Source organism: Pseudomonas sp. TCU-HL1, from assembly GCF_001708505.1.
GTDB lineage: Bacteria > Pseudomonadota > Gammaproteobacteria > Pseudomonadales > Pseudomonadaceae > Metapseudomonas.
Window position 1 is genome coordinate 1,971,519 of sequence record NZ_CP015992.1, and the last position, 115,343, is coordinate 2,086,861.

Annotated in this window: 92 protein-coding genes, 1 other RNA gene and 1 pseudogene (1 of these 94 only partly in view); 53 read left to right on the forward strand and 41 right to left on the reverse strand. The window is 63.4% G+C overall.

The genetic code is table 11. The features are described from left to right. Positions 1–39 precede the first annotated feature (39 nt). Together cysK and THL1_RS09210 are read left to right on the forward strand one after the other, a co-directional pair. Complete coding sequence (cysK, locus tag THL1_RS09205; protein WP_069082985.1) at positions 40–1,014, forward strand: cysteine synthase A; 975 nt, start codon at positions 40–42, stop codon at positions 1,012–1,014. Positions 1,015–1,311: 297 nt separating this feature from the next. Beyond that, positions 1,312–2,397 (forward strand): polyamine ABC transporter substrate-binding protein, encoded by a 1,086-nt coding sequence (locus tag THL1_RS09210; RefSeq protein WP_069082986.1) that lies wholly within the window; start codon positions 1,312–1,314, stop codon positions 2,395–2,397. Positions 2,398–2,532: 135 nt separating this feature from the next. On the opposite strand, the gene THL1_RS09215 is transcribed toward THL1_RS09210, so the two are convergent. From THL1_RS09215 to THL1_RS09225, 3 genes are all read right to left on the reverse strand, one after another. After that, positions 2,533–3,441 carry a DMT family transporter gene (locus tag THL1_RS09215; protein WP_069082987.1) on the reverse strand — a complete coding sequence of 303 codons (909 nt, stop codon included), beginning with the start codon at positions 3,439–3,441 and terminating at the stop codon, positions 2,533–2,535. A gap of 252 nt (positions 3,442–3,693) precedes the next feature. Beyond that, positions 3,694–4,425 (reverse strand): TorF family putative porin, encoded by a 732-nt coding sequence (locus THL1_RS09220; RefSeq protein ID WP_069082988.1) that lies wholly within the window; start codon positions 4,423–4,425, stop codon positions 3,694–3,696. Positions 4,426–4,530: 105 nt separating this feature from the next. Then, on the reverse strand, positions 4,531–6,273 hold the full coding sequence (locus tag THL1_RS09225; protein WP_069082989.1) for an amidohydrolase: 1,743 nt from the start codon (positions 6,271–6,273) through the stop codon (positions 4,531–4,533). 107 nt (positions 6,274–6,380) lie between these two features. Here THL1_RS09225 and THL1_RS09230 point away from each other — a divergent pair, with 107 nt between their 5' ends. The 9 genes from THL1_RS09230 to THL1_RS30295 all read left to right on the forward strand — a co-directional run bounded on the left by THL1_RS09230 (position 6,381) and on the right by THL1_RS30295 (position 15,311). Continuing rightward, the gene (locus THL1_RS09230) at positions 6,381–7,295 is read left to right on the forward strand and encodes a LysR family transcriptional regulator (protein WP_069082990.1); all 915 of its coding nucleotides are present in this window, start codon (positions 6,381–6,383) and stop codon (positions 7,293–7,295) included. Between the two features lie 205 nt (positions 7,296–7,500). Beyond that, positions 7,501–9,237 (forward strand): bifunctional isocitrate dehydrogenase kinase/phosphatase, encoded by a 1,737-nt coding sequence (gene aceK / locus THL1_RS09235; protein ID WP_069082991.1) that lies wholly within the window; start codon positions 7,501–7,503, stop codon positions 9,235–9,237. A 5-nt stretch (positions 9,238–9,242) separates the two neighbouring features. After that, positions 9,243–10,262, forward strand: a complete 1,020-nt coding sequence (locus tag THL1_RS09240; protein WP_069082992.1) for an AraC family transcriptional regulator — start codon at positions 9,243–9,245, stop codon at positions 10,260–10,262. A 336-nt stretch (positions 10,263–10,598) separates the two neighbouring features. Next, positions 10,599–10,886 carry a colicin Z C-terminal domain-related protein gene (locus THL1_RS09245; protein ID WP_069082993.1) on the forward strand — a complete coding sequence of 96 codons (288 nt, stop codon included), beginning with the start codon at positions 10,599–10,601 and terminating at the stop codon, positions 10,884–10,886. A 6-nt stretch (positions 10,887–10,892) separates the two neighbouring features. Then, a complete protein-coding gene (locus tag THL1_RS09250; RefSeq protein ID WP_069082994.1) occupies positions 10,893–11,279 on the forward strand; it encodes a hypothetical protein in 387 nt (128 codons plus the stop codon). A gap of 300 nt (positions 11,280–11,579) precedes the next feature. Next, a complete protein-coding gene (locus THL1_RS09255) occupies positions 11,580–12,620 on the forward strand; it encodes a histone deacetylase family protein (RefSeq protein ID WP_069082995.1) in 1,041 nt (346 codons plus the stop codon). After that, the gene (locus THL1_RS09260) at positions 12,617–13,702 is read left to right on the forward strand and encodes an extracellular solute-binding protein (protein WP_069082996.1); all 1,086 of its coding nucleotides are present in this window, start codon (positions 12,617–12,619) and stop codon (positions 13,700–13,702) included. Before THL1_RS09255 ends, THL1_RS09260 begins: the two co-directional genes overlap by 4 nt. A 270-nt stretch (positions 13,703–13,972) precedes the next feature. After that, on the forward strand, positions 13,973–14,839 hold the full coding sequence (gene ptrR / locus THL1_RS09265; RefSeq protein ID WP_069082997.1) for a putrescine utilization regulator PtrR: 867 nt from the start codon (positions 13,973–13,975) through the stop codon (positions 14,837–14,839). A gap of 334 nt (positions 14,840–15,173) precedes the next feature. Further along, the gene (locus tag THL1_RS30295) at positions 15,174–15,311 is read left to right on the forward strand and encodes a PA1414 family protein (protein WP_177343823.1); all 138 of its coding nucleotides are present in this window, start codon (positions 15,174–15,176) and stop codon (positions 15,309–15,311) included. A 4-nt stretch (positions 15,312–15,315) separates the two neighbouring features. Here the strand turns inward: THL1_RS30295 and THL1_RS09270 are convergent, their stop codons facing one another. The 9 genes from THL1_RS09270 to speB form a co-directional block, all read right to left on the reverse strand. Continuing rightward, positions 15,316–16,041, reverse strand: a complete 726-nt coding sequence (locus tag THL1_RS09270; RefSeq protein ID WP_069082998.1) for an MBL fold metallo-hydrolase — start codon at positions 16,039–16,041, stop codon at positions 15,316–15,318. A gap of 227 nt (positions 16,042–16,268) precedes the next feature. Continuing rightward, positions 16,269–17,648, reverse strand: a complete 1,380-nt coding sequence (locus THL1_RS09275; RefSeq protein ID WP_069082999.1) for a sodium:solute symporter — start codon at positions 17,646–17,648, stop codon at positions 16,269–16,271. A gap of 108 nt (positions 17,649–17,756) precedes the next feature. Then, positions 17,757–18,479: a class II aldolase/adducin family protein gene (locus THL1_RS09280; protein ID WP_069083000.1), complete on the reverse strand. Its 723-nt coding sequence runs from the start codon at positions 18,477–18,479 to the stop codon at positions 17,757–17,759. Beyond that, positions 18,479–19,210 (reverse strand): amino acid ABC transporter ATP-binding protein, encoded by a 732-nt coding sequence (locus THL1_RS09285; RefSeq protein ID WP_069083001.1) that lies wholly within the window; start codon positions 19,208–19,210, stop codon positions 18,479–18,481. The genes THL1_RS09280 and THL1_RS09285 overlap by 1 nt, the downstream gene beginning before the upstream one ends. A gap of 10 nt (positions 19,211–19,220) precedes the next feature. Further along, the gene (locus THL1_RS09290; RefSeq protein WP_069083002.1) at positions 19,221–19,964 is read right to left on the reverse strand and encodes an amino acid ABC transporter permease; all 744 of its coding nucleotides are present in this window, start codon (positions 19,962–19,964) and stop codon (positions 19,221–19,223) included. A 101-nt stretch (positions 19,965–20,065) separates the two neighbouring features. Further along, on the reverse strand, positions 20,066–20,890 hold the full coding sequence (locus THL1_RS09295) for an ABC transporter substrate-binding protein (protein WP_069083003.1): 825 nt from the start codon (positions 20,888–20,890) through the stop codon (positions 20,066–20,068). Between the two features lie 73 nt (positions 20,891–20,963). Further along, positions 20,964–22,484, reverse strand: a complete 1,521-nt coding sequence (locus THL1_RS09300; protein ID WP_069083004.1) for a purine-cytosine permease family protein — start codon at positions 22,482–22,484, stop codon at positions 20,964–20,966. Positions 22,485–22,508: 24 nt separating this feature from the next. Next, positions 22,509–22,916 (reverse strand): YybH family protein, encoded by a 408-nt coding sequence (locus THL1_RS09305; RefSeq protein WP_069083005.1) that lies wholly within the window; start codon positions 22,914–22,916, stop codon positions 22,509–22,511. Between the two features lie 8 nt (positions 22,917–22,924). After that, the gene (speB, locus tag THL1_RS09310; protein WP_069083006.1) at positions 22,925–23,884 is read right to left on the reverse strand and encodes an agmatinase; all 960 of its coding nucleotides are present in this window, start codon (positions 23,882–23,884) and stop codon (positions 22,925–22,927) included. A gap of 290 nt (positions 23,885–24,174) precedes the next feature. Between speB and THL1_RS09315 the strand changes: the two genes are divergently transcribed. The 4 genes and pseudogenes from THL1_RS09315 to THL1_RS09325 all read left to right on the forward strand — a co-directional run bounded on the left by THL1_RS09315 (position 24,175) and on the right by THL1_RS09325 (position 27,728). Continuing rightward, positions 24,175–25,068 carry a LysR family transcriptional regulator gene (locus THL1_RS09315; protein ID WP_069083007.1) on the forward strand — a complete coding sequence of 298 codons (894 nt, stop codon included), beginning with the start codon at positions 24,175–24,177 and terminating at the stop codon, positions 25,066–25,068. A 138-nt stretch (positions 25,069–25,206) separates the two neighbouring features. Next, positions 25,207–25,518 (forward strand): annotated as a pseudogene (locus tag THL1_RS31300) (PAS domain-containing protein); the annotation flags it as partial. A gap of 234 nt (positions 25,519–25,752) precedes the next feature. Continuing rightward, positions 25,753–26,772 (forward strand): methyl-accepting chemotaxis protein, encoded by a 1,020-nt coding sequence (locus THL1_RS09320; protein ID WP_414703745.1) that lies wholly within the window; start codon positions 25,753–25,755, stop codon positions 26,770–26,772. Positions 26,773–27,131: 359 nt separating this feature from the next. After that, positions 27,132–27,728, forward strand: a complete 597-nt coding sequence (locus THL1_RS09325; protein WP_069083009.1) for a tRNA-uridine aminocarboxypropyltransferase — start codon at positions 27,132–27,134, stop codon at positions 27,726–27,728. Between the two features lie 199 nt (positions 27,729–27,927). On the opposite strand, the gene THL1_RS09330 is transcribed toward THL1_RS09325, so the two are convergent. Genes THL1_RS09330 through THL1_RS09340 form a run of 3 tightly spaced genes read right to left on the reverse strand, consistent with a single transcriptional unit; the run spans position 27,928 to position 32,829 of the window. After that, on the reverse strand, positions 27,928–29,280 hold the full coding sequence (locus THL1_RS09330; protein ID WP_069083010.1) for an HlyD family type I secretion periplasmic adaptor subunit: 1,353 nt from the start codon (positions 29,278–29,280) through the stop codon (positions 27,928–27,930). A gap of 11 nt (positions 29,281–29,291) precedes the next feature. Then, the gene (locus THL1_RS09335; RefSeq protein ID WP_069083011.1) at positions 29,292–31,451 is read right to left on the reverse strand and encodes a type I secretion system permease/ATPase; all 2,160 of its coding nucleotides are present in this window, start codon (positions 31,449–31,451) and stop codon (positions 29,292–29,294) included. A 22-nt stretch (positions 31,452–31,473) separates the two neighbouring features. Then, the gene (locus THL1_RS09340) at positions 31,474–32,829 is read right to left on the reverse strand and encodes a TolC family outer membrane protein (protein ID WP_069083012.1); all 1,356 of its coding nucleotides are present in this window, start codon (positions 32,827–32,829) and stop codon (positions 31,474–31,476) included. Positions 32,830–33,298: 469 nt separating this feature from the next. Here THL1_RS09340 and THL1_RS09345 point away from each other — a divergent pair, with 469 nt between their 5' ends. After that, the gene (locus THL1_RS09345; RefSeq protein ID WP_069083013.1) at positions 33,299–40,306 is read left to right on the forward strand and encodes a retention module-containing protein; all 7,008 of its coding nucleotides are present in this window, start codon (positions 33,299–33,301) and stop codon (positions 40,304–40,306) included. A 325-nt stretch (positions 40,307–40,631) separates the two neighbouring features. On the opposite strand, the gene lapD is transcribed toward THL1_RS09345, so the two are convergent. The 4 genes from lapD to THL1_RS09365 all read right to left on the reverse strand — a co-directional run bounded on the left by lapD (position 40,632) and on the right by THL1_RS09365 (position 44,350). Next, positions 40,632–42,578 carry a cyclic di-GMP receptor LapD gene (gene lapD, locus THL1_RS09350; RefSeq protein WP_069083014.1) on the reverse strand — a complete coding sequence of 649 codons (1,947 nt, stop codon included), beginning with the start codon at positions 42,576–42,578 and terminating at the stop codon, positions 40,632–40,634. 3 nt (positions 42,579–42,581) lie between these two features. Further along, positions 42,582–43,277, reverse strand: coding sequence for a cysteine protease LapG (gene lapG, locus THL1_RS09355; protein WP_069083015.1), 696 nt, complete (start codon positions 43,275–43,277; stop codon positions 42,582–42,584). A 73-nt stretch (positions 43,278–43,350) separates the two neighbouring features. Further along, positions 43,351–43,752: a YbaN family protein gene (locus tag THL1_RS09360; protein ID WP_069083016.1), complete on the reverse strand. Its 402-nt coding sequence runs from the start codon at positions 43,750–43,752 to the stop codon at positions 43,351–43,353. Between the two features lie 10 nt (positions 43,753–43,762). Continuing rightward, on the reverse strand, positions 43,763–44,350 hold the full coding sequence (locus THL1_RS09365) for a YecA family protein (RefSeq protein ID WP_069083017.1): 588 nt from the start codon (positions 44,348–44,350) through the stop codon (positions 43,763–43,765). Between the two features lie 137 nt (positions 44,351–44,487). Between THL1_RS09365 and recQ the strand changes: the two genes are divergently transcribed. From recQ to THL1_RS09395, 6 genes are all read left to right on the forward strand, one after another. Beyond that, positions 44,488–46,611 carry a DNA helicase RecQ gene (recQ, locus tag THL1_RS09370; RefSeq protein WP_069083018.1) on the forward strand — a complete coding sequence of 708 codons (2,124 nt, stop codon included), beginning with the start codon at positions 44,488–44,490 and terminating at the stop codon, positions 46,609–46,611. Positions 46,612–46,722: 111 nt separating this feature from the next. Continuing rightward, positions 46,723–47,895, forward strand: a complete 1,173-nt coding sequence (locus THL1_RS09375) for a GGDEF domain-containing protein (RefSeq protein WP_069083019.1) — start codon at positions 46,723–46,725, stop codon at positions 47,893–47,895. Between the two features lie 87 nt (positions 47,896–47,982). Then, the gene (locus THL1_RS09380) at positions 47,983–48,999 is read left to right on the forward strand and encodes a DUF2804 domain-containing protein (RefSeq protein ID WP_069083020.1); all 1,017 of its coding nucleotides are present in this window, start codon (positions 47,983–47,985) and stop codon (positions 48,997–48,999) included. A gap of 75 nt (positions 49,000–49,074) precedes the next feature. Continuing rightward, positions 49,075–49,509: a MarR family transcriptional regulator gene (locus THL1_RS09385; protein WP_069083021.1), complete on the forward strand. Its 435-nt coding sequence runs from the start codon at positions 49,075–49,077 to the stop codon at positions 49,507–49,509. Then, the gene (locus THL1_RS09390; RefSeq protein ID WP_069083022.1) at positions 49,509–50,912 is read left to right on the forward strand and encodes a DHA2 family efflux MFS transporter permease subunit; all 1,404 of its coding nucleotides are present in this window, start codon (positions 49,509–49,511) and stop codon (positions 50,910–50,912) included. The genes THL1_RS09385 and THL1_RS09390 overlap by 1 nt, the downstream gene beginning before the upstream one ends. Positions 50,913–51,182: 270 nt before the next feature. After that, the gene (locus THL1_RS09395) at positions 51,183–53,321 is read left to right on the forward strand and encodes a FimV/HubP family polar landmark protein (RefSeq protein WP_083245855.1); all 2,139 of its coding nucleotides are present in this window, start codon (positions 51,183–51,185) and stop codon (positions 53,319–53,321) included. A gap of 61 nt (positions 53,322–53,382) precedes the next feature. Here the strand turns inward: THL1_RS09395 and THL1_RS09400 are convergent, their stop codons facing one another. From THL1_RS09400 to gcl, 6 genes are all read right to left on the reverse strand, one after another. Further along, positions 53,383–54,294, reverse strand: coding sequence for an urea transporter (locus tag THL1_RS09400; protein WP_069083023.1), 912 nt, complete (start codon positions 54,292–54,294; stop codon positions 53,383–53,385). Between the two features lie 143 nt (positions 54,295–54,437). Beyond that, positions 54,438–55,853 (reverse strand): pyruvate kinase, encoded by a 1,416-nt coding sequence (gene pyk / locus THL1_RS09405; protein WP_069083024.1) that lies wholly within the window; start codon positions 55,851–55,853, stop codon positions 54,438–54,440. Further along, positions 55,843–57,123, reverse strand: a complete 1,281-nt coding sequence (locus THL1_RS09410; RefSeq protein WP_069083025.1) for a glycerate kinase type-2 family protein — start codon at positions 57,121–57,123, stop codon at positions 55,843–55,845. Before THL1_RS09410 ends, pyk begins: the two co-directional genes overlap by 11 nt. A gap of 286 nt (positions 57,124–57,409) precedes the next feature. Then, positions 57,410–58,300, reverse strand: coding sequence for a 2-hydroxy-3-oxopropionate reductase (locus tag THL1_RS09415; RefSeq protein WP_069083026.1), 891 nt, complete (start codon positions 58,298–58,300; stop codon positions 57,410–57,412). Positions 58,301–58,312: 12 nt separating this feature from the next. Continuing rightward, positions 58,313–59,095: a hydroxypyruvate isomerase gene (hyi, locus tag THL1_RS09420; protein WP_069083027.1), complete on the reverse strand. Its 783-nt coding sequence runs from the start codon at positions 59,093–59,095 to the stop codon at positions 58,313–58,315. A gap of 159 nt (positions 59,096–59,254) precedes the next feature. Next, a complete protein-coding gene (gene gcl / locus THL1_RS09425; protein WP_069083028.1) occupies positions 59,255–61,030 on the reverse strand; it encodes a glyoxylate carboligase in 1,776 nt (591 codons plus the stop codon). A 359-nt stretch (positions 61,031–61,389) separates the two neighbouring features. On the opposite strand from gcl, the gene THL1_RS09430 reads away from it, so the two are divergent. Next, positions 61,390–61,827 (forward strand): GlcG/HbpS family heme-binding protein, encoded by a 438-nt coding sequence (locus tag THL1_RS09430; protein WP_069083029.1) that lies wholly within the window; start codon positions 61,390–61,392, stop codon positions 61,825–61,827. Between the two features lie 53 nt (positions 61,828–61,880). Here the strand turns inward: THL1_RS09430 and THL1_RS09435 are convergent, their stop codons facing one another. After that, entirely contained in the window at positions 61,881–62,510 is a 630-nt protein-coding gene (locus THL1_RS09435) for a TetR/AcrR family transcriptional regulator (RefSeq protein WP_069083030.1), read from the reverse strand. Between the two features lie 201 nt (positions 62,511–62,711). Here THL1_RS09435 and moaA point away from each other — a divergent pair, with 201 nt between their 5' ends. From moaA to THL1_RS09460, 5 genes are all read left to right on the forward strand, one after another. After that, positions 62,712–63,707, forward strand: a complete 996-nt coding sequence (gene moaA, locus THL1_RS09440; RefSeq protein WP_069083031.1) for a GTP 3',8-cyclase MoaA — start codon at positions 62,712–62,714, stop codon at positions 63,705–63,707. A 117-nt stretch (positions 63,708–63,824) separates the two neighbouring features. Then, positions 63,825–65,183 carry an 8-oxoguanine deaminase gene (locus THL1_RS09445; RefSeq protein WP_069083032.1) on the forward strand — a complete coding sequence of 453 codons (1,359 nt, stop codon included), beginning with the start codon at positions 63,825–63,827 and terminating at the stop codon, positions 65,181–65,183. 73 nt (positions 65,184–65,256) lie between these two features. After that, on the forward strand, positions 65,257–66,075 hold the full coding sequence (locus THL1_RS09450) for a substrate-binding periplasmic protein (protein ID WP_069083033.1): 819 nt from the start codon (positions 65,257–65,259) through the stop codon (positions 66,073–66,075). 225 nt (positions 66,076–66,300) lie between these two features. Next, positions 66,301–66,525, forward strand: a complete 225-nt coding sequence (locus THL1_RS09455) for a hypothetical protein (protein WP_145928278.1) — start codon at positions 66,301–66,303, stop codon at positions 66,523–66,525. Between the two features lie 124 nt (positions 66,526–66,649). Then, complete coding sequence (locus THL1_RS09460) at positions 66,650–67,459, forward strand: outer membrane protein OmpK (protein WP_069083035.1); 810 nt, start codon at positions 66,650–66,652, stop codon at positions 67,457–67,459. A 186-nt stretch (positions 67,460–67,645) separates the two neighbouring features. Here THL1_RS09460 and THL1_RS09465 read toward each other — a convergent pair whose 3' ends face one another. From THL1_RS09465 to puuE, 6 genes are all read right to left on the reverse strand, one after another. Further along, on the reverse strand, positions 67,646–68,458 hold the full coding sequence (locus THL1_RS09465) for a nucleoside-binding protein (RefSeq protein WP_069086462.1): 813 nt from the start codon (positions 68,456–68,458) through the stop codon (positions 67,646–67,648). Between the two features lie 206 nt (positions 68,459–68,664). Further along, on the reverse strand, positions 68,665–70,011 hold the full coding sequence (locus THL1_RS09470; RefSeq protein ID WP_069083036.1) for a nucleobase:cation symporter-2 family protein: 1,347 nt from the start codon (positions 70,009–70,011) through the stop codon (positions 68,665–68,667). A 209-nt stretch (positions 70,012–70,220) separates the two neighbouring features. Then, entirely contained in the window at positions 70,221–71,522 is a 1,302-nt protein-coding gene (locus THL1_RS09475) for a urate hydroxylase PuuD (protein ID WP_069083037.1), read from the reverse strand. A 52-nt stretch (positions 71,523–71,574) separates the two neighbouring features. Next, positions 71,575–72,078, reverse strand: coding sequence for an ureidoglycolate lyase (locus tag THL1_RS09480; protein WP_069083038.1), 504 nt, complete (start codon positions 72,076–72,078; stop codon positions 71,575–71,577). Positions 72,079–72,242: 164 nt separating this feature from the next. Beyond that, positions 72,243–72,758, reverse strand: coding sequence for a 2-oxo-4-hydroxy-4-carboxy-5-ureidoimidazoline decarboxylase (gene uraD / locus THL1_RS09485; protein WP_069083039.1), 516 nt, complete (start codon positions 72,756–72,758; stop codon positions 72,243–72,245). Then, positions 72,755–73,684 carry an allantoinase PuuE gene (puuE, locus tag THL1_RS09490; protein ID WP_069083040.1) on the reverse strand — a complete coding sequence of 310 codons (930 nt, stop codon included), beginning with the start codon at positions 73,682–73,684 and terminating at the stop codon, positions 72,755–72,757. The genes uraD and puuE overlap by 4 nt, the downstream gene beginning before the upstream one ends. A gap of 423 nt (positions 73,685–74,107) precedes the next feature. Between puuE and uraH the strand changes: the two genes are divergently transcribed. Further along, positions 74,108–74,461, forward strand: a complete 354-nt coding sequence (gene uraH, locus THL1_RS09495) for a hydroxyisourate hydrolase (RefSeq protein WP_069083041.1) — start codon at positions 74,108–74,110, stop codon at positions 74,459–74,461. 715 nt (positions 74,462–75,176) lie between these two features. Here the strand turns inward: uraH and THL1_RS09500 are convergent. Next, the gene (locus tag THL1_RS09500) at positions 75,177–76,526 is read right to left on the reverse strand and encodes an NCS2 family permease (RefSeq protein ID WP_069083042.1); all 1,350 of its coding nucleotides are present in this window, start codon (positions 76,524–76,526) and stop codon (positions 75,177–75,179) included. Between the two features lie 617 nt (positions 76,527–77,143). On the opposite strand from THL1_RS09500, the gene THL1_RS09505 reads away from it, so the two are divergent. Further along, positions 77,144–77,914: a GntR family transcriptional regulator gene (locus tag THL1_RS09505; protein WP_069083043.1), complete on the forward strand. Its 771-nt coding sequence runs from the start codon at positions 77,144–77,146 to the stop codon at positions 77,912–77,914. 538 nt (positions 77,915–78,452) lie between these two features. Here THL1_RS09505 and guaD read toward each other — a convergent pair. The 4 genes from guaD to xdhA all read right to left on the reverse strand — a co-directional run bounded on the left by guaD (position 78,453) and on the right by xdhA (position 84,741). After that, on the reverse strand, positions 78,453–79,760 hold the full coding sequence (guaD, locus tag THL1_RS09510) for a guanine deaminase (protein WP_069083044.1): 1,308 nt from the start codon (positions 79,758–79,760) through the stop codon (positions 78,453–78,455). Positions 79,761–79,866: 106 nt separating this feature from the next. Further along, positions 79,867–80,700, reverse strand: a complete 834-nt coding sequence (xdhC, locus tag THL1_RS09515; protein ID WP_069083045.1) for a xanthine dehydrogenase accessory protein XdhC — start codon at positions 80,698–80,700, stop codon at positions 79,867–79,869. Positions 80,701–80,912: 212 nt separating this feature from the next. Beyond that, the gene (xdhB, locus tag THL1_RS09520) at positions 80,913–83,309 is read right to left on the reverse strand and encodes a xanthine dehydrogenase molybdopterin binding subunit (protein ID WP_069083046.1); all 2,397 of its coding nucleotides are present in this window, start codon (positions 83,307–83,309) and stop codon (positions 80,913–80,915) included. Then, positions 83,302–84,741, reverse strand: a complete 1,440-nt coding sequence (gene xdhA / locus THL1_RS09525) for a xanthine dehydrogenase small subunit (protein ID WP_069083047.1) — start codon at positions 84,739–84,741, stop codon at positions 83,302–83,304. Before xdhA ends, xdhB begins: the two co-directional genes overlap by 8 nt. Positions 84,742–85,228: 487 nt before the next feature. Here xdhA and THL1_RS09530 point away from each other — a divergent pair, with 487 nt between their 5' ends. From THL1_RS09530 to ligA, 4 genes are all read left to right on the forward strand, one after another. After that, positions 85,229–85,888 (forward strand): GntR family transcriptional regulator, encoded by a 660-nt coding sequence (locus tag THL1_RS09530; protein ID WP_069083048.1) that lies wholly within the window; start codon positions 85,229–85,231, stop codon positions 85,886–85,888. Between the two features lie 13 nt (positions 85,889–85,901). Beyond that, a complete protein-coding gene (gene smc, locus THL1_RS09535) occupies positions 85,902–89,390 on the forward strand; it encodes a chromosome segregation protein SMC (RefSeq protein ID WP_069083049.1) in 3,489 nt (1,162 codons plus the stop codon). Between the two features lie 233 nt (positions 89,391–89,623). Then, complete coding sequence (zipA, locus tag THL1_RS09540; protein WP_069083050.1) at positions 89,624–90,442, forward strand: cell division protein ZipA; 819 nt, start codon at positions 89,624–89,626, stop codon at positions 90,440–90,442. Positions 90,443–90,510: 68 nt separating this feature from the next. Beyond that, positions 90,511–92,880 (forward strand): NAD-dependent DNA ligase LigA, encoded by a 2,370-nt coding sequence (gene ligA / locus THL1_RS09545; protein ID WP_069083051.1) that lies wholly within the window; start codon positions 90,511–90,513, stop codon positions 92,878–92,880. A 3-nt stretch (positions 92,881–92,883) separates the two neighbouring features. On the opposite strand, the gene THL1_RS09550 is transcribed toward ligA, so the two are convergent. After that, on the reverse strand, positions 92,884–93,741 hold the full coding sequence (locus tag THL1_RS09550; RefSeq protein ID WP_069083052.1) for an AraC family transcriptional regulator: 858 nt from the start codon (positions 93,739–93,741) through the stop codon (positions 92,884–92,886). A gap of 382 nt (positions 93,742–94,123) precedes the next feature. Between THL1_RS09550 and THL1_RS09555 the strand changes: the two genes are divergently transcribed. From THL1_RS09555 to THL1_RS09620, 14 genes are all read left to right on the forward strand, one after another. Next, the gene (locus THL1_RS09555; RefSeq protein WP_069083053.1) at positions 94,124–94,333 is read left to right on the forward strand and encodes a Flp family type IVb pilin; all 210 of its coding nucleotides are present in this window, start codon (positions 94,124–94,126) and stop codon (positions 94,331–94,333) included. A 29-nt stretch (positions 94,334–94,362) separates the two neighbouring features. Then, the gene (locus THL1_RS09560) at positions 94,363–94,881 is read left to right on the forward strand and encodes an A24 family peptidase (RefSeq protein WP_069083054.1); all 519 of its coding nucleotides are present in this window, start codon (positions 94,363–94,365) and stop codon (positions 94,879–94,881) included. Positions 94,882–94,896: 15 nt separating this feature from the next. Next, complete coding sequence (locus tag THL1_RS09565) at positions 94,897–96,219, forward strand: AAA family ATPase (RefSeq protein WP_069083055.1); 1,323 nt, start codon at positions 94,897–94,899, stop codon at positions 96,217–96,219. A 12-nt stretch (positions 96,220–96,231) separates the two neighbouring features. After that, positions 96,232–97,035, forward strand: a complete 804-nt coding sequence (cpaB, locus tag THL1_RS09570; RefSeq protein WP_069083056.1) for a Flp pilus assembly protein CpaB — start codon at positions 96,232–96,234, stop codon at positions 97,033–97,035. Between the two features lie 66 nt (positions 97,036–97,101). Then, complete coding sequence (locus THL1_RS09575; RefSeq protein ID WP_069083057.1) at positions 97,102–98,610, forward strand: type II and III secretion system protein family protein; 1,509 nt, start codon at positions 97,102–97,104, stop codon at positions 98,608–98,610. A 15-nt stretch (positions 98,611–98,625) separates the two neighbouring features. Further along, on the forward strand, positions 98,626–98,898 hold the full coding sequence (locus THL1_RS09580; RefSeq protein WP_069083058.1) for a hypothetical protein: 273 nt from the start codon (positions 98,626–98,628) through the stop codon (positions 98,896–98,898). Between the two features lie 7 nt (positions 98,899–98,905). After that, on the forward strand, positions 98,906–100,288 hold the full coding sequence (locus THL1_RS09585; RefSeq protein ID WP_414703746.1) for a Tad domain-containing protein: 1,383 nt from the start codon (positions 98,906–98,908) through the stop codon (positions 100,286–100,288). Between the two features lie 8 nt (positions 100,289–100,296). Further along, positions 100,297–100,773 (forward strand): TadE/TadG family type IV pilus assembly protein, encoded by a 477-nt coding sequence (locus THL1_RS09590; RefSeq protein WP_069083060.1) that lies wholly within the window; start codon positions 100,297–100,299, stop codon positions 100,771–100,773. Continuing rightward, the gene (locus tag THL1_RS09595) at positions 100,773–101,276 is read left to right on the forward strand and encodes a TadE/TadG family type IV pilus assembly protein (RefSeq protein ID WP_069083061.1); all 504 of its coding nucleotides are present in this window, start codon (positions 100,773–100,775) and stop codon (positions 101,274–101,276) included. Before THL1_RS09590 ends, THL1_RS09595 begins: the two co-directional genes overlap by 1 nt. Continuing rightward, complete coding sequence (locus THL1_RS09600) at positions 101,270–102,487, forward strand: AAA family ATPase (RefSeq protein WP_069083062.1); 1,218 nt, start codon at positions 101,270–101,272, stop codon at positions 102,485–102,487. Before THL1_RS09595 ends, THL1_RS09600 begins: the two co-directional genes overlap by 7 nt. Before the next feature lie 3 nt (positions 102,488–102,490). Further along, positions 102,491–103,915, forward strand: coding sequence for a CpaF family protein (locus THL1_RS09605; RefSeq protein ID WP_069083063.1), 1,425 nt, complete (start codon positions 102,491–102,493; stop codon positions 103,913–103,915). A gap of 4 nt (positions 103,916–103,919) precedes the next feature. Further along, positions 103,920–104,906, forward strand: coding sequence for a type II secretion system F family protein (locus THL1_RS09610; protein WP_069083064.1), 987 nt, complete (start codon positions 103,920–103,922; stop codon positions 104,904–104,906). A gap of 30 nt (positions 104,907–104,936) precedes the next feature. Beyond that, positions 104,937–105,905, forward strand: coding sequence for a type II secretion system F family protein (locus tag THL1_RS09615; RefSeq protein ID WP_069083065.1), 969 nt, complete (start codon positions 104,937–104,939; stop codon positions 105,903–105,905). Between the two features lies 1 nt (position 105,906). Then, positions 105,907–106,953, forward strand: coding sequence for a tetratricopeptide repeat protein (locus THL1_RS09620; RefSeq protein WP_069083066.1), 1,047 nt, complete (start codon positions 105,907–105,909; stop codon positions 106,951–106,953). Between the two features lie 45 nt (positions 106,954–106,998). Here THL1_RS09620 and THL1_RS09625 read toward each other — a convergent pair whose 3' ends face one another. Then, positions 106,999–107,298, reverse strand: a complete 300-nt coding sequence (locus tag THL1_RS09625; protein ID WP_257785030.1) for an HU family DNA-binding protein — start codon at positions 107,296–107,298, stop codon at positions 106,999–107,001. Between the two features lie 315 nt (positions 107,299–107,613). Here THL1_RS09625 and ffs point away from each other — a divergent pair. After that, an RNA gene (ffs, locus tag THL1_RS09630) (signal recognition particle sRNA small type) lies at positions 107,614–107,710 on the forward strand. Between the two features lie 29 nt (positions 107,711–107,739). Here ffs and THL1_RS09635 read toward each other — a convergent pair. Next, entirely contained in the window at positions 107,740–108,372 is a 633-nt protein-coding gene (locus tag THL1_RS09635) for a substrate-binding periplasmic protein (protein WP_414703731.1), read from the reverse strand. Between the two features lie 237 nt (positions 108,373–108,609). Between THL1_RS09635 and dnaX the strand changes: the two genes are divergently transcribed. From dnaX to THL1_RS09655, 4 genes are all read left to right on the forward strand, one after another. Beyond that, complete coding sequence (gene dnaX / locus THL1_RS09640; protein WP_069083069.1) at positions 108,610–110,784, forward strand: DNA polymerase III subunit gamma/tau; 2,175 nt, start codon at positions 108,610–108,612, stop codon at positions 110,782–110,784. Positions 110,785–110,795: 11 nt separating this feature from the next. Next, positions 110,796–111,122, forward strand: a complete 327-nt coding sequence (locus tag THL1_RS09645) for a YbaB/EbfC family nucleoid-associated protein (RefSeq protein WP_009619439.1) — start codon at positions 110,796–110,798, stop codon at positions 111,120–111,122. A 162-nt stretch (positions 111,123–111,284) separates the two neighbouring features. Further along, a complete protein-coding gene (gene recR, locus THL1_RS09650; protein WP_069083070.1) occupies positions 111,285–111,884 on the forward strand; it encodes a recombination mediator RecR in 600 nt (199 codons plus the stop codon). Positions 111,885–112,004: 120 nt separating this feature from the next. Next, entirely contained in the window at positions 112,005–113,153 is a 1,149-nt protein-coding gene (locus tag THL1_RS09655) for an acyl-CoA dehydrogenase family protein (protein WP_069083071.1), read from the forward strand. A gap of 563 nt (positions 113,154–113,716) precedes the next feature. On the opposite strand, the gene putA is transcribed toward THL1_RS09655, so the two are convergent. Then, positions 113,717–115,343, reverse strand: the 3' portion of a protein-coding gene (gene putA, locus THL1_RS09660; RefSeq protein ID WP_069083072.1) for a trifunctional transcriptional regulator/proline dehydrogenase/L-glutamate gamma-semialdehyde dehydrogenase. The gene runs 2,351 nt beyond the window's last position; 1,627 of the gene's 3,978 nt are visible here — the last part of the coding sequence; its start codon lies beyond the right edge, outside the window; it ends in the stop codon at positions 113,717–113,719.

Here is a 115,343-nt window from a genome sequence, read left to right on the forward strand (position 1 = left end):
GCTTGGGCTCCTTTTTTCCGCCATGACAAGGATTCCGCCATGAGCCGCATCTTCGCCGACAACTCACAAGCCATCGGCAACACACCCCTGGTGCGTATCAACCACCTGGGGCCGCGCGGTGTGACCATTCTCGCCAAGGTCGAGGGCCGTAACCCCGCCTACTCGGTGAAATGCCGTATCGGCGCCAGCATGATCTGGGATGCGGAGGCTTCCGGCCGGCTCAAGCCGGGTATGACACTGGTGGAACCTACCTCGGGCAACACCGGCATCGGCCTGGCCTTCGTCGCCGCGGCCCGTGGCTACAAGCTGATTCTCACCATGCCTGCCTCCATGAGCCTGGAGCGCCGCAAGGTACTGAAGGCCCTGGGTGCCGAACTGGTGCTCACCGAACCGGCCAAGGGCATGAAGGGGGCCATCGAGAAGGCCAACGAACTGGCGAACGCCAATCCCGAGCAGTACCTGCTGCTGCAACAGTTCGAAAATCCGGCCAACCCGGCGATTCACGAAAAGACCACCGGCCCGGAGATCTGGAACGACACCGAAGGCGCCGTGGACGTGCTGGTATCGGGCGTCGGCACCGGTGGCACCATCACCGGTGTGTCCCGCTATATCAAGCAAACCTGTGGCAAGCCGATCCTCTCGGTGGCGGTGGAACCGGTGTCGTCCCCGGTCATCAGCCAGACCTTGGCCGGTGAAGAAGTGAAACCCAGCCCGCACAAGATCCAGGGCATCGGCGCCGGCTTCGTGCCGAAGAACCTCGACCTGACCCTGGTCGACCGCGTCGAACAGTGCACCGACGATGATGCCAAGGCCGTGGCCCTGCGCCTGATGCGTGAGGAAGGCATCCTCTGCGGCATTTCTTCCGGTGCTGCGATGGCCGTGGCCGCGCGCCTGGCGGAGCGCCCGGAAATGCAGGGCAAGACCATCGTCGTCGTGCTGCCGGACTCGGGCGAGCGCTATCTCTCCAGCATGCTGTTCGACGGGCTGTTCACCGAGCAGGAGCTGCAACAGTAGGTTGGTCCGAGCTACGCGAGGCCCAACGTTCAGCGGATGGGCCTCGCACCGTTGGGCTTCGCTGCGCTCTGCCACAACCTACGTAGGCTCTTGCGACTGTGCCGGCTCGTAGCTCCCCCGACTCATGGCTCGCCCCGTGGCGCACACGGGGGTGGGGCATCCCTCTCATGCAGCAGGCCAGGCTTCCTCGCGGGCACGCTGGGACTTGCCGCGCATTGTCACTGCCGGCCGTGATGGCGAAGCTGGAAGCCCCGCACGACGGGGTCTCGATCCATAAGCAGCCAGGACACAACGACAATGACACGTTCCTTCGCGCCCCTCCTTCTGACGCTGGCCATGTCCACCGCCGCCCAGGCGGCCGGTACGGTGAAGATCTACAACTGGAGCGAATACATCGCCCCGGACACCGTTTCCAGCTTCAGCAAGGAAACCGGCATCCAGGCCAGCTACGACGTATACGACAGCAACGAGACCCTCGATGGCAAACTGATGACCGGCAAATCCGGCTATGACGTGGTAGTGCCGTCCAACCACTTCATGGCCAAGCAGATCCAGGCCGGCGCCCTGAAGAAGCTGGACAAGAGCCAGCTGCCCAACTGGAAGAACCTCAATCCGGTGCTTCTCAAGGCGCTGGAGGTGAACGATCCGGGCAACCAGTACGGCTTCCCCTACCTCTGGGGCAGCACTGGCATCGGCTACAACGTGGAGAAGGTCAAGGCCGTGCTGGGCGACAACGCACCGGTGGATTCCTGGGACATCTTCTTCAAGCCCGAATACATGGAAAAGCTCGCCAAGTGCGGCGTCGCCGTGCTCGACAACGGCCCCGAGCTGCTGCCCATCACCCTTAACTACCTGGGCCTGCCGCATCACAGCCAGAAAGCCGAGGACTACAAGACCGCACAAGCTGCGCTGATGAAGGTGCGTCCCTACATCACCTACTTCCATTCCTCGAAGTACGTGAGTGACCTGGCCAATGGCGACGTCTGCATGGCCGTGGGCTTCTCCGGCGACATTCTGCAGGCTGCCACCCGCGCGAAGGAAGCCAACAACGGGGTGAACATCCAGTACTCCACACCGAAGGAAGGCTCGCCCATGTGGTTCGATATGGTCGCCATGCCCGCCGATGCGCCTGACGAAGCGGCTGGCTATGCGTTCCTGAACTACCTGCTGCGGCCGGACGTGATGGCCGGCATCAGCAATTCGGTGCACTACGCCAACGGCAACGCCGGCGCCGACCCTCTGGTGCAGGCCGAGATCAAGTCCGACCCGGCCATCTACCCGCCGGCCGACGTGATGAAGAGCCTGTTCGCCCTGGAGTCCATGCCGCCGAAGGTCGACCGTGTGCGGACCCGTGTCTGGAGTGCGATCAAGACGGGGCGCTAGGACTCGTCCCGCACGATCTGGTGTAGGGGCGAATTTATTCGCCATGCGGGCCGAAGGTCCGCCCTGAGGGGATTCGGGGGAGCACTGCGTGCTCCTTGGCGAATGAATTCGCCCCTACAGAGAACCGCTCTGCGGTTACCCCGCCGATTTCACCGCAGCCGGCACAGCCGCCGGCTTGAGCACCAGCCACAGCGCCAGGGTGATCAGTACGCCGCCTTGCAGGTGCGCCATCGACACCGACTCATCGAGCAGCAGCACGCCCCAGAACACGCCGAACGGCGGGATCAGGAAGGTCACTGTCATGGTCTTCACCGGGCCGACGTTGGCGATCAGGCGGAAGTACAGGATGTAGGCGAACGAGGTGCAGACAAAGCCCAGCGCCGCCAGGGTCAGCCAGGTGCCGGGCTCCAGCAGGGGCGCCAGGGGCATGGCGGAGGCGTCCCAGGCGAATACCGGGACCAGGCAGAGGGTGGCGCCGATCTGGCAGCCGAGGGCGACCAGGCCGCTGTCCATGCCGCCTGCTTCGGTGATCCAACGTTTGGTCATGAAGCCAGCGAAGCCGTAGCAGGTGGTGGCTACCAGGCAGGCGGCGGCGCCCCAGAGCAGTTGCGCATCGAAGGCCACTGGGCCGGTACGGGTCAGCACCGCCACGCCGGCCAGGCCCATCAGTACGCCGAGGGCCTTGGCGCCGGTCAGTTTCTCGACGAAGAACAGCGCGCCGATCATCACTCCCATCAGTGGCGTCGTCGCGTTGAAGATGGCCGAGTAGCCGGCCGGCAGTACTTTCGCGGCCAGGGCGTACATGGCCGCCGGAACCCCGGAACTGACGATGCCGATCACCAGGGTCTTGCCCAGCTTGCCGCGAAAGTCCCAGTTGCTGCGCAGCACCGCGAGGAGCACGGCAAGGCCGATGGCCGACAGCAGCACCCGCAGAAAGGCCGTGGGCAGTGCGCCGATTTCCGGCACCAGCATGCGGATAAACAGGAAGCTGGCTCCCCAGATGGCGGCAAGGCTCAGCAGGCGGACGAGATCGGCGGGTTTCATGACAGGCTCCGGGCAGGGGAGCCGGCAAAATGCGCCGCCCGAGGAAGCGGCGCAATCCACAACTTGCTTTCAAATTGGCGGAACAGTTTGAAGCGGAATCAACTTGCCCCCACAAGAGCTGGTTTGAGAGGAGGAGATCAATGTTCGCATAGGGGGATCACGCTTCATCGATCCCCCATCGGAGCCTGGTGCGGCACCGATGGTGGAAATTAAGAGCGATTTCCACCCTACACGAGGTCCAAAAGATCCGGATCAGAAACGCTTGCTCACACTCGCCACCCAGGTCGCGCTGCATACATCGGTGAAGCCGTAGTAGCTGGCGCATTCGGATTCGGACAGGTCGGTGTCGACGTAGGCGAGGCCCCAGGTGACGCCGGCGAAGTCGCGGGTCAGCTTGGCTTCCCACTCGTGGTAGGCGTCGGCGCTTTCGCCGCCGGTGGACCAGAACAGCGGGTCCTTGAAGTCGTTGCGCCCGTAGCGCAGCTTCAGGCCCACATCCAGGGGCAGGGTGGTTTCGTAGCCGACGTAGCTGTAGAGCGTGTCCTGCTTTTCGCCGAACAGGTTCTTGGCGTCGTTGGAGTATTGCGCGGCAAGCTTGAATCCGTAGGCAGCGAGGATGGCGTAGACCTCGCTCTGGTTGAACTGGCCTTCCTTCGGGTAGCTGTACTTGATGTAGCCGGTATCGAGGCTGATGTCGTCGGTGGCCTGCCAGTACCAGCCGGCGTAGTAGTCCACCTCCTGGCGGGTCTTGAGGCCGAAGCCGAAATCCACATTCGAGGTCCAGACCCCGGCGTACAGGCCGCTGCTGTGCAGGAGGGTGGCGCCGGCCTGGGCCGTCGGGTCGTTCTGGGTCTGGGAAATGCCGCGGGTGCGGTAGTCGCTGGCCAGGGTCAGGTCGACCTGCAGGGAAAAGTCGTCGGAGAGTTGCACGGCCTGGCAGGCGAGAGGGGCCAGGGCGAGCGCAAGGAGCGTGAAGCGTTTCATCGAGGGTTTCCCGTTGTTGTGATTGTTCGGGCAGATGCAGGCAAGGCTTCGCCAGCCCCCCGCCAGGGGCGGGAGGATGAGCACGGAGCAGGGTTTTTCTTGTGTTTAGAGGGCGGCGCTGAAGACTTCGCGACCGGCGAACCAGGTTTTCAGTACCTGGGTGTCGCGCAGGGCTTCGGGCTCGACCTGGAACACGTCGCGGTCCAGGAGGATCAGGTCGGCCTGCTTGCCGGGAGCGAGCGAACCGATCTGCTTGTCGAGGCCAATAGTGCGGGCAGAGTTGAGGGTGTAGGCCTGGAACATGGTTTCCCGGTCGATTTCCTCGGCGGCATTCAGCACGCCTTTCGGACCCTGGCGGCTGACCGCCTGGTAGATCGCCTTCCAGGGTTCCGGGGTGGTCACCGGCCAGTCGCTGGCACCGGAAATGGTGGCGCCGTTCTTCAGCAGCGACCGGGCCGGGTACTGGTACTGGAAGGCCATGGCGCTGATGTAGGGCTTGACCAGGTCAATGCTGACCTCGTCGGCGCTGGCCCAGTAGAGCTGCATGGAGGCGATCACACCCAGTGGCTTGAAGCGGGCGAACTCCTTCGGGTTGACCATCTGCAGGTGGGTGACCGAATGGGTGATACCGCTCTGGCGGTCCTTGCGCGCCTGCTCGATGCCATTGAGGGATTCGCGCACCGCGCGGTCGCCGATGGCATGCACGTGCACCAGCCAGCCACGGGCATCGGCCGCACTCACCAGCTCGCCGAAATGCGCCGGGTCGATCAGCAGTTCGCCGCGCTTGTTGGAGTTCTTGTAGGGCTCCAGCATGGCGGCGGTCTGCGCCGGGATTTCCGCCACGCCGTCGGCGAACACCTTGATGCCAGGCAGGGTCAGGTTGGGTACGCCCTGGAACTGCTGGCGCACCTGGTCGAGGGTTTCCAGGTCGGCCGGCGTGCTCTTCGGGTTGGCCACCAGCAGGGCGGCGACATGGGCGGTCAGCTCACCCTTCTCGGCCAGCGCCTTGTAGGCCGGGAGTACGCCCAGGGTCTGCGCGGTGGGCTTGAAGTCGAACAGCGGTTCACCCGGCGCGGCGTTGGCCGCCGGGTCCATCCACGCGGTGATGCCCAGGCTGAGGTTGTAGCGCAGCGCTGAGCGGGTGGCCTTCAGCAGTTGCCCAGCGGTGGCCGGTGGCAACTGCGCCATCACTGGGTCCAGGCCGGCATCGGCGAGGAAACCGTTGGGCTGGCCATCGGGATGATGACCGATCGTGGCCTTTGCCTCGCCCGCAAGGCCCTTCACCCGGGCAGCGTCGATACCGGCACGTTTCAGCATTGCGCGGTTGGCCCAGCCGGTGTGGTGGTCCCAACCCATGAAGAAAATCGGCACATCGGCCCATTCACCCTGGTTGAAGCGCTGCTCTAGCTCCGTCACCTGGCCCCAGGCGGCCGACGGCATGCCACTGACGCTGAGCGCATCGCCATGCCGGGCCTTGCCATTGTCGCGCCACTGGCGCAGGCGCTGCTCCAGCTCCGCCACGGGAATCAACTGGCCGCCCATGGAGGCCGAATCCAGCTCCAGGCCGCCGAAGATGGCGTGGGAGTGGGAGTCGACGAAGCCTGGCATCAGCACCTTGCCGCCGAGGTCGAGCACCTGGGTGCCGGACTCTTTCAGTCGCAGTACCTCGGCGTTGCTACCCACGGCGCGGACTTTGCCGTCCTCCACCGCCACGGCCTGTTGCAGAGGCTGGCCGGGTTCGGCGGTGTAGACCTTGGCGTTGTGCAGGATGAGATCGACCGCTGCCATGCTTTCCATCGAGGAACAAGCCAGCGCGGCGGCTATCAGGGTGGGGACGAAGGTTTTCATCAGGCAGTTTCCGGTTCTTGTTGGTCTGGCGCAGAGCCTAACCAAGCCGGTTGAGTGACAGAATGCTATGTTTCCGCACAACTTTTGTGCCGACTCGGAATAGATCAATGGACAAGCTCAGCGCCCTCACCATGTTCGTCGCCACGGCGGAGTACGGCAGCTTCAGCCGTGCCGCCGAGCAGATCGGCAAGACGCCTTCTGCGCTGACCAAGGCGGTGGGGCACCTGGAGGGCGAACTGGGCGTGCGCCTGTTCGAACGTACCACCCGGCGCATGGCCCTGACCGAAGCCGGGCACATTTACCTGGAGTGTACGCGCCAGGCGCTGATGCAGTTGCAGCTGGCCGGGGAAGAGGTGGACCAGTTGCAGCACGAGCTGCGTGGCACTCTGCGCCTCACCGCGCCGCCGTCCTTCGGCCCGGCCTTTCTCAGCGAGGTCTGCTGCCGCTTCATGGACGAGCATCCGCAGGTGCGCCTGGAAGTGGACCTGAACGATGCCTTCGTCGACCTGATCGATGGCGGTTACGACCTGGCGCTGCGCGACGGGCCCACCGACCTGCCAGGCCTGATTGCCCGGCCGTTGACCGAGAACCGCATCTACCTCTGCGGCAGCCCGGCCTACCTAAAGCGTAAGGGGCTGACCGTGTCGCTGGACACCTACCAGCAGCATGACTGGCTGATCTTCCAGCATCCGCTGCTCAACCGGCATTTCTGGTGGCTCTGGCGTGGCGACGAGCGCATCCGTGTGCCGCAGCCCGCGCCACGAATGACCAGTGACAACTACGACTTCCTGCTCGCCTGCCTGCTGGGTGGTCATGGGTTGCAGGTGATGCCGCAATGGAGCGCCGCACCCTACCTGGCCAGCGGCCAACTGGTTCGGGTGATGTCCGATTACGAGATGGAACCCGACGCCTTCGGCCCCTGGGTTCATGTCCTTTACCTGGCTCATCGCCGTCGCACCCGCAAGGTGCGGGTGTTCATCGAGATGGTGGAGAGCTACATGCGGGAAAAGGGGATCGCTTGAGGGGCCGATGCGAACTTCTCCTTGTAGGAGCGAATTTATTCGCGAAGGGCGACGAAGTCGCCCCGGGGAAGTCCGGCCAGTCCAGCTGCCTGTTTCGCGAATGAATTCGCTCCCACAACAGAGCTCCAGCCTTCGGCCGGAGCTTTTTTTCGCCCCCGCCTCTGGCTAAGCTCGCCTTTCCCGTTCCCGCAGCCGAGACATCCCCATGGCGCAGCAATGGCCGGCCGAAGGCATCGCCCGACTGATCCTCGAAGGCTTCGATGATTACCGTGAACATTTCCGCCAGATCACCGATGGCGCCCGCGCCCGTTTCGAACAGGCGCAGTGGCCGGCGACCCAGCAGGCCGCCGCCGAGCGGATCGCCCTCTACGAGGTGAAGGTCAGCGAAACCAGTGAGCGGCTGCGCGCGGCCTATGCAACGGATGAACTGCTGGATGTGCAACTCTGGCCGCTGGTGAAAAGCGCCTATATCGGCCTGATCGACCTGCGCCTGGACGATGAGCTTTCCGAGACCTGGTACAACTCGGTGTTCTGCAGCCTGTTCAGCCATGACCTGATCAGCGACGGCTGCATGTTCATCCACACCACCCGACCCTCGCTGCGTGCCCATGAGCGAGCGCCACAGACCCGCAGCTACCGCCCCGAAGGCCGGCTGCATGCCGCGCTCTCGGCGATACTCGATGACTTTCGATTCGACGTGCCCTACGACGATCGTGCGGGTGACCTGGAACGCCTCGAAGTGCAACTGCGCGAGAACCTGCCGGACTGGGTGTGCAAGGACCCGGAGCTGTGCATCGAGCTGTTCGCCTCGCCGCTCTACCGCAACAAGGGCGCCTACCTGGTGGGGCGCATCAACACCCGCGATGAGCAGTGGCCGCTGGTGATTCCGCTGCTGCACCGCGAGGACAAGGGCATCCAGGCCGATGCCCTGATCACCGACGAGGCGGAAGTCTCGATCATCTTCTCCTTCACCCGGTCCTACTTCATGGTGGACGTGGCGGTGCCGGCCGAGTTCGTCGGCTTCCTCAAGCGCATCATGCCGGGCAAGCACATCGCCGAGCTGTACACCTCCATCGGCTTCTACAAGCACGGCAAATCGGAGTTCTACCGCGCGCTGATCAACCACCTGGCCAACACCGACGACCGCTTCATCATGGCGCCCGGGGTGCGCGGGATGGTGATGAGCGTGTTTACGCTGCCGGGCTTCAATACCGTGTTCAAGGTGATCAAGGACCGCTTTGCCCACGCCAAGACGGTCGACCGTAATACCGTGATCGAGAAGTACCGGCTGGTGAAGAACGTCGACCGGGTAGGGCGCATGGCCGACACCCAGGAATTCGCCGATTTCCGCTTCCCGAAATCCAAGTTCGACCCGGACTGCCTGGCCGAGTTGCTGGAGGTGGCAGCTTCGACCATTGCACTGGAGGGCGACGTGGTGCTCATCCGCCACTGCTGGACCGAGCGCCGCATGACCCCGCTGAATATCTACCTGGAGAGCGCCAGCGATGCACAGGTACACGAGGCGCTCTACGACTACGGCCTGGCCATCAAGCAGCTGGCGGCGGCGAACATCTTCCCCGGCGATATGCTGCTGAAGAACTTCGGCGTCACCCGCCACGGTCGTGTGGTGTTCTACGACTATGACGAGATCTGCTACCTCACCGAGGTGAACTTCCGCGTCATCCCGCCGCCGCGTTATCCGGAAGACGAAATGTCTGCCGAGCCCTGGTACTCGGTGGCGCCCAACGACGTGTTCCCGGAAGAATTCCCGCGCTTCCTCTTCGCCGATATGGGCCAGCGTCGCCTGTTCAACAAACTGCATGGCGACCTCTACGACGCCGATTACTGGAAATCCCTGCAGGGCGCCATCCGCTCCGGCAAGGTGATCGACGTCTTCCCCTACCGGCGCCAGGAACGGGAACTCACCGAGGCCATCCAGTAAGGGCCATGGTCGAGCACATTTTCTCCCGCGCGACCTGGCTCAACTCCCTGCACATGTCGGCGCTGACCGTGGCGCTGTTGCGGGAGGAGGGCATCGATGCCTGCGACGTGCTGGCCGGCAGCGGAATCAGCGAGCAGGACCTCGTCGAACTGCAGAAGCTGGTCAACCCCGAGCAGGAGCAACAGGTCTACGCCAATGCTGTGCGCCTGGCACCGCGTGCGGTCCTGGGTTTGGCTCTCGGTTTGCGCACACGCATTTCCGCCTACGGCCTGCTGGGCTACGCGATGCTCTCCGCGCCGACTTTCGGTGAAGCGCTGCGTGTCGGCCTCAGCTACCCGGTGTTGCTGGGGACTTATTTCCGCCTGGCCCTGGAGCAGGATGGCGACACCGTCTGGCTGACGGCCACCGGCTACAGCGAGGACGAATCGCTGCGCGCCTTCAACACCGAGCTGTGCCTGGGCTCGCTCAAGGTCACCTTCGCCGATCTGCTCGGCCAGGCGCTGCCGCTGCGTGCGGTGCATCTGGACTACCCGGCCAGCGCCGGCATGGCACGGCCCTACGCGCGGGGTTTCGGCTGCCCGGTGAGCTTCGGCGCGCCCCACAGTGCCATGGGTTTCGACGCCGCCTGGCTGGCGCGGCGTTTGCCGTTGGCCGACCCGGTGACCCACAAGGAAATGCTCGAACAGTGCCGTCGACAGAATGTCGAGTTCGCCGCCCGCCGCGCCTGGCTGGAACGGGTACGCGGCCTGCTCGCGGCGCGTCTGCAAGACCCGCCGGGGCTGGAAGAACTGGCCCGGCAGATGAACTGTTCCTCCCGCAGCCTGCGCCGACATCTGGCCCAGCAGCAGACCAGCTACCAGCAGTTGCTGGACGAACTGCGCTTCACCCGCGCCAAGGAAATGCTCCAGAAAGGCGACATCCCCATCTACCGCATCGCCGAAGAACTCGGCTTCAGCGAAACCGCCAGCCTGCGCCACGCCTTCCAGCGCTGGAGCGGCCAGCCGCCGAGTCATTTCCGGGGGTAGTGGAGGGGAGCAGGGAGAACCTGTGGGGGCGATTTCAATCGCAATGCGGACCGCAGGTCCGCCCTGCTTGGCCAAAGGGGACAGCTGCGCTGCCCTTGGCGAATGAATTCGCCCCTACAAGGATTCGCGTCCTTGTGCCGGTTCATTCGCAAATGAGAAGCCTAATAGCTGATATTCAATCCGAGGAAAAATCGGCGCCCTGGCTGATGACATTGCTTGTGCTCGTTGACGCTTTGATTCCGGGAATTTTCTGAATCAGTTACAGACGTGCCTCGGCCCGAGTCCCATCTGGCATGGTTCATCTCCTTTTTTGTGCAATGACGAAAAGGAGGAGCCATGAAACAGTTGGAAGGTTGGGCACCGCCCACAGGTATTTGGGGGCCTTGGGTGGTAATCGCCGAGCAGATGGGGGGGCCGCTCTCTTACAAGGTTGAGTTCGATACGTCGTCAGGATCCTCGACCTTTGACGCTGAGGTACGTTACTTCCAAGGGGCGACTGAATCGAGCGACATAGTGGTGGGGCCCGGTACCCACACCTTCACCAGCGGTATCTGTGCGTGCGTTTCCCGGATCAGGTTCAGAAGTCACAGCTTGGGCCAGGTCATTACGGTCACTGTTTATTGAGAGGACATGATGAAGTCGCTTTTCTTTCTGCCGCTATTCGTACTTGTTGCTTCGGGCTGCGTCTCTGCGACTTCTGAAGGTGTTCTGTTCAATATCGATGACAAGGATTACTTGCTAACCCGTGAATGCGTGGAGAATTCCATGGTCATGCGGGACCAGGGGCAGCGGTCCTATGTGCACGTGGCGCTGAATGATGTCTGCGCGAAGTCATTGGCCGACTTCCTGAACTCCCATCGTGGAGGATTGCTGTCGGTGTCCGTGAATGGCCGCGATTTGTCACGTTCACTGCCGATCATGGGCGAGTTCCAGGCCAGTAGCTTGAGAATCGCAAGCCCGGATGAGGAGCTGGCTAATGAAGCTCAACGTGTCTTGTCCCTGCGGTCGAGCCGTTGAGCGGTGCTCATCGCGAATGAATTCGCCCCCACTAGGTTCTACGTTGTTGTGGGGGGGGCGTAGGTTGGTCAGAGCGCAGCGAAGCCCAACAGCGGAGTCATCGGCGGGCCAGGATGTTGGGCTTCGCGTAGCTCAGCCACAACCTACGGGGCCAGCGAGATGCAGCGACATGGAAGGAGTTGCTGGCCATTGAAGTTGGCCATATCGATCCCCTATTGGCCGCCCGAACCTCTGCGCAAATACCCCCGATCCCCCACAGAATCCAACCACCAATAACAAGACCCGGATGAGGTGCCCTCCATGCTGACCGTCTATAGCGACGATCACCGTCTCCACTTTGGCCAGTCGGAACTGGTCGATGGCAAGCTCCAGCCCTGCTTCGAAATGCCCAGCCGCGCGGATACCGTGCTGGCGCGCGTTCGCCAGCAGAACCTCGGGGAGGTGATCGACCCGCGCGACTTCGGGCTGGAGCCGGTCCTGCGTGTGCATGACGCCGCTTATGTGGAGTTCCTCAAGGGCGCCTGGGATCGCTGGGCCGCCGAAGGCCACAGCTGCGACATGCTCCCCTCCACCTTCCCGGCGCGCCGCCTGCGCCGCGATGGCCCCATCCCCACCGCGCTGCATGGCCAGCTCGGTCACTACTGCTTCGACACCGAGGCGCCGATCACCGCCGGCACCTGGCAGGCCGTGTACAGTTCCGCCCAGGTGGCGCTGACTGCGCAGGACCATATCCGCCAGGGTGCCAACACCGCCTTCGCCCTCTGCCGTCCGCCGGGACACCACGCCGGCAGCGATTTCATGGGCGGCTACTGCTTCTTCAACAACGCTGCCATCGTCACCCAGGCCTTCCTCGACCAGGGCGCTAAACGAGTGGCGATCCTCGACGTTGACTACCACCACGGCAACGGAACCCAGGAACTGTTCTACGACCGCAGCGATGTGCTCTTCGCCTCCATCCATGGCGACCCGCTGGTGGAGTACCCCTACTACCTGGGTCATGCTGACGAGCGTGGCGAAGGTGAGGGCACTGGCTTCAACTACAACTACCCGCTGCCCCACGGCACCGGTTGGGACGGCTGGTCCGCCGCGCTGGACGACGCATGCCGCAAGATTGCCGCCTACGCCCCGGATGCCCTGGTGATCTCCCTGGGCGTGGACACCTACAAGGACGACCCCATCTCCAAGTTCAAGCTGGACTCGCCCGACTACATCCGCATGGGCCAGCGCATCGCCGCCCTCGGCCTGCCGACCCTGTTCATCATGGAAGGTGGCTACGCGGTGGAGGCTATCGGCGTAAACGCGGTGAACGTCCTGCAGGGCTACGAAGGAGCTGCCCAATGAAGGCCCGCATTATTGTGGCGGGGGCCTTGCTGGGCGCCTCGCTGACGGCTGTCGCCACGCCTGAGGTGCGCATCTACAACTGGTTCGATTACATCGGCCCGGACACCCTGAAGAATTTCCAGGCCGACAGCGGCATCAAGCCCCAGTACGACGTCTACGACAGCAACGAAGTGCTGGAGGCCAAGCTGCTCTCCGGCCGTTCCGGCTACGACCTGGTGGTGCCCAGCGACAGCTTCCTGCCCAACTACATGAAGGCCGGTGTGTTCCAGCCGCTGGACAAGAGCAAGCTGCCGAACTGGAAGAACCTCAACCCGGCGCTGCTCAAGGTGCTGGCCGCCAAGGACCCGGGCAACCAGTACGTGATGCCCTACATGTGGGGCACCAACGGCATCGCCTACAACGTCGAAAAGGTCAAGGCGGTGCTGGGCGAGAACGCGCCGGTGGACTCCTGGGAGCTGATCTTCAACCCGGACAACCTGGCCAAGCTCAAGCAGTGCGGCGTTGCATTCCTCGACTCGCCCACCGAAGTGATCCCGGAAGTGCTGCACTACCTGGGCCTTTCGCCCGACAGCCACAACCCGGACGACTACAAGAAGGCCGAGGAACTGCTGGCGAAATTGCGCCCCCATATCAGCTACTTCAGCTCGTCGAAGTTCGTAACCGACCTTGCCAACGGCGAAGTTTGCGTGGCCCTGGCCTGGTCCGGCGGCGCCATGCAGGCCGCTGCGCGGGCACGCGAGGCGGGCAACGGCGTGAAGGTGGAGTACCGCATTCCCAAGGAAGGCACCGCAGCCTGGTTCGATGTGCTGGCGATTCCGAAGGACGCGAAGAACGTCGAGCAGGCCCACGCCTTCCTCAACTACCTGCTACGCCCGGAAGTGGTCGCGCCCATCTCTGACCACGTCGCCTACGCCAACCCCAACCAGGCGGCGGACCCGTTGATCTCCGCCGAACTGCGCGACAACCCCAACGTCTACCCGCCGGCCGAGGTGCAGGCCAAGCTGTTCTCGGTGGAGATGCTGCCGCCGAAGCTGGAACGCATCCGCACGCGGACCTGGACCAAGATCAAGACCGGGACCTAGAGCCAGCACCTCGTAGGATGGTGTAGAGCGAAGCGAAACCCATCGATGGGTTTCGCGGGCTCTACCCATCCTACGTTGCTGTTTTGTGTGGAATTCATTCGCGAATGAATTCGCTCTCTCAGGGTCCTGAGTATCAATCCCCCACCAGCAGCGGACCCAGCATGGGCGTTCTCCTGTGCTGGTCATCGGAATTTCATGCCGGGCCTGGATGTGTTCATTAGAAGAGAATAAAAATAGCTAGTCTGTTCTCTTTAATTGAATGGTTGCTCCATGGAACTCAGCCAGCTCCGCATCTTCCAGGCCGTGGCCGAGGAAGGCTCCATCACCCGCGCGGCGACGCGCCTGCACCGGGTGCCGTCGAACCTGTCCACGCGCCTCAAGCAGCTGGAGGAGAGCCTGGGCGTCGAGTTGTTCCTTCGCGAGCGCCAGCGTCTGACGTTGTCACCCGCAGGCAAGGTGATGCTGGGCTACGCCGAGCGCATGTTTGCCCTGCAGGCCGAAGCCGAGGCCGCGTTGCGGGGCGACGAGCCAGCGGGGGATTTCGTCATCGGCTCCATGTTCAGCACCGCGGCCATCCACCTGCCGCCCATCCTTGTGCGTTACCACCGCGCCTGGCCGGCGGTAAACCTGCAGGTACAGACCGCGCCCAGTGGCGAGCTGCTCGACGGCCTGCTCAGTGGACGCCTGGATGCGGCGCTTGTCGATGGCCCGGTGGAGTTCGCCGAGCTGGATGGCTTGCCGATGTTCGAAGAGGAAATGGTGCTGATCACCGAGGCCGCCCATGGCCCGGTGAAGTCGGCCCATGACGTGGCCGGGCTGGAGGTCTTTGCCTTCCGCCAGAGCTGCTCCTACCGCCGCCGCCTGGAAGGCTGGTTCGTCGCCTCGCGGGTGCCCATGGCGCCGCCCATGGAAATCGAGTCCTACCACAGCATGCTGGCCTGCGTGATCGCTGGCGGTGGCATCGCCCTGGTACCGCGATCCATGCTGGAAAGCCTGCCCGGACGGGAGGCGGTACGGGTTCACCAGCTGGACGCCCCGTTCAACCGCACCACCACCTGGCTGATGTGGCGCAAGGGCATGCTCGGCGCCAACCTGCGGGCGTGGATCGACCTGCAGCAGGGCAGTCGCGACGCGTGACAGCCGTTGATTCCTGCGTAGGGTGCGCTGTGCGCACCGATACTTCGGCTCACCGGCAAGCTGGTGCGCGCAGCGCACCCTACGGTCCATCTTTGGTGTTGAATTCAGGGCGAGCGAAGCGATATCCATCGGCATTTGCACTTGGCTCGCAGACACTAGACGCCTTGACTCCAATAGGTGGTTGCCGCGATACCGTTCAGCGGTTTGACTCAGGTCAGTAGGAAATTTCTGAGCGCGCGTATTTTGGATCTTGCCGGGAGCAACTAAGCTCCAGACGAGGGCGGTCCAAGAAGCAAGGGCCGCCCGACCAACGTCCCAGGAAAGGGGGTCAAGCATGATGAAGCGGCTAGAAGCGTGGATGTGGCAATTGGGTGTCGCGCTGGGCCTGATCGAGGCACCGCGCCTGCAACCTATCCCGGTCCCTAGTGAAGAGCAGCGCCGTCTCGCCGAGCAGCGCCGCCTGAGGAAGTAACCGGCTACTCGTGAGCCCTGAGCCAGTTGTCCGCCAACTCGCGCAGGCGCTCACCGGAGAAGCTGGGGAAATGACCGCCATGCACGGTGCGCACCGGAAGGTCGCGCAGCCGTGTGAGGCTTTTCGCGTAGTCGTCCAGGTTCGAGTGGTAGGCATTATCGATCAGCGGACCGTCGTAGATGATGTCGCCGCTGAACAGCGTCGCCGTCTTCGCTTCCCACAGGCTGATGCCGCCCGGTGAGTGACCGGGGGTATGCAGCACCTCCAGGACTCGATCACCCAGGTCCAGCACATCCCCCTCATCGATCAGCCGCGTCGCCGGCGCCGCTTTTACGCGGTATTCGGCGTAGCACAGCGGGCAGTCCGGGTGCGCTTCGAACATGTCATCGCCGACGTAATCCGCTGAAAGGGTATTGGCCCCGGTGGGGGCGGCCAGGATGTCCGCTTCCGCCGGATGCACCAGACGCTCGGGGAATTCGTGGTGGCCGGCGATATGGTCGAAATGGGTGTGGCTGGCCACCGCCAGCAGTGGCCGCTGGGTGAGCCAGGGTAACTGCTCACGCAGGCTGACCAGGCCGGAGCCGGAGTCGATCAGTAGGTCCTGGTCGCGGCCCTGGATGTGCCAGAGGTTGCAGCGGTAGAAGGGCCGCACGAAGGGTTCGCTGATCAGGCTGATGCCGTCATAGCAGTGCTCGACTTCGAACCACTGGTCGCGGCTGACGATTTTCATGGGGTGCTCCGTGCTCGATGGGAATGCCTGTCTGTAGGAGCGAACTCATTCGCGAAGGGCCGCGCAGCGGCCCGTTGGACCAGTCTGCACGGGGTGACGCCGCATCGCGAATGAATTCGCTCCCACAACGGGAGGGAGAGCCTGGCCCGGGATGAAAAAAAGCCCCGGTCGGCGGGCACCGGACCGGGGCGGGAAATGCCGCCTCCAGGGGGAGGCGGCAGTGCATGTCAGGCCAGCTCGGTGGCCGCTGCAGGGCGGCGGGACAGCAGGCTGATCACCACGAAGCTCACCGCGCCTACAGCCAGGCTGTAGTAGATCGGGGTGTTGGCTTCGAGGCCGTCGGTGTACATGAATACGAGCGCAGTGATGCAGCCCAGGCTCATGCTGGCGATGGCGCCGGCGGTGCTGGCGCGCTTCCAGTAGATGGCGCCCAGCAGCGGGATGAGCATGCCGCCGACCAGCAGGTTGTAGGCCAGGGTCAGGGCGCCAAGCACGTCGTTGACGATCAGCGCGATGACCAGCACGGCGATGCCGGTGAGCAGGGTGAACAGGCGGCTCAATCCGAGGCTGGATTCCTTGCCGCCGCGCAGCTTGGGCAGCAGGTCTTCGGTGATGGTGGTGGAGGCAGCGAGCAGGCCGGCGCTGGCGGTGGACATCATGGCGGCCAGGGCGGCGGCGATCACCAGGCCGCGGATGCCATCCGGCAGGGAAGCCTGGACAATGGCGGCGAAGGCATTGTTGACGTTGTCCAGGTCAGGCAGCAGCACCTTGGCGCACATGCCGATCAGGGCACCTACCAGGCCGTAGATCACGCAGTAGATGCCAGCGACGGTGCCCGCGTACTTGGCCACGCCCTCGCTGCGCGCAGTGAACACGCGCTGCCAGATGTCCTGGCCGATGAGGATGCCGAAGAAGTAGATCAGGAAGTAGGTGATGATCGTGTCATAGCCGATGGTGGTGAAGCTGAAGGCGGTTTCCGGCAGCTTGGCCACCAGTTCGTCCCAGCCACCCACGCGGTACAGGCAGATCGGCAGCAGCAGGAACATCAGGCCAACGGTCTTGATGATGAACTGCACGATGTCGGTCAGGGTCAGGGACCACATGCCGCCGATGGTGGAGTAGACAACGACCACGCCGCCGCCGAGCAGGACGGAGATCCAGAACGGCAGGCCGAACAGCACTTCCATCACGGTGCCGATGGCCAGGGTGGATACCACGCCGATCATCAGTGCATAGGCGAACATGATCGCCGCGCTGGCCTGGCGGGCCATCGGGTTGTAGCGACGCTCGAGGATCTGCGTAACGGTGAAGATGCGCAGCTTCAGCAGCGGCTTGGCCAGGAACAGGTTGAGCACGATGATGCCCGCGCCCAGTGCGGCGCAAAGCCAGAAACCGGAAATGCCATGGACGTAGCCCAGGCGCACGGTGCCGACGGTGGACGCACCACCGAGCACGGTGGCGGCCATGGTACCCATGTAGAAGGCTGGGCCCAGGTTGCGCCCAGCTACCAGGAACTCCTCATGGGACTTGGCGCGGCGCATGCCGTACCAGCCGAGCAGCAGCATGCCAGCGGCATAGATCAGTACTACGAAAATATCCAAAGCCATTACAGGTCTCTCTTTCTATTGTTGTTGCCACGGCTTAGAGGCCGCGACAGGTGTTGCAAAGGCGCGCAACGCTTCACACTGCGCCGTTTCAAAGCAATCCCGCTTTTCCTAGTCCTTGTATTCGGGGCATTCCCGCTCGAGCTTTCTCAGCCAGGCTTCCCAGACCAGCTGGCGCTGCCATTCGGCGGCCTGGAACTGTTCGCAGGCGTGCACGCTGAGCTCGTTGGGCATCTCGCGGATGCCGCGCAGGGAGGAGGCAGCGACTTGTATTTCGCACGCCTTGTTCAGGTAGTACATGACGTAGAAGGCGTCGGCGACGCTGGCCCCAACGCTGAGCAGGCCGTGGTGGCGCAGCATCAGGGCGATGTTGTCGCCCAGGGAGGCCACCAGCCGATCGCGCTCGCCCAGGTCCAGGGCGATGCCTTCGTAGGTGTGATAGCCGACCCGCTGATGGAACTCGGCGCTGATCTGGTTGAGCTGCGCCAGGCCGTTGTCCGCAGCGGCTACCGCCATGCCCGCCAGGGTATGGGTGTGGATCACGCAGTGGGCGTCGGCGCGGGCCATGTGCACCGCGCTGTGGATGGTGAAGCCGGCGACGTTGTAGTCGGCGTTGCCTTCCAACACACGGCCGTGCATGTCGACCACGATCAGGTCGCTGGCGCGGATTTCCTCGAACATCAGCCCGAACGGGTTGATCAGGAAGCGCGGCTCCACGCCCGGCAGGCGCACCGAGAAGTGTGTGTAGAGGGTGTCATCCCAGCCGAACAGGGCGGCCAGCCGGTAGGCGGCCGCCAGGTCACGACGCAGGATGGCTTCGTTCTGTGCGTTCATCAGTGACGGATCTGCGAGAGGAAGGCACGGGTACGCGGATGCTGCGGGTTGTCGAAGAACTCGTTCGGCGTGGCGGTTTCCACGATCTGGCCGGCGTCCATGAACACCACGCGATCGGCCACCTTGCGGGCGAAGCCCATCTCGTGGGTCACGCAGAGCATGGTCATGCCGTCCTGGGCCAGCTCGGTCATCACGTCGAGCACTTCGCCGACCATTTCCGGGTCCAGCGCCGAGGTGGGCTCATCGAACAGCATCACCTTGGGGTTCATGCACAGGGCGCGGGCGATGGCCACACGCTGCTGCTGGCCACCGGACAGCTGACCGGGCTTCTTGTGCGCCTGGGAGCCGATGTGCACGCGGTTGAGGTAGCGCAGGGCCAGTTCCTCGGCCTCCTTGCGACCCAGTCCCCGCACCTTCATCGGCGCCAGGGTGCAGTTCTCCAGCACGGTCAGGTGGGGGAACAGATTGAAGTTCTGGAACACCATGCCCACCTCACGGCGCACATGCTCGCTGCCGGATTTGCTGGAGATGTCCTGGTCTTCAACGGTGATGGTGCCGGTGTCGTGCGGGTTGAGGCGGTTGATGCAGCGGATCAGGGTCGACTTACCCGAGCCGGACGGGCCGCAGATGACGATCTTCTCGCCCTGGCGCACGCTGAGGTTGATGCCTTGCAGCACCTGGAAGTCCTCGTAGCACTTGCCGACGTTCTGCAGACGGATGATTTCGTTCATGACGCTCTCCTCAGATACGGCGCATACGAGCCAGGGTGCGTTGCACCAGGCCGACGGATTTGCTGCTGGTGCCGGCGTGGGAATCCCAGGCCAGGCGCCGTTCGAGGCCACCCTGCATCCAGGTCAGGGTGTAGACCATGACGAGGTAGTAGACGAGGGCGACGGCGTAGTACTCGGAGAACTGGAAGGTGGTGGAGACCGTCTGCGAGGTCACGGCCATCAGTTCCTGCAGGGAAATCACCGAGGCCAGCGAGGTGATCTTCAGCAGGGTGATGAATTCGTTGGCGGTCGGCGGCACGGCGATGCGCGCGGCCTGCGGCATGATGACGTAGCGGAAGGTGTGCCAGCGCGACAGGCCCAGGGCATGGCCGGCAGCGTACTGGCCCTTGTCCACGGCTTTCAGCGCGGCGCGGTTGATCTCTACCTGGTAGGCGGCCTCGTTGAGGGAGAGGGCGATCCAGGCGGCGATGAAGGGGGTGAACCACTCTTCACGGAATACCGGGAAGAACTGCGGCAGGGCGTTCCACACGAACAGCAGTTGCAGCAGGGTCGGCGCGCCGCGGAACACGCTGAGCACGCCGCGCAGGGTGCTGCGCCAGGCGCTCGGCGGGCCGTCCAGGGCCAGGGCGCAGGGAATGGAAATCAGGATACCCACCGAGTGGGACACCAGGGCCAGCACCAGGGTGATGCAGGCGCCACGGAAGAAGTGCCAGGACGTCAGGGCGTCCCAGAAGACAGTCACATCGAAATTCATGTACGTGTCCTGCGTGAATGGAGGCGTGCATTTCGCTCCCTCTCCCGTTTACGGGAGAGGGCAAAACTGCACCCTCTCCCACGAGTGGGAGAGGGGAGCTGTTACTTTGCGGCGGTTTCCAGGTTGGCTGGATCGAGCTTCCATTTCTCGGCGATGGACTTGAGCGTGCCGTCGGCCTTCAGGGCAGACACGGCGGCTTCGACGGCCTGCTTGTCTTCCGGGCTCGGACGCATGTAGGCGCCGAAGATGTCCTTCTCGGGGAAGGCGTAGAGCGACTTGAACTGCCCAGGGGTCTGAAGTTCGCGGTAGGCCAGTTCGGTGTCCTGGGAGAGGCCGGCGGCGGCGCGGCCTACCAGTACCTGCTGGGCGACGTCGCTGCCTTTCGGGTAGGTCTGCAGGGTGGCCGGGGTCTTGCCGGCGGCCTTCAGGCTCTCGTTGAGTTTTTCCATGATGGTCACGTAGCGAGTACCGGACTGCACGGCCACTACCTTGCCGGAGAGGTCGTCCAGGCTGTTCAGCTTGAGGTCGCTCTTGCCGCTGCCGAACACGACGGTGGCGCTGGAAAGGTAGGCCACGGCGTTCAACTTCTGGATGCGCTCGGGCGTGATCAGCGTGCCGCTGATGACTGCGTCGCAACGCTTGGCATCCAGGCCCGGCAACAGGCCGGTGAACTCGGTAACGATGAAGCGTGGTTTCACGCCCCAGTGTTTGGCCAGGGCGCGGATCAGGTCCGCGTCGAAGCCGCTGGGTTCGCGGTCACCGGCTTTCTCGAAGAACTCCAGCGGCGGGAAAGTCGGATCGGAACAGACCTGGAAACTTCCCGAACTCACGAACGAGGGCTTGCCGTCGGCGGCCATGGCGCCACCGCTGAGGGTGGCGGCGAACAGACCAGCGAGGGCAAACAGTTTCAGCGGACGATTGCTCATCGTTAACTCCTTCAAGGCGTAGTGCAGTGGTTGTTGTTGTAGGCAGTCGCAATAAAGTGGAGCTATTTCGTTGTTACGCAGCTTCAGGGGAACCCTGAGCGGTCGTTTTGGAGGTCTTGCCCGCAGGCACCCAGCGCGGGCCCTTGGGGCCGTAGACAGAGGCCGGTTCCGGGAAGATCGTCAGCAGTGCCAGATAGAGCAGGGCAGCAGTGCCCAGGGTCACCGGCAGGCTGATGTCGATGCCGCCAGCCAGCTCACCCAGCGGGCCGACGAACTGGCCCGGAAGGTTCACGAAGCATAGGCCCACCAGCGCGCTCGGGACCCACGCGCCCATGCCGCGCCAGTTCCAGCCGTTGGTGAACCAGTAACGGCCGCCGGACAGGCCACGGGTGAAGACCTGCAGGTCGTCCGGGCAGTAGAAGCCGCGGCGGATGATCAGGCCGAGGATCATGATCACCATCCAGGGGCTGGTGCAGGTGATGATCAGCACGGCGAAGGTGGACACGCTCTGCACCAGGTTGAAGGCGAAGCGGCCGATGAAGATGAAGCCGATGGACAGCACGCCGATCATCACGGTGGCTTGCACGCGGTTGAGCAGGCGCGGGAAGACCGACGACATGTCCAGGCCCGTGCCATAGAGCGAGGTGGTGCCGGTGGACATGCCGCCGATGACCGCGATCAGGCACACCGGCAGGAAGAACCAGGCCGGAGATACGGCCAGCAGGCCGCCGACGTAGTTGTTCTGGGCGATGTAGTCCGGCGCCTGGATGGCGACGATGGTGGCGGTGGCCAGGCCGAACAGGAAGGGGATCAGGGTGGCGAATTGTGCGGCGACAACGGCCAGCATGATGCGTTTCTTCGAGGTTTCGCGCGGGATGTAGCGCGACCAGTCGCCGAGGAAGGCACCGAAGGACACCGGGTTGCTCATGGCCAGCAGGGCCGCGCCGATGAAGGCCGCCCAGAAGCCTTCCTGGCCGAGGTTCACGGAACCGGCGTAGGCGGCATCGAACGGGCCGGCGAAGGCGAAGACGCCCAGCAGGAACATGACGCTGGCGGCCCATACGGCGACCTTGTTGACCAGCAGCATGAAGCGGAAGCCATAGATGCACACCACCAGGACCAGCACGGCGAACAGGCCGTAGGCCAGACCGAGGGTCAGGTCGGTTTCCGGCAGCTCGAACAGGCGCTTGGCGCCGCCCACCAGGGCGTCACCGGAGCTCCAGACCGACAGCGAGAAGAACGCGATGGCGGTGAGCAGGGAGAGGAAGGAACCAACGATACGACCATGCACGCCGAAGTGGGCACCGGAGGACACCGCGTTGTTGGTGCCGTTCAGCGCGCCGAACACGCCCATGGGGGCGAGGATCAGCGAACCTACCAGCACGCCCAGCAGGATGGCCCAGACACCGGCCTCGAAGGACAGGCCGAAGAGCACCGGGAAGCTGCCGAGTACCGCGGTGGCGAAGGTGTTTGCACCGCCGAAGATCAGGCGGAACAGGTCCAGCGGGCCGGCATCCCGTTCGTGATCGGGAATCTGCTCGACACCGTGTGTCTCTATTCGGGTGACTGCGTGGTCGTTGTTGTTGTTATTCATGTTTCTCTCTCCCGGGGAGCCTTATCAGGTTTGGGGCAGCTGCTCCGGCATCGCCGACAAGTGCTCGTGACAGGCCAACCAGCGGCCGTTTTCTTGTTGCCGACGGAAAACGATGGTTTCCCGCTCGCGGCTTTCTATTTCTTCACCCTGGATACGCAGGCGCGTGGCGACGTCGTGGTAGAAGATCGCCACGTCGCCTTGCAGGCACACCACAGGGTTGATGGATTCGCACGCCAGCACTTCGAAACCGTCCTGCTGCCAGCATTCCCACAGCTCGCGATAGGCCGCGCGGGTGGGCAGCGGCTTGTCGCAGGTGTGGAAGACGAAGCTGGCGTCTTCACTGAAGGCAGCGAAGTAGGCTTCGGTATCGTTCGCGGCGAAGGCGGCCACCAGCGTGCTGGCGGCCTCCAGGACATGTTGCTGTTCAGTCATGGCAGTTCTCAACGACGTGCCACGCCCGGAAGGACGCAGAGCATTTCGTAGAGCAGGTTGGCGCCCAGCAGCGAGGTGTTGCCGGTGGTGTCGTACGGCGGGGAGACCTCGACCAGGTCGCAGCCGATGACGTCCAGGCCCTGGCAGCCACGGATGATTTCCATCGCCTGGATGGTGGTCAGGCCGCCGATTTCCGGGGTGCCGGTACCAGGTGCCCAGGCCGGGTCGATGCCGTCGATGTCGAAGGAGAGGTAAACCGGGCCGCCGCCGACTTTTTCGCGGACTTCAGCCATCAGCGGAGCCAGCGACTGGTGCCAGCACTCTTCGGCCTGCACAACGCGGAAGCCCTGTTTGCGGCTCCAGTTGAAGTCTTCGGCAGTGTAGCCCTGGGCGCGCAGGCCGATCTGTACCACGCGGTCGCAATCGAGCAGGCCTTCTTCCACGGCGCGGCGGAAGGTGGTGCCGTGGGCGATCTTCTCGCCGAACATGTGGTCGTTGACGTCGGCGTGGGCATCGATGTGCACCAGGCCCACCTTGCCGTGCACCTTGTTGATGGCACGCAGGATCGGCAGGGTGATGGTGTGGTCACCGCCCAGGGTCAGCGGGACAATGCCGTGGCCGAGGATGCGGTCGTATTCCTGCTCGATGATGCGCACGGCTTCCAGCAGGTTGAAGGTGTTGATGGCCACGTCGCCGATGTCGGCCACGTTCAGCGAATCGAAGGGAGCTGCACCGGTCGCCATGTTGTACGGGCGGATCATCACCGATTCGGCGCGGATTTCACGCGGGCCGAAGCGGGTACCGGAACGCAGGGAGGTGCCGATGTCCAGCGGAACGCCCACGAATGCGGCATCCAGGGCGTCGAGTTCTGCGGGGGATTGGATGTGCGGCAGGCGCATCATGGTGGCGATACCGCCGAAACGGGGCATCTCATTGCCGCCCAGGGGCTGATGGAGTTTTTTGTCCACGGGGTGGCCTCACGGTTGTTGTGGTTGTAGGTAGTGGGCGGATTCTGGTGACAGTGCCATCGCTGAAAAATCGCTGGCTGCAAATAATTACTTCAAGGATTTCTAAACTATCGGGAGCGGGTAAGATGCCCGCTTGCCGACAGGGGCTTTTTTCTCTGTAGGGGCGAATTCATTCGCCAAGGGCTGCACAGCAGCCCCGATCGGCTCCAGGGAAGGGACAGGACTGCGTCCTGCTTGGCGAATGAATTCGCCCCTACATTGTTCAATCGAACCTGGAACCCTGAGCCCCCATGTCCACCGCCATGCCCGACCTGAAACTCCTGCGCATCTTCGCCAGCGTGGTCCGCCACCAGGGCTTTGCCGCCGCGCAGCAGGAGCTGAACCTCTCCACGTCGGCCATCAGCACCTACATGAGTCAGCTGGAAGGGCAGGTGGGCCTGACGCTCTGTCATCGGGGGCGTGGCGGGTTCAGCCTGACCAGCAAGGGCGAGCTGTACTACCAGGAAACCCTGCGTCTGTTAGGCGAGCTGGAGAGCTTCGAACGCTACTCGGCGTCTCTCAAGGGCGAGCTGCGCGGCACGCTGAACCTGGGCGTGCTCGACTCCACCGTGAGCGATCCGGCCTTGCCGCTGGCCGAAGTGATCGGCGCCTACAGCCAGGAACACGCGGCGGTGCACCTGCACCTGTCGGTGATGAGCCCTTATGACTTGCAGCTCGGTGTGCTGGACAACCGGCTCGACCTGGCCATCGGCGCCTTCTCCACGCGGATGAACGGCCTGGTCTACCAGCCGCTCTACCGCGAGCAGCACTGGCTCTACTGCAGTGAACGCCACCCGCTGTACAGCGAACGGCGCATTCCCGCCGAGCTCATCACCCAGCAGCGCATGGTGGGGCGCGGCTACTGGAGCCAGGCAGAACTGGCGCGCCATGGCTTCAAGCACAGTGCGGCGACGGTGGAGTCCATGGAGGCGCAGCTGATTCTCGTGCTGTCCGGCGCCTACATCGGCTACCTGCCTGAGCACTACGCTCAGCCCTGGGTCGAGCAGAAGCGCCTGCGCGGCCTGCTGCCGGCCACCTTCGGCTACCAGGCGCCGTTTTCCATGATCCTGCGCCGGGGGCGGGCCAAGGAGCCCTTGATCCTTACCTTTCGCGATCTGCTGCGCGCCCAGCTGAACCTGCGCTGAGTTTCACGGATTTATTGCGACACGCATCACAATGTTGATGGAGTGACCTTACTTGCCTTGTGGGCATCGAAAGACGCCGTGCTAGAACTTTTTAGAGGGACTAGTGGCATTGCGCCCATTCACAAGGAGTTGTCAGCCATGCGTCAGAATCTGCCCGTGACCGAGCGGGAGCGTACCTTCAGTGCCGATGAAAGGCTGATTTCCACCACGGACCTCAACAGCAAGATCACTTACTGCAACGACGCCTTCGTCGCCATCAGCGGCTTCACCCGCGAAGAGCTGCTTGGCCAGCCCCACAACATTGTTCGCCACCCTGACATGCCGCCACCGGTGTTCGCCCACATGTGGGAGACACTCAAGCAGGGCAAGCCCTGGATGGGGCTGGTGAAAAACCGCTCGAAGAACGGCGATTTCTACTGGGTCAGCGCCTACGTCACGCCCGTCTACGAGGACGGCCGGATGATCGGCTACGAGTCGGTGCGTTCGATCCCCAGCCGCGAGCAGGTGGCCCGTGCCGATGCGCTCTATGCACGGCTGCGGGCCGGCAAGCCGCCGGTGCCCCGGATGGAATACTGGAGCTACGACTTCATGCGTTCCTGGCCGGTGATCCTCGCCACGCTGGTGCTGGTGGGGGGCAACCTGTTCCTGCAGGGCCGGCTGTCGCTGGCGCTGACCCTGGTGACCATGTTCGCCCTCGGCTCCTTCCAGCTCTATCGCGACCGGCAGACCATCTGCCGCACCCTGGCCGAGCACCCCAAGGCCTTCACCAGCGGCCTGGTGGCCCTGACCTACACCGATAGCCGGGGCGCCCAGGCCTTGCTCGACATGGCCATGATCAGCGAGGAAGCACGTTTGCAGACCGCGCTCACGCGTCTGGAGGACGCCGGCGAGAGCGTCAAGCAGCGGGCCGCCGAAGCGGCGCGACTGTCCCGCTCGGAAGCCGAGTTGCTGGAGCAGCAGCGCAGCGAAACGGATCAGTCGGCCACCGCCATCAACGAGATGGCCGCCACCATCCAGGAGGTGTCCCACAACGTCAGCCACACCGCCCATGCCGCCGAGGAGGCTGAACGCCTGGCTCGCCAGGGCAGCGACCTGGCCGGCGAAAGCCTGGGTGCCATGCGCCACATGGCCGAGGCGGTGAGCGAAATCGGCAAGGCCGTGCATGACCTGGCGGAGTCCACCCAGTCCATCGGCAGCGTCGCGGACGTGATCACCGCGATTGCCGAGCAGACCAACCTGCTGGCGCTCAATGCCGCCATCGAAGCAGCGCGGGCCGGCGAACAGGGCCGGGGCTTCGCCGTGGTGGCGGATGAGGTGCGCACCCTCGCATCGCGCACCCGCCAGTCCACCGAGCAGATCCACCAGATCATCGCCTCCCTGCGTTCCGGCGCCGACCGCGCCGTGGCCACTGCCAGCCGTGGCGAAGCCATCTCCCGCGAGAGCGTCGACAGCGTGGAGGCCGTGCGCGAAGCCCTGGAAGGCATCAGCCAGGCGGTGACCCGTATCACCGGTATGAGCCAGCAGATGGCGGCGGCGTCCGAGCAGCAGAGCCATGTGGCCGAGGACATCAGCCGGCAGATCACCCGCATCGCCCAGCTCTCCGACCACAGCGCCGGCCAGGCCCAGGAAGGCGCCGCCATCAGTCATGACCTGGAACGCATGGCGGATTACCTGCACAGCCTGGCGGAGCGGTTCAATCGCTGATGCGCCCATTTGTGGGAGCGAATTCATTTGAACTCGGGAAACCACGTCCTGCGGACGTGGTGATGAGTCACCGGCTCTGCCTGTGACGATTCGAGTCAGCGAACCAGCAGGATGCTGCCAGTCCCGTAGGGTGCGCCGCGCGCACCGGGAGACAGACTCGGAGTCGCCACCATCGCCGCGGTGCACATGGCGCACCCTACTGTTGGGCACGGTGGTGGAGATCAGCTGGGTGCTGCGTGTGAGGATGGCCCCCTTATAGGGGGCAAACACAAGTCCACGTTCTACGAACGTGGATCTTTACTCGCGAATGAATTCGCTCCCACAGCCCTGTGGCACACTGCATGCCCCAGGAGACCCCCATGCCCCGTCCGAGTTGCCCACGCTGCCAGCGTCCCGAGAGCCATTGTCTGTGCCCGCTAATTCCGCGTCTGGCGAGCCGCACCCGCGTGCTTCTGCTGCAGCACCCGAGCGAGGTGAATCACGCCCTGAACACTGCACGCCTGGCCGCCCTGGGGCTGGAGAATGCGGAGTTGCGCGTGGGCGAGCGCTTCGACGATCTGGCCGAGACGCTCGCCGATTCCCGCTACCGCGCCTGTTTGCTGTTCCCCGGCGATGATGCCCGCGCCGTGGCGGAGGCGGCCGGCGATGATCCGCGCCCGCTGTTGCTGGTGGTGCCTGACGGCACCTGGCGCAAGGCGCGCAAGTTGCTCTACCTCAACCCCGAACTCGAGGCGTTGCCACGGCTGGCGCTGCCCGAGGGGCTGACTTCCCGTTACCGCTTGCGCAAGGCGCCCATGGCCGGCGCGCTGTCCACCCTCGAAGCCATCGCCGCCGCCCTCGACATTCTCGAAGCGCCGAATCGATTCGATGAACTACTACGGCCATTCGAGGCGCTGATCCAGGGGCAGATCGAGGCGATGGGGGAGGAGACGTTCAGGCGCAATCATGGGGAATAACGACAAGGGGCGGCATGCTTTTTCTGTGGGAGCGAATTCATTCGCGAAGGGCCGCATCGCGAATGAATTCGCTCCCACAAGCAGAAGTAGACCTCAGGTTGTAGGGTGGATGACGCTCTTTTCATCCACCATCGGCGTCAGGCCGGGCTCCGAATGGTGGAAATGAAAAGCGATTTCCACCCTACGGGACGGAGTTGCTTTAGCGCTCCCGCATCGCCTCCTGCCGGGCTTTCAACACCGGCTTGAGCAGGTAGTCCAGCACGCTCTTCTGGCCGGTGATGATGTCCACGGTCGCGACCATGCCGGGGATGATCAACAGCGGGTGGTCGTCCTTGCCCAGGTGGTTCTTCTCGGTCCGCACCTGGATCAGGTAGAAGCTCTTGCCTTCCTCGTCCGTGATGGTGTCGGCGCTGATGAGTTCCAGGTCGGCCTTGAGGCCGCCGTAGATGGTGTAGTCATAGGCGGTGAACTTGACCATCGCCTTCTGCCCCGGATGGAGGAAGGCCACATCCTGCGGGCGGATGCGGGCTTCGATCAGCAGGCTGTCTTCCAGCGGCACCACTTCCACCAGGTCACTGCCGGGCTGGACCACGCCGCCGATGGTGTTGACCTTGAGCTGCTTGATTACCCCATGTACCGGCGAGACCACCGTGGTGCGGCTGACGCGGTCGTCGATGGCCTTGCCGCTGGAGGTGATCTTCGACAGTTCGGTGCGCGCCTCGTTGAGTTCCTTGATGGCGTCGGAGCGGAATGACAGCCGGCTTTCCTCCATTTTTCGCTCGATCTCCGACATCGCCGATTCGGCGCGCGGGATGGCGAGGTTGGTGGCTTCGAGTTCGCCACGGGTTTCCACGGCGCTGCGTTGCAGACGGAGGATTTCGACCTGGGAAATGGCGCCGGCCTTCACCAACGGCTGGGACATGTTCAGTTCCTGCTGGATCAGTCCCAGGCTGGAGCGGTACTGCCCGCTCTTGGCTCGGAATTCGGCGAGTTCCTGTTTTTTTTGCCGCAGTTGCTCGCTGAGGATGCGCTGCTCGCTGTCCAGGCGCTGGGCGCGGGCGTGGTACAGCGAGAGTTCGTCCTCGGCCAGTTGTGGCGCTTCGCGGGTGATCTCCTCGGGCAGTGTCATCTCGCGGCCTTCGGCCTCGGCGGAAAGGCGTTCGACGCGCGCAGCCAGGGCCAGTCGATCAGCCTCGCTCTCGCCCTTGTTCGAGCGGAAACGGGTGTCGTCCAGACGCAGCAGCACCGCGCCCTTGTCCACCACCAGGCCCTCACGGACGAGGATTTCCGAGACGATGCCGCCTTCGAGGTTCTGGATCACCTGGACCTTGCTGGAGGGGATGGCCTTGCCTTCGCCGGTAGTGACTTCCTCCAGCACCGCGAAGTGCGCCCAGACCAATGCCAGCAGCAGCAGGGTGCATGCCACCCAGACGGTGATGCGCGTCCCCCGTGGTGAGTCTTCCAGCAGGGTGCCAGCCACTTCCGGCATGAATTCGGTGTCGGCATCAGCGCGATGGCCGAAGTAGTGGTTGGGCGACTCTGCACTGGCCATGCCGTGCCTCCTCAGGCGTTACCCTGACCGATGCGGCCCTTGCGCAGGGCATCGATGACAGTTTCCTTGGGCCCGTCGGCAACGATCTGGCCGTTGTCCAGCACCACCAGGCGGTCCACCAGGGCCAGCATCGAGCTGCGGTGAGTGATGAGGATCAGCGTCTTGCCGGCCGACCAGGTGGCGAGGCGTTGGCGCAGTTGTTCTTCGCTGCTGTTGTCCATGGCGCTGGTGGGCTCGTCGAGTACTAGCAGCGGCGGCGCCAGCAGCAGTGCGCGGGCCAGCAGCACGGTCTGGCGCTGGCCGCTGGAAAGCAGTTGGCCGCGCTCGCCCACTGGCCGGTCGTAGCCTTGCGGGTGCTGGCGGGCCAGGTCGGCAACGCCGGTCATTTCGGCCACTTCGAGCATGCGTTCGTCGCTGACGTAGCGTGCCCCCAGGGTCAGGTTGTCACGCAGGCTGCCCGCCAGCAGTGGCAGGTCATGGCTGACGTAGCCGATCTGCTGACGCAGGTCGCCGATGTCGGTCTGGCGCAGGTCGATGCCATCCAGCAGCAGCTGGCCTTCGTCCGGGGTGTAGAAACCGAGGATCAGTCGCGCCAGGGTGCTCTTGCCGGAGCCGCTGCGACCGATGATGCCGACGCGTTCGCCGGCGGCCAGGCGCAGGCTGACCTTGCTCAGCGCCGCCGTGGTTTGTCCAGGGTAGCGGAACTCCACCTGGCAAATGTCCAGGTTGCCCTTGAACGACTGGTGTTCCAGCGGCTGTTGTCCGGTTTCGCGCTCCTGGGGCAGCGTCATCAGCGCGTCGGTGGACTTCATGGTCAGCCGCGCCTGCTGGTAGCGGGTGATCAGCCCGGCAATCTGGCCAAGGGGCGAGAGCACCCGGCTGTTGAGCATGTAGCAGGCCACCAGGGCACCAACGCTGAGGTTGCCGGCGATGATGCTGTAGACGCCACTGACGATCATCGCCAGGCCAGCGAATTGCTGCATGAACAGGGTGCCGTTGGTGGCCAGTGCGCAGAGGAAGCGGGAGTGGCTGTCGAGGCGGGCGAGGGCGCCGTGGGTGTGCTCCCAGCGATGCTGGCGTTCGCTCTCCGCGCCGCAGGCCTTGAGGGTTTCCAGGCCGGACAGGGTTTCGATCAGCAGCGCCTGGCGTTCGGCGCCCAGGGTCAGGCTGCGCTGCACCGTGTCACGCAGGCGTGCCTGGATGATCCAGGCGAAGATCGCGGTCAGGGGGAAGGCGAGGATCGGGATCACCACCAGCGGGCCGCCAAGCAGGCCGATCACCAGCAGCATCAACACCGAGAAGGGCAGGTCGATGAGGCTGGTCAGGGTGACGGCGGTGAGGAATTCACGCAGGCCCTGGAAGTCATGGATGCTCTGGGCGAATCCGCCGATGGTGGCGGGCCGCGCCTTCAGCGCCATACCGGTGATGCGCTCGAAGAGGGTGGCGGACAGTACGACGTCGGTCTTCTTCCCCGCGTTGTCCAGCAGGTTGGCGCGCAGCACCCGCAACAGCAGGTCGAAGCCGGTGCCGATGAGCAGGCCGATGGTGAGCACCCAGAGCGTCGATGTGGCCTGGTTGGGGACCACACGGTCGTAGGTCTGCATCACGAACAGCGGGACCATCATGCCCAGCAGGTTGATCAACAGGCTGGCCAGCATGGCATCGGCGTAGAGCCAGCGAGACAGCTTGAGGGTGTCGCGGAACCAGGATGTCACCCTTGGCACCAGCGGGGTGCGGGCCTCTTCCAGCTCATGGCGCGGACGGGCGAACAGCGCCTGGCCGCTGTACTCCAGGGCCAGTATGTCGCGCGGAACCCATTGCTCGCCGCCGTCGGCTTCGCAGGGCAGGAGCAGCACGCGGCCCTTGTCGTCGAAACGGGTCAGCACCGCACTGCGGCCCCCTTTCAGGATCAGCAGCAAGGGCAGGTTGAGCGGTGAGATGGCGTCCAGTTCGCGTCGAAGCAGTCGGCCCTGCAAGCCCGCGCGTGCCGCCGCGCGGGGCAGCAGTTCGGCCGACAGGCGCTGGCCCGGCAGTGGCAGGCCGCTGCTCAGGCTGGCGCGGCTGGCGGTGCGGCCATGCAGTCGGCAGAGGATCAACAGGCCATCGAGCAGCGGGTCGTCATGACCCTGCCGCGGGTCTCTCGGGCTGTCAGTCCGTTCCATGGTGGTCATGATCCTGAACTCCCACGCGGGCTCACTTCATCTCCGGCAACCGAGCTTCGCTCTTCACCTCGGTGAGCGCGACGGCCTCGGCCGGAACCACGACGTTCTGACGCCGCAGCAGGTCGCCCATGGCCGAGATCACCCGGTACATGGAGAACTCCTCGACGTAGCGCACTTCCACGTAGCGGCGGTTGGCGGTGAAGAGTTCGTTCTCGCTGTCGAGCAGGTCCAGGAGGGTGCGTTGACCGAGGCCGAACTGCTGCTGGTAGGCCTCGCGGACGCGGGCCGTGTAGTCGGCGTAGGAGCGCGCTTCGGGTGTCTGCTTGCGGGCGTTCTCCATGGCGTTCCAGGCCAGGGAGAGGTTCTCGTTGAGCACCCGCAGGGCGTTGTTGCGGATGTCCATGGACTGGTTGATCTGGTGCGCGGCCGCTTGCAGCCGGGACTTGTCGCGCATGCCGTTGAACAGGTTGTAATTCATCACCACGCCGGCTCGCCAGGTGTTGTAGTGCCCCTCGTCACCCTGCACGTTGTCGTCGGCGGTGGTGGCCAGTTCGGCATCGAGGCGCGGATAGAACGGTGCCTTGGCCGATTCGTACTGGCTCTCGGCGGCATTTACGTCGGCTTGCGCGGACTTGAGCAGGGGATTGCTGTCCATCACGCCCTGGCGCGCCGCCATCAGGTCGGCAGGCATCTCGCCCTTGATCGTCCCGGGCTCGGTCAGCTCGTCGGCCGGCATGCCAACGGCGCTGTAGAAGTTGGCTTGTGCGTCGGCCAGGTTCACTTCCTCGGTGTAAAGGTTGTTCCGGGCCAGGGCCAGGCGGGCTTCGGCCTGGTCGAAGTCGGCGGTGCTGCCGACGCCGCGCTCGCTGCGCAGGCCGATCTGGTCGTGGATGCGTTCGTGGGCCATCAGGTTGTTCTTGGCCAGGGTCACCATCTCACGCCGCTTGAGCACCTCCAGGTACACCTCGACGGTGCGCAGCGCCAGGCTTTCGGCCGTACCGAGAGTGAAGTAGGCGCGGGAGTTGACCACTGATTTGGTGCGTTCCACCTCGTTGGGGGTGTTGAAGCCGTCGAAGAGCATCTGCCTCAGGCGCAGCTCGGCATCACGGAAATTCAGGGTTTCCTTGTTGTGATCGCCAAGGGCGCGTGTCGAAGGGCTGTCGGTCTGCTCGCGCCCTACGCCGGTTATCAGGTCGACAGTCGGTAGGTACCCACCTTTGGCGACTTTCGCCTCTTCGTCGGCGACCAATCGATTCTGGGCGCTGGCCAGGAGTTCGGGATGTTTGTCCAGGGTGCTCTGGATGGCGTCCGTAAGCGTCATGGCCTGGATCTGCGTGGCTGCCATGGCCAGCAGGATGCTGGAGCACAAGGGAGTGAGCGTGCGCATTTCTTGTCGGTCTCCTTGTCAAAACTTCGCTTCCTGGCGCCGTAAAGTTGGCGAAAATCCATGGCAAACCGTTTCAGGCTTGTAACATCAGAGATAAGAACAACTTCTTTGCTTGGCTAAGAAATATTTCTCACAAGGGTTAGCAGGAAAAATTCTTATGCATTCGTCGGAATTCCAAGACATCTTTTGGCCAGCAGATGGCGTTTTTTGGGACTTCCAGTGCCCTCGCGCCAAAGCTGAGCGTGGTCAGGCACAAATCAAGAAACTCAGGGCGGGGTTGAACCGACGGAAATGCACAGCGTCGGACTGCGTGACGTTTTATTGACATTGCGTGGTTTCTTTCTGGCGTTGTCGTCTTCCTCTGATGCTTCTTCGCGTACCCGGTAGTTCGGTATGGACGTGCTGTGACCCTCATTGACTGGGTTCGGCGCTGTCCGTCTGGCAGCACGCGGTGCGGGAGGAAGGAATCATGGCTGGATCAATCGGGGTCGTTCGGCAGGTCGTGGGCGAGGTCTTTGCGGTGGCGGCGGACGGTTCGCGCCGTGCGCTCACTGAAGGCGACCGAGTATTCGCTGGGGAGCAACTGGTCACCGGCGCTTTGGGCGCCGTGGCAGTGACCCTGGCCAACGGCCAGGAACTGGTGCTCGGTCGCGACAGCAGCATGCCGCTGAACAACGCGTTGCTGGCCGGTGCCCCGGATGCCACTCAGCCCGGCACCGACAACACACCGGCAGCACCCAGCCAGCAGGACCTCACCGACGTCGAGAAGCTGCAGGCCGCCATCGAAGCGGGCGTTGACCCGACCCAGGCCGCCGAGGCTACTGCGGCCGGTCCCGGCGGCGGCGCGGGTGGGGGCAAGGCGGGGGGTGGCCATTCCTTCGTGCTGCTGGGAGAGACCGCTGGCAGGGTCGACCCCGACATCGGTTTCCCCACTGGTCCCATATTCTTCGCCGTGGACTTCCCGCAACCGGAAACCGGCATTCCCGATATCCCGCTGGCGGCTCCCGTAGAGGTGCCGGTCAATGGTGTGCCCACTGCCGTGGATGACACCCAGACCGTCAGCGAAGGTCAGGAAGGCGTGCAGGGCAACGTGCTGGACAACGACGACGGTGGTCTGGACCTGCCCACGACCTTCGTATCCTGGCAGGCTCCCGGCGCCAGCAGTGGCCCCGGCGGCAGTCTGCTGCTGAGCACCCCCTATGGCGTGGTGACCCTGAACCCGGACGGCAGCTACAGTTTCTTGCTGGCCAATGGCACGGCTGCGGTGGAGGGGCTCGCACAAGGGCAGAGCGTCAACGTCAGCATTGGGTACGGGATCCAGGACAGCAACGGCGACCGGAGCTCGGCTACCCTGACCCTCACCATCACCGGCAGCAATGACATCCCCACGGTGGAGGTGAGCTTCCCGGCTGCCGAGGGCGGCCTGGCCCAGGTGTTCGAGCGTGGCCTTGCGGGCGGCAGCAGCGCCGGCGATGGCAGTACCGTGGCCAATGGCACCTTCACCGTTGCCGATCCGGACGGCCTGGCCAACCTGAAATCCCTCAGCGTCGGCAGCCTGACGCTGGACCTGACCAGCAGCGGCTTCGCCAGCCTGGTGGGGCAGAGCTTCACCACGGCCCATGGCACGGTGCAGATCACCGGCTACAGCAATGGCAGCTACAGCTTCAGCTACACCCTGACGTCGGCGACCACCGATGCCGCTGGTCCGGAGACGGACGGCTTCCTTATTAATGTGGGCGATGGCCTGGCGACTGCCTCGGCCAGTGTGACCATCGAAATCGTCGACGATGTACCCACCGCCAACCCGGACAGCCGCAGCCTGACCGAGAACGGTGTGCCGTCGAGCCTGTCCGGCAACGTGCTGGGCAACGACGTGGGCGGCGCCGACCAGCCGAAGGCCTTTACCAGCTGGAACGGTGTGGCCGGTGCCACGCCGGGCGATAACGGCAGCCTGCTGGTGAACACCCCTTATGGCCTGGTCACCCTGAACGCCGACGGCAGCTACAGCTTTGCGCTGGCCAATGGCTCGGCGGCGGTGGAGGGGCTGGATCAGGGTGAGCAGGTGATCCTGCAGTACGCCTATTCCATGCGGGATGCCGACAACGACCCGAGCAACTCGACGCTGACCTTCACTATCACGGGAAGCAACGACATCCCCACGGTGGACGTCAGTTCCCCGGATGCCCAGGGCGAGATGGCCAAGGTCTACGAGAAGGGCCTGCTGGATGGCTCCAGCGCCGGGGACGGCAGTACGGTCACCACGGGCAGCTTCACCGTTGCCGATCCGGACGGCCTGGCCAACCTGAAATCCCTCAGCGTCGGCAGCCTGACGCTGGACCTGACCAGCAGCGGCTTCGCCAGCCTGGTGGGGCAGAGCTTCACCACGGCCCATGGCACGGTGCAGATCACCGGCTACAGCAATGGCAGCTACAGCTTCAGCTACACCCTGACCGAATCGACCACCGACGCTGCGGGTCCTGAAACGGATGGCTTCCAGATCACTGTGGACGATGGCCTGGCTTCCGTCTCGGCTACCGCGACCATCGAGATCGTCGACGACCTGCCGAGGGCGAAGCCTGACAGTGCCTCGGTCGATGAGGGTGGCAGCGTCAACGGCAATGTGGTCAGTGGCGCCGGTTTGGGCTCGGTGACGGATGTGTTCGGTGCTGATGGGCGCCCATCGCCGACCACGGGTGTGGTGGGTGTACGTACAGGTGGTGACACCTTGATTCCGGCTTCCGGGAATGTGGGCATGCCCATCGATACAAGCTTGGGCACCCTGGTGCTGTACGCCGACGGCAGCTACAGCTACACCAGCCATGCCAACACGGTAGGCGAGGCCGGCGCTGTCGACACCTTCACCTACACCATCGTCGATGCCGATGGTGATCCCAGCACCACGACTCTGACCATCAACGTGTCCCACTACACCGTGGTGGGCAGTGTGCAGGCAGGCTCGGATCAGGATGTGCGTGAAGCCGCTCTGAGCTTTGGCAGCGCGCCGTCGAGCAACGATGAGTTCGCCAGCGGCACCCTGGTGGGCAGTGGCGGCAGCGGGCCCTACAGCTTCAGCCTGGGGGCCGGGGCGGGCAACGGCCAATACGGTCAACTGGTGGTCAACAGCAGTGGCTCCTACACCTACACGCTGGTTTCCGCGCCCAAGGTCAATCCCGGCGATAACGGCAACAACCTGCAGTTCACCGAGACCTTCACCTTCCAGGTAACCGACGCCAACGGCAATACCGGCACCGGCATCCTGACCGTCAGCATCATCGACGATGTGCCTGACATCAGCGTGAAGGGGCTGGGCGCCTTGGGCGTGCAGGTGGACGAGACCAGCCTGGACCTCAATGCCAGCACCAGCTTCGCCGGCGCCTTCACGGCAGTGTTCGGTGCCGACGGCGCGGCCGTCAGCAATGCCATCACCTACAGTCTGGGTGTGAAATCGCCGGGCGTGGACAGCGGCCTGCGGGACACCGCGACCGGCAACAGCATCCTGCTGTCCAAGGTCGGTTCGGACATCGTCGGCTTGGTCAGCGGCGGAGGACAGGTTGCCTTCCGCCTGAGCGTTGCTGCCGATGGCACGGTGACCCTGGACCAGCAGCGGGCAATCATTCACTCGCCTGACAGCGGCACTGACCAGGTTGCTGGCCTGTCCAGTGCCGACCTGATCACCCTGAGCGCCACTATTACCGATGGCGACGGCGACAAGGACAGTGCGACCCTTAACCTGGGCAATGCGATCAGCTTCCGCGACGACGCGCCAACGGTGACCACCAATCTGCTGGTGCAGTTGGATGACGATGCCCTGCCGGGTGGCATTCCAAATGGCTCGGGCGATGACTCGGATTCGGCGAATGTCACCGGCACTGTCGGATTCGGCTTTGGCGCGGACGGCCCAGGCGATGTCCAGTGGCTGACCACTGGGGCTCCAGACGGCTTCTCCTACGTTAAGTCCGGCAGCACCCTGTTGATCAAGCAGGGCACCACCACGGTCATCGAGGTGACCCTGAACAGCGCGAACGGCGCCTACAGCGTCAGCCAGATCGCGCCGATCCAGCATGCGCTGGCAAACCAGGAGAACGACCAGTCGTTCACCCTGACCTACAAGGTCACGGACAAGGACGGCGACGCCACCAACGGTACGCTGGATATCAAGGTCGATGACGATACGCCGCAGGCGAAGAATGACGGTGCCGATGTGGCGGAAGGCAGTGGCCAGGACTTCAACGTGGTGTTCGTGCTGGACTTCAGCGGCAGCATCGATAACAGCGAGCTGAACACGATGCTCAACGCGGTACGCAATGCCGGGCAGACACTGTTCAACACGACAGACGGCGACGTGCGTATCCAGCTGGTGGCGTTCTCCGGTACCGCCCGTTCCTACCCGGCGGTGACCGATGTCACCGCGTTCACCAACCTGGTGAACAGTCTCAACCCACAGGAAGGTGGTGCGCGTCCGTTCTCCGGCAACACGGATTTCACCGCTGGCATTCAGCAGACGATGGCGGTCTACACGCCCATCTCGGGCTGGAGCAACCAGGTCTTCTTCATCAGTGATGGCAACCCGAACGAGCAGACCGGACCGGGCGGCACGTCGCTGACCGCGACGGTGGCGAGTCAGTGGAACAGCTTTGTCGATAACAACGGCATCAACGTCACGACCATCGGCGTGGGCAACGGTATCAACACCGCGCGACTGCAGGATGTGGACGTCGATGGTTCCGGCACTCCCATCATGGTCAGCGCCTTCGCGGACCTGGTCGAAACCCTGGCCAGCCAGATCGTCGGTGGGGTGGTGTCCGGCAATGTGTTGCTGGGCAGCGACAATGCGATTGGCGGTGGTGACGATGATGCGTTTGGCGCCGATGGTGCAGGCCGCATCCTGTCTATCCAGATCGGCACTACCACCTACATCTGGAATGGTGCCGGCACCATCAGCCTGAGCACGGGCGGCAGCCTTTCCGGCAGCCTGCTGAGTGCGATCACCACACCCGGTGGCGGCAAGCTGACTTTCGATTTCACCACGGGCGCCTGGACCTATATCGCACCGAAGAATGTGGCTGCCGACACCAGCGAGAGTTTCACCTACAGCATCATCGACAAGGACGGCGACCCGTCGAGCGCCTCGCTGACGGTGAGAATCGAAGACGCCTCGCCGGTGATCGGCCGGGTGGACGAAGATGAACTGCCCAGTGGCATCACCGACGGCGACGCCCACTCCACCGTGGTGACCGGCAATCTCGGCGAGCTGCTGGTGGGCACGCCGGCAGGGGCCCAGTTCGGCGTGGCCGCCACGCCCCTGGCAATGCCCGTGCTGACCTCCGATGGGGTTGCTATCACCTACTCTCGAGTGGGTAACACCCTGTTCGCCAAGGCCGGCGCCGATACGGTCTTCACGTTGCAAGTGCAAAGCAACGGCACGTACACCTTCACCCTGCTGGGGGCGCTGGATCATCCCAATGGCGCGGGCGGTGACGAGCAGATTCTCACCTTGAACCTGACCGGAGCCCTGCAGGCCAGCAATGGCTCGGGCAACCTGCCGCTGGCGGGCGATCTGTTGATCCAGGTGGAAGACGATATTCCGGCAATCCTTGCCACCTCCAACCTGGTCTACTCCAACGGCAGCAATCCCGAAGGCGCGTCCGGGATCTTCGCGTACAGCACCGGTGGCGACACTCGCGGCAGCGGGCCATTCTCGGCCACGGATTCGGATTTCACGTCCATCAACCTCAGTGGTACGGTCGGCGGCACTGCCATTTCGTCGACATCCGTGACCTGGGCGTCTGAAACCTCTACGACCGCGACTTTCGATATCAGCTTCCGCTATGCCCCCAATCCGGCCACGCCGGGAACGCTCGACGATGCGACCGGCACCCTGGTGTTCGACAAGGCCAATGGCACCTACACGGTCTCGTTGGACGAACCCATCCAGGGCTTCACCATCTTCAAGACCAGCACCTCGATCAGCATTACCGGCTATGAGTTGAACAGCACTCAGCCGGACACCAGCCAGCCGGCGGTATCCGTGGTGGAACTGGCCAACGATTTCTTCGTGCAGTACACCAGCTATGCCGAGCCCGGTGGCGGTACAGACAGCAACAATCTGCGCGCTGGCACCAGCAGTACCTCGGTCTTCACCAATGGCGAGCTGTTCAGCCAGGACGCTTCCTGGGTCAGCGTGAGCAATTTGGCCAATGGCGTGGGTGGCGATACGCTGGGCCAAGGTGAGGTGCTGGACCTGAATTTCTACACTGCCAATCCCAAGGGGCAGGTCGGCGTCGAGCCGAGCGCCCGCGCCGCCGGGATGTTCCTGAAGTTCGACGGGGTCGGTAATGAAGACTTGGTGGTGGTGCTCAAGCTGATCGGGGCAGGTGGGGCCAAGACCACGCGGGCGCTCGTGGTAAGCAACGGCGACATCATCACCACCAACAGCCTGGCGCTGGCCGCCTACGGCATCATGCTGGACAACAACGACGGCGCCATCGTCATCGAGAACAACGATTTCAATGCGCCCGGCGAGAACTGGCAGATCTACGGCGCACAAATACTCACCAGCGTCGAAGGCATCACCACGTCCAGTGCCATCAACTTCAATTCGGCGCTGGGTAATGCCGGGGCCTCGAACGTGACCAATGGAATCGGCTTCGGGTCCTCGGCAACCGATAACGATGTCCTCAAGGTTTCGGATGTAGGCTTCATTACCGCCGAGCGCGACACGCTGGATGCCGAACTGGACTTCCAGGTGGGCATCAAGGACGCCGACGGCGATACCACCTCAACCCAGGCCCTGCATGTGACCCTGGAGGCGGGGAGTACCTTCGTTGGCACTGCGACCAGTGACGTGATCCAGGGCAGCAGTGGCAACGACCACCTTTCCGGCATGGGCGGCGACGATGTGCTGCTGGGTGGCTTGGGCAACGATGTACTGGACGGCGGAATCGGTAGCGATACCGCGTCCTATGACGGGGCCAGTGCCGGCGTCGCAGTGAATCTCGCGCTGCTCGGCCAGCAGAGCACCGGTGGCGGCGGGCTGGACACCCTGATCGAAATCGAGAACTTGCTGGGTTCGCATTTCAACGATGTCCTGGCGGGCAACAGCGGCAGTAACGTGCTGGCGGGCAATGGCGGCAACGACCAACTGACCGGTGACACGGGTGCAGACACCTTCAAGTGGCTGCTCGGTGACACTGGCACTACCACCATCACTGACTTCAATCCGGGCGTGGACAAGCTGGACCTGTCGCAGTTGCTGACCGGCGAGCACAGCAATGTGGGAAGCCTGGACGACTACCTGACCATGGCCTTCGGCGCCAACACCACTATTACGGTGGACAGCAATGCGGCCACCGCGGGCGGTTCAGGCCAGACCGTGGTGCTGCAGGGCGTGAACCTGATGGCGGTGTATGGCGCGGCGGATACCGCCTCGGTTATCTCGCACATGCTAGATGACGGCTCGTTGAAAGTGGATGTCTGATCACAAGGGAATGTGCCCGCGCCCAATGGCGCGGGCCTGCTTCCGGACTTGAGACAGGACATGACATGATCATCAACCCGTTACCCATGTCTCCCGACAAGCGTTACCCATCTATCCCGGCTGAACACCATGCGCACCGGTTCGGCGTTAGCAGAGGGGCCGTCGTGGCCAAAATACCGCCGGTGCGCGCGGCGCACCCTACAAACTGAACGGTCCGTGCCCTTTCGCGAACGAATTCCCACAGGGCGAGGATTAATTGCATCTCGGTTCGTAGCCCGGATGAAATCCGAGGTGGGTATTCCGCCGTCAGCCTGCTTATCGCCACTCACTCATGCCAAGGGGCCGGCGCGCCGATCAGGCGGCCCATCGCACCCTGGATACCCAGCTCTTTCAGTACATCCAGTTCGCCCTGGGTTTCCACCATCTCCGCGATCAGGGGCAGGTCGATGCTGTTGGTGGCACGGAACAGGGCTTCGATGAACAGGCGTTTGTCGCTTTCCTGGTCGATGGCGCGGACGTAGGTGCCATCGATCTTCAAGTAGGCCAGGCCCAGGTGGGCGAGGTTGCCGATCAGGCTGAAGCGTCCGCCGAAGTGTTGCAGGCCCAGGCTGTAACCCGTCTCACGAATGGCCTGGCAGAGGGCTCCCAGTTCGCTGGCGGGCGGCAGGTGGCGTTCGTCCAGTTCCAGGGTGAGCAAGGGGGCCTGTTGCGGGTGCCCCTTGAGCAGGGCCAGGAGGTGCTCGCGGTGTTCGCTTTCCCGCAGGCTGGCCGTCGACAGGCTGAGGGCGACGGGCGCGGGATGCGCCTGCAGGTGCGTCAGGCAATGTTCCAGCATCGCCAGGTCGAAGCGCGCGGCCCAGCCCAGGCGCTCGATCCAGGGGAGGAACCGGCCGGCGGCCACCGCTTCGCCTTGCGGGTCGAGCAGGCGTGCGAGCACCTTGTGGTGCAGGGCTTCAGTGGGGTTGGCGCAGAGGCTGACCGGTTGGAAATAGAGGCGCAGCTTGCCCTTGTTCAAGGCGTCGTCGAGCCAGCTGCGCCAGTCGTGCAGGCTCTGACCGGGCGCGGCGTCGTAATCGTCCAGGCGTACCCAGGGATGGTCCGGGCTTTGTGCAGCCTGTGTCAGGGCCTGGTCGGCGCGGCCCATTACCTTCTGGATATCCTCCCCAGGCCGGTAGGCGGCGATGCCGAGGAAGGCGACAGGGTTACGGTCGCTGGAGCCGGTGGTGTGCAGGTGCCCAAGCTGGTCGGCGAGTTCGTGGGCGAGCTGTTCGGCGTCTTCACCGGCAAGGCCAGGCGCAAGCAGCGAGAACTCCCCGCCGCGGCTGCGGGAGGCCAGCCAGTCGGCATTGTCGCGACGTTGCAGCAGGCCACCGAGGATTTCCCCCACATCGCGGATCAGGGCATCGGTGCGTTGGCCGCCCAGGCGCTGGTTCAGCCCGCCCAGGTCGTTGATCCGCAGCAGCACGAGGTAGCCGGCGGCATTCTGGTCGTTGGGCACCAACTGGTTGGCCAGGCGGATGTCGAACTGGCGCCGGTTGGCCAGGCCCGTGAGGTTGTCCTGGTAGGCCTCTTCACGCAGGCGCTCACTGCGCGCGGCTTCCTCGGCGAAGAGGTTGCGCAGCTTGTCCACCATCTGGTTCATGGCCAGCACCACACGGCGTAGTTCCGGCGTGCGCGGCACCTTCGGCATGGCGAGGAATTCACGGCGGCTGATGGCTTCGGCCTGCTGCACCATAGTGTCGAGCGGGCGCAACTGGGTGCGCAGGAGCCAGGCACCCACCAGGGCGCTGACCACACCGCAGAGCAGGAGCCAGGCGAGGCTGCCGAGGGCGCTGTCCCACAGTTTGGCCAGGGCGAACTGGGGATGGCTCAGCACTTCCACGCGCGCTGCCTGCTGCCAGCCGCGCATGATCAGGGCATCGCCGCCCTGGGGCTGCAGGTTGACCAGGTGGGCGAACCACTTCGGCACTTGGTCGCTGGTGGTGGTGGCGCGGCGTTCGGCGATCACCCCGCCATCGGGAATACGCACGACGCGAATGCTGGCGAAATAGCCGCTGTCGAAGATGGAGCTGACCATCAGCTCGATCATCGCCGGGTCGTCCACGTGGGGCGTCATCGAAAGGCCCAGTGCGGTGGCGGCGTCCTGGGCATGGGAGCGCAACTGGCTGAGCAGCTGCTCGCGGGAGCTTTCCACGCCCGCGAGGAAGCTGCCGGCGAAGGCCAGCGCCAACAGCAGGCAGATGGCCAGGAACAGTTGCTTGAGTAACGACATGGATTAACCCTCTCCTATGGCGAAGCCTTCGGCTCTCATTTTTTTCAGCAGGTCCTGCCAACGCGACAGCTTCTTGGTGTCACCGGCCCGCTTGGCACCGGTGTACAGACCTTCGGCGTTGAAGGCGTAGACCGGCAGCAGGTCGGTGCGTTGGGAGGCAGGGCGTATCTCGCCGATCAGGTTGTCCAGCACCAGGGGATCGGCAGTCGGGGTCTTGTAAAAGGTGAGCACCATGTGGGCCTGGTTCTGGCGCAGGGCCTTGACGTAGGTGATGCGTAGTTTTTCAGCGGGGACGCCGAGGCGGCGCAGGGTGAAGTACTTGGCGATGGAGTAGTCCTCGCAGTCGCCAGCCCCCTTGACCAGTGCCTCGACCGGTGTGGCCCAGTAGTCGTTGTCGCGCCAGGTGCGGATGTCGTCGGTGAAGCGCAGCTGGTGATTGAAGAAGCGGTTGACCGCGCTGAGCTTCTCGGCTTCAGGCAGGTCGACGCTGGCCTGGATCAGCTCGCTCCAGGCGAGGATGCGCGCCCTGGCCGGGCCCAGGTCGCCGTAGCGCTTCTGGGCGTTCTGCAGGATGAGGTCGAAGTCCCAGTTGGCCAGCACACTGGCCAGGCACAGCAGCAGGCCGGCGAGCAGGCAGCTACCTTGCCATGCCAGCCACGAGGGGTGCCGCAATCCCTTCGCCGCACGCCGTTGCCGCATCAGCTGTCTCTCCGCCCAGGATGCTCAGAGTCTAGGCAGGCCTTTTGGGAATTGCCGGCTGTTTTTTTGCGCCTCAGTGGGGGCGCAGGGTCTTCTGGCGAAGGATATAGATGCTGACGAGCACCGCGCTGGTGAGCATGAAGCCTCGGGCCCAGGGCAGGGGTACGAGGAAGCAGGAGAGGGTGATGCTGGCCCACATCAGGGCCAGGGCATAGATCTTGCCCTTGAGCGGGATGCCCTGGCCTTCCAGGTAGTCGCGAATCCAGGGGCCGAGCCGAGGATGTTCCACCAGCCAGAGGTAGAAGCGCCGCGAGCTGCGCACGAAGCAGGCCGCGGCGAGGAGCAGGAAGGGGGTAGTGGGCAGCACCGGTACGAAGATGCCGATGACCCCCAGGACGACGCTGAGCCAGCCGATTACCAGGAGGATCACGCGCAGCGCCGGGTGGCGCTGCTGCTGGATATCGCTGTGCGCCATCCGCGCCGCCTTAGTGGTGACGGGGCTTGAGCAGGGCGGGCTTTTCTTCCGGGGCGTTGCAGAGCAGGAAGAGGGCGGTCAGCAGTTCGGGAATCTGCTCGATCATCTCGTCCACCAGGTTGCGGTCCTTGGCGATGTCGGCGAACTCGGGCTGTTCGTCGAACAGGCCGGAACCGACCATGATCGGCAGCAGCAGCTCGCTGACTTCTTCCTCGGCACTTTCGAACCAGGTTTCTTCGCGCAGGAACACGCCTTCCATGAAACCGATGCACCAGCCGCGCAGGTCGGAATCGTCCGGGTCGCTGCCCAGGTCCAGGTCGCAGGGCATTTCGGGGTCTTCATCGCTGGCCAACTGGCGGGCGATGTGGGCCTTGAGGGCCAGCAAGGTGGCTTCGATTTCGTCGCGTTCGGCGTCGCTGCGGTAATGCGGCGGTTCGGCGAACAGGGCGTCGATCCATTCACGCTCGGGCACCTGGTCCGGGCAGATCGACAGGGCGGTCAGGTAGCCGTGGGTGGCCACATAGTCCAGAGCCTCCTCGTGCAGGTCATCGGCGTCGAGAAAAGCTTGCAGGCGGGACAGTTGCTCAGCGAAGGACATCGTGGGACTACCTTGAGGGATAAACGACGCTGGATTCTAGTCGAGTGTGAGGCTCGCAGCAAAAGGCAGGACCGATGGGCGTGGGCATTTTGCCGTTGCGGCTGACGTATAATGCCCGGCTTGTTCCGGAGACCCCCATGCTCGACCAGGCTCAGCGCATCCTCAAAGACGTATTCGGCTACGACGCTTTCCGTGGCAACCAGGCCGCGATCATCGAACGTGTGGCCTCCGGCGGCGATGCCCTGGTGCTGATGCCCACCGGTGGCGGCAAGTCGCTGTGCTATCAGGTGCCGGCTCTTCTGCGCGAAGGCCTGACGGTGGTGGTGTCGCCGCTGATCGCGCTGATGGACGACCAGGTCGCCACGCTGGACGAGCTGGGCGTGCCGGCGGTGGCGCTGAACTCCACGCTGAGTGCCGAGGCCCAGCGCGATATCGCCGACCGTTTGCGCCGTGGGGAGATCAAGCTGCTTTACCTCGCGCCCGAGCGCCTGGTGCAGCCACGCATGCTGGCCTTCCTGCAACGGCTGCCGATCGGCCTGTTCGCCATCGACGAGGCCCACTGCGTTTCCCAGTGGGGCCATGATTTCCGTCCCGAATACCTGCAACTGGGCCAACTGGCCGAGCTCTTCCCCAATGTCCCGCGCATGGCGCTGACCGCCACGGCGGACATGCGTACCCGTGAAGAGATGGTCCAGCGTCTGCATCTGCAGAACGCCGAGCGCTTCCTCTCCAGCTTTGACCGGCCGAACATCTTTTATCGGATCGTCTCCAAGGATCAGCCGCGCAAGCAGTTGCTGGGCTTCCTGGCCGAGCGGCGCGGGGATGCCGGAATCGTCTACTGCCTGTCGCGCAAGAAGGTGGAAGAGGTGGCCTCGTTCCTGTCCGAGCAGGGGTTCCCGGCGCTGCCTTACCACGCGGGCCTGGCCAACGACCTGCGCGCCTATCACCAGAAGCGTTTTCTCAATGAGGAAGGGCTGATCATGGTGGCCACCATCGCCTTCGGCATGGGTATCGACAAGCCCAACGTGCGTTTCGTCGCTCACCTGGACCTGCCCAAGTCGCTGGAAGCCTATTACCAGGAAACCGGCCGCGCCGGCCGCGACGGTCTGCCGGCGGATGCCTGGATGGCTTATGGGCTGCAGGACGTGCTGCTGCTCAAGCAAATGCTGAGCAACTCCGAAGGGGACGAGCGCCACAAGCGCATCGAGCAGCACAAGCTGGATGCCATGCTGTCACTCTGCGAAGAGACCCGCTGCCGCCGCCAGACGCTGCTGGCCTATTTCGACGAAGAACTGCCGCAACCCTGTGGCCATTGCGATATCTGCACCGATGGTGTGCAGACCTGGGATGCCACCGAGCCCGCGCGCCAGGCGCTCTCGGCCATCTATCGCAGCGGCCAGCGCTACGGCGTCGGCCATTTGGTGGATCTGCTGCTGGGCCGCGACAACGAAAAAGTGCGTTCCGCCGGCCATCAGCACCTGTCCATCTTCGGTGTGGGCAAGGCCATGTCCGAGAACGAGTGGCGCACCTTGTTCCGCCAACTGGTGGCGCGCGGCCTGGCCGATATCGACCTCGAAGGCTTCGGCGGCCTGCGCCTGACCGAGGCCTGCCGCCCGCTGCTGCGCGGCGAGGTGCAACTTGAGCTACGCCGCGATCTCTCGACCAAGGCGCCGAAACCGACCGCCAGCGCGGCCAGCCAACTGGTACGAGGCGAGGAGCGCGAGCAGTGGGAAGCCCTGCGCACGTTGCGCCGCAAGCTGGCGGAGGAGCATAGCGTCCCGCCTTACGTCATCTTCCCGGATGCCACCCTGCTGGAAATGCTCCGCAGCAAGCCGCGCAGCCTGTCCGAAATGGCGCAGGTCAGCGGCGTGGGCGCACGTAAGCTGGAACGCTATGGCGAGGCGTTCCTGGAGGTGCTCAACGGTGCGGGTGAAACACCCCGTGCCGTCACCGACCTGCGCCATGAACTGGTGAGCCTGGCCCGCGCCGGAATGACCCCGGCGCAGATTTCCCGTCAGCTCAATTGCAGCGAGAAGAACGTCTACAGCCTGCTGGCCGAAACCATCGGCAACCAGCAGTTGAGCCTGGAACAGGCGCTGGACCTGCCGGAAGACCTGTTGGGCGAAATCCAGGACGCCTTCCTCGACGGCGAGGGTGAGCTGCCGCCTGTGGCGGAAATTGCCGAGCTGTTCGCCGGCCGGGTGCCGGATGGCGTCCTGCATTGCGTGCGCGCGGCACTGCAAGCGGAGTTCGAGGCCTGATCGGAGCGTGCGCGCGAGCTGACGTAAATATGACGGGGCAAAACGACCAACTTGTGACGCAGTGCGCGACCGGCTAATGTGCGTCAGAGGCCTCCGACAGAAGAGGTAGACGTGTCTTACAACAATACTGCCTGGCTAAATGAAGTTCGCCCCAACCCCTATGCCGACCAGTTGGCACTGGGATTCCGACATCTGCGATTCACGCGCTCCCTGGAACGTGAATATCGGGACTATTTCCTCGAAGAGAATTTCGACCTCAAGCGCATCGCCCTCAGCGTTGGCCTGATGATCTGGCTGGCTTTCGCCATGCTCGATTTCTACCTGATCAGCAGCGAGGCACGCTGGTGGATGCTGGCCGTGCGGCTGGGCGTGCTGGGGCTGTTGCTGGTGTGTGGGGTGCTGATGCTCCAGCGTCGTCACCGCCACCTGTTGGCGCCGTTGAGTCTGGTCTGCATCGGAGCTCTCGGCGTAGGGGCCGGGGCGGTGGTGGCCATCGCCCATCGCAGCGATCCGTCGTTCCCCTACGAAGGCCTGCTGCTGGTGTGCATGGCAGCCTACTTCCTGGTGGGGCTGCGCCTGGTGGAGGCCCTGGGAGTTTCCCTGGTGATCTTGCTGGCTTATGTGGGCCTGGAGCTCTGGGCCGGGCTGCCCTGGCCACGGCTGATCAACAACTTGCTTTTCCTGCTGTTCGGCAACGTTGCAGGCGCCGTGGGTTGTTACCTGCTGGAGTTCAAATCCCGCGAACATTTCCTGATCAGCCGACTGATGCGGGTGCTCGCCGACCACGACAGCCTCACCGGCCTGTACAACCGCCGCAGCTTCAACCGCCAACTGGAACGCCTGTGGCGCCAGGCCCAGCGCGAGCAGCACGGCCTGGCACTGCTGCTCTGCGATGTGGACCATTTCAAGGCCTACAACGATCGCTATGGCCACCAGGCCGGGGACCAGGTGCTGCAACAGGTCGCCCGGGTATTGGAGGACACCGCCCGGCGTCCGCTGGACATGGCGGTTCGGCTGGGGGGCGAAGAGTTCGCCGTGCTTCTCTATGGCATCAGCGAGCAGGAAGCCCGACGCTGCGCCGAAAAGCTGCGTGCTGCGCTGGAGAACCAGGCGATCCGCCACGAGGCGTCACCGACCGCGCCGGTACTGACCATGTCCATAGGCGTTGCCTGTGTGCTGCCGCAACCGGGGATGCCCTTGGGCAAACTCTACGAACTCTATGAGCACGCGGATCGCGCGCTATATGAAGGCAAGGCATTAGGCCGCAACCGCGTTGTGGCATAGATAGTCGCTCCGGATGGCGCGCGCCGTGACTGTCCGGGGCGATGGCCGGTGCTAGCATCGCCGTTCCTCCCGCCATGAGCGATCTGCATGGACAAGCTGATCCAGGCCGACGGCCAGCCGCATTACGGCATCTTTCCCGCTGCGCCGGGCCTCATCAATTACCGTGACTTCGACTTCCGTTCGCCCATGGGCCGGCGCCTGGGCGCTTTGGCCAAGTGGCGGCGATTCCACCAGTTCCAGTACTTCGGCCTGCTCAGCAACGAACTCATCGGCGGTTGCGCCCTGGCCAACCTGAGTCTGGTGGGCGTGGGATTCGTCTACCTGTTCCACCCGGCCAGCGGCCGCATGATCGAACGCCAGTTCAAGCTCCCACTGGGGCTTGGGACCGAGTTTTCCCAGAGCCCGGACAACGGTGTCTGCCAGCTGCGTCAGGGCCTCAACCTGCTGCGCCTGGAGAACCGTGGCGACATCGGGGAGAAGCGGCTACTGGTGGAGTTGGATGATGGCACTCGCATCGATGCGACGTTCAGCGAACGTGAGCCGGCTTTCCAGCCCATGTGCCTCTGCACGCCAACGGCTGTGAACGGCTGGGTGTATGCGCAGAAGGTGGCGGGCGTTGCCTGCCGGGGCCAGGTCAGCAGCGACCTGGGGAATTTCGATCTCGGGCAGATTGGCGCCTTTGCGCACCACGATTGGTCCGCCGGCTATATGCGCCCGGAGACCCATTGGAACTGGGCCTGCCTGTCCGGGCTGTCCGGCGGACTTCGTGTGGGGCTGAATCTGTCCTGCGGGGTGAACGAAACAAGCTTTACCGAGAACTGCTTCTGGCTGGATGGCGAACTGCTCAAAGTCGATACCGTGCGCTTCAGCTTCGACCGTGACCAGCCATTGAGGACCTGGGCCATCAGTTCCCATGACGGCCAGGTGGCGCTCACATTCGAGGGTGAAGGGCTGCATCAGGAGCGGTTGAATCTCGGATTCATTGCAAGCAATTTCAAGCAGGTGTTCGGCCGCTTCAGTGGCACGCTGCGTCCGGCGGGACGCCCGCCGGTGGTGATCGACGAGATGTGGGGGTTCGTCGAGGACCAGTACGTGAAGTGGTAGGGAAGGGGGCTTGCTCACGGCTTTCGGCTATGATTAGCTGGCTAATTATTAGTATAAGAAGCCCGAGTCATTTCGATGTCCTACCCCGATCAACACCGCTTCGCCATGCAACTCGCCCAGATGTCCCGCGCGTGGCGTGCCGAACTGGACCGCCGCCTCGCTGGCCTGGGTCTTTCCCAGGCTCGCTGGCTGGTTTTGCTGCACCTCTCCCGTTTCCAGGAATTGCCCACCCAGCGTGAGCTGGCCAAGAGCGTTGGCGTTGAAGGCCCGACTCTGGCGCGGTTGCTGGACAGCCTGGAAGCCCAGGGCCTGATCCAGCGCATGGCCGTTGCTGAAGATCGGCGGGCGAAGAAAATCGCCTTGTGCCCGCCGGCCCGCCCCCTGATCGAGAAGATCGAAGCCATTTCCAGTCAGCTGCGCCAGGAACTCTTCGCCGGTATCGACGACGAAGAACTGCGCCATTGCCAACAGATCCATGCACGGATACTGCTGAACCTGGACCGCCTTTAATGGGGCAGGACCTCGAAGCGCTACACCAGCGCTTTGGTGCCCGTTATCCGCAATGGCTGCTGGGCCTGCTGATGCTCGGCAGCATGGCGATGATCCTCGCTTCCACCAGCATCAACGTGGCGCTTCCGGCGATCATGTCCGATTTCGGGATTGGTCGGCCGCTGGCGCAATGGCTTTCCACCGGGTTCCTCGCTTCAATGACCGCCGGCCTCCTGCTCGCGGCCTGGTGCCAGGCGCGTCTGGGGGCGCGACGCACCGTGCAGATCGGGCTTGGCCTGTTCAGCGTGGCGTCGCTGCTGGCGCTGGTGGCGACGTCCGCCTGGCAACTGATCGCCCTGCGCATCCTCATGGGCGCCTGCGCCGGCATCATCCAGCCGCTGGCCATGGTGCTGATCTTTCGCGTCTATTCCGAGGGTGGCCGTGGCATGGCCCTCGGGCTTTATGGGCTTGGCATCATGGTGGCGCCGACCCTCGGCCCGACCATAGGCGGCTATCTCATCGATCAGTTCGGCTGGGGCGCGGTGTTCTGGCTGCCGCTGCCGCTTTGCCTGCTGGCGCTGGTCGGTGCGCAGTGGCTGATGCCCAGCGACCGGAATCGCAGTACGCCTGGTGTCGACCTGCCGGCATTCGTCTTGCTCTGTGTGGCGCTCTTTTCCCTGCTGGGCGCACTGGCCGAAGCCCAGCGCTTCGGCTGGCTGGCACCGAGTGTCTGGCTTCCCGGCTTGCTCGGCCTGGGGTGCGCAGCAGCGTTCCTGCGTCGCAGCCGTGCCTGCGAGAAACCCTTGCTGCCCCTGCAGCTCTGGCGGCATGCCGCTTTCCGCAAGGCCAGTTGGGTCGCTGTGGTACTGGGCCTGGGGCTGTACGGCTCCACCTACCTGATTCCGCTCTTCCTGCAGACGGTGGAAGGATACAGCGCGGGTGAAGCGGGGCTGTTGCTGCTGCCCACCGGCGTCGTGCTGGGGCTGTCGTCCTTCCTGGGCGGCTGGGCCAGTGACCGGTTGTCGGCGGCGTCCATGCTGGTGTTCGGTCTGCTGGTGTTCGCGCTGTCGTCGGCTGCGCTGGGGATGGCCGGGGCGGGCGCATCCTTCCTCGTGCTTTGCAGTTGGGCGTGTGTCGGTCGATTGGGGCTGGGGTTGCTCCTGCCGGCCATGAGCACCGGCGCGCTGGATGTCCTCAATCCAGAAGAACTGGCCCTTGGAGCGGGCGCCATCACCTTCGTGAGGCAGCTGGGTGGCGCTTTCGGGGTCAACCTGCTGACTTTCTTCCTGGAGTGGCGGCATGCCGCTGCGGGAGGCGACGCGGCGGCCGAGACACTGGCGTTCGAACAGAGTTTCTGGCTGGTTGCGCTACTGTTCCTGGCAGCGGTGATACCGGCTTGGGGCGTGCGTCCTGCAAGGCGTTGAGCGTGCATTTCGCACGACGAAAAATTTGTCAAGTCCCTGGCGAAATCTTTCCTATAGTGGAGTAAGCTACAGCACAGTTCTGTGGCCAGCTGCCATTACCACGGGCAAAGGAGCAAACGCCCGGTGTTGCAGGTCTCGAGTGGGATGGATAAGGAGCTGCGTCCCGCTATCATTGTTGTTTTGAGGTCAACGTATTTCGCGTCGCTTCGATGATGCCCGGGCGGGACACCAGAAGTGTGACTTGTGAGTGCGAATGGCCGGGGAGGACATATGGCAAGGGTTCACAAGCTCCTTTTGACGCTTGCTTCAGGCTCTGCGCTCTATTCGGGTCTGGTGCCGGCGTTGGGGCTCGGCGAAATCACCTTGCACTCTGCCCTCAATCAGCCGCTGGACGCCGAGATCGAGCTGCTTGAAGTCGGCGATCTCAATGACAGCGAAATCAAGGTCAGCCTGGCGTCCGCCGATGCGTTCGAGCATGCCGGCGTCGACCGTTTCCTGTTTCTCAACGATCTGCGCTTCAGCCCGGTAATCCGAGGCGCGGGCAGCCGCATTCGCGTGGTGTCCAACAAGCCGGTTCGTGAGCCATACCTGAATTTCATCATCGAAGTGGCCCGCCCCAACGGCAAGCTGCTGCGCGAGTACACTTTGCTGTTGGACCCGCCCGGTTCGGTCTTCACCGCCGGCGCTGCACCGGTCAGCCCGGTGCGCAGTGTTTCCGTCGCAACCTCCAGTTCCCCGCCGGTACAACCCAAGCCCGCACCGGCTGCCGCGCAAGGCAAGTACTACCAGGTGGCACGAGGCGATAGCCTCTGGCGGATTGCCAGGCGCCTCAGCGCTGGCAGCCGCATGAGCCAGCAACAGATGCTGGATGGAATCTATGCCCTGAATGCCCAGGCTTTCCCCGGTGGCGACATCAACCACCTGCGTGTTGGTCAGTCGCTCCTGCTGCCGGATGATGCGGTTCTGGCCAGTCAGCCGGCGGCTGTGGTTGCAACTGCTCCGGCTGCTCCGGCGAGCCAGGCGCCAGTATCCGCCGCCACCACGCCTCCCAGCCCAACCCTGGTTGAACTGACCCAGGTCCAGCAGCGGGTGGATACGAGCATTGCCCAGGGTGAAGCCGAGCGCGCGCAGTTGCGCCAGGACATCGCCGAACTGCAGGCCCGATTGGAGGTCATGCAGAAGCAGCTGAGCGGTAGCGACCAGCAGATGACCGAGCTTCAAACGCAGGTCCAGCAAATCGCCGCTACGCCCGCACCTGCCATCGAAACCCCGCAGGTCCAGCCCGTCCGCGAGGTTAGCGTGATTCCCGCAGCGCAGGCTGCCGAACAATCCGCTCCGGCGCAGGCAAGCAGTTCCGGCATCAGCCCATTCTGGTGGGCGATCATGGTGTCCGGCCTGGTCCTGCTGTTCCTTCTGGATTGGGTGCTGTTGCGTCGTTCCCGTCGCGAGGCCCAGCAGCAGGAGCTGGAAGAAGCCCAGGCCACCGGCAAGGCAAAGGTGGCTTTCCAGCACCGTCATCAGGATATTCAACCAGCCGCTCCTGCGAAGCTGGAGCCGGCTCCGGTTGCCGCCAAGGCTACCGTTGCGCGGGAGGTGGTCTCGCTGCCGAGCGCCAAGGTTCATTCCGATGCACTGGAAGGCGCCAACATCTATATCGCCTACGGCCGTTGGCGCGAAGCGCTGGCCGTGCTGCGTTCTGCTGTTGCGCAGGATCCACAGCGCCTGGAACTGCGTTATCGCCTGCTGGAAGTGCTGGGCGAGCTGCGCGATCCGGTCGCCTTCACCCTCGAAGAGGCCGCGCTGCGTGACCTGCATGCTGACGACGAGCGGCTGGCGGCAATCCGTGCCGGCTACGCCGACCTAGCCTCGACCAGCACCCCGGTCGAGCCCGTCTTCGTGCTGGACGAATCCACTCCGGCGTCCGCTTCTGCGAGCAATGAGCCCATCGATAGCCTGCCATCCGATTTCGATGGCTATCCGCTGGATGCCGACTGGGAACAGGTCAGCCCGTTCAAACCGGCCGAGCCCAAGCGCAAGGCAGCTGTGGTTCAAGCCTTCCCGACCGTGGAAGAGGACGTGGGTTTCCCCACTAATCTCCAGGAGCTGCCGGAAGTTTTCGAGCTTACGCTGGATGCCGATACCCTGAGCCCCTTCGGCGAACTGCCGGAGTTGACCCAGGCCGAGAGCCTGGACGAGCTCACCGTCGACTTCATCGATCCGATGGTCAGCCTGGACGATCTGGACAAGCTCGACGCTCGCCAGGAGAACCTCACCAAGCTCAATCTGGCGCTGGCCTACATTGAGCAAGGCAATATCGAAGCGGCCTGCAGCATCCTCAACGAGGTCATCAGCGAAGGCGACGACCAACAGAAACAGGAAGCACGGGACCTGCTGGCCAAGATTGCCTGACGCGTTGCAGCCTGAATGAAAAAGCCCGGACCTGGTCCGGGCTTTTTTGTGTTTGGGCCTTTTACTCCGGCGAGCGCCGGGGTTCCGGTTGCGCAACACCTGTCATCCGTTTGGCCGCCAATACGAGCCAGCAGGCGAGGATGAAGGGGGCGGTCATGGCAGGCAATCCGATGGCGGCGAAGCCGGGCTGCAGGGCGACGCCCAGCAGGATACCGGTCAGCGCGCACCAGGGGCGGCGCAGGTTCTTGCCCAGCGCCAGGGCGATCAACGCTCCGTTGAGGCTGAACAGTCCGCCCAGCACAGCCTGCATGGGCATGCCCTGGAGAAGCGCCAGGAGCAGCGCGGTGATCGATCCCAGCAGCGCCCAGAGCGCCACCCGCCAGCCGACAAGAAAGAGGGCGCCCAGCACCAGGGCACCGGCAACCGGTTGGTCGAGGAAGATCACCTGGCCGATACCGCGCACGATTGCCAGCGGCGTGTCGATCAAGCCCGGTTGCAGGGTGACTGCGGCGAGCGGGGAGGGCGTCAGTTCTAGTTGCGCGCCCAGGGCCAGCAACAGCCAGCCGATGCCGACGAAGGGCGAGGTATAGGCGGGCAGCCAGTTACGCCGGCGAACAGCCTTGAGCAGGGTGTTAAGGAGCAGGCTGGAGAGGCCACTGGCACAGAGGATCAGCAGCGCCAGATAGAGCGACGGCTCGAAGCGTGCGCTAAGCAACAGGCCCAGGAGTACGCCGTTGTAGCCGTAGAGTCCGGCCTCGATGTCTTCGGGCGCGTAGCGCCGTCGCACGGCGGTAAGCCAGGCGGCGGCACCACCGAGCAGCGCGCCGCCCAGTAAGTTTGGGGCGCCCACGGCGATGGCGAGCAGGATCAAGGCGCCACAACCGGGGTGGCGCTGGAGGAAAATCTGGCTGAATCCGTTCAATTGGGCTGAGGCCCAACTCCGGACTTCGGGTCGTAGAGGCAGTCGTTGCATGGCAGCTTGAAAAAAGAGGCGCCCCGGTGAGGGGCGCCGACTAACTGGCGGTAGCCAGATGGGATTTCTGTTTCCGCCCGACATCGAGGCCGGTACGGTGAGCTCGGGTTCTCTGTGGACCCCGTCGCTCTGGTCGTTTCACATCAATTCAGCGTTTCGATCCGCAGGCTGTTGGTGCTGCCCGGCTGGCCGAACGGCACGCCGGCGGTGATCACCACGGTATCGCCGCGTTTGGCCATGCCTTGGGCCTGGGCAATCTCCAGCGCGGTGCTGGTGACTTCCTCGACCTTGTGCAGGCGCTCGTTGACGACGGAGTAGATGCCCCAGGCCACGGTCAGGCGACGTGCGGTATTGAGGTTCGGCGTCAGGCTGAGGATCGGTGCCTTGGGGCGCTCGCGGGAGGCGCGCAGGCTGGAGCTGCCGGATTCGGTGTAGTTCATCAGGGCGGCCACCGGCAGGATGCTGCTGATGCGGCGGATGGCGCAGCTGATGGCGTCCGAGGCGGTGGCTTCGGCTTGCGGGCGGCTGACGTCGAGCTGGCTTTGGAAATCCGGGCCGTTCTCCACCTGGCGGATGATCTTGCTCATCATCTGCACGGTTTCCAGCGGGTAGTCGCCGGACGCGGTTTCAGCAGAGAGCATCACGGTGTCGGCGCCTTCGGCCACGGCATTGGCGACGTCGGTCACCTCGGCACGGGTCGGTGCCGGGGAGAAGCGCATGGACTCCAGCATCTGGGTGGCCACGACCACCGGGCGACCCAGTTGGCGGCAGGTGCGGATGATGTCTTTCTGGATGCGCGGCACGTTCTCGGCCGGCACTTCCACGCCCAGGTCGCCACGGGCCACCATGATGGCATCGCACAGTCGCGCGATCTCTTCCAGGTGCACCACAGCCGAGGGTTTCTCGATCTTGGCCATCAGGAAGGCGCGGCCCTGGATCAGCTCACGGGCTTCGACGATGTCTTCCGGGCGCTGCACGAAGGACAGCGCCACCCAATCCACGCCCAGGTCCAGGCCGAAGTCCAGGTCGCGGCGGTCCTTGGCGGTCAGCGGCGACAACTGCAGCACCGCTTCCGGCACGTTGACGCCCTTGCGGTCGGACAGCTCGCCGCCGGCGATCACGGTGGTTTCCACCACGTCGGCCTGCTTGGCGGTCACCTGCAGGCGCAGCCGGCCGTCGTCCAGCAGCAGGTTCATGCCCGGTTCCAGGGCTTCGATGATCTCGGGGTGGGGCAGGTTGACCCGGCGGGCATCGCCCGGGGTGTTGTCCAGGTCCAGGCGGAAGGCCTGGCCGCGCTCGAGGTTGACCTTGCCCTCGGCAAAACGGCCCACGCGCAGCTTCGGCCCTTGCAGGTCCATCAGGATGCCGATGGGGTAGTTGAGTTGACGCTCCACCTCACGTACCCACTGGTAGCGCTGGGCGTGGTCGGCGTGCTCACCGTGGCTGAAGTTCAGGCGGAACAGGTTGACGCCGGCTTCCACCAGTTGGCGGATGTCGTCGATGCCTTTGATCGCCGGACCGAGGGTGGCGAGGATTTTTACTTTCTTGTCAGGCGTCATTTTCAGGGCTCTCGAGAATCAGGATGGCGCGGAAGTCGTTCACGTTGGTACGGGTCGGCTCGGTGACGATGAGGTCGCCGAGGGCGGCGAAATACCCGTATCCGTTGTTGTTGTCCAGTTCGTCGCTGGCAGACAGGTCCTGTTTGGCCGCGCGGGCGTAGCTGCAAGGGCTCATGATGGCGCCGGCATTGTCTTCCGAACCGTCGATGCCGTCGGTATCGCCAGCCAGGGCATAGACGCCCGGTAGGCCTTTCAGGGTGTTGGTCAGGCTCAGCAGGAATTCGGCATTGCGCCCACCACGGCCGTTGCCGCGCACGGTCACGGTGGTTTCGCCGCCAGAGAGGATCACGCACGGCGGCTTGATCGGCTGGCCATGCAGCACCACTTGGCGGGCAATGCCGCCGTGGACTTTGGCCACTTCGCGGGATTCGCCCTCCAGGTCGCCTAGGATCAGCGGCGTGAGGCCGGCGGCGCGTACTTTCTCGGCGGCGGCATCGAGGGACTGCTGCGGCGTGGCGATCAGCTGGAAGTGGCTGCGGGAGAGGCAAGGGTCGCCTGGCTTGACAGTCTCCGAGCGCGGGTCCTGCAGCCAGGCGCGCACGTGGGCCGGTACCTCGATCTCATAACGGGCGAGGATCGCCAGGGCTTCGGCCGAGGTGGTCGGGTCGGCCACGGTCGGGCCGGAGGCGATCACGGTGGCTTCGTCGCCGGGCACGTCGGAGATCGCGTAGGTGTAGACAGTGGCCGGCCAGCAGGCCTTGGCCAGACGGCCGCCCTTGATCGCCGAGAGATGCTTGCGCACGCAGTTCATCTCGGAAATGGAGGCGCCGGATTTCAGCAGGGCCTTGTTGATCGCCTGCTTGTCTTTCAGGGTCAGGCCCTCCGCGGGCAGGGCGAGTAGGGAGGAGCCACCACCGGAGAGCAGGAAGATCACCCGGTCGGACTCATTGAGGTTGCTCACCAGTTCCAGCACGCGCCGGGCGGTTTCCAGGCCGGCGGCGTCGGGCACCGGGTGGGCCGCTTCGACCACTTCGATCTTCTTGCAGTCGGCGCCGTGGCCGTAGCGGGTCACGACCAGGCCAGAGATTTCGCCCTGCCACTCGCGCTCGATCACTTCCGCCATGGCGGCTGCGGCCTTGCCGGCACCGATGACGATGACGCGGCCGGAGCGGTCGGCGGGCAGGTGGTCAGCCAGTACCTGGCGCGGGTGGGCGGCGGCGATGGCGATGGCGAACAGGTCGCGCAGGAAAGCTTGGGGATCGAGGGACATGGCAGGCTCCGGGGCGCTGGATTCTTGTTATGGGCATGATGGCCGATTTCAGTCCCGAACCGCCGCGCGCAGCGGTTCGGGACTGGAATCGACCTTCCTGGCCTTCGGCGCCGTGTCGCCTGGGGCCAGGAGGGTCGAAAAGGGCCCACCTGCAAGGTTGGCTGGTCGTAGGTTGGCGCCGAGCTTGCGAGGCCCAACGCTGGAGCTGCCGGCTCAATGTTGAGCTTCGCTGTGCTCAGCACCAACCTACGGGGTATTCCAGTTCAACCTTGCAGTGGGTAACGCATCACTCCTCGCGGATCGAGAAGTTGGCCATGTGCTCCAGGCCCTTGATCAGGCCGGAGTGGTCCCAGTTGCTGCCACCCAGTGCGGCGCAGGTGCTGAACACCTGCTGGGCGTTGGCGGTGTTCGGCAGGTTCAGACCCAATTCGCGGGCGCCGGACAGGGCCAGGTTCAGGTCTTTCTGGTGCAGGCTGATGCGGAAGCCCGGATCGAAGGTGCCCTTGATCATACGCTCGCCATGGACTTCCAGAATCTTGGAGCCGGCGAAGCCACCCATCAGGGCTTCACGTACCTTGGCCGGGTCGGCGCCGTTCCTGGCGGCGAACAGCAGGGCTTCGGCAACGGCCTGGATGTTCAGCGCAACGATGATCTGGTTGGCCACCTTGGCGGTCTGGCCGTCGCCGTTGGCGCCGACGCGGGTGATGTTCTTGCCCATGGCCTGGAACAGCGGCAGCGCGCGTTCGAAGGCGTTCGGGCAGCCACCGACCATGATGCTCAGGGTCGCGGCCTTGGCACCGACTTCACCGCCGGATACCGGGGCGTCCAGGTACGCGGCGCCAGTCGCCTTGATCTTCTCGGCGAAGGTCTTGGTGGCGGTGGGGGAAATGGAGCTCATGTCGATCACCACCTTGCCGGCACCGACGCCCTCGACTACGCCTTCCTTGCGGAACAGCACGTCTTCGACCTGGGGGGTGTCGGGAACCATGATGATGATGAATTCGGCCTCCTGGGCAACCTCTTTCGGGTTGGCCAGGCCAATGCCGTTGTCGCCCAGCAGGTCAGCCGGGGCCTTGTCGAAGTGCTCGGAGAAGAGCAGGGTGTGGCCGGCCTTCTGGAGGTTCTGAGCCATGGGCTTGCCCATGATGCCGGTGCCGATGAATCCGATTTTTGCCATGGGGATCTCTCCTCAGATTGCGTTGTGCGTCTTCAGCCAGCCAAGGCCAGCAACGGTGGTGGTAGCCGGCTTGTATTCACAGCCGATCCAGCCCTGGTAGCCGATGCGGTCCAGGTGCTGGAAGAGGAAGCGGTAGTTGATCTCGCCAGTGCCCGGCTCGTTGCGGCCCGGGTTGTCGGCGAGCTGCACATGGTTGATCGCGGCGAGGTTGGACTCGACGGTGCGTGCCAGGTCTCCTTCCATGATCTGCATGTGGTAGATGTCGTACTGCAGGAACAGGTTGGCGCTGCCGACTTTCTCGCGGATGGCCAGGGCCTGCTTCGTGTTGTTCAGGTAGAAGCCGGGGATGTCGCGGATGTTGATGGCTTCCATCACCAGCTTGATGCCTGCGGCCTGGAGCTTCTCGGTGGCGAACTTGAGGTTCTCGACGAAGGTGCTCTCGATGGTGGCGCAGTCATGGCCTTGCGGGCGGATGCCGGCCAGGCAATTGATCTGGGTGTTGCCCAGTACCTTGGCGTAGGCGATGGCCTTGTCCACACCGGCGCGGAACTCTTCGATGCGATCAGGGTGGCAGGCGATGCCACGCTCGCCCTTGCCCCAGTCACCGGCCGGCAGGTTGAACAGCACCTGCTCCAGCTTGTTGGCGTCCAGGCGGGCGCGGATTTCCTCTACCGGGAAGTCGTAGGGGAAGAGGTATTCGACACCGCTGAATCCGGCTTCGGCGGCAGCGGCGAAACGGTCCAGGAAGTCCACTTCGGTGAACAGCATGGACAGGTTGGCGGCAAAACGGGGCATGAATGTCTCCTTCTTGTTCCCCTCTCCCTTTGGGAGAGGGGCTAGGGGTGAGGGCGGTATCCAATCGCTCGGACTTCCCCTCTCCCCCGGCCCCTCTCCCGCAAGCGGGAGAGGGGAGGTGAAGCCCCTCTCCTGCCACGAACAGGAGAGGGGAGTCGGTCAGTCCAGCAGCGAGATGGCGGTCGGCGCGTCGGCGCCACGCTGGGCCAGTTCCTCGAACTCGTTGACGGCGTTGATCTCGGTACCCATGGAGATGTTGGTGACACGCTCCAGGATGACTTCGACCACGACCGGTACGCGGAACTCTTCCATCAGTTGCTTGGCCTTGGCGAAAGCACCCTGCAGTTCGTTGGCGTCGAATACGCGGATCGCCTTGCAACCCAGGCCCTCGACCACTGCAACGTGGTCCACGCCGTAACCGTTGAGTTCCGGTGCGTTGACGTTCTCGAAGGACAGCTGCACGCAGAAGTCGATTTCGAAGCCGCGCTGCGCCTGGCGGATCAGGCCCAGGTAGGAGTTGTTCACCAGCACGTGGATGTAGGGCAGGTTGAACTGCGCGCCCACGGCCAGCTCTTCGATCATGAACTGGAAGTCATAGTCACCGGACAGTGCAACGACCGGACGGGTCGGGTCGGCCTTGACCACGCCCAGGGCTGCCGGAATGGTCCAGCCCAGCGGGCCCGCCTGGCCACAGTTGATCCAGTGGCGCGGCTTGTAGACGTGCAGGAACTGCGCGCCGGCAATCTGGGACAGGCCGATGGTGCTGACGTAGCAGGTGTCTTTGCCGAAGAATTCGTTCATCTCTTCGTACACGCGCTGCGGCTTGACCGGCACGTTGTCGAAGTGGGTCTTGCGCTGCAGGGTGCGCTTGCGCTCACGGCAGGACTCTGCCCAGGCGCTGCGGTCTTTCAGCTTGCCAGCGGCTTTCCACTCGCGGGCCACTTCCAGGAATGCATCCAGTGCGGAGCCGGCGTCGGAAACGATGCCCAGGTCCGGGGTGAACACGCGGCCGATCTGGGTCGGTTCGATGTCCACGTGGATGAAGCGGCGGCCCTGGGTGTAAACGTCGACGGAACCGGTGTGGCGGTTGGCCCAGCGGTTGCCGATACCGAATACCAGATCGGATTCCAGCAGGGTGGCGTTGCCGTAACGGTGCGAGGTCTGCAGACCGCACATGCCGGCCATCAGCGGATGGTCGTCAGGAATGGTGCCCCAGCCCATCAGGGTCGGGATGACCGGTACGCCGGTCAGTTCAGCGAACTCGACCAGCTTGGCAGAGGCGTCGGCATTGATGATGCCGCCACCGGCAACGAGCAACGGACGGTCAGCGTCGTTCAGCATGGCCAGGGCTTTCTCGGCCTGGATGCGGCTGGCGGAGGGCTTCTGTACCGACAGCGGCTGATAGGCGTCGATGTCGAATTCGATCTCGGCCATCTGCACGTCGAACGGCAGGTCGATCAGCACCGGACCAGGGCGGCCACTGCGCATTTCATAGAAGGCTTTCTGGAAGGCGTAGGGCACTTGGCCCGGCTCCAGCACGGTGGTTGCCCACTTGGTGACCGGCTTGACGATGCTGGTGATGTCGACAGCCTGGAAGTCTTCCTTGTGCAGACGTGCACGGGGAGCCTGGCCGGTGATGCAGAGAATCGGTATGGAGTCGGCGGAAGCCGAGTACAGGCCGGTGACCATGTCGGTGCCGGCAGGGCCGGAGGTGCCGATGCAGACGCCGATGTTGCCCGGGTTGGTGCGGGTGTAGCCCTCGGCCATGTGCGAGGCGCCTTCGACGTGACGGGCCAGTACATGGTCAACCCCGCCGATTTTGTTCAGGGCTGCGTACAGCGGGTTGATGGCGGCGCCGGGGATGCCGAACGCGGTGTCGATGCCTTCGCGGCGCATCACCAGGACGGCAGCCTCGATTGCTCTCATTTTGGCCATGTTTTGTGCCTCTTTCTTGTGAAAATTGTATACAAGCTACGTGGCTGGATTCTATTCAGCTGCTGACTGCAGGGTCAAGGCCATTTATGAGGCTAAAGGTCGCAGGGGTCGACTCTTTTAAAACGCCCGTTTCACGGGGCTCTCCATAGATGCTCAACACGCTGACGAAAACACTGTATACAAAAAATAATATGATTGTATCTATCTGTTGATTTTTTTGTGTTCGGTGGGATAGTGAGCTACAGCTTTCGGATGCGTCGCAGGACGGGCTGGAAAACGCCTGCATGACCATGGGAGTACGTCAGCCCTGGTCCAGACGACGCCGCACAAGGTTCAACCACTCACGAGGAACGCTTGAAATGACCACCCTGACCCTGGAAACCGCTGTGAGCATTTCCAACTACGCGCTGTCCGTTGGCCGGGACCTGCGTACTGCCCCGCTGACCATTGCCGTGCTGGATGCCGGCGGCCATCTGATCACCCTGCAGCGCCAGGACGGCGCCAGCATGCTTCGTCCTCAGATCGCCATCGGTAAGGCGTGGGGTGCAGTCGCGCTGGGCAAGGGCTCGCGCCTGATCGCCGCGGACGCTCAGCAGCGTCCGGCCTTCATCGGTGCGGTGAACAACCTGGCCGACGGCAACCTGGTGCCGGCGCCGGGCGGGGTGTTGATCCGTGATGGTCAGGGCGCCGTGATCGGCGCTATCGGCATCAGTGGCGATACCTCGGACATCGACGAACAGTGCGCGGTGAGTGCCGTGGAGGCGGCAGGCCTGAAAGCGGACGCTGGCGCGGCCTGATATTTCATGGGGGCTGCTGCGCAGCCCTCAGCTCGCCGGCGAGGCGAGCAGGCTTAGGCGCTTTTCGCCTGAGCCTTTTCCTCGACTTCGCAACCCTTGATCACCAGGCGGATGATGGTTTCCGCAGCGGCGTCATAGTCGGCGTCACTGAGGCTGGATTTGCCGGTAACGGTGGAAATCTGCCAGTCGAAGTCGGCGTAGGTCTGCGTGGCGGCCCAGATGCTGAACAGCAGGTGGTGGGGATCGACCCTGGCCATCAGGCCCTGGTCTATCCAGCGCTGAATGCACTCGATGTTGTGCTTGGCCTGCAGGTTCAGTTGTTCCGTCTGTTCCGGGGAAAGGTGCGGTGCACCGTGCATGATTTCGCTGGCGAACACCTTGGAGGCGTAGGGCAGGTCGCGGGAAATGCGGATCTTCGAGCGGATATAGGCCGTCAGCACCTCATGGGGATGGCCGGCCTGGTTGAAGGGCGTGGAAGCCTGCAACAGCGGCTCGACGATGCTCTCCAGTACTTCGCGATAGAGGTTCTCTTTCGACTTGAAGTAGTAATAGACGTTGGGCTTGGGCAGGCCAGCCTTGGCTGCGATGTCGCTCGTCTTGGTGGCGGCGAACCCTTTGTCGGCGAATTCCTCGCTGGCCGCGCGCAGGATCAGGTCTCTGTTGCGCTCGCGAATACTGCTCACATCGGCTCCTTCTTTGGCTCGCCCGGGCGCCTGGTAGGCCGGCCGGCGAGAGGTCGGGCATGGTATCACCCGCATCAAAGGGCTCTCAAGCGAGCCACTGGATGAATTTCCTGTATACAAAAAAATTCTATTCTGTTTCCATTCGGCATCCGTCCATGTCATCGGAGCCCTGTCCGATGCGTGTTGCGGCAGACGTTACCCATGCAAGACAACCACTTGCTCGACCCCTTCGGGCGTCGAATTTCCTATTTGCGCCTATCGGTCACCGACCGCTGCGACTTCCGGTGCACCTACTGCATGAGCGAGGACATGGTCTTCGCTCCCCGGGCGCAAATCCTCAGCCTCGAAGAACTCTATGCCGTCGCCGATGCCTTCATCGGCCTCGGGGTTACCCGTATCCGCATCACCGGCGGCGAGCCGCTGGTGCGCAAGGGCCTGACCTCTCTACTGACGCGCCTGGGGAAGCGTGAAGAGTTGGACGACCTGGCTATCACCAGCAACGGTTCCCAGCTCGAACACATGGCGACCGAATTGCGCGAGGCGGGCGTTACCCGTCTCAACATCAGCCTCGATTCACTGCAGCGCGATCGCTTCGCTGCCTTCACCCGCCGTGACCGCCTCGATCAGGTGCTGTCCGGAATCGATGCCGCGCGTGCCGCAGGTTTCCGCCGTATCAAACTGAACACGGTGGTGCAGAAAGGCCGCAATGACGATGAAGTGCAGGACCTGGTGGCTTTTGCCGTCGAGCGTGCTCTGGACATCAGCTTCATCGAGGAGATGCCCCTCGGCAGTGTTTCCAGCCATGAGCGCAAGGTCACCCTCTGTACTTCGGAGGAGGTGCGTGAGCGGGTCGAACGCCGTTTCCAGCTGCTGCCCAGCAGCTACCGGACCGGCGGGCCGTCCCGTTACTTTCAGGTGGTCGGCACTGAAACCCAGGTCGGTTTCATCTCCCCCCATAGCCGCAACTTCTGCGGTGACTGCAACCGTGTTCGCGTCACTGCCGAGGGCAAGCTGGTGCTATGCCTGGGCCACGAAGGTGCGTTGGATCTCAAGGCGCTGATCCGCCGCCATCCCGGTGACGGTGAGAGATTGCGGGCGGCGCTGATCGATGCGCTCAGGCTCAAGCCTGAGCGGCACTACTTTGAAGCCGATTCGCAGGTCCAGGTCATTCGTTTCATGAGTGCCACCGGCGGCTGACCGGAATCATTTCCTGAACTCAAAGCTGTACATACGCCTTGCGTAGGGTGCGCCGTGCGCACCGAAACTTTCCTGTCCCGTTATTGGTGCGCGTGGCGCACCCAACAAGGAGCCCCAATGGCCAAGACACTCTTGATCAAGAACGCCGACCTGCTGGTGACCATGGATGGTCAGCGCCGGGAAATCCGGCAAGGCGGGATGTTCATCGAGGACAATCGCATCGTGCAGGTGGGACCGAGCAGCGAGCTGCCGCAATCTGCTGACGAAGTGCTGGATATGACCGGCAAGATCGTCATTCCCGGCCTGGTCAACACGCACCATCACATGTACCAGAGTCTCACCCGTGTAGTGCCGGCGGCTCAGGATGGCGAGTTGTTCAACTGGCTGACCAACCTCTATCCGATCTGGGCACGCCTGACGCCGGAAATGATCCAGGTGTCCACCCAGACGGCCATGGCTGAGCTGATTCTTTCCGGCTGTACCACCTCCAGTGATCACCTCTACATCTACCCCAACGGCTGCAAGCTGGATGACAGCATCCATGCTGCTGGCGAGATAGGCATGCGCTTCCACGCGGCGCGCGGCAGCATGAGCGTCGGCCGTAGCCAGGGTGGCCTGCCGCCGGACTCGGTGGTGGAGAAAGAGGCGGACATTCTCAAGGAATCCCAGCGCCTGATTGAGGACTACCACGATGCGTCCCACGGTTCGATGCTGCGGGTGGTAGTGGCACCGTGCTCGCCGTTTTCGGTGAGCCGTGACCTGATGCGCGAAGCCGCCGTGCTGGCGCGTCAGTATGGCGTCTCCCTGCACACTCACCTGGCCGAGAACGTCAACGACATCGCCTACAGCCGCGAGAAGTTCGGCATGACCCCGGCCGAATACGCCGAAGACCTGGGCTGGGTGGGGCACGACGTCTGGCATGCCCACTGCGTGCAACTGGACGAGCACGGCATCGAGCTGTTCGCCCGTACCGGCACCGGCGTTGCCCACTGCCCGTGCTCGAACATGCGCCTGGCCTCGGGTATCGCACCCGTGCGCCGCATGCGCGATGCCGGCGTACCGGTGGGCTTGGGCGTGGACGGTTCGGCTTCCAACGATGGCGCCAGCATGATTGGCGAAGTGCGTCAGGCGCTGCTGCTGCAACGGGTCGGTTTCGGCCCGGATGCCATGACCGCCCGGGAAGCCCTGGAGATCGCCACCCTGGGCGGCGCCAAAGTGCTCAACCGTAACGACATCGGTGCCTTGGCTCCGGGTATGGCGGCCGACTTCGTCGCCTTCGACTTGAATCACATCGCCTATGCCGGCGCCCTGCACGACCCGCTGGCCGCGCTGGTGTTCTGCACCCCGACCCACGTTTCCACCAGCGTCATCAACGGCAAGGTGGTGGTGCGCGATGGCCATGTGGTCACCGTGGACCTGCCATGCGTGCTGGAGCGTCACAACCAGTTGGCGCGCCAACTGGTGTTGGGCGAGTAAATCGTCCGGTGGGGGCGGGGCGAGTAGCCCCGCTCCTTTCTGTTCGTGCTCAGATGAGAACAAGGAGGAGGTTATGAAGCCTCGGGTTTTCGGCTGGCTGGCTGCCGGCCTGTTGTCCGCGAATGGCGCCTTGGCGCAGACCTATGTGATAGGTGTCGAGAAACAGTCTTTCCAGCCCCACTACTGGATCAGCGAGCAGGGCGAGTACCAGGGCTTCGCCCGCGACCTCTTGGACCTGTTCGCGCGCGATGCCGGGCTGGACATCCAGTACCAGGCGCTGCCGGTCAACCAGCTCACACAGCACTTGCTCAACGGCAGCATCGACTTCAAGTACCCGGATAACGCCAATTGGGCCGGCGACTTGAAAGAAGGCAAGGGCATTGTCTACAGCTCGCCTGTGGTGCAGTACGTCGACGGTGTTCTGGTGGCACCCAAACACCAGGGCAAGAGCGTCGAGCAGCTTCAGCGGTTGGCAGTCGTGGAGGGCTGGACCCCCTGGAGTTATCAGGACCGCATCGACGCCGGCCAGACCCAGGTGGTGCGCAGCGGCGATCTGGGTCAGATGATCAAGCAGGCGATGAAGCAGCAGGCCGACGGCGCCTACTACAACGTCGTGGTCGCGACTTACTACCTGGACAACATCCGCGCGCGGCCCGGCGCCCTGGTGTTCGACCCGGACCTGCCGCATACCCGCGGTACCTTCAATCTCTCGAGTCTCAGGTATCCGGAACTGATCGCGCGTTTCGACCGCTTCCTTTCCGAGCACAGGCAGGAGGTCGATGCGCTCAAGGCGCGCTACCAGGTGGAGTCGAACCTGGATTCCGAGTACCTCGGCATGGAACAGTGGAAAGTCGACTTCCTCAAGCGACAGAAGGAAAAGGCCAATCCTTGAATCGAAAGGCCCAATCCAGAGCGCCGGCAGAGCAGGGAAGCGTTGCCGGGCTCGGAATTTTGTACACAATTTTGAAAGAAAGTGTTGTTGGCGATGTTTGCAGCGTGTATATAGTTCGAAAAATCCTGACCGCCAGATCAGCTTTTGAGATGACGTAACTACATGGGGTGTTCATCGGCACCCTGTAAGCCCATGACCGACAAAAAAAATAGGCAGGCTTGACCCATGAGTTCATTCAGCATGTCCGGGACGCAACCCGACTTCACCTACGACCTGGGCCGCCCATCCGGCGCCGGGGCGCCACTGTTCGATGTCTTCTCTCATCCGCCTGCAAGCTTCTCCGTACTGGCACTGGTCGCCGGACTGGGGCTGCAAGGTGAAGGCGCCTTCTTCGCCCGCCTGGCGGCGCTCCTCGCCGGGTTCGGCAGCCGTCCCGGCCTGATCAACTGACATCCGGCGCGCGACCCTCTCCAATCCCGAGTCCAGTTGAAGCCTGCCCCTGCCGTTGCCGGGGCGGGCTCCGGTTGGGTGCGGGACGGAAAAACCTGAAACCCACTACAACAAGGGAAAACCCATGAAAGCCAAGTATCTGCCGCACTGCCTTGCCCTCTCGACCGGTTTGCTCGGCGGCGGCCAGGCCATCGCCGGTGACCTGCTGTTCTGGCAGAACAACAGCCTGACCTACCTGTACGGCCAGAACTTCAAGATCAATCCGGAAATCCAGCAAACGGTGACCTTCGAGCACGCGGATGGCTGGAAGTACGGCGATAACTTCTTCTTCCTGGACAAGATCTTCTACAACGGCGATGAGGATGCCCTGGTGGGTAGCAACACCTACTACGGTGAGTTCCAGCCGCGCCTGTCGCTCGGCAAGATCTTCGACCAGAAGATCCAGTTCGGTCCGGTGACCGACGTGCTGCTGGCCATGACCTACGAGTTCGGCGAAGGCGACGTCGAGTCCTACCTGATCGGTCCAGGCTTCGACCTGGCCATTCCCGGCTTCGATTTCTTCCAGGTCAACTTCTACAACCGCACGACCGACGGCAGCCGCCCAGGCGACAACGTCTGGCAGATCACACCGGTGTGGAGCTACACCATTCCGGTGGGCAATTCCGACATCCTGATCGACGGTTTCATGGACTGGGTGGTGGACAACGACGAGAACAGCCGTGGCACCTACCACGCCAACCTGCACTTCAACCCGCAGGTCAAGTACGACCTGGGCAAGGCCATGGGCTGGGGTGAAAAGCAGCTCTATGTCGGTTTCGAGTACGACTACTGGAAGGATAAGTACGGCGTCGACAGCGAGAGCTTCCTCGGTGAGGAAATCCTCGACGGCACCAACCAGAATACGGCCAGCCTGCTGGTCAAGGTGCACTTCTGATCCCATCGGGGAAAAAGACCGGGGGAAGGCGCAGTGCGCCTTCCCTGCGGTGACAAGGGGAGATGGAACATGTCGCCAGCTCTTGTAGAAGGAGCGAATTCATTCGCGAAGCAGGCCGAAGGCCTGCCTTTCGTGCTCAGGCGATCGCGAATGAATTCGCTCCCACAGGCGGGCTTGTCGTCAACCTCAGAACGTGAATTCCAGGTTCACCGTCGGCGTCGAGGTGCGACTGCCACGGCCGCCGTCGACGCCGAACTTGTTGTGCCAGTACTCGTAGCCGACACCCAGCCACAGGTTCGGTTTGCGCTTGGCGCCAGGCATGGCGGCGACCATGAGCGACGTGCGCATCAGCGTTTCCGGCGCGGTGTCCTTGTCGAAGTAGTCCTCACCCTTCTCGCCAACATGGTTCACGAAGCCCTGGAACTTGGCGTCGTGATCGCCGAGCTGGAAGGGCTTGAGCCAGGTCAGGTTGACCATGTAGGTGGCGTCGAAGGTGTGGTCCGGGTGCTTGGCACTGGGGATACCCGAGTGGTTTTTCTCGCGGTAGTACATCAGGCTCAGGTCAAACACACCGGCGCCGTTGAACTTGAGCGTCGGGCCGAACACCAGGGCGCGCTTCTTGGCCGAGGCCAGGTTGTTGTTGCGGCTGGCGTCGAAACCGAAGGTGAAGGCGTAGTCCTTGATCAGGCCGGTGCCCAGTGGCTGGTCGAACACCCGCGAGGCGAACAGTTGGTGGCGGTAGACCGCGTAGACCTCGCTGCCCCCGTGGTCGGTGCCTTTGCGCGGGTCACGGCTATCGGAGAGGAACACATCGAGGTTGAAGTAGTTGCTGCCGTAGCGGTAGCCATCCGCGTGGGTGAAGCTGTAGGTGCGCTTGGCGAATTTGTTCGGGTTGTTCGGGTTGGTGTACTGCTGGCCATAGCGGAAGCCAACGCTGTTGTTCATCCACTCGAAGACCTTGCCGTCCTCGGCGGCGAAGCTGGTCGGGCCGGTGGCCATCAAGGCGGCGCCAAGCGCCAGGCTGGTGTAACGACGCATTCGGGTACTCCTTCTTTTTGTTGTTGAGCTGAAAACGGAAATGACCTGTCCTGAACGGCAGCGCGCGAAGGCGGCCGTCATCGGGTTCGGGGTTAAAAGAGCCCGCCGGGTAGGCGGGCTGTGGAGTTCCGGCGGTACCTCATGGGGGCCGCCGGATGGGAGCAAACTCAGTGCACGGCGCAGTGCCGGCTGCGGTCCTTCTCACCTAGGATGTTGAACAGCAGGTTCAGCGTGAGGGCACTGACAGTGGCCATGGCGATGCCGCTGTGGGTGATGGGCTCCATCCAGTGGGGAAGCTGTGCGAAGAGCTCGGGACGTACCACCGGTGCCATGCCCATGCCCATGCTGACGGCGACCAGCAACTGGTTGCGGCGGTCGCTGATGTCGGCCTCGTGGAGGATCTTGATACCGGTGGCGGCCACCATGCCAAACATCGCCAGCCCCGCTCCGCCCAGCACCGCCGGCGGGATCGAGGCCACCAGGAAGGCGGCTTTCGGCAGCAGACTCAGACCGATCAGGAAGGCCCCTGCGGCGACTGTCACATAGCGACTGCGCACACCGGTCATCTGCACCAGACCAATGTTCTGGGCGAAGGACGAATGGGTGAAGGTGTTGAAGAAGCCTGCCAGGAAAGACGCGCCGGCGTCGCACATCAGGCCACGGCGCAGGGCGTTGGGGCAGACTTCGCGGCCGGTGATCTTGCCCAGGGCCAGGAACATGCCGGTGGACTCGACGAAGATGATCACCACCACCAGGCACATCGAGAGCACGGAGGCGAGTTCGAACTTCGGCATGCCGAAATGCATGGGCTCCACGATCTGGAACCAGGGGGTTTCGTCCAGGCCGTTGAGGTCGACCATCCCGCTGGCGCCAGCGAGGGCGTAGCCCAGGGCCATGCCGACGAGCACCGAGACGTTGACCCAGAAGCCCTTGAGGAAGCGGTTCACCAGCAGGATCGTACCCAGCACCAGCGCCGCGATGGACAGGTACTCCAGCCCGCCGAACTGAGGGGCCATGTTGCCGCCGCCTGCCCAGTTGACCGCAACCGGGAAGAGGGTGAGGCCGATGGAGGTGATCACGGTTCCGGTCACCAGCGGCGGGAAGAAGCGCACGATGCGCGACATGAAGGGCGCGATCAGCAAGCCGAAGAATCCGGCGGCGATGGTGGCGCCGAAGATGCCCTGGATACCAACGCCGGGCATCCCGGCCATGACCACCATGCTGCCGACGGCAGCGAAGCTGGCACCCATCATCACCGGCATGCGGATGCCCACCGGGCCGATGCCGATGGACTGCACGATGGTAGCGATGCCGGCGACCAGCAGGTCAGCATTGATCAGGAACGCGATTTCTTCACGGGACAGGCCGGCGGCCTGGCCGACGATCAGGGGTACGGCAACGGCGCCACCGTACATAAGCAGGACATGCTGGAAGCCGACAAGCAGCAGTTGCATCAGGGGCAGGCGCTGGTCAGCGGGCGAAAGGGCGATTTCTCGCTCTGTCGGAGTGGTCATGCAACACCTCGGGCGCTTTTGTTCTTGTAAGTCGCTTGGCAATGCTGCACCTCGTGGGTGCGGCTTGCCGGGTATTCATGTTGCTGGCCGGGTGGGTGGCACTCGGCCGGGGTACTGCCAGAAAAAAAGCCTGCCTGGTGGGGCAGGCTTGAAACGCGGGCGGTGCTTGGGGTCACCGCCCGCCGTGGTCTTGCGGGTGCGGCTGGCGCTTAGTTGGTCTTGGCGCCCTGGGCAATCCAGCGGCCGATCAGGTCACGTTCTTCCTGGGTCATCTGAGTGATGTTGCCCAGCGGCATGATCTGGCTGGCGACAGCCTGGGCCTGGATCTTCGGTGCGAGCATCTGGATCTGTTGCGGGGTGTCGAGCATCACGCCGCCCGGCGCCGAGGTGAACATCGGGCTGGTGGGTTTGGCGGAGTGGCAGACGGCGCAGCGTTCCTTGATGACGTCGTGGACCTTGTCGAAGTTGCCGCCAGTGGCACTGGCCTGGGCCGGAGCTGCAGCCGGTTGTGCCGGAGCAGCAGCCTGCGGCTTGCTCTCGCCGGCTGCCGGGGCAGCGGCGGAAGTCGCGTGTTCCTGGCGGGCAGGCTCAACGGCCACGCTCGGTTCGGCGGCCTTGTAGTTCGGAGCAGTGACGAACGCCAGGCAGATCATGCCGAGGGCACCGGCCGGCAGGGTCCAGGCGAACTTGTTGCTGTCGTGGCGGGTGTTGAAGTAGTGGCGCACCAGTACCGCGAGTACCGCGATCCCGGCCAGGATCAGCCAGTTGTACTGGCTACCGTAGGTGCTCGGGAAGTGGTTGCTGATCATGATGAACAGCACCGGCAGGGTGAAGTAGTTGTTGTGGCGCGAACGCAGCAGACCCTTGGCCGGCAGGATCGGGTCCGGGGTGCGGTTCTCTTCGATGGCCTTAACCAGGGCACGCTGCGCCGGCATGATGATGCGGAATACGTTGCCGACCATGATGGTGCCGATCAGGGCGCCGACATGGATGTAGGAACCACGGCCGCTGAACACATGGGTGAAGCCCCAGGCAGCGCCGACGATCAGCACGAACAACACCAGGCCCAGCAGGGCGGGGGTCTTGCCCAGCGGCGAGTCGCAGAGGAAGTCGTAGATGAACCAGCCGGCAACCAGCGAGCCGATGCCGATGGCGACGGCGGCGGCCGGGGCGATGTCCACGCCGGGCGCGATCAGGTACAGGGTCGGGTTCAGGTAGAACACCACGGCCAGCAGGGCGACGCCCGATAACCAGGTGAAATAGGCTTCCCATTTGAACCAGTGCAGGTTGTCCGGCATTTTCGGCGGAGCGAGCTTGTACTTCTCCAGGTGGTAGATACCGCCACCGTGGATGGCCCAAAGGTCACCCGACAGCCCGTCGCGCGGATTGGCGCGGTTGAGGTTGTTCTCCAGCCAGACGAAATAGAAGGATGCGCCGATCCAGGCGACACCGGTGATCATGTGAACCCAGCGAATGCTAAGGTTCAGCCATTCGGTCAGATGTGCTTCCACAATGTTTACCTCTTTCCCGCCGACCGGCACGCCGATCGTTGGGCTTCTCTTATTAGTGGTGGGGGTCGAGGAGGAGCTGTTCGTCCTCGGTGAAGAAATGCTCGTCGCAGTTGTTGCCGGAACCGCTGCGATCAACCACCAGGAAGTCATCCCGCTTTTCGATCGTCAGCACCGGGTGGTGCCAGACGCCGCGATGGTAATTAACGCCCTGCCTGCCATTGGATAGGAAGGCACGGACCAAACCCGGTACAGGTACATCGCCAATTGGCGCGACCACGACCAGAAAGGAGTTGCCGAGCAGCGGAATGAAGGCCTGGCTGCCCTGCGGATGTCGTTCCAGCATGCGGATGCGCAAGGGCATCTCAAGGGATTCGGCGCTGAAGATGCTGATGATTGCCTTGTCGTCCGGCTGGGCGGTCTCGACCGTCGCCAGCTTGTGATAACGGCGGGTGGAGCCGTTGTTGATCATGAAGTACTCGCTGCCGTCGGTTTCGATCACATCTCCGAATGGGGCGAAGGCTTCTTTGGTCAGGGGCTCGATCTTCAGGGTTCGCATGGCTGTTCTACTTGTTCGTTGCTGGTTCCCATCCCGCAAGCGGGAGAGGGGCCGGGCGGGGGAGGCGGTCATTCCATCCTCCCCCCTGGCTCTCCGATTCGGCGAAGAGCCGATGGGCGGGCCGTGGCCCGTCCGGTCTTGAATGGGGGCGATGCGGCTGCGGCTTACATTTGCTGCAGACGGAACAGCGCGATCTTGTTGATCTCGGCCAGCGCCCTGGTGAATTCGGCTTCGGGGGAGTTGTGGATTCGCTCCTCGAAGGCCGCCAGGATCTGGTGCCGGTTGCTGCCTTTCACCGCCATGATGAAGGGAAACCCGAACTTGGCCTTGTAGGCGTCGTTCAGTTCGGTGAAGCGCGCGAACTCTTCAGCCGTGCACGCGTGGATGCCCGCACCGGCTTGTTCGCTGGTGCTGGCTTCGGTCAGCTCGCCACGCACCGCAGCTTTGCCTGCGAGGTCCGGGTGAGCGTTGATCAGCGCCAGCTGGGCTTCATGGCTGGCGCTGAGCAACAGGTCGGCCATGCGTTGGTGCAGGCCATCGATTTCATCAATGCTGACGTCCTGGCCGAGGTCAAAAGCCTTCTCGGCTACCCAGGGCGAATGTTCGTAGATGTCGGCGAAGACGTTGACAAAAGCATCGCGGGACAGCGTGGACGGGGTCAGGGTCTGAAAGCGGCTCATTTCGCTTGCTCTTTGAAAGGGTGGGTGGCGTGCCAGTGACGGGCGATGTCTGCGCGGCGGGCGAACCAAACTTTTTCATGGCCCTTCACGTATTCGATGAAGCGCGCCAGGGAGGCGAGGCGAGCCGGACGGCCCAGCAGGCGGCAGTGCATGCCGATGGAGAGCATCTTCGGCGCGCCAGCGGCGCCTTCGGCGTAGAGCACGTCGAAGGCGTCCTTGAGGTACTCGAAGAAGTCATCGCCCTTGTTGAAGCCCTGCACCTGGGTGAAGCGCATGTCGTTGGTGTCCAGGGTGTAGGGGATGACCAGGTGCGGTCTTTGCGCGGTGCTGGCAGCGTCCCAGTAGGGCAGGTCGTCGTCGTAGGTGTCGGAGTCGTAGAGGAAGCCGCCTTCTTCCATCACCAGGCGACGGGTGTTCGGGCCGGTACGCCCGGTGTACCAGCCCACTGGGCGTTCGCCGGTCAGTTCGGTGAGGATGCGGATGGCCTCGAGCATGTGCTCGCGCTCCTGCGCCTCGTCCATGTACTGGTAGTCAATCCAGCGGTAGCCGTGGCTGCAAATCTCGTGACCGGCCTCGACCATGGCGCGGATCACATCCGGATGACGCTGGGCGGCCATGGCGACGGCGAAGATGGTCAGCGGGATGTCGTGCTGCTTGAACAGGTTCAGCAGGCGCCAGACGCCGACGCGGCTGCCGTACTCGTAAAGAGATTCCATACTCATGTTGCGCGCGCCCTGCAGCGGTTGGGCGGCCACCATCTCGGACAGGAAGGCTTCGGATTCCTTGTCGCCATGAAGCACATTGCGTTCGCCGCCTTCCTCGTAGTTGAGGACAAAGGACAGGGCGATTCGGGAATCACCCGGCCAGTGCGGATGGGGAGGGTTGTTGCCGTAACCGATCAGGTCGCGTGGGTACTCAGCGCTCACTGCAGTCTTCCTTCTCGTCTGTTGGATCGATCAGCGACAGCCCGGGAAGTGGTGCGCGACCGTGGATGGGGTGATTGTATACAAACTGCCGTGTGTTTTGTAAATCGAAAATTTGTTGAAATCGTCATCTTTGGATCAAGCAATAGACCTGCCTAACTGGTCAGGTGCTAAGGGCTAGATGCTTGACTGCTGGCCGATGCAGGCAAATCCGGATGTTACGTGGGCTTGCGGTGAGCTAGCGGGATTGGTCGGCGTGATTGTGTACAATTTTTTGGTTTTATGTCTTACATTGGTGTTGTCGCGTGTTATTCTGCGCACAGTACCGGGGCCTAGGCCCTGACCACGCACCGATATGAACAAGCAGAGGAGGTGTGGCGTTTCGATCGCGGCCCGCACAGCGGCCCGAAGGACGCCCAGCGAGCAATGGGACGTTTGACTACGCATGTACTGGATGCCGCCCACGGCTGCCCCGGCCGTGACATCAAGATCGAGCTCTACCGCGTGGAAGGCGCGGGCCTTGAGCTGGTTGCCACCGCCACCACCAACGACGACGGTCGCTGCGATGCGCCGCTGCTGCAGGGCGCTGACTACCAGAGCGGCGTCTATCAGATCCATTTCCACGCCGGCGACTACTACCGCGCTCGCGGCGTGAAGCTGAACGAGCCCGCATTCCTGGATGTGGTGGTACTGCGCTTCGGTATCTCTGCAGAGCAGGATCACTACCACGTGCCGCTGCTGATTTCCCCCTACAGCTACTCCACCTATCGCGGTAGCTAGCTTCCGATTCTCGTTACCCTCGACTCAACGAGTCTTCATAGCCCGTTCACACTGCGGGCTTTTTTTTGTCCACAGGAAAGTGCCGGGGCGGAAAAAAGAAGCCCGGCGCGAGGCCGGGCTGAAACGCATCACGGGGAGATGCGCAAGGGATTGAGGCAAACCGCAAGACAAAGCCTGTGCGCCAGCCCGAGGGGCTGTGCAGGTGCATGGGGTGGCGGTCGGATTAGGGAAGAGTCTAGGCGCCAATCGCGATTTCGCCGGCCAGTGGTCGGAAATCGATTGGGTCTGTCGCTGCCAGGTAACGTGGCGGCCCCGTGACGCGGCCTGGATGCGTCGGAGGATACGATTATCAACCCGTTACCCATGTCCCCCGACAGGCATTACCTATCTGTCCCGGCTGAGCGCTATGCGCCCCGGTTCGGCGTCAGATGAGGCACGGTCGCTCCCACAGGCAGATGGCCGGCTCTTGTAGGTTGTGCCTGAGCTCCGCGAAGCCCAACGCGCAGCCTGACTGGGAATCGTTGGGTTTCGCTCCGCTCGCGGATCGCCGCCCGACCCAACCTGCGGGACCGCAATAATCCTGCTGGTTCGCTGGCTCGAATCGTCACAGGCAGAGTCGGTGACTCATGACCACGTTCCAGGAACGTGGTTTTCCAGGTTCAAAAGAAAAGGCCCTGACGCAGTGCGGCAGGGCCCGGTATTACGGTGTTCCCGCTTACAGGAAGATGAACTTGGCTACGAAGATGGCGCACAGTGCGTAAAGGCTTACCGACACATCCTTGTATTTGCCGGTGAAGGCTTTCATCGCCACATAGGTCACGAAGCCCAGGGCAATACCGTCGGCGACCGAGAAGGTCAGCGGCATCATGATGACGGTGACGATGGCCGGGATGGTTTCGGTGTGCTCTTTCCAGTCGATGTGGGCCATGCCGCCCATCATCAGCATCGCAACGTAGATCAGCGCGCCTGCGGTGGCGTAGGCAGGGATCATGCCGGCCAGCGGGGCGAAGAACATTGCGGCGATGAACAGGATGCCCACGGTAACCGCGGTCAGGCCGGTACGGCCGCCAGCAGCCACGCCCGCGGCGCTTTCCACGTAACTGGTCACCGGCGGTACGCCGAGCACGCCACCGAACACGCTGGAAGCGCTATCGGCCTTCATCGCCTTGGACAGGTTCTCAATACGGCCATCTTCCTGTACCAGGTTGGCACGTTGGGCGACGCCCATCAGGGTGCCGGCGGTGTCGAACATGTGCACGAAGAGGAAGGCCAGGATCACGCTGACCATGGTCACGTCGAAGGCGCCGGTAATGTCCATGGCCATGAAGGTCGGGGCGAGGCTCGGGGGCATGGAGAACACGCCACCGAACTTGACGATGCCCAGGCCTACGCCGATCAGGGTAACGGTCAGGATACTGATCAGGATGCCGCCGAAGATACGGCGGTACTCCAGCACCGCGATCATCAGGAAGCAGATGGCGGCCAGCAGCGGACCGGGGGAGGTCAGGTCACCGATGTGCACCAGCGTGGCCGGGTGGGCAACGACGATGCCTGCAGTCTTCAGGCCGATCAGCCCGAGGAACAGCCCGACTCCCGCGCCCATGGCGAAGCGCAGGCTGCTGGGAATGCTGTTGAGCAGCCATTCTCGAATGCGCGAGAAGGTCAGGATCATGAACAGCACGCCGGAGAGGAACACCGCGCCAAGCGCGATCTGCCAACTGTAGCCCATGGTATTGACCACGGTGTAGGTGAAGAAGGCGTTCAGGCCCATGCCCGGAGCGAGGCCGACCGGCCAGTTGGCATAGAGACCCATGAGGAGGCAGCCGAAGGCTGCAGCAAGGCAGGTTGCAACGAAGGCTGCGCCATGATCGATCCCGGCATCGGCCATGATGTTCGGGTTGACGAAGATGATGTAGGCCATGGTGATGAAGGTGGTCAGCCCTGCAGCCAGTTCGGTCTTCACGGTGGTGCCGTGAAGGCTCAGCTTGAAGAGACGCTCAAGCAGACCGTTGGCGGGGGGGGTTGTGGCGTACGTTCCTTGTTCTTGTTGTTTGATGCTTTCCACAGCGTGGTACTCCTCATCTCTTTTGTTTTGTTCACCCAGAGCCTGGAGAGGGCTCCGGACTGACTGAGGCGGATGGCGTGAGTGGTGCGCTTCCTCCAATACTTGACCGCAGGGTCAGGAAGTTCACGGCGCGATTATGCCTTTGTATACAAAAAAAACAAATAATGTTTTCAATGTTCGAAAAAGCGCACCAATCAGCAAAAGCTGATCACGGGGGCAGGAATTGCTTGGACAATTCGCACGCTAATGGAATTGGTAAGTTCATAAAAAACAATGAGTTAGGAATTTACAGGAAATCGAGCGCGCGGTCGGAGGAGGGAGGCAAAGCACGGAATGGCACTGTAATAGCCGGGCTTATGACAAAAAAATGTAGGGAATCCGCTGTTTTGTCGTGTCAACGCTGCCCGGAAAGCGATGGTAGGGAAGTGACGGAAAAACCTGCGCAACTGGTCAGGAATGGGGTTGGAGCTGCGGCGAAACTGTTCAAGGCAAGATGATTGTGTACAATATCACTCGCTTTTCCCCTGATTATCCTTGCTGACAAACAGCGCTCAGCCCGGTGGAAAGGGGCAAAAAGGGCCCTGGAAGACCGCTGAACCCCACTGACGCGAGCACCCATGAACGAACAGTTGCAGCCTCTCAAGAAGCAGCCGCGCACCGCCAAAAGCACCCGCAGCGGCACGCAGGACGACGTCGTCTATGCACATATTTTCGATGCCATTCTCGAGCAGCGTTTGGCTCCCGGCACCAAGTTGAGCGAGGAGGCCCTGGGCGAGATTTTCGGCGTCAGCCGTACCATCATCCGCCGTGCCCTGTCGCGCCTCGCCCATGAGGGTGTGGTGCTGCTCAGACCGAATCGCGGTGCCGTGGTCGCCAGCCCGAGTGTCGAGGAAGCCCGTCAGATCTTCTACGCACGTCGCCTGGTGGAACGCGCCATTACCGAGCTGGCAGTGGAACACGCCACCGCCGAGCAGTTGCAGGAATTGCGGCAGATGGTCAATGAGGAGCAGGCGTGCTTCTCGCGCGGCGATCGCGGTGCGGGTATCCGCCTTTCCGGCGAATTCCACCTGAAGCTCGCCGAAGCGGCGAAGAACTCTCCGCTCGTCAGCTTCCAGCGCAGCCTGGTGTCGCAGACATCCCTCATCATTGCCCAGTACGAAAGCGGGAGCCGCTCTCACTGTTCCTTTGATGAACACAACCGCCTGATCGACGCCATCGAGTCCCGTGACGTCGAGCGCGCGGTGATGCTGATGATGCATCACATGGACCATATCGACGACAAGCTGAACCTGGACGAAGGCGGTGCGTCGGACGACCTGCATGCGGTGTTCTCGCACCTGCTGCAGACCAAGAAGAAGCCCGGTCGCGGCACTCCCCGCAGCGCCTGATCCGGCTCAACAAGAAGCCCCGCTGATGCGGGGCTTCTTGTTTTTGGGGGGGGCGGGGCGGGCAATGAAATTGTGGGGGAGAATTCATTTGAACCTGGGAAACCACGTCCTGAGGACATGGTCATGAGTCACCGGCGCTGCCTGTGACGATTCGAGTCAGCGAACCAGCAGGATGACGCCGGTCCCGTAGGGTGCGCCGCGCGCACCGGGAGACAGACTCGGTGTCGTAACCATCGCCTCGGTGCGCATGGCGCACCCTACTTCTGGGCACGGTGGCGGAGATCAGCCGGGTGCTGCGTATGAGGATGGCCCCCCTGTAGGGGGGCAAACACAAGTCCACGTTCCACGAACGTGGATCTTTACTCGCCTTGCTTCCAGGGTCGTGCCCTCACGTTGGGCTTCGTTCCTCAGCACCAACCTTCTACGGCAGGCCTTCGGCCTGCATTGCGAATGAATTCGCCCCCACAGGAAGGGGAATGCAGCCCGGAAGCCCAAAAGAAAACCCCGCCGGGGCGGGGGTCTCTCATTGCGCCGTCACTCAGCCGCGCTGATGCACGCTGCTGCCGGCGGCGAAGGTTTCCTTCACCGTGCGGTCGTCGCCGAGGATGGTCAGGGCGAACAGTTTTTCCTCTAGGTTGCGTGCCTGCTGCAGGCGGTAGTCGAGCAGCGGGGTGGCCTTGTAGTCGAGTACCACGAAGTCCGCATCCTTGCCTGCCTGGAAGTTGCCGATCTTGTCATCCAGGTAGAGCGCGCGGGCGCCGCCCAGGGTGGCCAGGTAGAGCGACTTGAACGGATCGAGCTTCTTGCCTTGCAACTGCATCACTTTGTACGCCTCGTTCAGCGACTGCAGCTGGGAGAAGCTGGTGCCGGCACCAACGTCAGTGCCCAGGCCGACGCGAACGCCGTGTTCTTCCAGCTTCTGCAGGTCGAACAGGCCGCTGCCCAGGAACAGGTTGGAGGTGGGGCAGAACGCTACGGCCGAGCCGGTTTCCGCCAGGCGCTTGCACTCGTCATCGCAGAGGTGCACGCCGTGGGCGAACACCGAGCGCTGGCCGATCAGCTTGTAGTGGTCGTAGACGTCCAGGTAGCCCTTGCGCTCGGGGAACAGCTCCTTGACCCATTCAATCTCCTTGCGGTTCTCGGATAGGTGGGTGTGCATGTACAGGCCGGGGTATTCGGCGTACAGCTTGCCGGCCAGCTCCAGTTGCTCCGGCGTGCTGGTGGGAGCGAAGCGCGGGGTGACTGCGTAGTGCAGGCGGCCCTTGCCGTGCCAGCGCTCGATCAGCTCCTTGCTGTCGGCGTAGCCGGACTCGGCGGTATCGGTCAGGTAGTCCGGGGCGTTGCGGTCCATCAGCACCTTGCCGGCGATCATGCGCAGGTCCAGCGCCTGGGCGGCTTCGAAGAAGGCGTCCACGGACTCCTTGTGAACGGTGCCGAACACCAGGGCGGTGGTGGTGCCGTTGCGCAGGAGTTCCTTGAGGAAGATGCCGGCGACGTCGGCAGCATGGGCCTTGTCAGCGAACTGCTTCTCGGTGGGGAAGGTGTAAGTGTTCAGCCAGTCCAGCAACTGCTCGCCGTAGGAGGCGATCATGCCGGTCTGCGGGAAATGGATGTGGGTGTCGATGAAGCCGGGGGTGATCAGGGCATCACGGTACTCGCGCACCTCGACACCGGCGGCCAGGCCCGGCAGCAGGGACTTGGCGTCGCCCAGGGCCTTGATGCGGCCGTCTTCCACCACCAGCAGGCCGTCCTCGAAATACTGGTAGGACTGCTCGACGCCCACCAGGGCGGGGTCGGCGATGCTGTGCAGGATGGCGGAGCGGTAGGCGATTACGTGGCTGGTCATGTCAGTCTCGTCTTTCATGATTTCGCGGAGGGGGGCGTAGGTTGACGCTGAGCGGAGCGAAGCCCAACGTTGGGCTTCGCAGGCTCAGCGCCAACCTACATGGATATCAGGCCTGTTCCCGGCGCGAGGCGGGAATCAGCTTGGCGACCGTCTCGCCTTTCTTCACTTCCGTACCGAAGTTGGCGTTGTAGATGGCGACGACTTCGCCGGCGATGGAAATGGCGATCTCCATCGGCAACTTGCCTTTGACTTCGGCGATACCCATCGGGCAGCGCATACGTTGCACGGTTTCGGTGGCAAAACCGCGCTCGCGCAGCCGGTGCTCGAACTTGACGCGCTTGGTCTTTGAGCCGATCAGGCCGAAGTAGGCGAAGTCGTTGCGCTTCAGGATTTCGGCGGTCAGTTCCAGGTCCAGTTGGTGATTGTGGGTCATGACGATGAAGTAGCTGCCCTTGGGCATCTCGGCGATCTCGTCGATCACTTCTTCGTTGACCACCTTCTCCACGCCAGCCGGGATATGTTCCGGGAACTCGTTCTCCCGCGAGTCGATCCAGCGCACCTTGCAGGGGAGGCTGGCGAGCAGCGGGACCAGCGCGCGGCCGACGTGGCCGGCGCCGAACACGGCGATGTGCGCCTGGGGCTGGCCCATGGGCTCGAACAGCAGCACGGTCGCGCCGCCACAGCATTGGCCGAGGCTGGCGCCAAGGCTGAAGCGCTCCAGGCGGGTGTCCTGGGTGCGACTCTCGAGCATCTCGCGGGCGATCGCCATCGCCTTGAACTCGAGATGTCCGCCGCCGATGGTCTCGAAGATACGCTCAGCGGTTACCACCATCTTGGAGCCGGCATTACGCGGGGTAGAGCCGCGCTCTTCAATGATGGTGACCAGCACGCAGGGTTCACCGCGTTGCTGCAGGTCGGCGAGGGCGCTGATCCAACTCATTTGCTCAGTCTCCAGCTACGCAGTGGCCTGGTGGAACGTGACAGCCGCCAATCGTCCTTTGGACGCACGGGGGCCGGCAGCGTTTCCAGCAGGACGGCTTCGGTGTCCTGCTGCGTTGTCTTCGGTCGATCGGTGGCTGTTGTCATTGTTCTTCACCGTTTGTCGTACTGCGGAATCGGCCTGGCGTCAGCGGCCAGACCGATTCGCGCGGGTCATGCCGGTTCGGTCTCCGCCTGGGCGGCGGCTGTGGCCGGCTGCTGCAGTTTCTTCATTTGCTCGACGCCCCAGAGCACGCGCTCGGGGGTGGCCGGTGCGTCGATGGCTGGCTGCGCACGGTAATCCGCCAGGCTGGCCACGGCGTCCTTGATGGCACACCAGACTGCGATGCCGAGCATGAAGGGCGGCTCGCCCACGGCCTTGGAGTGGAACACCGTCTGCTCGGGATTCTTGCGGTTCTCTACCAGCTTCACCCGCAGGTCGATCGGCATGTCGGCGATGGCCGGGATCTTGTAGCTCGCCGGGCCGCTGGTCATTAGCTTGCCCTTGGCGTTCCACACCAGCTCTTCCATGGTCAGCCAGCCCATGCCCTGGACGAAGGCACCTTCGACCTGGCCGATGTCGATGGCCGGGTTCAGCGAGGCACCCACGTCATGCAGGATGTCGGTGCGCAGCATCTTGTACTCGCCGGTCAGGGTGTCGACGATGACTTCGGCGCAGGCCACACCGTAGGCGAAGTAGTAGAAGGGGCGGCCGCAGGCCTTGTCGCGGTCGTAGAAGATCTTCGGCGTGCGGTAGAAGCCGGTGCTGGAGAGCGAAATCTGGTTGAAGTAGGCCAGCTGGATCATTTCCTCGAAGGAGAGGTAATGATCACGCACGCGCACCTGCTCGTTCTTGAACTCCACATCCTCGGCCGTCACCTTGAAGTGGTTGGCGAGGAAGTCCACCAGGCGACCCTTGATGGTTTCGGCCGCGTTCTGGGCAGCCTTGCCGTTCAGGTCGGTACCGCTGGATGCCGCTGTCGGCGAGGTGTTGGGCACCTTGTCGGTATTGGTGGCGGTGATCTGGATGCGGCCGATGTCCACTTGGAACACTTCCGCGACCACCTGGGCGACCTTGGTGTTCAGGCCCTGGCCCATCTCGGTGCCGCCGTGGTTCAGGTGGATGCTGCCGTCGGTGTAGATGTGCACCAGCGCACCGGCCTGGTTGAGGAAGGTGGCGGTGAAGCTGATACCGAATTTCACCGGGGTCATTGCCAGGCCTTTCTTCAGTACCGGGCTCCTGGCGTTGAAGGCGCGGATTTCCTCGCGGCGCTTGGCGTACTCGCTGCTGGTCTCCAGTTCCTCGGTCATCTCGGCGAGCATGTTGTGCTCGACGGTCTGGTAGTAGTGGGTGACGTTGCGCTCATCCTTGCCGTAGTAGTTCAGCTTGCGCACGTCCAGCGGGTCTTTGCCGAGGTGGCGCGCGATGGCGTCCATGATCTCCTCGATCGCGACCATCCCCTGGGGGCCGCCGAAACCGCGGTAGGCAGTGTTCGAGGCGGTGTTGGTCTTGCAGCGGTGACCGTTGATGGTGGCGTTTTCGAGGAAGTAGGCATTGTCCGAGTGGAACATTGCGCGGTCGACGATGGAACCGGACAGGTCAGGCGAGTAACCGCAGTTGCCCGCCAGTTCCAACTCAATGCCCTTGAGCAGGCCGTCGTCGTCGAAGCCCACGTCGTACTCGACGTAGAAGGGGTGACGCTTGCCGGTGATGCTCATGTCTTCCATGCGCGGCAGGCGCATCTTGGTCGGACGACCGGTGTGGTGCGCGATCACTGCACAGAGGCATGCCGGACCGGCGGCCTGGGTTTCCTTGCCGCCGAAGCCTCCACCCATGCGGCGCATGTCGATGACGATCTTGTGCATCGATACGCCGAGCACCTCGGCCACCAATTTCTGCACCTCGGTGGCGTTCTGCGTCGAGGTGTAGACGATCATGCCGCCGTCTTCGGTGGGCATGACCGAGGAAATCTGCGTTTCCAGGTAGAAGTGTTCCTGGCCGCCGATGTGCAGGGTGCCTTGCAGGCGGTTCTTCGAGGCGGCCAGCGCGCTGCTGGAATCGCCGCGCTTGTGCTGGTGGCTATCCAGCACGAAATGTTTCTTGCGCAGGGCGTCGACCACATCCAGCACGGGCTCCAGGTCCTCGTACTCGACGATCGCGGCCATGGCTGCCTTGCGCGCGGTTTCCAGGCTGTCAGCGCCTACCGCCAGTACCACCTGGCCGACGTATTCGACCTTGCCATCCGCCAGCAGCGGGTCGCCGGCAACCACCGGGCCGATGTCCAGCTGGCCAGGCACGTCCTTGGCGGTGATGGCGATGGCCACGCCCGGGAACTGGTAGCAGGGCGTGGTATCGATGCGGGTGATGCGCGCATGGGCGCGGTCGCTCATGCGGGCATAGACGTGCAGCTGGTTGGGGAACTCCAGGCGGTCGTCGACGTACACGGCTTCGCCCGACACATGCTTGGGCGCGCTTTCATGCTTGACGCTCTTGCCAACGCCGGTGGTGATGTCGGCGCGGAACAGTTCCGCCAGTTCTTCCTGGGTCTTGTGGTGGTGTTTGTTAGACATACGCGGTTACCCGGGTTTCGACTTCTGGGGATTGCAGCTCGAGGAAGAACTTGCGCAGCAGGTTCTGGGCGGTCAGCAGGCGGTATTCCTTGCTGGCGCGGAAGTCCGAGAGCGGAGTGAAGTCCTTGGCGAGCGCCTCGCAGGCACGTTCGACGGTGCCCGGGTACCAGGCGGCGCCGATCAGGGCCTGTTCGCAGGAGGTGGCGCGCTTGGGAATGCCGGCCATGCCGCCGAAGGCGACACGGGCCTTGCGCACCACACCATTTTCGATCACCAGGTTGAAGGCGGCGCAGACGGCGGAAATGTCATCGTCCAGACGCTTGGACACCTTGTAGGCGCGGAAGACCTGATTCTTGCGAACGCGTGGCACGCGCACCTTCTCGATGAACTCGGAGTCCTGGCGAGCGGTGACCTTGTAATCGAGGAAGTACTCGTCCAGCGGCAGGGTGCGGGTCTGGTTGCCCTTGCGCAGGACGATTTCGGCGCCGAGTGCGATCAGCAGCGGCGGGGCGTCGCCGATGGGCGAAGCGTTACCGATGTTGCCGCCCAGGGTGCCTTGGTTACGGATCTGCAGGGAGGCGAAGCGGTGCAGCAACTCGCCGAAGTCCGGGTACTCGCGAGCCAGTGTCTCGTAGCAGTCGGACAGGGTGGTGGCGGCGCCAATCTCGATGAAGTCGCCATTCTCCTCGATGCGCTTCATGGCGTCGATGTGGCCGACATAGATCATGACCGGCAGCTCGCGGTGGAACTGGGTGACTTCCAGGGCCAGATCGGTGCCGCCGGCCAGCAGGCGGGCCTGCGGGTTGGACATATAGAAGTCAGCCAGATCGGCCACGGTCAGCGGCACCAGGCAACGCTTGTCGCCGCTGTTCAGTTCGGCGGTCTCAAGCGGGGCGATGGCTTTCAGCTGGGCGACGGTCTGGGCTTCGGCGGCGTCGAACTGGTCCGGCTGCTTCTGGCAGCACGCCTGCTCGGCGGCGTCGATGATCGGGCGGTAGCCGGTACAGCGGCACAGGTTGCCCGCCAGGGCTTCCATGGTCTGGGCCTTGTCATAGCCGTTGCTGTTCTTCTGCAGGGCGAACAGCGACATGACGAAACCGGGGGTGCAGAAACCGCACTGGGAGCCGTGGCAATCCACCATGGCCTGTTGCACGGAATGCAGTTGGCCCTGGTGCTTGAGGTCTTCGACGGTGATCAGTTGCTTGCCGTGGAGCGAGGAGACGAAGGTCAGACAGGAGTTGAGGGTGCGGTAGCGGATGCGGTCGCCCTCCAACTCGCCGACGACCACGGTGCAGGCACCGCAATCGCCCGAGGCGCAGCCTTCTTTGGTACCGGGTTTGCCGACATGCTCACGCAGGTAGTTGAGCACCGTGACATTGGGATCGAGGGCATGCTCAGTGCGCAGCTCCCGATTGAGTAAAAACTGGATCAAGGGCGACCTCCAGGCACTTTATTGTTTTTACGAGGGCTCGTATGGGGCAAATTTAGAGGCCTCTGACTTTTGGGTCAATAAATATTTGACTCGAAAGTCAGGAAATCTTCATCTCTTTCAGTTATTAGCCGTCCGCGCCCGCTCTGTCTCAAGGTTAAAGCGCAATTCGTGCCACCTGTCATAAGTGTAGGAAGTGGGCGCACGCGGTGCGTCTCCCTGAAGGGGCGATTTCAATCGCGAAGCAGGCCGAAGGCCTGCCTTTCCCAATCCGAGCGGGTTCCATTCGCGAATGAATTCGCCCCACAAGAGCTGCAACAGGCCTTGTGATAGACTTTGCCGCCTGCCCATGTCCTGCGGCAGAGTCGGAAATTTCCCCCCCTATCACGCTTGCGTCCACTGCCTGTACCCGTAGTACTGTCAGCGCCGGAGCTTTTGCGTGGGAAAGCTCCGGCACAGCGCACAATGTTCCCCAGTTCGAAGGAAAACCATGACGTTCAAGGCACCGGACAGCCTCTCCGAGCAGATTGCCCATCACTTGGCCGAGCGCATCATTCGCGGCGAGTTGAAGGAGCGAGAGCGCATCCAGGAACAGAAAGTCACCCAGGCCATGAATGTCAGCCGGGGATCGGTGCGCGAAGCGCTGCTGATCCTTGAGCGTCGGCACCTGATCAACATCCTGCCGCGCCGTGGCGCCCAGGTGTCCGAGTTGACCACCCAACATGTCCGCAGCCTTTACACGCTGGTGATGGAACTCTACATCCTGCTGGGCTACGCCGTGGCCGAGCACTGGCGCACGGAGGAAGACCTCGCACCGTTTCGCGCCATCCAGCAGCGCCTGGTCGAGGCGCGCGAGCGGGAAGACATCCTTGCCTTCGTCGACTCCAGCTTCGCGATCATGCAGGCGGCCTATCCCTTCGCTGATAACCCTTACCTGCAGCAGACCCTGGACAACCTGCAGCCGGCCATTGCCCGCACCTACTACATTGCCCTGGAGCGCCGCCGTGGCCAGATGGGCCAGTTCGGTGCGGTGTTCGACGACCTGTTGCTGGCGGTGATTGCCCGCGATCAAGAGAGGGTCCGCGAGGTACTGCTGGGCTATGGCAAGCAGAACTGCGAGCTGGTGCTCGCAGCCCTGTCCGAGCGTTGAGCGGAGTGCGCCCATGCGGCTGAAGTGCATCAAGCTGGCCGGGTTCAAATCCTTCGTTGACCCGACCACTGTCAGCTTTCCCAGCAACATGGCGGCCGTAGTCGGCCCCAATGGCTGCGGAAAGTCGAACATTATCGACGCCGTTCGCTGGGTAATGGGTGAAAGTTCGGCAAAGAACCTTCGCGGCGAGTCGATGACCGATGTCATCTTCAACGGCTCCAACACCCGCAAGCCGGTCGCCCAGGCCAGCATCGAACTCATCTTCGATAACTCGGACAACTCCTTGGTCGGCGAGTACGCCGCCTTCGCCGAGATTTCCATCCGCCGCCGCGTCAGCCGCGACGGCCAGAACACCTATTTCCTCAACGGCACCAAGTGCCGTCGTCGCGACATTACCGACATCTTCCTCGGCACCGGCCTGGGGCCACGCAGTTATTCGATCATCGAGCAGGGGATGATCTCTAAGCTGATCGAGGCCAAACCGGAGGATCTGCGCAACTTCATCGAAGAGGCCGCCGGTATCTCCAAGTACAAGGAGCGCCGCCGAGAGACCGAGAGCCGCATCCGCCGCACCCAGGAAAACCTGGCGCGCCTGACCGACCTGCGTGAAGAACTGGAACGCCAGCTGGAGCGTCTGCACCGCCAGGCCCAGTCCGCGGAGAAGTACCAGGAGTTCAAGGCCGAGGAGCGACAGCTCAAGGCCCAGCTCGCTGCGCTGAAGTGGCGGGCGCTGAACGACCAGGTCGGCCAGCGCGAGGCGGTGATCGGCAACCAGGAAGTCAGCTTCGAAGCCTTGGTGGCCGAGCAACGCAACGCAGACGCCAGCATCGAGCGCCTGCGCGATGGGCATCACGAGCTGTCCGAGCGCTTTAACCAGGTGCAGGGTCGTTTTTATTCCGTAGGGGGCGACATCGCCCGCGTGGAGCAGAGCATCCAGCACGGGCAGCAGCGCTTGCGCCAATTGCAGGATGACCTGCGTGAAGCTGAGCGCGCCCGTCAGGAAACCGAGTCTCACCTGGGCCACGACCGGACGTTGCTCGCCACCCTGGGCGAGGAACTGGACATGCTCGGCCCGGAGCAGGAGATGAGCGCTGCCGCCGCCGAAGAGGCAGCCGCCCAGCTGGAAGAAGCTGAAACCGGCATGCATGCCTGGCAGGAACAGTGGGACGGCTTCAACCAGCGCAGCGCCGAGCCGCGCCGCCAGGCCGAGGTGCAGCAGGCGCGTATCCAGCAGCTGGATCACAGCCTGGAGCGCCTGGTCGAGCGTGAGCGTCGCCTGAATGACGAGAGCGCCCAACTGGCCGCCGACCCGGAGGACGCGGCGGTGCTGGAGCTGAGCGAAGCGCTCGCGGTGGGCGAACTGCGCCTGGAAGAACTCCAGGCCTCCGAACAGGGCCTGGCAGAGCGCCTGGACAGCGTGCGGGACGAGCTGCAGCAGGCAGCCGCAGTCCAGCAGCAGGCCCAGGGCGAGTTGCAGCGCCTGAATGGTCGCATCGCTTCCCTTGAGGCCCTGCAGCAAGCCGCACTCGACCCTGGCAAGGGGGCTGCGCAATGGCTGCGTGAACAGCAACTGGCCGAACGTCCGCGACTGGCCGAGGGGCTGCGGGTGGAGCAGGGCTGGGAGCTGGCGGTGGAAACCGTCCTCGGCGCTGATCTGCAAGCCGTGCTGCTGGACGATTTCAATGGCCTTGACCTTTCCGCTTTCAACCAGGGCGAGTTGCGCCTGGCCAGCGCCGGCAAGGGCGGCGCGCGGGTACCCGGCAGCCTGCTGGACAAGGTTGAGGCCCCGATGGATCTGGCGCCTTGGCTGGCCAAGGTCCAGCCGGTGGAGTCCCTGGAACAGGCGCTGGCCCGTCACGCCAATCTGGCTGAGGGCGAGAGCCTGATCAGCCGCGACGGCTACTGGGTGGGGCGCAATTTCCTGCGCGTACGTCGTGCCAGTGAAGCTGAAAGTGGCCTGCTGGCCAGAGGCCAGGAACTGGAGCGTCTACACGCCGAGCGCGAGGAGCGCGAGGCCGCCCTGGAGCAGCTGGACGAGCGCCTGCAGCACCTGCGTGACAGCCAGCGCCAGCAGGAAGAAGCGCGCGAGCAGCAGCGCCGCCAACTGCAGGAAGAAGCCCGCAGCCTGGGCGAGTTGAAAGCCCGACTGTCTGCCCAGCAAGCCAAGGTCGAGCAGCTCACCCTGCGGCGCAAGCGCCTGGACGAAGAGCGCGGCGAGCTGGAAGAACAGCGCTCCCTTGAGCATGAACAATTGGGCGAAGCGCGCCTTACCCTGCAGGATGCGCTGGATGCCATGGCCACCGACACCGAACTGCGCGAGAAACTGCTGGCCGAGCGTGACAGCCTGCGTGAGTGTCTCGACCGCATTCGTCAGGAGGCCCGCCAGCACAAGGACCATGCCCACCAGTTGGCCGTGCGCGTCGGTGCGCTGCGCGCACAACACGACTCCACCCGCCAGGCCCTGGAACGCCTGGCGCTGCAGTTCGAGCGCTTGAACGAGCGTCGCGAACAGCTCAGCCTGAACCTGGAGGAGGGCGCCGCGCCGCTGGAAGAGCTGCGCCTGAAGCTGGAGGAACTGCTGGAAAAGCGCCTGGGCGTGGAGGAAGAGTTGAAGTTGGCGCGGCTGGCCCTGGAAGATGCCGACCGCGAACTGCGCGACGCCGAGAAGCGCCGTACCCAGGCCGAACAGCAGGCGCAACTGCTGCGTGGCCAGTTGGAGCAGCAGCGCCTGGAATGGCAAGCCCTGACGGTTCGCCGCAAGACCCTGCAGGAACAGCTCTACGAAGATGGCTACGACCTGCACGGGGTGCTCGCCACTCTGCCGGGCGAGGCCAGCGAAGGCGCCTGGGAAGAGGAGCTCGAACGGCTTGCGGCGCGAATCCAGCGTCTTGGGCCGATCAACCTCGCGGCCATCGACGAGTACCAGCAGCAGTCCGAGCGCAAGCGCTACCTGGACGCGCAGAACGACGATCTGGTGGAAGCCCTGGACACGCTGGAAAACGTCATCCGCAAGATCGACAAGGAAACCCGCAACCGCTTCAAGGAAACCTTCGATCAGATCAACGCGGGCCTGCAGGCGCTGTTCCCCAAGGTATTCGGTGGCGGTCATGCCTACCTTGAGCTCACCGGCGAAGACCTGCTGGATACCGGAGTCGCAATCATGGCGCGGCCGCCGGGCAAGAAGAACAGCACGATTCACCTGCTGTCCGGCGGGGAAAAGGCGCTCACGGCCCTGGCCCTGGTGTTCGCCATTTTCCAGCTCAACCCGGCACCGTTCTGCATGCTGGACGAAGTGGATGCGCCCCTGGACGACGCGAACGTCGGCCGTTATGCGCGACTGGTGAAGGAAATGTCCGAGAAAGTGCAATTCATCTATATCACCCACAACAAGATCGCCATGGAAATGGCGGACCAGTTGATGGGCGTGACCATGCACGAGCCCGGTTGTTCGCGCCTGGTGGCGGTGGATGTGGAGGAGGCGATGTCGATGGTCGAGGCCTAGCCTTGAAGCCGCGGGCGAACTCCGGAACGACAAGGCAATCAAATTCGCATCGCCTTGGGAGTAAGCCACTATCAGAGGTTTCTCTGCTGGGCTGGTCGTGCTAGCTTTATGCCCAAATTTGTTGCACGTGGAAAACGCCATTCAGAACATGGAGTTGGGCGCCACGTTTCAGGGGACGGGATGTCCTTTCTTCACCTTTGTTTGTACTTTTTCACTAGGGGACACAGGACTACATGGATATCGGTCTGCGCGAGTGGCTGATCGTCATTGGCATCATCGTAATCGCCGGCATTCTGTTCGATGGCTGGCGCCGCATGAGTGGCGGCAAGGGGAAGCTCAAGTTCAGGCTGGATCGCAACTTCTCCAACGTTCAGGACGACGATGAAGATCCGAATCTGCTCGGCCCGTCCCGGGTCAAGGAGCACGGTCACCAGGAGCCATCCCTGGACGAGGCCGATCTGCCATCGCTGAGCGCTCGCGAGCCGAGCAAGCGCCGCGGTGAGCCGCATCAGGGAGACCTCAATCTCGACGAGCCGGTACCGACCCTGCTGAACCCGGTCGACGAAGGCAAGAAGAACGGCAAGGCCCATCCTCAGGTGCAAACCCAGCAGGAAGCGCCGGTCGAGGAAGTGCTGGTCATCAATGTCGTCGCCCGCGACGAAGCCGGCTTCAAGGGCCCGGCGTTGCTGCAGAACATTCTGGAAAGTGGTCTGCGCTTCGGTGCCATGGATATCTTCCATCGCCACGAAAGCATGGCTGGCAATGGCGAAGTGCTGTTCTCCATGGCCAACGGCGTGAAGCCGGGCACCTTCGACCTGGACGACATCGACCACTTCAGCACCCGTGCCGTGAGCTTCTTCCTCGGCCTGCCGGGTCCGCGCCATCCGAAGCAGGCCTTCGATGTGATGGTCGCTGCTGCCCGCAAGCTGTCCCAGGAGCTGAATGGCGAACTGAAAGACGACCAGCGCAGTGTAATGACCGCGCAAACCATCGAGCATTACCGCCAGCGCATCGTCGAATTCGAGCGCAAGCACCTGACTCACAAGCGCTGAGCCGGCGCGCAGTCAACGAAAGAGCAGCCCCGGCTGCTCTTTTTGTTTCAACAGAATGAGCCTGAACCATGACCGATGCCCAAACCGCCGCCGTACGCATCCTTGAGCTGCGCGCCGAGCTGGATGCGCACAACTACCGCTACTACGTGCTCGACGAGCCCAGCGTGCCGGACGCCGAGTACGACCGTCTGTTTCGCGAGCTGCAGGCCCTGGAGGCCCAGCATCCCGAGCTGGTGACCCCGGAATCGCCGACCCAGCGGGTCAGTGGCGCGGCCCTGTCGGCCTTCGGCGAGGTGCGCCACGAGGTGCCCATGCTCAGCCTGGGCAACGCATTCGAAGAAGACGATCTGCGTGCCTTCGACCGCAGTGTGCAGAGCGGGCTTGGCCTGCAGGCCGGCGACCTGTTTGGTGGTGGCGCAGAGGTGGAGTACAGCTGTGAGCCCAAGCTCGATGGCCTGGCGGTCAGCCTGCTTTACCGCAATGGCCAGCTCGTACGTGGTGCCACGCGTGGTGATGGCACCACCGGCGAGGACATTAGCAGCAACGTGCGCACCATCCGCAATGTCCCGCTCAAGCTGCAAGGGGAGGGCTGGCCGGAGTTGCTGGAGGTGCGGGGTGAGGTCTACATGCCCAGGGCCGGTTTCGAGGAACTCAATGCGCGCCAGGCCGAAAGTGGCGGCAAGACCTTCGCCAACCCGCGTAACGCGGCCGCCGGCAGCCTGCGTCAGCTGGACCCGAAGATTACCGCCAGCCGCCCACTGGAGTTCTGCTGCTATGGCGTTGGCCAGGTCAGCGGTGAATTGCCGGCGACCCAGGTGGGCATGCTCGAGCAGCTCAAGGCCTGGGGCGTCCCCATCAGCCGGGAGTTGAAACTGGCCCGTGGCGCCCAGGCCTGCCTGGATTACTACCGTGACATCGGCGAGCGGCGCATGAGCCTGGCGTATGACATCGACGGCGTGGTGTTCAAGGTCAACAACATCGAGGACCAGCAGCAACTGGGCTTTCGCGCGCGCACCCCGCACTGGGCGATCGCACACAAATTCCCGGCCCAAGAAGAACTCACCGAGCTGCTGGACGTGGAATTCCAGGTCGGCCGTACCGGTGCCGTCACCCCCGTCGCGCGGCTCAAGCCTGTGCAGGTGGCGGGCGTCACCGTGTCCAATGCCACCTTGCACAACATGGACGAAGTCGAGCGCCTGGGGCTGATGATTGGCGACACCGTGATCATCCGTCGTGCCGGTGACGTGATTCCTCAGGTGATGCAGGTGGTGGTCGAGCGCCGTCCGGCTGATGCACGGCCGGTGCACATCCCGGAACAGTGCCCGGTCTGCGGTTCGGCGGTGGAACGCACCCAGCTGATCAAGCGCGGCAAGGGCAAGGAAACCATCAGTGAAGGCTCGGTGTATCGCTGCGTTGGCCGCCTGGCCTGCGCCGCTCAGTTGAAGCAGGCGATCATCCACTTCGCCTCGCGGCGCGCCCTGGATATCGAGGGTCTGGGCGACAAGATCGTCGAACAACTGGTGGATACCGGCCTGGTCGCCTCGCCCGCCGATCTTTACACCCTCCAATACGACCAGGTGGTGGCGCTGGAAGGTTTTGCCGACCTGTCTACCCGCAACTTGCTGGGGGCCATTGCCGATAGCCGCAAACCGACGCTGGCGCGCTTCATCTACGCCCTGGGCATTCCTGACGTGGGTGAGGAAACCGCCAAGCTGCTGGCTCGCGCGCTGGGTTCCCTGGAGCGCATTCAGCGGGCACTGCCTGACGTGCTCACCTACCTGCCCGACGTGGGACTGGAAGTGGCCCACGAAATCCACGCGTTCTTCGCCGATGCGCATAACGAGAAGGTGATTGGCGACCTGCTGGAGCGCGGCATCGAGTTGCAGGAGGAGGGCGGCCTGAGCCCGGAATTTGCCGCGTGCGCAACCTTCGCCGACTTCATCGACAAGCTCAATATCTCCGGTATTGCGGCCACGGGTGCGAAGAACCTGGCGGAAAAGGCCGGCAACCTGGATGGCCTGATTGCCCTCAGCCGCGACTGGCTCGATCTGAGCGTGATGAAGGGCCTGAACGAAAAGGCCAAGCAGGCCCTGCGCGAATTCTTCGTAGTGGAGGAGAGCGTTCGCCGTGCCCAGGCCATCGAAGTCCAGCTGCGCGATTTCGGCATGCACTGGGAAAGTGAGAAGAAGGTCGTGGACGGTCTACCGCTGGCAGGCCAGACCTGGGTGCTGACCGGCACGCTGGAAGTCATGAGCCGGGATGTCGCCAAGGAGAAGCTGGAGACGCTGGGGGCCAAGGTGGCAGGCTCGGTATCGGCGCGTACCCACTGCGTGGTGGCCGGGCCGGGCGCCGGTTCCAAGCTGGCCAAGGCCAATGAGCTGGGTGTACGGGTTCTGGACGAGGAGCAGTTTCTCGCGGAACTGGCGCGGCTGGGCTGATGCTCAGGCCCCAATGCCCAGAATTTCCTCGTCGATCACGGCGGCGGGCGCTTCCGCCGCTTCGATTGGGCGCAGGCTCTGCCGATACTCGCTGGGCGTGCAGCCCGCTAGTTGCTTGAATGCGCGAGCAAAGTAAGACGGGTCCTTGAATCCGGCCTCATAGCCGATGCTGGTTACCGGCATCTGGCTGTTCTCCAGCAGGTGCTTGGCGAAATCCATGCGCTTGCCGAGGATGTATTCCATGAAGCCGATGCCGTTGACCTCCTTGAAGAGGCGGCTGAAGCGGAAAGGGGTCATGCCGCACTGCTGGGCCAGCTCCTTCTGATCGACGCTGTCGCGAAAATGCTGCTCGATGTAGGGCATCACCTTGCTCAACGCCTTGTGCTTCTGGTGGCCAGAGGTCAGGCGAATGCTCTCAGGCAGGGGCGGGTTGCGTTCCAGCAATGGCTTGCGCCCGAGGCTGGTGACGGCTCGGCGCACTTCGCTGAGCTGCTGCAGGCTGTCGAGGAAACGGTTCTGCTCGTCAACGCCCAGCGGTAGCACTACGAACTCCCAGACCCTGGCGCGCATCGCCCAGATAGCCAGTTCCTCGGAGTGCTGGACGGTGAACATGGCGATGGGGGTGGACGGGTAGGTCCGCTTCAACTCCAGCAGCAGGTTGAGGCCGTTGACATCCGGGCAGTTGAAGTGGACGCAGATCATGTCGACCTGGCGTAGCTGCTCCTTTCCCGGCGTCTTGCGGCCTTCCGCCAATCGGCATTCGCAACAGCCCTCGAACTGCTGCATGAGCGCTGGCGTCGACCTGCTACGAGTCAGGTCGAGCCAGAGCAGCACGGGTTCTACGGCGGAGTTCGACTGCATTATCTAAACCTGCGCCCAGTTATTGTGGTTCCCCGAGGTGCAGTATTGTCACTGTGCCATTAGGCTAAAGAACCAATCCCTATAAGCAGGCGCTGCCTCCTGTGACACCGTTCTACCCAAAAGTGGGTGCCCCATTTTTCGCGGCTTTCGCGCCCGCTGCACCGTTCGTCACCCGACCAGTCACCTGCCTGAAGGCCCCGTCACGTCTGGGCCAGAGCCACTCTGGCCTGGCGCCCTGATAGCCCACCCTCTTCCAGCAAGAAAGTCCTAGCGATCCGCAAAAAACTCCTAACTCCCCACTTTTGGGGGTGACTAGGGTGGATTCAGGCGGGGCGAGAAGTGCCGCCGGACACTGCAGATACAACTGAGTGAGGTGGGCGAAATGACTTTTGAAGCAATCAAGACTTCGGTGATGAAGTTCGTGAAGGATGAGGATGGGCTGACCATTGTGGAATACGCGGTTGCCGGCGGCATTATTACCATTGGGGTTGTGACTGCTTTCACCTTGCTGGGCGGCGAGGTGGATACCAACATCCGGGCGCTCTGTGGTGCGGTCAAGTCCCGGGCTGGCAGCGCTGCAGCACCCTGCTAGTACAAAAGCTTCCAGTGTGAGACGCCGCTATGCCCGCGGAATACATCCTGATCCCTGCCGTGCTTCTTGGGCTGCTGGGTATCGCGGTGGTGAGCGACCTGCTTCACCACCGCATTCCCAACCTGTTGGTACTGACAGGTATCGCGCTAGGGCTTGGACTCCAGGTGTATTCCGTTGGGTATAGCGGCATCAATATCGGACTGATGGGCATGTTGATTGGTTTCGCCATCTTCCTGCCGCTCTACGCATTGGGTGGGATGGCTGCGGGCGACGTGAAGCTGATGGCCATGGTCGGCTGTTTCTTTACCTATCAGGACGCCATGTGGATGGCCTTCTACAGCTTGATTGCCGGCAGTGTCTGCGGATTCCTGATCGTCCTCTGCCGTGGGCAGGTGCTGCGCACCCTGACGCGTTACGGGCTGATGCTGAGGACATGGGTGTACCTGGCGCCGACCCAGGGTGAAGCTGCAGGCAAGCCATTCCCATATTCGGTTGCCATTCTGCTGGGAACCTTGATCGGCATCTTCTGGCAACCACTCGGGCATTAGCTCAGGAGGCGAATCATGTTTGCCGTCAGCGACAGCGAAGCCTACCCCAGCGAACGCGAGGCCGTACAGCGACTTGCGCCGCAGCCGCGCACCATTCGCGAGACCGGCCTGGCGGACAGCTTCCTCGGTGATCTGGTCTGCAAGCACCTGCATGATGCTGGTGTGTTGGACCTGCCGCGTCTGGTGGAGCGCCTGGCGCTGACAGGGGCGGTGCTGGAGGAGGTCCTCGCTTTCCTGCGCAAGGACGGACGTGTCGAAGTGCTGGGCCAGGCCGGTGGCCAGGCCCTGCGCTACGGCCTGACCGAACGCGGCCGCAGTGCCGCCCGTGATGCCCTGGCGCGCAGCGGTTATATCGGCGCCGCGCCTTTCCCAGTGAGCGCCTACCGCTCGTTGCTCAAGGTGCAGACCATCCACCATGGCCGCATCACCGCGCGGGATATGCGCAATGCCTTTCATAGCGTGGTTCTGGCCGACGAGATGCTGGACCAGCTCGGCGTGGCGATGAACTCCGGCCGCGCCATCATGATCTACGGGCCGGCGGGTACCGGTAAGACCTATATCAGCAGTCGCCTGATCCGGTTGTTCGCCGAGGCCATCTGGGTGCCCTATGCCATCGCCATCAACGAGGCAGTGATCGAGATTTACGATCCCCAGGTGCACCAACGCTTGGAGGACGGTACACAGCCAAACAAGCTGCTGCTGGATGAAGGCATCGATCGCCGCCTGCTGTGCTGCAAGCGCCCTATCGTGATCACCGGTGGCGAGCTGAGCATGGAGCAGCTGGATATCCGCTACGACCCCTTCACCCGGCTGTACAGGGCGCCCTTGCAACTGAAGGCCAGCAACGGCCTGTTCATAATCGACGACATGGGTCGTCAGCGCATGGCACCGGCTGAATTGCTGAACCGCTGGATCGTGCCCATGGAAGAGAAACGCGATTTTCTCAACCTGGGCGGTGGGCGCCATTGCGAGCTGCCTTTCGACCTGATTCTGGTGTTCTCCACCAATCTCAATCCGCTGGAGCTGGCCGACGAGGCCTTCCTCCGGCGGATTGGCTACAAGTTGCATTTCAACTACCTGCAGCCGGATGAGTACGGGTGCATCTGGCGGCAGGAAACCGAGCGGCTCGGCATTCCCTTCGACCCTATCCTGCTGCGCTACGTGCTTCAGGGGTTGTATGAGCCCCAGGGCATGCCACTGGTGCCTTGCCATCCGCGGGATCTGCTGGGCATGGCGCTGGATCATCAGCGCTATCTCGACGGCTCTGGCCCGCTGTCGCCACAGGACCTGGAATGGGCCTGGCACAACTACTTCGTCCAGCTCGATTTCCTTGGCTGAGGAGAAACCGACATGAGCGCAAGAACCCTTACCCTGGTTGCCCTGTCCCTGCTCCTGGGGCTTGGCGCCGCCTGGATGGCCAACAACTGGCTGAGCGCCAAGCTCAACGCCAGTCCGGACGACAACCTGCAGGCCGTGGTCGTGGCCACGGTGGAGATCCCCTTCGGGCAGATGGTCGAGGCCCAGCAGGTGACCCTGGTACGCATGCCCAGGGACACGGTGCCGGATGATGCCTTCGACGCCACCGAAAAGGTGGTGGGCAAGATCGCCACCTTTTCCATGCTCCGGGGGGACATCCTGCGTGAGGCAAGGCTGGCCGAGCACCTGGGCGGCAGCACCCTGGCCTCGCTGATCGAGTCCGACAAGCGTGCAGTGACGGTGCGCGTCGACGATGTGGTCGGCGTTGGTGGCTTCCTGCTGCCGGGCAACCGGGTCGATGTACTGGCCACCAAGCGTGTTGGCAACAACAGTGAAGCTGAGTCCAAGACCATTCTCGAAGACCTGCGCGTGCTGGCCGTGGACCAGACCGCCAGTACCGACAAGACTCAGCCGGTGGTGGTGCGCGCCGTGACCCTGGAGATGTCGCCCAAAGAAGCGGAAATCCTGGTCAAGGCCATGACCGAGGGCCGCCTGCAACTGGCCCTGCGCAATCCGCTGGACGACCAGAAGAAGCCCGAATCCAAGGTTGCGGCGGCGACAAAGCAGGCAGCTCCCGTACCCGCCGCCCCTAGACCAATAGTGCGCCGCAGCGATGGTGGCTACGGTGTGATCATCATCCGTGGCACAGAAGTAAAGGTGGCGAAGGCTCAACTCTAGGCCAGTACTTTCGCCTACCGGCGCAAAGACGGCGCAGTCAGTGACCAGTCACACGAGGAGAGGGTTATGCAAAACATTCGGAAAGTTGGAACCCTGGCGCTGCTCCTGCTGGCCTGGACCCTGCAGCCGGCCCCCCTGGATGCGGCGCAGCCACCGGTAATGGCCGCGCCCATGCCGACGGCCAGTACCGGCCGGATCCAGGTGCCGATCTACAAGGCACGCATCCTCACCACCCGGGCGCCGGTCAAGCGCATCTCGGTGGGCAACCCGCAGGTGGCCGACCTGCTCATGACCAGCCCGACCCAGCTCTATCTGCTGGGGCGCTCCCTGGGCAGCACCAACGTGCTGCTCTGGGACAACAGCAACCGCCTGATCGACAGCCTCGACCTGGACGTGGTGCACGACCTCGGTGGGCTCAAGGAAAAGCTGCACCAACTGATGCCCAACGAGCGCATCGAAGTGTTCAGCGCCCAGGGCTCCCTGGTGCTGCGTGGCCAGGTCAGCAGCGCATCGGCCATGGATACGGCGGTGAAGGTGGCCAAGACCTACGCTGCGCAGAGCGCCAGCGTTGTCCAGGGCGAAGGCGAGGAAGCCCAGGCAGCGCCAACTCAGTCCCTGGAGGTGATCAACCTGCTCAGCGTCGGCGGTAGCCAGCAGGTGATGCTGGAGGTGAAGGTGGCGGAGATGCAGCGCAGCCTGTTCAAGAGCCTGGACGTGCGCTTCAACGCTCTGGACTTCGGCTCCTCCAGCCGCTGGTCCACTGGTGGCTTCAACAATGGACAGGGGCTCGGCTTCGATGCTGATGGCAACATCAATCCGACCACCCTGTTCGGCAGTGGCAAGGGCTTCCTGGCCCAGTTCCTTTCGGACGAGTTCCTCTTCAACGTGGTGCTGGAGGCGGCCAAGGACAATGGTTCGGCCAAGGTGCTGGCCGAACCCACCCTCACCACCCTGAGCGGGCAGCAGGCGGAATTCATCTCCGGCGGCGAGTTCCCGGTGCCCATCACCGAGGACGACGGCATCACTATCGAGTTCAAGGAATTTGGCGTCGGGGTGAAGTTCATGCCCGTGGTGCTGGACGCCGGGCGCATCAACCTCAACCTCAATGTGTCGGTCAGCGAGCTGTCCAACGCCAACGCCCTGGCCCTGGATACCGGGCTGGAGAGCATCCTTGGTCAGGGGGTCACCCAGGTGATCCCCTCGCTGACCAAGCGCAGCGCGCAGTCCACGGTCGAGCTGGGCAATGGCCAGACCATCGCCATCGCCGGCCTGATCAGCGAGAACACCCGGGACTTCGTCAGCAAGTTCCCGGGGCTAGGCGACCTGCCGGTGCTCGGCCACCTGTTCCGCAGCCAGCAGTTCCAGAATGGCGAAACCGAGCTGGTGATCCTGGTCACTCCGCATCTGGCCAAGCCCATCGACGCCAAGACCGTGCGCCTGCCCACCGAGAAGTTCGTCGAGCCCAGTGACCTGGATTTCTACCTGCTGGGCAAGACCAAGGGACGTGAGCCCGGCAGGGCGGTCCCGGTCAGCCTCGGCGTCAGCGAAGGCCGCTTCGGCCACGATCTCAACTAGTCGGAGACCGCAAGCATGAAAGGAATGATTCCCCTGTGTCTGCTGGTTGCCGGACTTTCCGGCTGCATGACCTATGAAGAAGGCCGGGTGGGGCCTCTGGGTTACAGCGTCTACCAGACCACTTACCAGCAGATTGCCGACAAGGAGCGGGCCGCCAATCCGGGCACCGAGGTGTCGTCGGCCGGTATGGATGGCCCGTTGACGGAGAAGGCCATGGATGCTTACCGGGGGGCAACGGGCGACGCGGAAAAGGTCGGTCAGCCCATCCAGATCAATATCGGCGACTGAGAGGCCAATCATGAGCCCGCGTACCCCTGGACCATTCACCGGGATGCCCCGTCACCAGCGCGGTGCGGTAATCGTGCTGGTCGTGGTGGCGCTTCTGGCTATTCTGGCCATGGCCGCCCTGGCGCTGGACGGCGGGCACATGCTGTTGAACAAGACCCGGCTGCAGAATGCAGTGGATGCGGCGGCCCTGAGCGGGGCCAAGACCCTCCTCCAGGTCCAGGGCTCGCCGGACGCCGCCCGCCTGGCGCGGGAAGCGGCGCTGGACACCCTGGCGCGGAACGCCAGCGCCAGCGGCAATGACGAGTTGGCCCAGGCCCTGGCTGCCAATTCCGGCTTTGCCGTGGTGACGCAGTCAGCCAGCGTATACGGGCCTTTCTCCTTCGACGGCCCCGTGGGCGAGAGTCCTCGCTATGTTCGAGTGTCGGTACCGAACTATCCGCTGGCGGGTATCTTCTGGGGCGTCCTGCGGGTGATTGGTGGTACCAACCCGGCAAAGGCCGTCGAGGCAATCGCTACCGCCGGCCCGAGCCCGACCAGTCCCTGCGATCTGGCGCCGCTGATGGTCTGTGGCAATACCAGCCCTGGCCAGAACGATCCGGACAACGGCATGTTCTGGGGCTATCGCTTTGGCGACCTGGAGGTGTTGAAGACTTCGAAGAACGGCACCTCGGGAATCGGGCCCGGAAATTTTCAACTGCTGGACTTCGGTTCCGGCGGCAGCACTGTCAGGGAGCAGTTGGCGGGGGGCGGAACCCTCTGCCCGGAGATCGGCGAAAATGTGGCCACCAAGCCCGGCAATACCGTAGGCCCTTCCGTGCAGGGTTTGAACACCCGTTTCGGCGACTACCAGGGAGGCAACCTGAGTCCGGAGCAGTACCCCCCGGACCTGGTCGTCGACTACAACAAGCTAGGCAATGGCAAGCCCGCGCTGGAACCTGATCTCGACACCGATGCCGTGTCCTTCCTCGGTTCGGGTGGCGGGCAGGTATCCACGGACGCCTCCGGCAACATCAGCACGGCGGCGGGCGTCGGGCTCTTCGACTACAACGACTGGAAAACCAATACCTCGGCATGCGTCGATAACCCCTCCAGTTCCGGTTGCCGGAGCAATGGGGTTTTTGAGCGGCGCATGCTGAAGATCGTCATCGGCCACTGCACGGGCACCGATGGCGGCACGGCCTCGGTGCGCGTGCTCGGCTTCGGCTGCTTCTTCGTGCTGCAACCGATGGAGCAGCACGGCGGGCGGGCCTGGATCCTCGGCCAGTTCATCCGCGAGTGCGAGGGCGATGACCTGCCCGGGCCAGATCCCGCCGATGAAACCGGCCCGCAGATCATCCAGCTGTACAAGACCTACATCGACAACAGCCGGACACCGAGCAGCGACTCGTAGGAGGCTTCATGGGACCTCATGCAGGCAAGGGCCCGCAAGGCCAGCGCGGGGTAGCGATGGTGGAGTTCACTATTGCGCTGCCGCTGCTGCTCCTGCTGCTGCTGGCCATCGGCGAGTTCGGTCGGCTGCTGTTCCAGTACAACAGCCTGCTGCAGGCCAATCGCGATGCGGTTCGCTATGTGGCCGGCAAGGCATGGAACCGGACCCTTGGACAAGTTGACCTGAGTGCCGGTCTGCAGGCGGAAACCAAGAACCTGGCCGTTTACGGCGTACCCGTGGCGCAGACCGGTGCGCAGCCGGTGGTGCCGGGGCTAACTACCGCCAATGTCCAGGTTTCCGCAGTGGCCGGCACCACTGACCACGTGCAGGTGAGCATCAGCTACAGCTTCCAGCCGTTGATCGGCAGCGGCATTCCTGCGCTGGTCGGTAGCCAGGTCCGCCTGGACTTTCCGCTGGTCGCTACCTCCGTCATGAGGGCGCTGTGATGAACATGCATCGGATGCGCGGGGTGTACGTGGTGGAGTTCGCCGTCATCGGGCTGTTGTTGTTCATCCTGCTTTTTGCTGTTCTGGAAATGGGGCGCCTGTACTTCACCGTCAATGCCCTAAATGAAACCGTGCGTCGCGGCGCCCGTCTGGCAGCGGTGTGCGATATCCGCGATCCGCGCATCCTGCGCCGTGCAATCTTCAATGCCGCGACGGACAGCGGTGCCAGCAGCCTGATCGGCAGTCTGGATACGGCTGATCTGACCTTGACTTACCTGGACGAGAACGGTGCGACCGTCGCCAGTCCGGACGACCTGAGCGGTGCCACGGGATTCCGCGCCATCCGCTTTGTCCAGTTGCGGCTGCAGAACTTCAGTTTCGACCTGTTGATCCCGGTGCTTGGCGGGAGCATCACATTGCAGGAGTTCAGGTCGACCTTCCCCCGTGAAAGCCTCGGCCGCCATGCCGAGGCGGACGCCTTACCGGAGATCACGCCATGCTGAACATCAGAGGCGCCTCGACCGTCCACCCGGTAGGACAACAGGGCCAGCGGCTGTTGATCAGCAGCCGCGACGCGGCGGCACTGCGTCATCTCCAGGGGTGCTGCCAGCGCCTGCCGGGCCTGCTGGTGAGCACGCGCCTGGTGACCAACGGACATACCGACCCGCTCTACGGGCTGGAGCAGATGCCCGACTTCCTGCTCCTGCGCGTCAGCCATCTCTGGCGCGAAGAACTGGCGGCCCTGCTGCAGCGTCCCGCGCAGGAGCGTCCGCCCCTGCTGGTGTGCGGCCCGCTAAACGAGCGTGATGGCATACGCCTGGCCATGCAGGCCGGCGCACGTGACTTCCTGCCCGAACCCGTCGCGGAAGAAGAGTTGCGCGCGGCCCTCGGTCGCATGCTGGTGGAGTCCCGTAGTGGTGGCTCCACGGGCGGCAAGCTCATCGCTGTGATGAATGCCAAGGGCGGATCCGGGGCGACCCTGCTGGCCTGCAATCTCGCCCAACAGCTCAGCGCCGCGGGCAAGGGCACCTTGTTGCTGGACCTGGACCTGCAGTTCGGCAGCGTCTCCCATTATCTGGATGTGCGGGCCTTCCACAGCCACCTGGATGTATTGCAGCAGGTCGACGAACTGGACGGCGTGGCGTTGCGAGGTTTCTGCAGCCACTTCAGTCCGGAGCTGCACGTGCTCGGTGGGCGCTCCAGTGAACTCTGTCTGTCCCAGGACGTGCGGCTGGAGCAATTGGAAAGCCTGTTGCGATTGGCTCGAACCACCTATGACTGGGTCGTGGTGGATCTGCCAAGACAGATCGACCATATCACCGGGGTCACCCTGGAGCAGGCCGATCGGGTGTACATCGTGGTGCAGCAAAGTCTGAGCCATCTGAAGGATGCCACGCGCCTGGTGCGAATCCTGCGGGACGACCTCGGGGTGCAGGGAAACCGCCTGCAGGTGGTGGTCAACCGTTACAACAAGGCTTCGCCCGTGACGCTGAAGGATATAGCAGAGGCATTGCGCTGCGCGGACTTGCAGAAGTTGCCCAATGAGTATGCGGTGGTGAGTGAAAGCCAGAATACCGGCGTGCCGCTGGCCCTGAGTGCGCCGCGGGCGCCGGTAACCCTGGCATTGCGTGAACTGAGCCAGGAGTTGCTCGGCACGGAAACTGCCACCCAGGGCTTGCTGAAACGTACCTTCGGCCGATTGTTCAGGGGATAGATCATGCTCAGCGAATTTCGCAATCGTCTGCGTCAGCCTGCCGGATCGAAAGGCCAGCAGCCAGCAACTACCGAGACCGAGGAACCCGCCAGCGCCTTGATGGCCTGGGAGGTCAGTGCCCCGGATACCTTGTACGAGACTAGGACCCAACTCAATCCGGTTGAAGCCGAGTGGCGGGAGAAGATCTACCAGCAGTTGCTCAAGGTAATGGACTTGTCCTTGCTGGATTCCCTCGAGCCCGCCGAGGCCGCACGGCAAATTCGGGAGATCTGCCTGCGCCTGCTGGACGAGCACTCGGCTCCGGTGAACTCCGGCTGTCGCCAACTGATCATCAAACAGATCACTGACGAGGTACTCGGTCTCGGGCCGCTGGAGCCCTTGCTGGCCGATCACAGTGTGTCCGACATCCTGGTCAACGGACATGCTTCGGTGTACGTCGAGCGCCATGGCAAGCTGCAGCGTACCGATGTTCGCTTTCGCGACGACCAGCACCTGTTGAACATCATCGACCGTATCGTCTCCAGCCTGGGGCGGCGCATCGACGAGTCGTCGCCCCTGGTGGATGCGCGGCTGAAAGACGGTTCGCGGGTCAACGCTATCATCCCGCCGCTGGCCATCGACGGGCCGAGCCTGTCGATTCGGCGGTTCGCGGTCGACCTGCTGAACGCTGAAAGTCTGGTCCAGATGGGCACCCTGACGCCGGCCATCGCCCTGGTGCTCAAGGCGATCGTGCGCGGCCGCCTAAACATGCTGGTGTCCGGCGGTACCGGCACCGGCAAGACCACCATGCTCAACGTGCTGTCCAGCTTCATCCCGCACAACGAACGCATCGTCACCATCGAGGACTCCGCTGAATTGCAGCTGCAGCAGCCGCACACGGTGCGTCTGGAAACCCGGCCGGCGAACATCGAGGGCCGCGGCGAGGTGAACCAGCGCGAACTGGTGCGCAACAGCCTGCGGATGCGCCCGGATCGCATCGTCATTGGCGAGGTGCGGGGGGGCGAGGCGCTGGACATGCTGACGGCGATGAATACCGGCCACGACGGTTCCCTCACCACCATCCACGCCAACACCGCGCGCGATGCCCTGGGGCGGATCGAGAACATGGTGTCGATGACCGGCGCCACCTTCCCGATAAAGGCCCTGCGCCAGCAGATCGCCTCGGCGATCGATGTCGTGATCCAGTTGGAACGGCAGGAAGACGGCAGGCGGCGCCTGGTCAGCGTGCAGGAAATCAATGGCATGGAGGGCGACATCATCACCATGACCGAGATCTTCGCGTTCGAGCGCCGGGGCATCGGCGAGCACGGGGAGGTGCTGGGCGACCATCGGCCCAGTGGCATGATTCCGGCCTTCCGCGATGTGCTGGCCAAGCGTGGCATCGAGCTGCCGCTGAACCTGTTCCGTCCGGAGTGGATGGAGGGCTGACACCATGAACCAGATTCCGTCCGAGTACATCCTGGCCTTTCTCGGCATGGTGTTCATTGCGGTGTTCCTGCTCAGTCAGGGGCTGGTGGTGCCGGTGTTCGGCGAGGCCAGCAAGGTGCGCAAGCGCATCCGCTCGCGGCTGGACCTGCTCGAACATGCCAGCAACCTGCCGAACATGCAGACGGTGCTGCGGCAGAAGTACCTGAAGCGCCTTTCGCCCTTGGAGGCCAGCCTGGAGCAGTTGATGTTCATGGAGCGCCTGGCGCAGATGATCGAGCAGTCCGGGCATGAGTACCGCTCCTACCGGGTGTTGCTGCTTGGCCTGCTCCTGGCGGTCGCCTCCGGTATAGGAGTCTGGTTCGCGCTGAAGCTCTGGTGGGCGGGGCTGATCGTTGCGTCGCTGGTGTTCTGGCTGCCGATCATCAAGATTGCCAGTGACCGCAACAAGCGTTTCGCTGCTTTCGAAGAGGGCTTGCCGGATGCCCTCGATGCCATGTGCCGCGCCCTGCGTGCCGGTCACCCCTTCAACGAAACGCTGCGCCTGGTGGCCGAAGAGCACAAGGGCCCGGTCGCCCATGAATTTGGTCAGACTTTTGCCGACATCAACTATGGCAATGATGTGCGCCGGGCCATGCTCGGTCTGCTGGAGCGGATGCCGAGCATGACGGTGATGATGCTGGTGACCTCGATCCTGATTCACCGGGAGTCCGGCGGCAATCTGACCGAGGTGCTGGAGCGTCTGGCCAGCCTTATCCGGGCGCGCTTTCGCTTTCAGCGCAAGGTCAAGACGCTGTCCGCCGAAGGGCGGATGTCGGCCTGGGTGCTGGTTGCAGTTCCCTTCGTGCTGTGCGCCGGGATCATGCTGACAACACCCTCCTACATACCTTTGCTGCTCAAGGAGCCCATGGGTCAGAAGATGGTGATGGCGGCTTTCGTCGCCATGCTGTTGGGCATCTTCTGGATTCGCAGGATCATTCGGATCCAGGTCTGAGTATTGGGAGTCAGATAGGAGAAGCGCGTCATGGACTATCTGCTTGGCCTGATCAGTGGTGCGGTGGGTGACCAGCAACTGGGGCGCCTGATTTTCCTCGGAGCCGTTTGCCTCAGTGCGATCCTGGCTGCAGTTACTCTCGGCATGCTGGTGTTCGGCCTGCAGAGCCCGGTGCAGCGGCGCCTGGCCATGATCAAGCGCGGCCATGGCGATCTGGTGGCCGGGCAGCGTCCTCCCGGGAACTTGCAATTGTTGCTGGAGCAGGTGGGCCAGCGCCTGGCCAGTGGCGAAGAGGGCAAAGCTTCCGCCACTCGAATGCTGCTAATGCACGCCGGCTACCGATCCGCCTCGGCGGTGCAGGTGTACTGGGCCATTCGCCTGCTCATGCCACTGCTGCTGCTGGGTATTTCGCTGCTGGCACTTCCTTTGATGCCGAAGCTGTCCCTCACAATTGTGCTGCTGCTGGCAGCGGTCGCCGTGGGGGTGGGCTGGCTGGTCCCGGCCGTAGTCGTGGAAAAGCGCAAGGAAGCCCGAATCAATCGCCTTCGCGTGGCCTTCCCCGATGCTCTGGACCTGATGGTGGTCTGCGTAGAGTCCGGTCTGGCCTTGCCCCAGGCCATCGAGCGGGTGGCCGAGGAAATGGCGGTGAGTCATTCGGAGTTGGCCGAGGAACTGGCCCTGGTCAATGCGGAAATCCGCGCTGGTATTCCCAGTGCTCAAGCGCTCAAGAACCTGGCTGAGCGAACCGGTCTTGAGGATGTGCAGGGGCTGGTCAGCCTGCTGGCGCAGAGTATCCGCTTCGGCACCAGCGTTGCCGATACGCTGCGTATCTATGCGGAGGAGTTTCGCGACCGTCGGACCCAGGCGGCCGAAGAGCAAGCAGCAAAAATCGGTACCAAGCTGGTTTTCCCACTAATCTTCTGCCTGTGGCCGAGCTTTTTCCTGGTGGCCATAGGACCCGCTGTTGTTGGAGTCCTCAAAGTATTCGGGAAGCTATGACATGAACAGAACCAGTCTGCTGTTAGCCACGCTGGCTGTGTTGTCCGGGTGCCAGAGCATGGGGCCGGAGAAAGTCAGCGGGATCCAGTCGGTCTACCGTGGTGACAACTCAGTGCTCTATCAGGTACAGACCCAGGCCGACTCCCCGGACCAGGCCATGCTGATGGCAGCCAGGTCCTACCAGGTCGGAGAGCTGGATCAGGCGCTGTTCCAGTACCTGCGCGCCATCGAACTGGACCCGAAGCGTTATGCGGCGCTGGTCTGGATAGGACGTATCCATCGTGAGCGGGGCAATACCCAGTTGGCCGAAATGGCTTTCGCCGATGTGCTGGCCAGCGACCCGGATAATCTCGACGCCCTTGGCGAGTCGGGTCTGCTCAATCTTTCCATTCGTCATCACGAGAAAGCCCAGGAGTTCCTGCTCAGGGCCGTGGGGGAAGATCAGCGCCGCTTGGGCGGCAGCGCCAAGGTGAGCCTCGCCGATGTCGCCCGGCTCAAGGTCGACAGTAAATCCCCGGTGCGGGTCTACAACGGATTGGGCGTGCTTGCGGACCTGCGCGAGGATTTCTCGGTTTCCGAAGGCTTCTATCGACTTGCGATGCAGATCGACCCCCGCTCGCCGCTGGTGCAGAACAGCCTGGGTTATTCCTATTACCTGGGTGGCAAGTGGCCTGAAGCCGAGCAGGCCTACAAGCGCGGCATCAGCAATGACCCGTCCTACGAGTCGCTCTGGCGCAACTACGGCCTGCTGCTGGCGCGCATGGGGCGCTACGAGGAGGCGATTTCGGCATTCGAGCAGGTGGAGAAACGCGCCGAGGCGAGCAACGACGTCGGCTACATCTGCCTGGTAGAAGGCAAGCTGGATGAGGCGGAGCAATTCTTCCGCAGCGCCATCGACCAGTCGCCCGCGCACTATGAAACCGCCTGGGACAACCTCAATCGGGTTCAGCAGATTCGCCGGCTTAGGGGGTTGGGAAGCAACTCGACGGTGGGAGAACCAGTGGCAGTGATACCAGGCGCCGAGGTGGCACCGGTCGCCTTGCCCTGATGGGCAACGAAGAAAGGGGGCAGGCCAGTGGCCTGCCCCTTTTCATTACTTGTTGACCGTGTCGGTCAGGGCCTTGGCCGGTACGAACTTGACCACTTTCTTCGCGGCGATCTCGATGGTCTTGCCGGTCTGCGGGTTTCGGCCGGTGCGGGCGGGGCGCTCGCCGACCTTCAGCTTGCCGATGCCCGGCAGGGTGATCTCATCACTGTTTTCCAGGGAATCGCTGACGATTTCGCTGAGCTGCTCCAGTACGGCGCGCACGGACGCCTTGGTGGTGTCGGTGGCTTCTGCGATGTCAGAGATCAGCTGGTCTTTGGTGATTGCCATGGTGTTGCTCCATTCAATGAGTGTCTGGCTTGTGGCCTGGCCGGTCACGCCGGCCCAGATGAGACAAGTGACGTGTCTGTTAGTGCGGCGATGATTGAGGTCGGGCGCCGGAACCCGTGGGGAAGCTAGCACAAAAGATTGGGAGAACCTGGCGGGGCCCCAATCCTTGCGTCGATTTGACGCAACCTATCGTCGGTCGTGGCAGCTGGTGGGGTGTTTCCGGGTCTGATTCGCAAGTGCTTGTAAGGAAACCGGTTTTAGCGGTTGTAAGTTGGCGAAGAGCCGGTACAATGGCGCGGCTCGCCGCTCTGGCGAGCGGCGTGATGGTGGCCCTGCCGGTCCCCCCGCAACGATCAGCCGTGAACCCGGTCAGGCCCGGAAGGGAGCAGCCGCAGCGGTGAAATCGTGTGCCGGGGTGTGGCTGGTGGGGTCACCTCCAATCTCTCCAGCTACCCATCCTCAACGGTAGCGCGCCAGTATCTCCTCGATTTCCCCTGACTCCTTCATCTGCAACAGTGTGCGCAAAATGCGCTGCGCCGGCAGTGCCGGGTCGTTGCGCACCAGGCAGCTCACGGGCTCTTCCTCGAGGATGCCGGCGTTCACCAGGTGGTCCGTGTTAGGCAGATCCCGGTTGAACCATTCGAGCGCCAGCTCATTGCTCACTGCATATTGATAGCGACCCGCCAGCAGCTTCTGCAGGACGAGTTCCTGGTTGCGTGCTTCGTCGCGCCGCAAGTCACCGTGATCGAACAGCTGCTGCAGGCGTGGATAGGTGTAGCCCAGCACAGTGCCGATGCTTTGGCCGGATAGCTTGTCCGGGCTGGACAGTTGCTCACTGGCTGAGCGTGCCACGATCAAGTCCCTTTGTTGGATGAAGGGCACGCTCCAGAGGTACTCCTCGCTGTTGGCGATCCATTTTGGGCTGATGTAGCAGCGCACATCGATCTCGCCCTGTTTCAAGGCCAGCTCTACGCGATTGCGCGGCAATACCTGGATTTGCGCCGGCACGTCGAGTCGTTGCGACAGGCGCTCGATCAGGTCATGGATGATGCCGCCGACGAGGCGATTTTCCTTGAACTCGGCCACGGGCATGGCCCAGCTGTCCACAGCCGAGAAGCGCAACGTCGCCGGGGCGGCGCTGCCAAGGGGGCTCCAGCATAGGAGTAGGGCGAGGACAAATGAGCGCATCGGGCTCCCTCGTCTGGGGGGCGGTGCTTCACAATGCCCGTTGCCGCGCGGATTGAACAGGGCGCCCTTCGCATCGGATGCAATTTGCGCATCGCTCCGCTAGCATTAGCGCCTTCTGCTTCCCCGACGCGATGGTTTTCAATGAGTTATCAGGTTCTTGCACGAAAATGGCGTCCGCGCTCGTTCCGCGAAATGGTCGGCCAGACCCATGTGCTGAAAGCCTTGATCAATGCCCTGGACAACCAGCGCCTGCACCACGCCTACCTGTTCACCGGTACGCGCGGCGTGGGCAAGACCACCATCGCGCGCATCCTGGCCAAGTGCCTGAACTGTGAAACGGGTATCAGCTCCACCCCCTGCGGCCAGTGCTCGGTCTGCCGGGAGATCGATGAAGGTCGCTTCGTCGACCTGATCGAAGTGGACGCCGCCAGTCGCACCAAGGTGGAAGACACCCGCGAACTGCTCGACAACGTGCAGTACGCCCCCAGCCGCGGTCGTTACAAGGTCTACCTGATCGACGAAGTGCACATGCTCTCCACGCACTCGTTCAACGCCCTGCTCAAGACCCTTGAAGAGCCGCCGCCCCACGTCAAGTTCCTGCTGGCCACCACCGACCCGCAGAAGTTGCCCGTCACTATCCTCTCGCGCTGCCTGCAGTTCTCCCTGAAGAACATGCCGCCGGAGCGGGTGGTCGAGCACCTGACCCATGTGCTCGGTGCGGAAAACGTACCGTTCGAAAATGACGCGCTCTGGCTGCTCGGCCGTGCCGCCGACGGCTCCATGCGTGATGCCATGAGCCTTACCGACCAGGCCATTGCCTTCGGTGATGGCAAGGTGCTCGCGGCTGATGTGCGCGCCATGCTCGGGACCCTCGATCATGGCCAGGTCTACGGTGTACTCCATGCGCTGCTGCAGGGTGATGCCCGGGCGCTGCTGGATGCCGTGAGCCACCTGGCCGAGCAAGGGCCGGACTGGAATGGCGTGCTCTCCGAAATGCTCAATGTGTTGCACCGCGTGGCGATTGCCCAGGTGCTGCCGGACGCCGTCGACAATGGCCAGGGCGACCGTGATCGCGTGCTGGCGCTGGCCCAGGCGCTGCCTGGCGAAGACGTGCAGTTCTACTACCAGATGGGCCTGATCGGCCGTCGCGACCTTCCCTTGGCGCCGGACCCGCGCAGTGGCTTCGAGATGGTGCTGTTGCGCATGCTGGCGTTCCGCCCGGCCGACGCCGAGGGCGCACCAAAGGTGGTTCTAAAGGACCCGGGGATCAGCCAGGCCACGACTGATCCCCAGACCAACCCAGTGGCCGGAGCTGCTTTGCCGGCTCCGGTTGCCGTTTCCACTCCGGCACCCGTACCCGTACAGTCCTCTGCACCGGTCGTTGTGCCGACGCCTGTGGTCAATCAACCTGTTGCGGCTCCGGCTCCGGCTCCGGCTCCGGCTCCGGTTCCGGCTCCGGTCGTCGATGTGCCTGCCTCGGTACCTGTCGTCGAGGCCCCGGTAGTCGTACCTGCAGTGGCAGAGGCACCGACGGCGCCAGTCGCAGCGCCCGTGCCTGAACCCACTCCTGAACCTGTGGTGGCGCAAGAGCCCGATCCTGTGGCCGAGGCGCCGGCTGTAGCCGAAGTGGTCGATCTGCCGTGGGAGGAGCCGTCTGTTGCGGTGGCGGAGTCTCCGGTAGTCGAGGCGCAGCCTGAGCCTGAGCGGGTTGTCGAGCCCGCGCCGCCTGCGGCCGAACCAGTTGCGACGCCTCAGCCACAGCCCGCAGCGGTTGTCGCCGCTGACGAGAGCGACGATGAGCCGCCGCCCGGTGACTACGACGAATACTACGAGGCTGATGCCGGCAGCATCGCGTATCTGGATGATCTCGGCCCGACTCCGGCGACCGTCGCCGAGCCTGAAGTCCTGCCTGCTGCGCAGCCGGCGACCGGCCTGGCCGCCGAATGGCTGGACCTGTTCCCGCGCCTTGGCCTGTCGGGCATGACGGGCAACATCGGCGCCAATTGCACCCTGGTGGCGGTTGACGGCGACGTTTGGCGCCTGCATCTGGATCCGGCGCAGAGCGCGCTGTTCAACGCCAACCAGCAGCGTCGCCTGAATGACGCGCTGAACCAGTACCACGGGCGTAATCTGAAACTTGAGGTCGACGTCATACGCCCTGAGCAGGAAACTCCGGCGCAAGCGGCTGCCCGCAAGCGTGCCGCTCGTCAGCATCAGGCCGAAGAAGCCATTGCCAGCGATCCGCTGGTGCTGAAAATGATCGAACTGTTCGGCGCTCAGGTGCGTGCCGACACCATTGAACCCCTTGACCGCTGAGGACAATCACCATGATGAAAGGTGGCATGGCAGGCCTGATGAAGCAGGCCCAGCAGATGCAGGAAAAAATGCAAAAGATGCAGGAAGAGCTGGCCAACGCCGAAGTGACCGGCCAGTCCGGCGCCGGCCTGGTGAGCGTGGTGATGACCGGTCGCCATGACGTCAAGCGCGTCTCCCTGGATGACAGCCTGATGCAGGAAGACAAGGAAATCCTGGAAGACCTGATCGCTGCCGCAGTGAACGATGCCGTGCGCAAGATCGAGCAGAACAACCAGGAAAAGATGGCGGGCATGACCGCCGGGATGCAGCTCCCCCCCGGCTTCAAAATGCCCTTCTAATCAACGTGACGCCCAGTCGACGCGCTTGACTGCGTTGCCGCCGGATTCGGAATCCTCATGTGCACCAGCACACTCCGGTTCCTCGTCCGTCGGCGCCTTGTCCTGCACGCCGCCTGGCCGCCACTACCTCCCCGCAATGCACCTCCCTTCCGGAACTGATACATGAGCTTCAGCCCGCTGATTCGCCAACTGATCGACGCACTGCGCATCCTGCCCGGCGTGGGCCAGAAAACGGCGCAGCGCATGGCGTTGCAGCTGCTGGAACGCGACCGCAGCGGTGGTTTGCGCCTGGCCCAGGCGCTGACGGTGGCGATGGAAGGGGTAGGGCACTGCAAACGGTGCCGGACCCTGAGCGAGGAGGAGCTCTGCCCGCAGTGCGCCGACCCGCGACGTGATGACGCCCTGCTCTGTGTGGTAGAGGGTCCGCTGGACGTGTTCGCCGTGGAGCAGACCGGTTATCGCGGTCGCTTCTTCGTGCTCAAGGGGCATCTGTCGCCGCTGGACGGCCTTGGCCCGGAGGCCATCGGCATTCCGGAGTTGATGGCGCGGATCGAGGTCAGTCAGTTCGCCGAGGTGATCCTGGCCACCAACCCCACCGTGGAAGGGGAGGCCACGGCTCACTACATTGCCCAGTTGCTGGCGCCCAAGTCCATCATTGTTTCCCGCATTGCCCACGGCGTGCCGTTGGGTGGGGAGCTGGAGTTAGTGGACGGCGGCACCCTGGCGCACGCCCTTGCAGGCCGTCGCCCGATCGGTCTCTGACCGCACAAGCCTTTTCCGCGCGAATCGAGACCGATACAGCCTTGCCGTTGGCATAAGTCTCGCCTTGAAAACCAAGCAAGCGCTCGGTAAGTTCTTTTGATCTTACCGGGGAGTCTTGCCATGTCTGCCTACCAGGAATACTTCGACGAATCCCATCAACTGGTGCGGGATTCTGTGCGGCGCTTCGTCGAGCGGGAAATTCTGCCCCATATCGCCGAGTGGGAGGAGGCGGAGGAATTTCCCCGCGAGCTCTACCTCAAGGCAGGTGCTGCGGGAATTCTCGGCATTGGCTACCCGGAGCAGTTCGGCGGCAGTCACGAAGGTGATCTGTTCGCCAAGGTGGCGGCCAGTGAGGAGCTGATGCGTAGTGGCTCCGGCGGGCTGGTGGCTGGTCTGGGTTCCCTGGATATCGGCCTGCCGCCGGTGCTCAAGTGGGGGCGCGCCGAACTGCGCGAGCGTGTCGTGCCACAAGTCCTGGCCGGCGAGAAGATCATGGCGTTGGCGGTCACCGAGCCCTCCGGCGGCTCGGATGTGGCCAATCTCAAGACCCGCGCCGTGCGCGACGGCGATTTCTATCGCGTCAGCGGCAGCAAGACCTTCATCACCAGTGGCGTGCGCGCGGACTACTACACAGTGGCGGTACGAACCGGTGGGGAGGGTTTCGGCGGCGTCAGCCTGTTGCTGGTGGAGAAAGGAACGCCGGGCTTCACCGTTGGCTGCAAGCTGAAGAAGATGGGCTGGTGGGCTTCGGATACCGCCGAGCTGTTCTTCGACGACTGCAAGGTGCCGGCAGAGAACCTGGTCGGCATGGAGAACATGGGCTTCGCCTGCATCATGGCCAACTTCCAAAGCGAGCGTCTCGCACTGGCCATCATGGCCAACATGACGGCACAGCTGGCTTTGGAGGAGTCCCTCAAGTGGGGGCGTGAGCGCGAGGCCTTCGGCAAGCCCATCGGCAAGTTCCAGGTGCTCAAGCATCGTCTGGCGGAAATGGCCACCCAGTTGGAAGTGTCCCGCGAGTTCACCTACCGCCAGGCGGCGAAGATGGCTGCCGGTAAGAGTGTGATCAAGGAAATCTCCATGGCGAAGAACTTCGCCACCGACATCGCCGACCGCCTGACCTATGACGCCGTGCAGATCATGGGAGGCATGGGTTACATGCGCGAGAGCCTGGTGGAGCGTCTGTATCGTGACGGCCGCATCCTGTCCATCGGTGGCGGTACGCGGGAAATCATGAACGAGATTATCGCCAGGCAAATGGATCTTTAAACAGGCTGGAACCTCGCGTGGTTTGGGGTCAGCTTCGCTGCTCTTGGCGAGTAAACATCCACGTTCGTAGAGCGTGGACTTGTGTTTGCCCCCTATAAGGGGGCCATCCTCACGCGCAGCACTCGGCTGATCTCCGCCACCGTGCCCAGCAGTAGGGTGCACCATGCGCACCGAGGCGATGGCGGTGACTCCGAGTCTGTCTCACGGTGCGCGCGGCGCACCCTACGGGGCCAGCAGCATCCTGCTGGTTTGCTGACTCGAATCGTCACAGGCAGAGCCGGTGACTCATGACCACGTCCTAAGGACGTGGTTTCCCAAGTTCAAATGAATTCGCCGCCACGTGCGGCCGATGGGTTCCTTTGACGCAAAAGAAAGGGGCACGCTTGTGGCGTGCCCCTTTGCCGTTTCGGGCGGGGTGACGGCCTGGCCGTCTGAAGGAGAGAGCGGCGGCTCCCGTGTGAGGAACTCCGCTGGAAGCCTGTGCTTCCGGGTGAAGCTGCCCGGCTCGGCCTTGTGGGCCGGCCGGGGTGGAACGGTGCCGCGCCCGGGAGCGCGGTGGTCGGTCAGCTGATGGTCATCAGGCTGGCGTTGCCGCCGGCGGCGGCGGTGTTGACGCTGATGGCGCGTTCGATCAGCAGGCGCTCCAGCGGGACCGCGGTTTCGCCTCGGGACAGGCCCTGGACGCCGATGATCGGGCCCTTGCGGGAGGCGACTTGCTGGCAAACGGTGCCCAGCTGGTCGGAGTCGCCGTGGTGCAGGACCGCATCGAACGCCACTTCGGACTGGCTCCAGTCCGCCACCAGTTGGATGCGGGCCTGCACGGGTTTCGGCAGGGCGCCGCGCAGCTTGCCGGTCAGCTCGCTGGTGGCCCAGAGCACGCTGCTACCAACGGCCAGTGCCGCGGCCAGCTGGGTCAGCAGGTCGGCTTCATCGTCAGCCAGGCAGAGCACGGCTTCGCGGGGCAGGAGCACGTAGGTGTTGCGCTCGCCGGTCGGGCCGGGGAGGACGCGACTCAGGCCACTTTGGGATTGCTCGGCAAAGCTGTGGCAGAGGCTGGCGAGGTTGTCCTTGCCATTCTTCGCAGCCCAGGCTTTCAGGGCTTCCAGTGGCTTGCCCAGACGCTCCTGAAGAGCATTGCGTTGCTGTGCGTCGGCGACATTGGTGCCGTCCAGGCGCTGGAAGGTGCGGCTCACGCCATCGGCCGGGCGAGTGGCGAGCAGGCGGTACATGTACAGCGGGCCGCCGGCTTTCGGGCCGGTGCCGGACAGGCCTTCGCCACCGAAGGGCTGCACGCCGACCACGGCGCCGACCATGTTGCGGTTGACGTAGAGGTTGCCGGCGTGGGCCTTGTCCACCACCTTGGCGATGGTTTCGTCGATGCGGGTATGCACGCCCAGGGTCAGGCCGTAGCCGGTGGCGTTGATCTGGTCGAGCATGGCATCCATGTCTTCGCGCTTGTAGCGCAGCAGGTGGAGGACCGGGCCGAAGATTTCGCGCTCCAGGTCGGCCAGGTTGTCCAGTTCGATCAGGGTCGGCATCACGAAGGTGCCGCGCTGCATCACATCACCCTCGGTGCGAGCGATCTGGAACACGCTGCGGCCTTTGCTGCGCATGGCCTGGATGTGCTTGTCGATGTTGGCCTTGGCTTCGGCGTCGATCACCGGGCCGATGTCCACATTCAGGTGCTCGGGGTTGCCGATGCGGCATTCGGCCATGGCGCCCTTGAGCATTTCCACCACGCGGTCGGCTACGTCTTCCTGCACGCACAATACGCGCAGCGCGGAGCAACGCTGGCCGGCGCTGTCGAAGGCGGAGGCGATCACGTCCGTCACCACCTGTTCGGCGAGGGCGGAGGAGTCGACGATCATGGCGTTCTGGCCGCCGGTTTCGGCGATCAGCGGGATCGGGCGGCCTTGGGCGTCGAGGCGGCCGGCAACATTGCGGGCGAGGATGCCAGCCACTTCGGTGGAGCCGGTGAACATCACGCCTTTGACGCGCTCGTCGCTCACCAGGGCGGCGCCCACGGTGTGGCCCAGGCCCGGCAGCAGTTGCACCACGCCTTCCGGAATTCCGGCTTGCAGCAGGATGCGCACGGCCTGGGCGGCGATCAGCGGAGTCTGCTCGGCCGGTTTGGCCAGCACGGTGTTGCCGGCGGCCAGTGCAGCGGCCACCTGGCCGGCGAAGATCGCC

Excerpts from the sequence above, each read along its gene's own strand:
- cysK (WP_069082985.1), top strand. The coding sequence starts at position 40 with ATGAGCCGCATCTTCGCCGACAACTCACAAGCCATCGGCAACACACCC.
- THL1_RS09210 (WP_069082986.1), top strand. The coding sequence starts at position 1,312 with ATGACACGTTCCTTCGCGCCCCTCCTTCTGACGCTGGCCATGTCCACC.
- THL1_RS09215 (WP_069082987.1), bottom strand. The coding sequence starts at position 3,441 with ATGAAACCCGCCGATCTCGTCCGCCTGCTGAGCCTTGCCGCCATCTGG.
- THL1_RS09220 (WP_069082988.1), bottom strand. The coding sequence starts at position 4,425 with ATGAAACGCTTCACGCTCCTTGCGCTCGCCCTGGCCCCTCTCGCCTGC.
- THL1_RS09225 (WP_069082989.1), bottom strand. The coding sequence starts at position 6,273 with ATGAAAACCTTCGTCCCCACCCTGATAGCCGCCGCGCTGGCTTGTTCC.
- THL1_RS09230 (WP_069082990.1), top strand. The coding sequence starts at position 6,381 with ATGGACAAGCTCAGCGCCCTCACCATGTTCGTCGCCACGGCGGAGTAC.
- aceK (WP_069082991.1), top strand. The coding sequence starts at position 7,501 with ATGGCGCAGCAATGGCCGGCCGAAGGCATCGCCCGACTGATCCTCGAA.
- THL1_RS09240 (WP_069082992.1), top strand. The coding sequence starts at position 9,243 with ATGGTCGAGCACATTTTCTCCCGCGCGACCTGGCTCAACTCCCTGCAC.
- THL1_RS09245 (WP_069082993.1), top strand. The coding sequence starts at position 10,599 with ATGAAACAGTTGGAAGGTTGGGCACCGCCCACAGGTATTTGGGGGCCT.
- THL1_RS09250 (WP_069082994.1), top strand. The coding sequence starts at position 10,893 with ATGATGAAGTCGCTTTTCTTTCTGCCGCTATTCGTACTTGTTGCTTCG.
- THL1_RS09255 (WP_069082995.1), top strand. The coding sequence starts at position 11,580 with ATGCTGACCGTCTATAGCGACGATCACCGTCTCCACTTTGGCCAGTCG.
- THL1_RS09260 (WP_069082996.1), top strand. The coding sequence starts at position 12,617 with ATGAAGGCCCGCATTATTGTGGCGGGGGCCTTGCTGGGCGCCTCGCTG.
- ptrR (WP_069082997.1), top strand. The coding sequence starts at position 13,973 with ATGGAACTCAGCCAGCTCCGCATCTTCCAGGCCGTGGCCGAGGAAGGC.
- THL1_RS30295 (WP_177343823.1), top strand. The coding sequence starts at position 15,174 with ATGATGAAGCGGCTAGAAGCGTGGATGTGGCAATTGGGTGTCGCGCTG.
- THL1_RS09270 (WP_069082998.1), bottom strand. The coding sequence starts at position 16,041 with ATGAAAATCGTCAGCCGCGACCAGTGGTTCGAAGTCGAGCACTGCTAT.
- THL1_RS09275 (WP_069082999.1), bottom strand. The coding sequence starts at position 17,648 with ATGGCTTTGGATATTTTCGTAGTACTGATCTATGCCGCTGGCATGCTG.
- THL1_RS09280 (WP_069083000.1), bottom strand. The coding sequence starts at position 18,479 with ATGAACGCACAGAACGAAGCCATCCTGCGTCGTGACCTGGCGGCCGCC.
- THL1_RS09285 (WP_069083001.1), bottom strand. The coding sequence starts at position 19,210 with ATGAACGAAATCATCCGTCTGCAGAACGTCGGCAAGTGCTACGAGGAC.
- THL1_RS09290 (WP_069083002.1), bottom strand. The coding sequence starts at position 19,964 with ATGAATTTCGATGTGACTGTCTTCTGGGACGCCCTGACGTCCTGGCAC.
- THL1_RS09295 (WP_069083003.1), bottom strand. The coding sequence starts at position 20,890 with ATGAGCAATCGTCCGCTGAAACTGTTTGCCCTCGCTGGTCTGTTCGCC.
- THL1_RS09300 (WP_069083004.1), bottom strand. The coding sequence starts at position 22,484 with ATGAATAACAACAACAACGACCACGCAGTCACCCGAATAGAGACACAC.
- THL1_RS09305 (WP_069083005.1), bottom strand. The coding sequence starts at position 22,916 with ATGACTGAACAGCAACATGTCCTGGAGGCCGCCAGCACGCTGGTGGCC.
- THL1_RS09315 (WP_069083007.1), top strand. The coding sequence starts at position 24,175 with ATGTCCACCGCCATGCCCGACCTGAAACTCCTGCGCATCTTCGCCAGC.
- THL1_RS09320 (WP_414703745.1), top strand. The coding sequence starts at position 25,753 with ATGTTCGCCCTCGGCTCCTTCCAGCTCTATCGCGACCGGCAGACCATC.
- THL1_RS09325 (WP_069083009.1), top strand. The coding sequence starts at position 27,132 with ATGCCCCGTCCGAGTTGCCCACGCTGCCAGCGTCCCGAGAGCCATTGT.
- THL1_RS09330 (WP_069083010.1), bottom strand. The coding sequence starts at position 29,280 with ATGGCCAGTGCAGAGTCGCCCAACCACTACTTCGGCCATCGCGCTGAT.
- THL1_RS09335 (WP_069083011.1), bottom strand. The coding sequence starts at position 31,451 with ATGACCACCATGGAACGGACTGACAGCCCGAGAGACCCGCGGCAGGGT.
- THL1_RS09340 (WP_069083012.1), bottom strand. The coding sequence starts at position 32,829 with ATGCGCACGCTCACTCCCTTGTGCTCCAGCATCCTGCTGGCCATGGCA.
- THL1_RS09345 (WP_069083013.1), top strand. The coding sequence starts at position 33,299 with ATGGCTGGATCAATCGGGGTCGTTCGGCAGGTCGTGGGCGAGGTCTTT.
- lapD (WP_069083014.1), bottom strand. The coding sequence starts at position 42,578 with ATGTCGTTACTCAAGCAACTGTTCCTGGCCATCTGCCTGCTGTTGGCG.
- lapG (WP_069083015.1), bottom strand. The coding sequence starts at position 43,277 with ATGCGGCAACGGCGTGCGGCGAAGGGATTGCGGCACCCCTCGTGGCTG.
- THL1_RS09360 (WP_069083016.1), bottom strand. The coding sequence starts at position 43,752 with ATGGCGCACAGCGATATCCAGCAGCAGCGCCACCCGGCGCTGCGCGTG.
- THL1_RS09365 (WP_069083017.1), bottom strand. The coding sequence starts at position 44,350 with ATGTCCTTCGCTGAGCAACTGTCCCGCCTGCAAGCTTTTCTCGACGCC.
- recQ (WP_069083018.1), top strand. The coding sequence starts at position 44,488 with ATGCTCGACCAGGCTCAGCGCATCCTCAAAGACGTATTCGGCTACGAC.
- THL1_RS09380 (WP_069083020.1), top strand. The coding sequence starts at position 47,983 with ATGGACAAGCTGATCCAGGCCGACGGCCAGCCGCATTACGGCATCTTT.
- THL1_RS09385 (WP_069083021.1), top strand. The coding sequence starts at position 49,075 with ATGTCCTACCCCGATCAACACCGCTTCGCCATGCAACTCGCCCAGATG.
- THL1_RS09390 (WP_069083022.1), top strand. The coding sequence starts at position 49,509 with ATGGGGCAGGACCTCGAAGCGCTACACCAGCGCTTTGGTGCCCGTTAT.
- THL1_RS09395 (WP_083245855.1), top strand. The coding sequence starts at position 51,183 with ATGGCAAGGGTTCACAAGCTCCTTTTGACGCTTGCTTCAGGCTCTGCG.
- THL1_RS09400 (WP_069083023.1), bottom strand. The coding sequence starts at position 54,294 with ATGCAACGACTGCCTCTACGACCCGAAGTCCGGAGTTGGGCCTCAGCC.
- pyk (WP_069083024.1), bottom strand. The coding sequence starts at position 55,853 with ATGACGCCTGACAAGAAAGTAAAAATCCTCGCCACCCTCGGTCCGGCG.
- THL1_RS09410 (WP_069083025.1), bottom strand. The coding sequence starts at position 57,123 with ATGTCCCTCGATCCCCAAGCTTTCCTGCGCGACCTGTTCGCCATCGCC.
- THL1_RS09415 (WP_069083026.1), bottom strand. The coding sequence starts at position 58,300 with ATGGCAAAAATCGGATTCATCGGCACCGGCATCATGGGCAAGCCCATG.
- hyi (WP_069083027.1), bottom strand. The coding sequence starts at position 59,095 with ATGCCCCGTTTTGCCGCCAACCTGTCCATGCTGTTCACCGAAGTGGAC.
- gcl (WP_069083028.1), bottom strand. The coding sequence starts at position 61,030 with ATGGCCAAAATGAGAGCAATCGAGGCTGCCGTCCTGGTGATGCGCCGC.
- THL1_RS09430 (WP_069083029.1), top strand. The coding sequence starts at position 61,390 with ATGACCACCCTGACCCTGGAAACCGCTGTGAGCATTTCCAACTACGCG.
- moaA (WP_069083031.1), top strand. The coding sequence starts at position 62,712 with ATGCAAGACAACCACTTGCTCGACCCCTTCGGGCGTCGAATTTCCTAT.
- THL1_RS09445 (WP_069083032.1), top strand. The coding sequence starts at position 63,825 with ATGGCCAAGACACTCTTGATCAAGAACGCCGACCTGCTGGTGACCATG.
- THL1_RS09450 (WP_069083033.1), top strand. The coding sequence starts at position 65,257 with ATGAAGCCTCGGGTTTTCGGCTGGCTGGCTGCCGGCCTGTTGTCCGCG.
- THL1_RS09455 (WP_145928278.1), top strand. The coding sequence starts at position 66,301 with ATGAGTTCATTCAGCATGTCCGGGACGCAACCCGACTTCACCTACGAC.
- THL1_RS09460 (WP_069083035.1), top strand. The coding sequence starts at position 66,650 with ATGAAAGCCAAGTATCTGCCGCACTGCCTTGCCCTCTCGACCGGTTTG.
- THL1_RS09465 (WP_069086462.1), bottom strand. The coding sequence starts at position 68,458 with ATGGCCACCGGCCCGACCAGCTTCGCCGCCGAGGACGGCAAGGTCTTC.
- THL1_RS09470 (WP_069083036.1), bottom strand. The coding sequence starts at position 70,011 with ATGACCACTCCGACAGAGCGAGAAATCGCCCTTTCGCCCGCTGACCAG.
- THL1_RS09480 (WP_069083038.1), bottom strand. The coding sequence starts at position 72,078 with ATGCGAACCCTGAAGATCGAGCCCCTGACCAAAGAAGCCTTCGCCCCA.
- uraD (WP_069083039.1), bottom strand. The coding sequence starts at position 72,758 with ATGAGCCGCTTTCAGACCCTGACCCCGTCCACGCTGTCCCGCGATGCT.
- uraH (WP_069083041.1), top strand. The coding sequence starts at position 74,108 with ATGGGACGTTTGACTACGCATGTACTGGATGCCGCCCACGGCTGCCCC.
- THL1_RS09505 (WP_069083043.1), top strand. The coding sequence starts at position 77,144 with ATGAACGAACAGTTGCAGCCTCTCAAGAAGCAGCCGCGCACCGCCAAA.
- guaD (WP_069083044.1), bottom strand. The coding sequence starts at position 79,760 with ATGACCAGCCACGTAATCGCCTACCGCTCCGCCATCCTGCACAGCATC.
- xdhC (WP_069083045.1), bottom strand. The coding sequence starts at position 80,700 with ATGAGTTGGATCAGCGCCCTCGCCGACCTGCAGCAACGCGGTGAACCC.
- xdhB (WP_069083046.1), bottom strand. The coding sequence starts at position 83,309 with ATGTCTAACAAACACCACCACAAGACCCAGGAAGAACTGGCGGAACTG.
- THL1_RS09530 (WP_069083048.1), top strand. The coding sequence starts at position 85,229 with ATGACGTTCAAGGCACCGGACAGCCTCTCCGAGCAGATTGCCCATCAC.
- smc (WP_069083049.1), top strand. The coding sequence starts at position 85,902 with ATGCGGCTGAAGTGCATCAAGCTGGCCGGGTTCAAATCCTTCGTTGAC.
- zipA (WP_069083050.1), top strand. The coding sequence starts at position 89,624 with ATGGATATCGGTCTGCGCGAGTGGCTGATCGTCATTGGCATCATCGTA.
- ligA (WP_069083051.1), top strand. The coding sequence starts at position 90,511 with ATGACCGATGCCCAAACCGCCGCCGTACGCATCCTTGAGCTGCGCGCC.
- THL1_RS09550 (WP_069083052.1), bottom strand. The coding sequence starts at position 93,741 with ATGCAGTCGAACTCCGCCGTAGAACCCGTGCTGCTCTGGCTCGACCTG.
- THL1_RS09555 (WP_069083053.1), top strand. The coding sequence starts at position 94,124 with ATGACTTTTGAAGCAATCAAGACTTCGGTGATGAAGTTCGTGAAGGAT.
- THL1_RS09560 (WP_069083054.1), top strand. The coding sequence starts at position 94,363 with ATGCCCGCGGAATACATCCTGATCCCTGCCGTGCTTCTTGGGCTGCTG.
- THL1_RS09565 (WP_069083055.1), top strand. The coding sequence starts at position 94,897 with ATGTTTGCCGTCAGCGACAGCGAAGCCTACCCCAGCGAACGCGAGGCC.
- cpaB (WP_069083056.1), top strand. The coding sequence starts at position 96,232 with ATGAGCGCAAGAACCCTTACCCTGGTTGCCCTGTCCCTGCTCCTGGGG.
- THL1_RS09575 (WP_069083057.1), top strand. The coding sequence starts at position 97,102 with ATGCAAAACATTCGGAAAGTTGGAACCCTGGCGCTGCTCCTGCTGGCC.
- THL1_RS09580 (WP_069083058.1), top strand. The coding sequence starts at position 98,626 with ATGAAAGGAATGATTCCCCTGTGTCTGCTGGTTGCCGGACTTTCCGGC.
- THL1_RS09590 (WP_069083060.1), top strand. The coding sequence starts at position 100,297 with ATGGGACCTCATGCAGGCAAGGGCCCGCAAGGCCAGCGCGGGGTAGCG.
- THL1_RS09595 (WP_069083061.1), top strand. The coding sequence starts at position 100,773 with ATGAACATGCATCGGATGCGCGGGGTGTACGTGGTGGAGTTCGCCGTC.
- THL1_RS09600 (WP_069083062.1), top strand. The coding sequence starts at position 101,270 with ATGCTGAACATCAGAGGCGCCTCGACCGTCCACCCGGTAGGACAACAG.
- THL1_RS09605 (WP_069083063.1), top strand. The coding sequence starts at position 102,491 with ATGCTCAGCGAATTTCGCAATCGTCTGCGTCAGCCTGCCGGATCGAAA.
- THL1_RS09610 (WP_069083064.1), top strand. The coding sequence starts at position 103,920 with ATGAACCAGATTCCGTCCGAGTACATCCTGGCCTTTCTCGGCATGGTG.
- THL1_RS09615 (WP_069083065.1), top strand. The coding sequence starts at position 104,937 with ATGGACTATCTGCTTGGCCTGATCAGTGGTGCGGTGGGTGACCAGCAA.
- THL1_RS09620 (WP_069083066.1), top strand. The coding sequence starts at position 105,907 with ATGAACAGAACCAGTCTGCTGTTAGCCACGCTGGCTGTGTTGTCCGGG.
- THL1_RS09635 (WP_414703731.1), bottom strand. The coding sequence starts at position 108,372 with ATGCCCGTGGCCGAGTTCAAGGAAAATCGCCTCGTCGGCGGCATCATC.
- dnaX (WP_069083069.1), top strand. The coding sequence starts at position 108,610 with ATGAGTTATCAGGTTCTTGCACGAAAATGGCGTCCGCGCTCGTTCCGC.
- THL1_RS09645 (WP_009619439.1), top strand. The coding sequence starts at position 110,796 with ATGATGAAAGGTGGCATGGCAGGCCTGATGAAGCAGGCCCAGCAGATG.
- recR (WP_069083070.1), top strand. The coding sequence starts at position 111,285 with ATGAGCTTCAGCCCGCTGATTCGCCAACTGATCGACGCACTGCGCATC.
- THL1_RS09655 (WP_069083071.1), top strand. The coding sequence starts at position 112,005 with ATGTCTGCCTACCAGGAATACTTCGACGAATCCCATCAACTGGTGCGG.